This window comes from Vibrio hepatarius (assembly GCF_011806575.1).
GTDB classification, from domain to species: Bacteria; Pseudomonadota; Gammaproteobacteria; order Enterobacterales; family Vibrionaceae; genus Vibrio; species Vibrio hepatarius_A.
Map to the genome: position 1 here is coordinate 57672 of NZ_JAATOO010000006.1, position 115343 is coordinate 173014.

Below are 115343 nucleotides of genomic sequence, written 5' to 3' on the forward strand. Positions count from 1 at the left end.
ACTTGAACAATTTCTGGGGTTTTTGGGGTGAAAATGACCATCAGCTAGATTTGTTTGGTGTCTGCACAAGCCCAACGTTGATGTCCTTAGGAGGCGTCTCGGCTTATGGCTGTAATGGTGATACTGCTGGAGCTAAATCGTTCCATCCCGCGGTGAACAATGGTGAAGGATATGTAGCACAGTGGTGGGCTCAGTAATTAATACCCGCTGTGGTTAATAAACTAAGAGCCCATCATCGATGGGCTCTTTTTGTTTGGGCTTTGTAAGAACAATCCTATTGTATTAATATTAATTGATAGAATTATAATGCAAAGGTATTATGTGAAACTATAATAATAAGTATTAAGTACCAAGGAGTTTAGCCGTGGCTCTAGAATTTAAAGATAGCCTGTCCCTCTGGATTGAAAGCAAAGGAATATCAAGGAAAGAACTAATTGCCCTTCTTCAAAATAAATATTACGAAGAATTCAAGGGATTAGATGCTATTACATTGAGCCGATGGCTAAATGGAAAAAGCACACCTCCGTTATACAAGCAATTTTATATAGCCAAATGCTTAGGTATATGCTTAAAAGAGCATATTAGATCGTTGGATTTGTCCAAAATTAAATATCCAACGAAGTATGACGCTATTCTTTACAACTTGACCAAGGCGCTTGATTTTTCACTTTCAGTTCTTTCTTATCGTTACGTGCCTAAGTACGTCAAGTCAGAAATATCACGCGACAGTTATCAGGAACATGTTGAACGATTTGGCGAGTTTTATGGCAACGTCTCTCCACTAAAGAATTTTAAAAGTGCCTTGTATGAAATGAAAAGCAGCATTGATTACAAGAGTATTGTACTTAAGAATGAAAACGATGAAATTCTCGGCCATTGGTCGGGGATTATCGATATAGAGAAGCTGAACGGTATTCCATCGTTTATTACCATTCCACAAAACGAAGTGGATAGAAGTTGTTTAGTCTCGTTGGGATATTATGTTAACTCAGAACATTATTTTGAGTTGATTGTTCAAGCTATCTGTTTATATTTAATGGCTTATTCTAAAACTAAAGATTTTGTTTATTTTTTCAATGTTGATTGCAGGCCGATTATAGAATTCTGCAAATTTGTCTTTAATGCGGAAGAAATGAAATACTACCCACCTTTGGATGAGAAGGATAAGATGGGTGTCTATCTGCTTAAATTCAATATCATTAAGTCGATTGCCAATCCCACTCTTTTAAAAAAGGTACAGGAGAAATTGAACTGTCTTGAAACGTGTGACCCGAATGAGTGTAAATTATGTAATTTAAAGGAAATCGAGCTTAGGGTGAGCGACACACACAAAATCAAAATTGAGTAATGGAAACAGGTCGAATCCAAGTATCGATATTTTGGCATTTTTCATTTATTGAGTTCATGAGCTGCTTCGCCTCCGAATATCGTTCATAGGCTTCGCTCACTAAATAAAACGTATTGTCTTCAACGTGTTGGTACAAGGGAATCTCCGCGCATCTACCTAGGATTGAAGCCGGCTCTTTATCACCTGAGTAAAACTGGATGACGTAACCCTTTTTCGTTTTAGCATAAGTTGCTGCCAGTTTTGCATGTGCAGTATCAAGTTGCGCGGCCAAGTACTGACACGTCTTCGCGCTGACATCAAAACTCAAGTACGTTTTTTCACTTATCACGTCTAAAATACTTACTCGGTCGATATTAGGGGTGCTGACGCATTCTTTTAATAGTGTATAGGCGGCTAGATCACTGATGACACATGAAGAATCAGCGTAAACAAAGAGTTGTTCTTTTTTTAACTCGTTTTGCATTGAGCATGCTTTTAAGCTGCTGAAGTTCTGCCCATTCAATGTCCATAAGTCGACAGCATTTTGTATTGTGGAGCTTGCATTGGCTGCAAACGGTAAGCCTATACCGACCAACGCAGAGTAGATCACATGTATTACGGTGTTGTTTATCAAGGTGTTATCTTTCACGAGTTTCTGATGGGGTCTGATATTGAGAGTAACTTCTTCTGACGGGAAACGGTGCTGGCGCTAATAATGAAAGAAGAAGTTACTGCGCACATATTTCCTAGCCACCTATCGATATAGGTATCGCCTGTTTTCACTTAAGCGAGCACAACAAAAAGCAAATCTTGATTGCGCCCACTTTGAATTATCACGACTTTTTGCGCATTCCGCCGCTTCTTGCCACATTACCCTAGCTCCGCTGTAGTTTTTTTCTCGTTCCATTCTTGCTGCCGCATCTGCCATCTCACGGTATTCCGTCATCGTTGTCTCCTTAGTAAGCCCTTAATGAACCGGAGAGGAAAAACTATCGCACCTGATCGTCATAAAGTTAGCATCTAACGTTTAATTAAATCTCCAATGTAAATTTCCTGTCAGGATTTTTATGGTTGGGCTATACGATTTGGCTTTTCCCCTTGTGTCGCGTTCGCATTCGCCAAAACGCCGTTTGGAAGCGGTCTAGTTCGTTAGTTTATTTTTCACGCTTTTTTTACGTTCCTCGTGTTCTCATTGCTCAGTCAAAAACCATTTTTAAATCAATCAAAGAGCTAACAGCGATGACTGCAGGTGTAGAAAAGACTCAAGTAAAAGGGATGAAGCGTGTCATTAACGCAACAGGGTATTCATTTAAAGGTTTAAAAGCGGCTTGGAAGTACGAAGCTGCCTTTCGTCAGGAAACCGTGCTCGCCGCGTTCTTAACTTTCGTTGCGCTAATTCTACCGATTACCAGTACAGAAAAAGTCGCCCTGATTGCTTGTGTTGTATTCGTCATAGTTGTCGAGCTTTTGAACTCGGCAATCGAAGCTGTAGTTGATCGCGTCGGAATCGAACATCACGAACTCAGTGGTCGAGCGAAAGACATGGGCTCGGCCGCAGTATTTCTAAGTTTATGCCTCGCCTTTGGTGTGTGGGTAACGATTTTATTTTTGTAAGTGTTGGGTGGAATAGTCATGTTAGATCGAATCAAATTCAGGCTCGGAATTCTCTTTCCGATTGCCGCGAGTGCAGTGTGCTGTGTGGCAATTTTTTTACTGTCTCGCTTGGTGTTAATCGGTTGGCAATGGGAGCGATTCGCTGAGTTCGGTGATATGAGCTCAACGCTGCTTGGTGGATTACGAATCGATTTAGCGACGGTCAGCTACTTGTTGATCTTGCCTTCATTTCTCGCCTGCTTTTTCTTCTCAGAGAACACGTTCGGCCGAGGATTTAAAACGCTATTTAGAGTGTGGATTACGGCTGGGATTTGGCTACTGATCTATATGGAAGTCGCCACGTTTCCATTCATCCAAGAATATGATCTAAGACCAAACCGCTTGTTCATTGAGTACCTTGTGTATCCAAAAGAGGTTTCCAGCATGCTGTGGAATGGATACAAGCTAGAACTTTTCGTCGGATTGGTCGTCAGTGCAATCGCTTTGATCTTGGGCTGGAAGGCGAGTCAGTACATGGTCAGCAATCTACGATACCCAAAATGGTATTGGCGACCAGTGATTGCTGTGCTTGTTCTTGCTGTTGGTGTGATGGGGGCACGTTCTACATTGGGACACCGACCACTTAACCCAGCGATGGTGGCTTATTCGACCGACCCATTAGTGAATGATTTGACGCTGAATTCTGTGTATTCAGTGCTGTTTGCGGCAAAACAGATGGCGTCTGAAAACGATGCATTTGATTATTACCCTAAACTGCCTGCGGACGAGATTGTAAAACGAGTTCAAGCCAGCATTAAAGCGGAGAAGAATGCCAAGTTTGATAGTGCGTTACCAACGTATGCTTACCATGAGTCAAGCTTCAAACAGCAGCCAAAGAACATTGTGATCTTGTTGCTCGAGAGCCACGGTGCGCGCTACGTTAGCGAGTTGGGTGGAAAGAACCTGTCGCCAACCCTAGATAAGCTCTACAAAGAGGGCTGGGGGTTCACCAATCTGTACGCAACGGGCACACGCTCGGTGCGCGGGATTGAAGCGGTAACGACCGGTTTTGTTCCAACACCATCACGCTCAACGGTAAAACTCTCAAAGAGCCAGCAGAACTTTTTCACTATCGCAGATCTACTGCAATCACGTGGATACACTACGCAGTTTGTTTACGGTGGAGAAAGTCACTTCGACAATATGAAGTCGTTCTTTTTAGGGAATGGATTTAACGATATCCAAGATTTGCCAACTTTTGACCAGCCGAAGTTTATCGGTTCTTGGGGTGCTTCAGATCAAGACTTATATGACCATGCGCACAAAGGTTTTACCGAAATGAACAAGCAAGGCAAACCTTTCTTTAGCTTAGTGTTTAGCTCGTCGAACCATACTCCGTTTGAGTATCCTGACAATGTGATTGAGCAATACAACGAGCCTAAACAAACCGTAGAAAACGCGGTGAAATACGCTGATTTTGCGTTGGGTGAGTTTGTCGAAAAGGCAAAGAAATCGGATTACTGGGATAATACGGTCTTCGTTGCGATTGCTGACCACGACGCACGCGTGTATGGAACGCAAGCCGTCCCCGTAGAAAACTTCCACATTCCGGCGGTGATCTTTGGTGGTGGTGTGGAGCAAAAGCAGGACGATCGACTGGTTAGTCAGTTAGATATTCCGCCGACATTGTTGTCGTTAGCGGGCATCAGCGCAGAACACCCGATGGTCGGTTATGACCTGACAAAAGACGTTCCAGCCAGTAAGCAACGCGCATTGATGCAACGCGGAAAAACCTTTGCTTGGATGGATGCAAACCGTGAGGTGATTGTCTTTAAGCCACAAGATGAACCAAAATCTTATCAATATGAAAAAGCGACTCAAGAGTTGACTCCAATTCAAGTAAACTCTGATAAGCTTTCAATGGCAAACGCGTATGCGTTGTGGGGAAGTTTCGCTTATAAAAATGGTTTATACGCGCAGAAAGAGCAATATTAGACAGTAGGGAAGCGAGCACAATGAAGAAGATACTCATCATCGAAGACGATAAAAATGTCGCTAGTGTACTGTGTGACTTTTTTGAATCTTTGCAGGTGGAGTTTGATTACGCATCGAACGGTAAACTTGGCTTTCAACTGGCGACCGAAGGATGCTTTGATGCGATTGTGCTCGATTTAATGCTGCCGAGAATGAACGGTTTAGAGCTGTGTAAGGCGTTAAGAAGTCAGGGAGTAGATACCCCCGTCTTGATGCTAACGGCTATGGATAGCCGTGAAGACTTGCTTAAAGGCTACGAGTTAGGCGCCGATGATTACTTAACTAAGCCGTTTGATCTCGAGGTATTAGAAGCGAGGTTACGTGCACTGATCAGACGCTATAAAGGGCTGGTGGCATCAAGTACACTTTCATTTGGTGAGCTGTGTATTAACCGCAAAGAGAAAGAAGCGTTTCGTGAAGGAGTCCTTCTAAAACTCAACCCAACCAGTTATTCGATTCTGGAGTTATTGTGCCGCAAGGCTCCGCAAGTGGTGTCAAAGCAAGAAATCGCAAGCTTGTTGTGGGAAGAAGAGGAGATCAACACGGAAGCGCTCAGAGTTCATATCTATCATCTGCGCAATCAACTCGATAAGCCTTTTTCTACCCAGATGCTGAAAACGGTGCCAAAACAGGGATTCAAACTAGAGGTATAACGCCATTAACATCATCAGCAATACGACGAAAAGTCTCACGACACGCTTGGCATTGTTTTTTGTCGGCGTGTCTTTATTTATTGGGCTGACGTTTTACTTTATGTTTGTCTTCACCGTAGATTGGGCTGAAGACGAGGTGGGGGCGAAGAGAATCGCGCTAGATTCTAACGTCGCGGTTGAGCGTTATCTAAATGGTGAAGAAGGGAAGTTGACTATCGACTTTTTGACCGATGCCTATAATGATTTTGACCTTGTTCCACCGCAATATTTAAAGTATGCGCAAGGCAAACGTTCATTTCACGGCGAAGTGGGTGAAGAAGGTGACTCGTCGAGAATGCTGTATATCGATGAGTATCAAGACAATGGCGTCACTAAGCCGATTATCTTGATCAGCAAAATAGACGATATTGAATTGAGCGACTCCGAGTTCGACTTTATCCTCAAAATTGTGCTGGGTGTGTTTGCCTGTTTGATGACTGTCTTTACCATTCTACTTATTCTTTTATCAAACAGTCTCATCTCGCCATTCAATAGTTTAACCAAGCAGTTTCGGCAAAAAGACAAGAATCGACACTTCTCGGTCAGCCCACATGCGGCGTTAGAGTTTACTCAATTGACCGAACAGCTCAATCGGCATAATCAAGAGCTAGTCTCGTTGATCAGTCGAGAGCAAGCGTTTTCCCGTTATACCAGTCATGAGCTTAGAACACCGTTAACCGTCATAAAGGGTGCGAGCAGCTTACTGCAGCGCCAAGAGAACAGCCCGTTTCAAGTCAAGCAACTTACCCTGATCAATGAATCTGCAAACCAAATGATGTCGATAGTGGATGCGTTGCTTAGCCTTGTTCGCTATGAACGAGATAAAGAAGCCGCTGAGTTCAGGCTCGTAACAGAGAGAGAGCTAGCAAAGATTATTGAAAGCAATTTCCGCAAGACTCCGTTAGATGAAGTCAGTATAGAGCTTGACGTCAGCGGACAACCGTCGATAAATGCCAGTCATGCCGTGCTCAACATGGTGATTGGCAACTTGATCCGCAATGCGGCATCTGCCTGCGAGAGTGGCAAAATCACGGTCAAAATGAGCCAAGATTCCATCTCAGTCATGGATGAAGGTATTGGCTTTATTGATCAGCCGTTTGAAGATGGTCACGGCTTGGGTCTCATTTTAATCGCGGATTTATGCCAGCGCTTTTGTTGGCAATTTACAATACAAAGCGAAGAAGAAGTGGGTACAGTCGCGACAATCAGCTTCCAATCTAATGATACTCAACCACTAAATTAGGTAGATATGAAACAGAATATTGTCCATATCGCACTAGTCGTTAATGATTATGACGAAGCGATAGACTTTTACGTGAACAAGTTAAAATTCGAGTTAATCGAAGATACGTATCAGCCTGAACAAGACAAGCGCTGGGTTGTGGTCGCGCCGCCTAACTCGCATGGTGTGACCTTGTTGTTGGCAAGAGCCTCTAAAGCAGAACAACTTGATTTTATTGGTAATCAAGCTGGTGGTCGTGTGTTTTTGTTTCTTAGTACCGATGATTTTTGGCGTGACTATGAATATATGAGGTCAATTGGGATTAATTTTATCCGCGAACCTAAAGTTCAAGAATATGGCACTGTCGCGGTATTCGAAGATTTATATGGCAACCTATGGGATCTGATACAATACGCACCAGAACATCCTATGGTGCAAAGATAGCTAAAGATAGTCGTATTACACCCTGAGAAAAAGAGTGGCTTAACCGCTACGTAAAGCCACATCGAAATGGGAGTTAAATGGTTCAATGTGGTTAGGGCGTTACATTGCCCTAACTAAAGCTGCCGCTATTAGACCAGCAGAAATTGCTGGTAGCGGTTTTTTCCATACTAGCATCACAACCGCTGTGGAGAGCAGTGCCATTCTAGCGCCAGCGTCACCTTCAACTGCTAAGGGCGCAAGGAGAGCGACTAACACAGAGCCAGACATCGCGGTGATAAACTGCTGAACGCGGTAGCCAATCGGGATAAATGACATCACAAAGACGCCGCCCCAGCGAGTGACCAAGGTTACTAACGCCATAGCGAAAATGATTAAGATCGTGCCACCGTCTGTGGTTTCAATATTCATTTTTTCTTCTCCGTCCAGAACGCGCCAAGTGTTCCACCTGCTAAAGCGCCGACAACCACGTGAGTGTTTTCAGGCAAGTACCAATAAGCTAAGAGAGAAGAGCCTGCGGCGACTGACCAAATAACGAAAATACGTAAGTTCTTAGGTCCGACTGCAACCATAGAGAGCAGGAAACAACCCATCACCATATCTAATCCAAGGCTAACAGGGTCTTTGATTGCATTACCAAAATAGAAGCCGAGCCAAGTGCCGACTATCCAGAATGACCAAAGCGCGATACCCCCACCAAGCAGTAAACCTAGCCCTGGTTCTTTACGTCCAAACGCATTCATCGACAACGCCCAATTGGCGTCAGATGCAAACAACATCACACCGTATCGTTTGGCTGGTGAGAGGTGACGCAACCAAGGGTAGAGCGTGGCTCCCATTAATAAGTGGCGTGCGTTTATGGCGAATACGGTAATCAAAACGGGGACTAACGGAACCTGTGCGCCCCACATTTCTAGCGTCGCAAACTGAGATGCACCGGCAAACACCAGTGTGCTCATCAGCATGATAGGAAAAGGTTCTAAGCCTGTTTGTACGGCCGCGACACCAAAGGCGATACCAAAAATGACGACGAAAAATGAGAGGGGTACCAGTTGCGTGAAGCCTTGCCAGACGTCTTTTCGAGTAAACAGATGAAGCTGGTCTAATTCAGCTCCTCCATTTGCTGCATTACTTTGCATGTAGTGTCCTAGTTATTTGAAGCGAATTGAATATCAAAGCTCGTTTTATACGAGTCGGTTATATGTATGTTGTATCAGTATCTACGAATCGATAACAATTTCAAAATTATTCGTGCTACAGAGGTGTAATGAGTGAGTTTTGTCTTGCAAGAGGAAAAAGAAGTAGAGGAATAGACTGGGAACTAAGAGGGCTCTCCTGGTGCAAAGTACTCTGCCTTTGCACCTGGAACTCTGAGGGTTAGCGGTTTAGAGCACCACAACGCTCAGGCTGATAAATGACATCGACAATTTCGATCGTTTTAGTTTGTTTGTTCGGCATCGGCCAAGCGAGCTGTTGACCAACAGACAGCCCGATAAGCGCGCTACCAACAGGAGCAAAGATGGACACATCATCGCTGCTTTTTAGCTCAGACGGATAGACCAATGTTTTTGTCATGGTCTTGTCGCTGTCGGTAAACTTAAACACTACCGTTGAATTCATGGTGACCACGTTTGGTGGCATTTCATTTGGCTCAAGCACCGTAGCACGATCCAGTTCTGTATCAAGTTGGACAAGATCGTTCGCGAGGTTGGGCATTTTATCCAGCAACGCGGTAATTCTGTTCATGTCTAGACTTGAAATGTAGATCGAGTTGTTATCAGACATTTTGAAACTCCCAAATAAAAGGCCGCCTCATAAAATGGGACGGCTTCATATCTGTATCAATGTATAAATTGCATGACAAATTTGTGTCATGCAGACCAAAGTTTTGATTCTAGTTCTTATGCAACACGTTTGCCAGCAAAAGATATTTATTGAGTTAGTAGAAACTTTTACTGCTGAGAAGTGTTAACCAGTGCTCAATGACGGCTAAGCGTAAATATTGTATAACGACCTAACTGAGTCACTGAATCGAAACATCGTCATGGAAGACAGCTTAACTATCAGAGCGTACAGCAAACAACGTCGTGGGCATGCGCACACTCATCATCAATTGGTACTGCCAGTCCTCGGTTCGATCAATATCGAGCTTGAAGGTTATCAAGGCAAAGTGTCAGTGGGTGAATGCGTGGTGATTCAGTCTGGTCAGTTTCATCATTTCAGAGCGGATGAAGCGGCGCGATTTATTGTCGCCGACTTGAATAGTTTGCCTGAAAACCTATTGAGTATGGAGTCTCTGGTTTTTTCGATTTCTAGCCCGTTGAGGAGCTACCTTTCTTTTATTGAACAACAATTGGAGCACCAAGTTGATTGCACAATCGAGCATGCGATGGTGGTGATGTTTTCGATGTTGTTGGCTCAGCAACAAGCAGATGAACAACTTGACCCGCGAATTCGAGCCGTCATCCAGCATATTCAAAATGACCTGTCTCTTCATTTTGCGATTGAGGACTTAGCCAAAGTGGCGTGTTTGAGTCCGACCCAGTTTAAAAAGCTATTTCGCCAAGCCTGCAGAACGAGCGTGCTCCAGTTCGTGACCAAACAAAGAATGGAAAAAGCCAAAGCGCTGTTAACGCACACTGATATGCCTGTTCAGTTAGTTGCAGAGCAGGTTGGCTACAATGATGTGTCGGCATTCAGCCGGCGCTTTTCGGCCTTTTTTGGTCGCTCTCCTCGCCAAGTACGCAGTTAATTGAGTCTGCTCAAACAAGCATAGCGTCTTATCTGCAAAGTATCTAAAGTGAGTTTTGATTAACCTTGAAGTTAGAAATGGACGAGCTCAGGGACCAAAATGAAGCATCAAACAACCAATCACAAAGCAGAGGCTTATGGAATCAGTGCGGTCTTGTTTGCGTCTTTGCTGTGGGGAACGACAGGGACGGCTGCTTCGTTTGCACCGTCAATTAGTCCATTGGCTGTCGGCGCATTTTCAATGGGAGTTGGTGGCCTGTTGCTGGCTGTCGTTGCTTTTCGAAACCTCGCAAGAGAGCGCCGGCTTATAGCCGCAAACTTTAAAATTCTACTGTTTGGCGCGCTGGCATTGGCGGTTTATCCAATGGCATTTTATAGCTCGATGCGGCTATCTGGAGTGGCGATCGGAACGGTCGTTTCCATCGCAAGTGCACCATTTTTTGTTGCCGCTCTAGAGCGACTGTTTAGCAAAAATAACCAAATTGACCGACGTTGGATCTATAGCTTGTTGTTAGGTACGGTTGGTATTGCTCTGCTCACGTTTGCTGAGCCAGCGAGCCAAACTGCCGAAGAGACGACTTATCACTATTTAGGTATTCTTCTCGGTCTGGTTGCTGGGTTGTCATACGCTCTTTATGCTTGGGCGGCGAAGGAGTTGATTACTCATGGCGTCAGCTCAACATCTGCGATGGGCAGTATTTTTGGCTGCGGTGCGATGCTATTGCTGCCGACATTGCTATTTACAGGTGGGAACTTATTTGCAACCACCACCAATACCGCAGTGGTAGTTTATATGGCCTTGATCCCGATGTTTATCGGTTACGTGTGTTTTGGCTACGGCCTAAGAGTCGTCGCGGCCAGTAAAGCGAGCCTGCTTACTTTGTTTGAACCAGCGGTAGCTGCGGTGTTTGCGGTGGTTGTGGTCGGTGAGCATATTACGGTTTCTGGCTGGATTGGCGTGCTGTTGATCATGGGGTGTCTGTTCCTTCAATCATACAAGCCAGCGCCAAAACAATCTGATACTAATGAAGTTACTTGTTGAGTGCGCGTAGCGCCAGCGAGACTTTAGACGTTGGTTGGCGCTTGAGCACGTCGCTGATCTGCCAACCGGCGCGCGCTACTTGTTGTAAATTGACACCTGTGGGGATGTTTAGTCCTTCGCATAGGTAGAGCACATCTTCAGTGGCGACATTTCCCGACGAGCCGTGAGCGTAAGGGCAGCCGCCTAAACCCGCGACACTGCTATCCACTACGCTGATTCCCATCTGCAGAGCTTGGTAAATGTTAGCAAGAGCCTGCCCCCAAGTATCATGAAAGTGCACTGCAAGTTGATTTAGCGGTACTTGAGTCATCACGGCTTCTAGCATGCGCGCGACTTTAACTGGTGTACCAGTGCCTATGGTGTCGCCGAGCGAAATTTCATAGCAGCCTAAATCGAGCAATGCTTTTGCTACTTTCGCGACATTGTTAGGATGAATGGGTCCGTCATACGGGCAATCAACCACACAAGAGAGATAGCCACGCACCGGGATATTTTTTGCTTTGGCTTGTGCAATCACAGGTGCAAACCGCTTGATGCTTTCTTCAATCGAGCAGTTAATATTGTGATGGCAAAACCCTTGCGAGGCGGAAGTAAATACGGCGACTTGGTTAGCATTCGCTCTAAGAGCTTTCTCAAACCCGATAAGATTCGGGGTCAGAGCAGAATAGATGACGCTGGGTTCGCGATTGATCGCCGACATTACCTCATACGAATCCGCCATTTGCGGCACCCACTTGGCAGAAACAAACGACCCCGCTTCAATGTGTTTTAAGCCCGAAGCAGACAAGTTGTTTATCAGGTCAACTTTTGCCTGAGTCGAGACAGATTTTTCATTTTGTAGACCATCACGAGCACCGACTTCAACAATGGTGACCGACTTGGGCAGTGCGCGGCTAGTCATTGTCTGGATGTCCTTTACGCCATACAGGTGTGCGTTTTTCCAAGAAAGCGTTGAGGCCTTCTTGCCCTTGTTCCGAGACACGAACTTGGGCGATAAGCTCGCTGGTGTAGTCAATGAGTTTGGCGTTAATTGGTTGCTCGCTACAGTGATGAATCAATTCTTTGGCATAGCTCATCGCAGCAGGACTGTTAGCCAACACCAAACCCACGAATTTAGACAGCGTCGCGTCTGCCGTATTGGTGGTGGCAAGGTGATGAATAACGCCCATTTGCAGAGCTTGTTCGGCATCAAAAGGTTCTGCAGTCAACATATAGCGCCGTGCTGAACGAGCCCCAATCGCTCGGCAAACATAAGGTGCAATAGTTGCTGGGACCAAGCCGAGTTTGACTTCACTCAAACAAAAGCTGGCTTCGATATCAGCAATGGCAATGTCACAACAACAAATTAACCCAAGTGCGCCACCAAAAGCACAGCCGTGGACATAAACGATAGTCGGGTGAGGGAAGCTATCAAGGAGTTTCATTAAATGCGCGAGTTGTGCAGCATCATCAACATTGTGCTGTTGATCTTGTTGTGCCATGGACCGCATCCAGTTGAGATCTGCACCAGCGGAGAAGTGTTTTCCGTTACCACGTAACAATAAACAGCGCACGTTAGCGGCGTTTGATAGTCTTTCCAACTCAGAAATCAATTGCTGAATTAAGTCGGCGTCGAATGCATTATGTTTATCGCTTCGATTGAGTGTCAGTGTTGCCACACCGTTCTTATCGATTGAACTGAGTAACTCTCCGTGGTGAATTTGTCCTTCCATTGCTTTATTCCTCACATTCGGAAGATGCCGAACTCGCTGCTTTGGATTGGTGCATTGAGGGCAGCTTTCAACGCTTGTGAAAGCACCTTTCTTGTGTTTTTCGGGTCGAGAATGCCGTCATCCCATAACCGAGCACTCGCGTAATAAGGGTGGCCTTGTCGGTTATACAGTTCAACGATAGATTGCCTAAACGCCTGCTGTTCTTCATCGCTCCAACTGTTCCCGCTGCGTTGCAACACGTCGCCTTTGACTTGGGTGAGCACACCTGCGGCTTGTTCGCCACCCATGACCGAAATTCGCGCGTTTGGCCACATCCACATCATGGTTGGATCGTAAGCCCGGCCGCACATGCCGTAGTTTCCAGCGCCATACGAGCCGCCTATGATGATGGTGAACTTTGGCACATCCGCACACGCAACGGCCATAACAAGCTTCGCGCCGTGTTTTGCAATCCCGCCTTCTTCGTACTTTTTACCGACCATAAATCCGGTGATGTTTTGTAGAAAGAGTAGTGGGATTTTTCGTTTCGCGCATAACTCAATAAAGTGCGCGCCTTTTTGTGCAGATTCCGAAAACAAGATGCCGTTATTGGCGACAATACCGATCAATTGCCCTTCCAATCGTGCAAAACCGCAGACTAAAGTGGCCCCGTACAAGGCCTTGAATTCATCAAAGTCTGAGTCATCGACCAGTCGTGCGATAACCTCACGCACGTCAAATGAGAGTCGAAGATCAGCGTTAACGATTCCATATAGCTCGTCGGCGTCATATCGAGGTTTGTGAAACTCTGATGGCGTCTCGCCAACATTTGCAGTGTTAGTATTGGCGATGGCTTGTCTTGCCAGTTCCATTGCGTGGTGTTCATCCTGAGCATAATAATCTGCAACGCCTGACTTTCTGCAGTGAACATCTGCGCCGCCTAACTCTTCTTCGGTCACGACTTCACCGGTAGCGGCTTTCACCAGTGGTGGTCCAGCGAGAAAGATAGTGCCTTGCTGTTTAACGATGATTGAAACGTCAGCCATCGCAGGAATATACGCGCCTCCTGCGGTACACAAACCAAGGACCACCGCGATTTGTGGTATGCCTTGGGCTGACATGCGTGCCTGATTAAAGAAGATACGGCCGAAATGATCTCTATCTGGAAAGACTTCTGATTGATGGGGGAGGTTAGCGCCGCCGGAGTCGACCAAATAGATACATGGTAAGTGACAACGTTGGGCAATTTCCTGCGCGCGCAGATGCTTTTTAACGGTAAGCGGGTAATAGGTTCCGCCTTTGACCGAAGGATCGTTGGCGAGCACCATACAGTCGATACCGTTGACTTTACCTATACCCGCGACAACGCCCGCGCAGGGTATGGGTTCTTCATAGACTTGCCACGCTGCAAACTGACCAATTTCAAGGAAATCTGAATCGCTATCCAGCAACGCAGCAATACGCTCCCTGACAGGTAGTTTGCCCTTTGTGCGCTGCCTTTCAATCGCTTTTTCACCGCCGCCTTGCTTGATCGTCGTAATATCGCCGCGTAGGGTTTCGACCAACTTAGACATATGCTGATGGTTCTTGTTGTAGAGCGGGGAGTCGGTGTTAATTTTCGTTTGTATGGTCGCCATAGACACCTCGTTAACGAGACTCATCAAACAGTTCACGGCCGATCAGCATGCGGCGAATTTCAGACGTGCCCGCACCAATTTCGTACAACTTAGCGTCACGCAGCAAACGTCCCGCTGGATACTCGTTGGTATAGCCGTTGCCACCAAGTAGCTGAATTGCCTCCAATGCCAATTGGGTTGCCAACTCAGCCGAATAGAGAATCGCTCCTGCCGCGTCTTTGCGGTTGGCTTCACCGCGATCACATGCAGCAGCAACCGCGTAGACATACGCGCGCGCCGCATTACTTTTGGTGTACATATCGGCGACTTTTGCCTGCACCAATTGGAATTCACCAATCGCTCTGCCAAACTGTTTGCGGTTGTGCACATAAGGCACGACCAAATCTAAGCACGCCTGCATAATGCCAAGCGGTCCGGCTGCTAGTACGACGCGTTCATAATCGAGGCCACTCATTAACACCGCGACGCCTTGGTTTACTTCGCCGAGGACGTTATCTTTTGAGACGGGACAGTCTTTGAATACCAACTCACAGGTATTCGAGCCGCGCATTCCCAACTTATCGAGCTTTTGCGCGCAGGAGAAACCAGATTCAGACTTATCAACGATAAAGGCAGTAATGCCGTGCGCTCCGTCTTCCGGCTCCGTTTTGGCGTAAACAATCACCACATCCGCGTCAGGACCATTAGTAATCCACATTTTTGAACCGTTGAGCAGGTAATGGTCGCCGCTTTGGGTGGCTTTTAATTGCATACTAATCACGTCTGAGCCCGCATTAGCTTCACTCATGGCCAGTGCGCCGACCCAAGAACCATCGACCAATTTCGGCAGGTACTTGGCCTTTTGTTCTTCACTGCCGTTTCTGGAAATTTGGCTTGCGCACAAGTTAGAATGCGCACCGTAACTGAGGCCGACCGAGGCAGAAGCTCGGCTGATTTCTTCCATCGCGATCACGTGGGCAAGATAACCCATACCTGCGCCGCCATATTGCTGGTCAATGGTCACGCCTAACAGTCCCATCTCGCCGAGCGTTGACCACAAATGGTTGGGGAAAAGATTGTCTTGGTCGATTTGCTCGGCAATGGGCGCAATGGTGTCACGAGCAAACGCGTTTACGTGGTCTCGCAGTAAATCAATTGATTCTCCAAGCCCGAAATTGAGTTGAGTATATTGAGCTAGCATAGTGCTTCCCTCATAACCACATCAGTGTCGTTAGATCGTTGCAATCGGTATACGTAACAAATTTCGTGATGCTTAACGTTGGAAAGCGAGGTGTGCGACTTAACTGGCTTTGGCGTGTTTTAGGGCTTCTTCACAGCGCTCTCTGGCCGCTGACAGCTCGTCTAACACAACGCCAATGTCTTCCAGTTGACGCTTTAGTACCGCTTCTTTTTCATCAATGATGTTAAGCATTTTAACTAGCTGAGTTTCACCTTGGTGAGTGTCGTACAGAGCGAACAACTCTTTGATCTCTGCCAGTGAGAACCCCAGTCTTTTACCGCGTAGGATCAGCTTCAAACGCACTTTGTCACGGCGTTGATAAATACGCATGCTGCCTTTGCGCTCGGGTTGAATCAGACCTACGTCCTCATAAAAGCGGATGCTGCGGGTCGTAATGTCAAACTCTTTGGCTAAGTCACTAATCTTGAAGGTTTCCACTCGCTAACACTCTCCAACTTATCGCTAAGGCTTCAATAAAATGGATGTAAACAATGTGTTTCTTTACGTTTACGTAAATGTTAGTGCTATGCTTACGTAAACGTCAAGAAATTAGCCGTGGAGTGAACAGCAGCGTCTAAATCGTAGTGGTCGATGTCATCGCCTGACATCAGTAGGAGAGCAGAACAAAAGAGCTGTTGTCATTCTGTATGAGGTTTATGTCATGCAAGACAAAGATATCTGGATTGTTGCCGCGAAACGTACGCCAATTGGGCGTTTTCAAGGATTGTTGTCCGAGTTTACTGCGCCGCAATTGGGTTCTGCAGCGATTAAAGCGACCATAGAAGCGTCCGGCCTCTCTGCAAAAAGCGTGGATGAAGTTTACATGGGGTGTGTGTTGCCAGCAGGATGTGGGCAGGCGCCTGCACGTCAAGCTGCGTTAGGAGCCGGATTACCGGACTTTGTTGGTTGTACAACGGTAAACAAAGTGTGTGGCTCGGGCATGAAGTCGGTGATGTTGGCGAGTGATTTAATCAAAGCTGGCACCTTTCAGTGTGCCATTGCTGGTGGTATGGAAAGCATGACTAACGCGCCATACCTGCTTAAAGAAGCCCGCAGCGGAATGCGAGTGGGGCATAAAACCACTTACGATCATATGTTTCTTGATGGCTTGCAAGATGCCTATGAAGGTGAACTGATGGGCGTTTACGGTCAACAGATTGCCGATAAACTCGGTTTTACCCGTGAGCAAATGGATGAGTGGGCGAGTATGTCAGTGCAGCGTGCATTAGAAGCGCAAAACCGCAATATCTTCGCTGAAGAATTGACCTCACTTGAGTTATCAAACGGCGAGTCGCTCGATTACGATGAGATCCCTCGCTCAGTTGATATCAACAAAATTCCCCACTTAAGAGCCGCATTTGCCAAAGACGGCTCTGTCACCGCCGCAAACTCCAGTGCCATCGCTGATGGTGCGGCTGCACTGTTACTCATGTCTGCAGAATACGCTCAACATAACGGTTTACAGCCGCTAGCCATCATCAAAGGGCATACCACACACGCTCGAACGCCAGCTGAATTTACGCTCGCTCCGGTTTATGCGGTTGAGCAGTTGCTTTCGGACTTAGATTGGACTCTGGATGAGATTGATCTTTGGGAGATCAACGAAGCCTTCGCTGTCGTCGCGCAAATCGCGGTGAAACATCTAGGGCTGGAGAGCGAAAAGGTCAACATCAAAGGCGGCGCTTGCGCATTAGGTCATCCGATTGGTGCAAGTGGCGCAAGAATACTCGTCACATTGATTCACAATTTAAGGCAACTACAGGCGTTAGGTGTGGATGGCGTGACTGATAACAAACGTAGAATGCGAGGCATCGCTTCACTGTGTATTGGTGGCGGCGAGGCAACCGCGATGGGTATTGAAATTCCGGTATAAAAAAAGATAAGGAAATCACTATGACGCAGTCAGTTCCACTGTATATCGATGGCGAATTTTGTCAGTCAAAGAGCGATCAATGGATTGAAGTAACCAATCCCGCGACCAACCAAGCGATTGCTCGATTGCCGTGTGCGACGGACGAGGAAATGGAGCGAGCGATAAGCAGTGCAATGCAGGCGTTTGCTCGTTGGAAACAGGTCGCGGTTTCTGACCGAGCGCGTGTGATGCTCAAGTATCAACATTTACTCAAAGAGCACCATGATGAACTGGCTGAGTTGCTGTCTCAAGAGACCGGTAAAATCACGCTGGATGCCAAAGGAGACGTTTGGCGTGGGATCGAAGTGGTGGAACAAGCGGCTAATATTGCCTCAAACATGATGGGTGAAACAGTCGAAAACGTTGCGACCGATATTGATACGTACTCACTGGTCCAGCCTTTGGGTGTGTGTTGTGGTATCACACCGTTTAACTTTCCCGCGATGATTCCATTGTGGATGTTCCCGCTCGCGATTGCTGCGGGCAATACTTTTATTCTGAAACCATCGGAGCAAGTGCCACTTACTGCCATGCGTTTAGCCGAGCTATTTGAACAAGCTGGCGCACCTAAAGGGGTGTTGCAGGTGTTGCACGGTGGTAAAGCGCAGGTCGATTTTCTTCTTGAGCATTCTGCAATTCGTGCAGTCTCGTTTGTTGGTTCTGTTCCCGTCGCGCAGTACATCTACCATCGTGGCACCAGCTATAACAAGCGAGTCCAAGCGTTTGCTGGGGCGAAAAACCATATGGTCGTCATGCCAGATGCCAATAAAAACCAAGTCATCAGTAATTTGGTTGGTTCATCGGTTGGTGCGGCTGGTCAACGTTGTATGGCGATTTCTGTTGCGGTGTTTGTCGGCAGCGCGAAAGAGTGGATCAGTGATCTCAAGGTTGAAATGGCCAAAATGAAGCCTGGAGCGTGGAACGACGAAGGCGCAGCGTATGGTCCGCTGATCAGTAAACAAGCCAAAGAGCGAGTGCTTAGCCTGATTGAAAAGGGCAAAGCACAAGGAGCAGTATGTGAGCTTGATGGTAGCCACTGTCAGATCGATGGACTGCCGGATGGTCACTGGGTTGGACCGACACTGTTTAGCGGGGTAACGACGGATATGTCGATTTACCAACAAGAGATCTTTGGACCAGTCTTGGTGTGCTTGGAAGTGGAGACACTTGAGGAAGCGATTGAGCTTATCAATAACAACCCTTATGGCAACGGAACCTCTATCTTTACCGCGAATGGCGCGGCTGCACGTAAATATCAACACGAAATTCAGGTCGGGCAAGTGGGGATTAATGTGCCGATTCCGGTGCCTTTGCCATTCTTCTCGTTTACGGGGTGGCGAGGCAGTTTCTACGGCGATTTACATGCCTACGGTAAGCAGGCTGTGCGCTTTTACACTGAAACCAAAACCGTCACCGCACGTTGGTTTGAAGATGACATTCCAACCGGACCAAACCTGAGTATCCATTTGCGATAGGAGGTTGTATGGACTTTGAATTGACCGAAGACCAACGCGCCTTTTCAGAAGCCGCTAGTCAGTTTGCCAACGAGCAGCTTGCGCCAATGGCAGCAGAATGGGATGAAAAGCAGATCTTTCCGACCCAAGTGCTTCAGCAAGCGGGAGAAATGGGCTTTCTCAGTCTGTATACGCCTCAAGAGCAGGGCGGACTTGGATTAGGACGCTTGGACGCTTCCATCGTATTTGAGCAGTTGGCGATGGGCTGCACTTCTACCACGGCGTTTATGACTATACACAATATGGTCACATGGATGATTGCCAGTTTTGCTACCGAAGACGTCAAACAGCAATACTGCCCTAAGTTGACGTGTGGCGAGTGGTTAGGTTCGTATTGTTTGACCGAGCCAAATGCGGGTTCAGATGCGGCGTCTTTGACGACCACGGCGGTAAAACAAGGTGATAAGTACCTTATAAACGGCTCCAAAACATTCATCTCGGGTGCCGGTGATACGCAAGTTCTAGTGGTGATGGCACGTACCCAAGACTCCGGAGCAAAAGGCATTTCTGCTTTCGTTGTTCCAGCGGATGCTCAAGGCATCAGTTATGGGCGCAAAGAACCCAAGCTGGGATGGAACAGCCAACCAACCCGTTCAATTACCTTTGAAAACGTGGTCATTCCTGCCAATCATTTGCTTGGTGAGGAAGGGCAAGGGTTTACCTTCGCGATGAAAGGACTCGATGGTGGGCGAATCAATATTGCCACGTGCTCAATCGGAACGGCGCAGCAGGCGTTAAATCAAGCTAAGCAGTATGTTCAAGAGCGTAAGCAGTTTGGTCAGCCACTCGCGCAGTTTCAAGCGCTGCAGTTTAAGCTAGCGGATATGACAACTGAACTGGTTGCGGCAAGACAGTTAGTGCGATTAGCCGCCAGTAAACTCGATAAGCGATCACCGGATGCGACCGCGTATTGCGCGATGGCAAAACGATTTGCCACTGACGTGGGCTTTGCCGTTTGTGATCAAGCGCTCCAGCTTTATGGCGGCTATGGTTATATCAAAGAGTATCCGTTGGAGCGGTATTTCCGTGATGTGCGTGTCCACCAAATATTGGAAGGTACTAACGAAATCATGCGTTTAATTATTGCGCGCCGACTCTTGACCGAAGGATCTGAACTACTCTAAAGGAATGCACTATGTCGAGTAATCAAACTGTCAGTTGTGGAATTGACTACGTGATAGAAAACCATGTTGCGACGCTCACCATGAATAATCCGCCAGCCAATACATGGACAGCAGAGAGCTTACAGTATCTCAAGCAGCTTATTGGCGAGTTGAATGCAAATAAAGAAGTTTACGCGCTGGTGATTACAGGCCAAGGCGACAAGTTTTTCTCTGCGGGTGCTGAACTAAAGTTATTTGCTTCAGGCGATAAACACGTTGCTGTCGATATGGCGCGGATTTTCGGCGAAGCCTTTGAAGCCCTGTCCGGTTTTAGAGGGGTATCAATAGCAGCCATCAATGGCTATGCAATGGGCGGCGGGTTGGAAGTCGCTTTAGCGTGTGACATTCGAATCGCAGAGCAGCAAGCGATCATGGCACTGCCGGAAGCGAAAGTGGGCTTACTGCCATGCGCTGGCGGAACGCAAAATCTGACCGCTTTAGTCGGTGAGGGCTGGGCAAAGCGCATCATCCTCTGTGGTGAGCAGATGAGCGCAGAACAAGCGCGGGATATTGGGTTGGTTGAAGAAGTCGTTGAACAAGGTAATGCGCTGCAAAGCGCGGTGACATTGGCGGAATCGGTAGCGAATCAATCGCCAACGTCCGTTACCGCGTGTAAGACGCTGATTCAAAACGGTCGCACCCATCCCATCGCGTTTGGTTTGGTGAAAGAGCGCGAATTGTTCATCCAGCTGTTTGATACCGAAGATCAAAAAGAGGGGGTTAACGCCTTTCTCGAAAAGCGCAAACCGCAATGGAAGAATCAATAGGCATAAGGAGAGATCATCATGGGTACCGTTCATTTTTCAGAGCTGCCCTGTAGCGACAGCGAACACAAAATTGGCGTGGCACGATTAGATAATGCTTCGTCATTGAACGCGTTAACCGCCAACATGCTCCAACTGCTGAAGGACAAACTAGAACAGTGGCAAGACGATGACAATATCGTTTGTGTACTACTTGAAGGAGAAGGGCCAAAGGCTTTTTGTGCGGGTGGCGACGTTCGAACTATGCACGATGTAATGCGAGATAAGTCAGAGCCTGAAATCGTCGAATACTGTAGCCACTTCTTCACCGTCGAGTACGAATGCAATTACCTCATCCATACCTATTACAAACCTATTATTGCCTGGGGCGAAGGGATCGTTATGGGCGGAGGTATGGGCCTTTACATGGGGTCGAGCCATAAAGTTGTAACGCCTTCTTCGCGTTTAGCGATGCCCGAAATCGGCATCGGTTTATATCCTGATGTCGGTGGTACTTGGTTTTTGAACCGCCTTGACCAAGGCATGGGTTTATTCCTTGGCCTTACTGGAGTGATCGTAAACGCGAGTGATGCGATAACGACACACCTCGCTGATCACATGGTTCTGCCGGAACATAAATCCACGTTGTTAGAACAGTTGCAAATAGCCGAGTGGGAAAGCGTTGAAGACGCTTATGAGGTCGTCACCGAGCTTCTGGAAGGCTTTGCCGAAGAAGTCAAAGATGGCGCTAAACCTGAACCTCAATTATTGCCACTGTTTCACCACATCCAGCAAGCATGCGAGGGTGACAGTGCTATCCAAGTCGTAGACAACATCTTAGCCATTGAAGCGCAAAGTCAGTGGTTAGACACGGCTAAACACAACCTTAAAACTGGCAGTCCTATTACTGCCCACATTTGCTATCGCCAGATTAGGGATTATCACGATATTTCGCTGGCGGATTGCTTCAGGCTTGAACTTTCGTTGTCGGTGAAATGTGCTCTTCTTGGCGAGTTTCAAGAAGGTGTACGAGCGAAGTTAGTTGATAAGGACGGCAACGCACAATGGAAATTTGCCACGGTTGCAGACGTAGACGAAACGCTAATCGACGAACTGTTTACCTCATTTTGGAGCGAAGATAGTCATCCGCTATCACAACTAGGGCATTACTAGCACTGATCGATAAGGGAAGCATCACGATGAGTACAATTGCATTTATTGGGTTAGGAAACATGGGCGCGCCAATGGCTGAAAATCTGTTAAAAGCGGGTTTTAGCGTTCGAGTGTTTGATTTAGTCAAAGAAGCCGTCGATCAGTTAGCGGATAAAGGCGCAGTTGCAACAGATTCTATCGAGCAAGCCGCTAAAGGCGCGCAAACCGTAATTACTATGCTACCAGCGGGGGAGCACGTCAGAGCGGTTTATCTGGGTGACCATAGTGGCGGCGTTGGATTACTCAACCTGATAGAAGAAAATACGTTTCTGATCGACTCTTCAACCATTGATCCCGAATCCGCCCGTATTGTTGCAGCTCAAGCCGCGAGCAAAGGATTTGAGTTTGTCGATTCACCCGTGTCCGGCGGCGTAGCAGGTGCGAAAGCTGGGACGTTAACCTTCATCGTGGGTGGGACAGACAGCGCGTTCAGCAAAGCAGAGCAGATCCTCAAACACATGGGCAAAAACATCTTCCACGCGGGAAAAGCCGGCGATGGTCAGATGGGCAAAATCTGTAATAACTTGATGCTGGGTATTTTGATGTCCGGCACGTGCGAGGCGCTCGTTTTGGGCATTGATAATGGTCTAGATCCGAAAGTGCTCTCAAACATCATGCTGCAAAGTTCAGGGCGAAACTGGGCGTTGGAGTTATACAACCCATGCCCGGGCGTGATGGACAATGCGCCTGCCAGCAACCAATTTCAGCCGGGTTTTATGAGTAAACTCATGCTGAAAGATTTAGGTTTAGGGTTGGATGCCGCAGCTAAAAGTCAATCCTCTGTACCGATGGGAGCATTGGCTCGCAATTTATACGCATTGCATAATGCGAACGGCAACGAGGAACTCGACTTTTCTAGTCTGTTTGAATTCTATCAATCCAAAAAATAACCACGTCAGGAGCAAGATGATGGACTTAAAACAAAGCGTGATTGCGATAACCGGAGCGGCTCAAGGTTTAGGTCAAATGATGGCGATCACTTTAGCGCATGAAGGCGCTGAACTCGCGTTACTTGACGTGAATGAGCAAGCGTTGCAAGACACTCAAAAGCAGTGCCATATGATGGGGGTAAAAGCGCTCTGTTATGCCGTTGATGTCACTGACGAACAGCAAGTCGAACAAGTTTTTTCGGATATTGTTGCTGACTTCGGTCAATTGGATGGGTTAATCAATAACGCAGGGATTTTGCGAGATGGGCTGCTGGTCAAAGTTGATGGTGGATTAGTCAGCAAGATGCCGCTCGACCAATTCAACGCTGTGATTAACGTCAACTTAACCGGCACATTCCTCTGCGGTCGAGAAGCGGCTGTCCAGATGATCAACACAAAACGTAAAGGAGTTATCATCAATATTTCCAGTGTCGCTCGCGCTGGCAACATTGGGCAGACCAATTATTCAGCCTCTAAAGCCGCAGTAGCGACATTAGCGGCAACTTGGGGTAAAGAGCTCGCTCGCTATGGCATTCGCGCTGCAGCGATTGCGCCGGGAGTGATCAAAACTGCGATGGCAGAACAAATGAAACCTGAAGCCATTGAGCGCTTACAGAATATGATTCCATTAGGAAGATTAGGCAAAACGTCCGAAATTGCCGACACCGCAAAGTTCATTTTTGAAAACGACTACGTCAACGCGCGAGTTTTCGAAGTCGACGGTGGGATTCATTTTTAGCGTACTTTTCTGCGAGTAGGTCTTTTGATCAGAGAATCAATGTCATAGACTGATTCAACTAATTTGAACAGAGACCACGACAAATGGAATTGAACACCTTTCTTCAACAACTTAAATCCAATCCTCAAGCGATCGAGTTTGCTCAAACTATCGCAACAATCGATGCGAACTACGATTTCACCCCAACGGCTTTTGCCAATGGTGAAACCACTAATGAAGCAAATCAAAATAACGGTTCGTGTAAGATCTTTGCGTTTGCTAAGCTGAACGAGCTAACGCCGCAGGAAACATTGGCATGCTTCGGCGCTTTCTACCGAGATGACGTGTTAGGCAATCCTCAAGGTGACGATCACGCCAACATTCGTAACTTCATCCAGTTTGGCTGGGACGGGGTTAAGTTTGAAGGTCAGGCATTAGCGGCCAAATAAGAGTATGTGATTCGCTGAAAATCTCGATAAGCTGGGAGCTCAAAATGACGAACAAAGAACTGGAAGAATATCTAGCAACATTTTTAAGTGCAGAGTCTGGTTTTCCTTTTGGACCAGAAGCGTTGGTGTTTAAGGTAAAAGGGAAGATGTTCGCCATTTTGGCGCAGAGGGAAGGACGTGAGTACGTTACGTTGAAAGTGAAGCCGGAAGACGGCGAAGTACTGACTTCTCAATTTGCGGATATCACTCCTGGCTATCACACCAACAAGCGTCATTGGATCACGGTTTACTATCCAGGTGATGTTGATGACAGCCTTGTTCGTGACCTTTCAGAACAGTCATACAAGTTGGTGGCGAGTAAGTTACCCAAGTATGAACGCGTTTCGTTGGGGCTTGCATAGCACTTCACGTGTACAAAAAATGGCAATTTAGATCAAACAAACGTCTAATTGGTCTAATTCTCAGCAAACGAATAAATATTTAAGTTTTTTGTTTGACTCTCACCGCTCAATCCGTAAAGTATGCAGCGAACGCAGCGGTGGGTAACCTAAAGCGTTGAAAGGAAAGGCGCGTTGGCAGAGTGGCTATGCAGCGGATTGCAAATCCGTGGACCTCGGTTCGACTCCGGGACGCGCCTCCATTCTTTTCTCAAAATTTTAGATGGTGTTTATCGCATTAAACGGCATCACAAAGAAATTTGTGTGCCCTGGTGGTGGAATTGGTAGACACAAGGGATTTAAAATCCCTCGGCGTTCGCGCTGTGCCGGTTCAAGTCCGGCCCGGGGCACCATCTCAGACAATTTGGTAAGGCGCGTTGGCAGAGTGGCTATGCAGCGGATTGCAAATCCGTGGACCTCGGTTCGACTCCGGGACGCGCCTCCATTCTTTACAAAAAACCAGCCTCTATGGCTGGTTTCTTCGTTTATCTTCCCCCAAAAGCAGTTGTTTTCTCTAGTTAATACTAAAGTGCTAAGTAAAACTTGTAATATGTAACTTTCTTGTTGTATATGTGTAAGTGCAGGAGGTTTATTGTTAAGTTGCGATTTGCAAAATATTAATGCTTTAGCTTTGGAAAAGCGATGCACTAACTAAAAAAATGCCTACATAAGGGATATGTAATGGGAAAGTTGTTGTTATTGATGGTGTGCATAGTTAGCGGCTTTGTGAATGCTGCTTCAGGAGATGGAAAATATGGTTCAGCACAAGTATTCAATGTATCGCGGACACCTGCGTTCCCAGTAAAAGGTGCTGACTTTACAGTGGATCGTATGAGTCTGCCTTACGAATTGATCGATTCCAGTGACCCTTTTTTTGGAATTAACGAAAGATACACAATAGGTACTGGGCAATATGCGACAATTGAGGACATAGATAACACTGATGACTGTGATTACCGTATTGTGCTAAAAGAAGATGATGGAACTTTAATCAGAGTACTTCAGCCTAACGGTAGTGTTTATGGGTTAGGGGATGAGGGCTTTTTACATGTATCTGAACCCGGCGGCATTGGTACGTTTTTTGCCAATGATGTTGGCTATAATCTAGACGATTCACTGACCTATACTCCCGACACCGAGAAAGCAACTTGTATAGAGTTTGAGTCATATGAATTAAACTCAACTCCAATCTACAATCCTTATGCTCCAAATATTTCAGGTACACCACAAACAATTATAACACTATCGACCGAATTCAGTTTCAAGCCAACAGTAACAGATTCAGATACAGCCCTAAGTGCACTCAATTTTTCTATTAAAAATAAACCTGATTGGATGACATTCATTGCTGCAACTGGTGAACTATATGGAATGCCGACGGGGTTAGGGACGTATTCAGACATTGAAATTATAGTTAGTGACGGAACATTTACAGTTTCGTTAAGTCCATTCAGTGTTACCGTAGTTGATGGCAGTATTGAAACCTCTGTCTCCGGGGGATCTATGAGTGTAATTAGCATACTGTTGGGTGTAATGGTTGCTGTTGTTCGACGTAGAAAGCAGTTCGCAATGCCATTGTTGCTTGCCATGCTACCGATGAAAGGTGTGGCAGCAGAAAACCAGAACTGGTACTTAGGCGTTGGGGGTGGCGTCGCCAAAGTCAAACCCGAAGTGAATGTTGTAGACTATGAGCGTGATAAAGACTCGTCTCCTGTCTTAATGCTGAATGCAGGTTATTGTTTTACTGAGAAATATTGCTTAGATGCCAAGTATACCCATGTAAATAACTTTGAAATCGCAAGCTCTAATGATTCCATTTATCTGGATTATCATGTTACGAGTGTTGGTGTTAAGTATACGCCGTTTTTGCAGCTCGATTATTTCACGCCATATGTCATTGCTGGGGCGTCTTATTTTAACGTTAACTCAGCGAGTTCACTGGTTGAAACGGAAGAAGATGTTCGTTTTAGTTATGGTATTGGCGCAAAAGTTTACGAGAAAGACAATGTCGCGCTGTTGATTGACGCGATGAGACATGCAAAAGATCTGAGTTCATTTACGTTAAGTGTGCAATATAACTTTTCGAACGAAAGTGCTGAAAATCGATAAACATTTCCATGAAAATATCAAAGCAGTTGCCAACGTTGTTGGTAGCTGCTTTTAAATCAATGAATTCATTTCTAATCGCCAGCCACAGATAGCTTTATCAACTACACTTATAAGTAGATCCTAAGCTGGAACAAACTATGTATCGTCGGGTGATGGTAGGTCTGATTTTCAGCCTACTGAGCTATCTTGCACTGGCGACGGCTGAGCCGATAGATGATGTAAACAAGGCGTCTTTCCCAACCGTTCCAGTCATCTCCATCAGTGGTGCTATTGGCCCTGCTGTAGGGGATTATGTGATTAAAGAACTGCAACGTGCCAACTCCATCGACCACTCTCCTGTGATCATTATTTCTATTGATACCCCAGGCGGCTTAAGCTCAAGTCTGCGTGACATTAATCAGCATATTCTTGCTTCTAAAATTCCAGTCCTGTGTTTGGTCTACCCACCCGGAGCGCGTGCAGCCAGCGCCGGGACATACATTCTTTATGCTTGTCATGTGGCGGCAATGTCGACGGCGACCACTTTAGGAGCGGCGACGCCTGTTCAGATTGGTGGCGGTGGTGTTGCTCCCGGTGGAGAGCCAAAAGAGCAGCCCAGTGAACCCAGTGCAATGGAAAAGAAAATCCTGAACGACTCCATCGCCTATATTCGTTCACTAGCGCAATTACGTGGACGTAACGTTGAATGGGCAGAAGAAGCGGTTCGTGAAGCCGCTACTTTGTCAGCAAACGAAGCATTGGAGCTTAATGTCATCAACGTGATGGCTGAGTCACCGCAAAATTTACTTCAGCAACTCGATGGCTTTGTCACCAAAGTTGATAACCAAGATGTGGTATTGAATTTAGCCAGTGCTCAATTAGAGCCGCGCGAGCCAGACCTGCGTAATAAGTTCCTCGCCACTATTACGGATCCGAATGTGGCTTACATTCTGATGATGATTGGCGTGTATGGGTTATTGTTAGAGTTCTATAGCCCAAGTTTCGGTGTTGCTGGTGTCACTGGGGCAATTTGTCTGTTGATCGCGTTATACGCATTCCAGTTATTGCCGGTGAATTACGTTGGGCTCGGACTGATGTTACTTGGAATAGCGTTGTTTATTGCTGAATCCTTGATTCCTAGCTTCGGTATTCTTGGCGCGGGCGGCATCGTCGCCTTTGTGCTTGGTTCCGTGTTCTTGATAGATAGTGACCTCCCTGAATTACGAGTCTCGATGTCCCTGATTTACGCCATTGCCTTTGCATCTGCTGCGTTAATTCTGTTTGTACTCAAAACGCTGATGAAGTTGCGTCACAAACAAGTTGTCAGTGGCGAAGAAGCCCTAATTGGCACCGAAGCTGTCGTGTTGAATGATTTCAATCATCGCGGCTTTGTTCACGTCGAGGGAGAGCGCTGGGAAGCTCGTTGCGATGCCCCAGTAAGCAAGGGGGAGAAAGTCAGTATTGAAGAGGTTGATGGGCTAACACTAACGGTAAAAAAAGTACCAAGGAGTGAAGACAATGCCTGAATTACCAGTAAACACAGAACTGCTAACACCGATATTAATCGTAGTGTTAGTGGTCGTCGTCGCTGTTCGTTTGTTCCGCATTTTACGTGAGTATGAACGCGGTGTGATTTTCTTCTTAGGTCGATTTCAGAAGGTAAAAGGCCCGGGTCTGATCATCGTTATCCCGCTGATTCAACAAATGGTGCGTGTCGATTTACGTACTGTAGTGATGGATGTTCCCAGCCAGGATGTGATCAGTCGTGACAATGTCTCTGTCAGAGTCAACGCAGTGATTTACTTTCGTGTTATTGATGCCCAGAAGGCAATCATTAACGTGGAAAACTACTTGCAAGCGACGTCACAGCTTGCCCAGACGACATTGCGTTCGGTACTTGGTCAGCACGAACTTGACGAAATGCTCGCAAACCGAGAAATGCTGAACACCGATATTCAAGAAATTTTGGATTCTCGAACCGACGGCTGGGGAATTAAGGTTTCTAATGTAGAGATTAAGCATGTCGACCTAAACGAATCGATGGTACGAGCGATTGCACGCCAAGCGGAAGCGGAAAGATCACGTCGAGCGAAAGTGATCCACGCCTCGGGTGAGATGGAAGCATCAGAAAAATTGGTTGAGGCAGCGAATCGATTGGCCGAAGAACCAAACGCTATCATGTTGCGCTATCTACAGACGTTAACGGAAATTGCGGCGGAAAAAAGCTCGACGATATTATTTCCAATGCCGACTTCAATGATGGAAGGGTTGTTTAAAACTATAGAGAAGCATGAACAGCATAAAGATAAACACGATCAATAAACAATAACAATTCTTGTTTAACTTTGGTTGTGACTTGAATAATTGTTATGTTATAACATAACCGTTATTCAAGTCAGGACTATTACATTTCATGAAGAAAATCATTTTTGCGGCGATCGCAACGATCGCCGTTTATCTTGTTTGGAGCATTAACTCCGCCACACCAACAAATAATACACTGACCATTTCGGGTCCGTTTGAGTTTCATGGTACGGATATGGCGAAAGACGGTCATATTTACAGCCGGTTAGGGGTCACTCAGTCTCTTACACAGCTTAAAACAACTGGCGAAGTTGTCCCGCTTTTGGCAGAGCGTTGGAGTGTCGATGAAAATGGCACGCATTGGCAGTTCCAGATTCGTCAAAACGTCAAACTCCACAATGGACAATCGTTGAGTGCGAAAGATGTGGCCGCGTCATTGCTCCGTGCTAAGACCATGCCGGGCGTGTTTGCTAAAGTGCCAGTGAAAGCAATCAATGCTCAGGGACAAAATTTGGAAATCGTGCTTGAGACACCTTATTTACCGCTACTCAATACGCTCGCTCACTTTAGCTTAGGTGTACTGTCTGCCGATTCTTTTGATAACGAAGGTAATATTGTCCAATTTAACGCAACCGGTCCTTACCAAGTCGTAGAGCTAGTCGCACCTCATAAAGTCTCTTTGACACGATTCAACGATTACTGGGGCAATAAAGCCAGCGTTGAGAACGTTGAGTACTTAGCAGGACATCGCTCTGAAAGCCGAGCGTTACAAGTGCAAAGTGGCCAAACCGATATCGCCTATACTATCGACGCGATCAGTAAACAAAGCCTTGAGAATACCGACAACGTTGCAGTGCAAAGTGTCAACCTGCCGCGAACGGTGTTGCTAAAAGTCAATAATCACCACCCTTATCTTTCTGACCCTAAAGCGAGGCAAGCGATTAGTTTAGCGATCAACCGCGAAGGGATCGCAAGCAGTGTGCTGTATGCGCCGGGGAGCGAAGCATACCAACTGTTTAGTTCTTCACAGAACGAGTGGCATATCAAGCAGCATAAGCCGAAACGAAATCTTGAGTTGTCTCGTCAGTTGCTTGCCGAACTAGGTTGGGAAAAAGGTGATAATGACTTTCTGCAACGTGAAGGTAAGCCGTTTAAGTTAACTCTAGTGACATATTCAGATAGACCCGAACTGCCAATGATAGCGACGGCACTGCAAAATCAATTGTTGGATGTCGGCATTCAGATTGAGGTCAGTATCGATAATTCGAGTGTGATTCCTGCGGGTCACCACGACAATACGCTTGAGCTCGCTTTAATCGCGCGAAATTTCGGCATGACAGGCAGTCCGCTACCAGTGTTATACAAAGACTTTACTAACAAAAAAGGCAGTGACTGGGGCCACATGAACTGGCACTCAGAGCAACTCCAACAGGACTTAACTAGGTTAGTGTCCGCATCAGACCCCGCGCTGCAGTATCAGCTAACGCAGCGTATTGTCACGGTTCTAGCTCAGGATCTGCCGGTAATTCCGATTGTTTATAGCAGCCAGCATGTCGCCTACAACAAATCACTAACAGGTTTGGTTGTCGACCCGTTTGAAATTGATTACCGATTGTCGGAGCTCTCTTTCAATGATTAACATGCTCCTCAAGCGACTATTGCAAGCAGGTTTTGTGGCATGGGCGGTGGGCAGTCTTACTTATTTGATGATGAGACTGCTTCCCGGTGATATTGCTTATCGTATCGCAGCAGGCCGATATGGTTACGATTTTGTCGATTTAGATGCGGCGCAACTGGTGTCATCAGAGTTAGGGTTTGACCGCTCCCCGTTTGAACAGTATCTCGCATGGATGTGGGACTTACTTCATCTCAATTTGGGAAGCTCATTGGTAAGTGGTGAACCGGTAGTTGAATCGGTGGTACACCACTTGGGTTATTCCGTCGCTTTGGCATTGTGCGCGATTGCGATTTCTCTACTGATTGCGTTTCCGGTTGGGGTTCATTGCGGCAAGTATCCCGGTGGTTGGCTCGAGCGATTTTCTGCCTCTTTATCGGTGTTGCTTCGTTCGGCGCCCGTATTTGTGGTTGGTTTGGTACTGATCATTTTGTTTGCACTTCATTTAGGCTGGTTTCCTGTATCTGGATTTGGTCGACCAGAACATATTGTGTTGCCAAGCGTCGCATTAGCGTTGACCTTGGCCGCGCTTTCCAATCGGATGGTCAAAAACGAAGCTTACGGAGTATTTCGTTCCACATATTATCGTTTCGCCCGGTATAAAGGGTTAAGTGAGCAACGCGCTTATGAAAGGCACGCACGTTTAAATATTGCTTTGCCGATCATCGCCTTTTTAGGCGTACAAACCGTTGGTCTGATTGAAGGCATCGTGATGATCGAGTCACTATTTTCTTGGCCCGGGATAGGTCACGCACTCACTCATGCAATATTTGCCCGCGATATACCTGTGATTCAAGGAGCGGCGCTCATGATGGGATTGATGTTTGTTTTCATCAACACCGCGGTGGATGTGTGTCATTACGCGTTTGACCCGAGAATTAGGCAAGAGAGGGTGGTTTTATGAGTTTTTCCAAACGCTACTTTGTCAGCGCCGCGATTCTCGCATTCTTGCTTTGCTTTTCATTGGTTGTGAAATGGGGATTGAATGCTGATCCAGCAGCGCAGAATTTAGACAATACTTTTTCAGCGCCATCTTTTGTTGAACCACTAGGAACAGATCAATACGGCCGTAGCAATGCCGCTCGTTTGGCCGATGCGATTAGCAACTCGCTACTGATCGCCGTTTCTAGCGTTGTAATAGCAGTGTCGGTCGCATTGGTCAGTGGCGTCTACGCAGGCTGGTTTGGTGGTTGGTTTGACCGTATTTGTTCGGTACTCGTCAATATGGTGATGGCATTACCGGGTTTGGTGTTGGTATTACTGTTTGGCGCGATTATTCCCGGCTCATTTTCTTTCCTGTTACTGGGCATTGCTCTAACCATGTGGGCAGAGCTATTTAGAGTCATTCGCAGCAGAACGCAACAGTTATGCAAATCGCCTGAATTTGAAAACTCGCGTCTACTTGGTTTTGGACGCATGTATCGTTTCCGCACACATTTGTGGCCATACCTAAAGGCTGATGTGTTTACCTTGGCTTGTTTTGGCGCGGGGAATGCCATTTTGGCACTGGCTTCATTGGGTTTTCTTTATGTTGGACTGCGCCCGCCGCAAGCGGAACTCGGAATGATGATGGTGGAGCTGTTCAGGTATTACCAAGTTGCTCCTTGGGTATTAGCCCAGCCCGTGATTACGTTGATGTTGTTGATCTATAGTTTTTACTCATTGGCCAAAGGAAGGGAACTGAAATGACTGTATTAAACCTTGGCGCATTACAGGTAAACAAAGGTACGCAGTGCGTTGTAGAGCCAGTTTCGTTTTCATTGGATAAAGGTGAATCAATTACAATCCTAGGTGAGACTGGTTCGGGTAAAAGTTTGTTTGCCAAAGCGATTTTAGGCGATCTTCCGGCAGGATTTCGTTCGGCAGGTGCGATCATGCTTAACGGACAACGTATCGATAATTTAAGTCGCAATCAAAGACAGAGTTTATGGGGCAAACACATTACTGTCTTGCCGCAAGAGCCAATGTTGGCGTTGAGTCCTTTAATGAAAATAGGTCAACAGGTCAATGAAGTGTTTCGCTGGGTCGTTGGACAAAACAAACAGACGGCGTTAGACAATGCAAACAAAACACTCGCTAACCTTTCACTTGCAAAAGCTACAGCTAAATATCCAGTTGAGATATCTGGCGGCATGGCACAGCGCAGCGCGTTTGCATGCGCACAAGCAGCGGGTGGAGAGTTGTTGATCGCTGATGAGCCAACTAAAGGATTGGACAACAAGAGCAAGCAACAAGTCATTGACGCGCTGCTCGAACATAAACAGCAGCATGCGTTAATTACAATCACTCATGACCTTGATGTCGCCCGTGCATTAGGCGGCAAAGTGTACGTTTTATTGCAAGGTCGTTGGGTGGCATGTAACAAAACGTTCGACGAATGGCAAAATGACCACAGTGATGGCTATTCGCAATCATTAATTCGTTCAACTCGTTACCAAAAACGAGAAGTTGTTAATTGTGATACTGAAGTGTTGTTAGAACTGAACGAGCTTGAAGTTGGTTATGGTGGTAAACCGCTATTCAAACCTGTCTCGTTCTCTATCCGGCAAGGGGAAGTCATCGGTTTTGCAGGTCCGAGTGGCTGCGGGAAGTCTACTCTTGCTGACGTATTGCTCGGTCTTAAACATCCTCAAAGTGGCGAAGTCCGTTCCCTTGTGACATTTGGCTCTGCAGAGCGGCTTAAGCTATATCAAGACCCTCCACAGTCTTTTGCTTCGAATGTATCGTTAAGGCATCAGCTTAATGATGTATGTCAGCTACATGATATAGAATATGGGCAAATTGAGCGTTTGGCTGCTGAGCTTAAAGTCTCCCCTGAGGTGCTAGAAAGAGTGCCCGAGCAAGTGTCCGGAGGCGAGTTGCAACGCGTTGCGATTTTGCGGGTGTTGTTGTTAAAGCCGAAGCTATTAATTGCTGATGAGCCAACTACGCGCTTGGATCCACACATCGCGAGAGAAACTCTGAATCTGATCGTCAATAGCGCGAAATCCATAGGCTGCGCTCTGGTTTTAATTAGTCACAACGAAGACGAACTTCTGGCTCACTGCCATAAAGTATTACGCTTTAACAACCAAGGAGAAGGTGGGCAGAGTGACATGACTTTGCATCAAGCATTTGTTTCTCTTGATTAATCGCAAAGCAAGACTTATGGTTTTTCTCTATTTTTAATCTTTGATTTTAGGGATAGTCTTATCATGTTCGAAAATTTTGAATGTCTATGTCGGGTTTTATCGATTTTTTGTCTCGCTTAAACCACCTAAACTTTATTTCAACGCATGAAAGGTAAATATATTATGCCTTTCATTGCTCGTTTGAAAATTTTGAGGGTAGAGACATGAACGCATTAATCAAGAAATTAGCAGAATCAAAAGCAGGATACGAAACACTCGCACTCCGCTTTCCAATTGGTATCATTTTTATGGCGCACGGTGCACAGAAATTGTTTGGTTGGTTTGGCGGTTACGGCTTGGAAGGTACAGGTCAATGGATGGCGTCAATCGGCTTAGGCCCAGGTGTTGTGATGGCATTCTTAGCGGGTAGTGCTGAGTTCTTTGGTGGCTTGTTTATACTTGTTGGTTTACTGACTCGTCCAGCGGCGGTTGCGTTGTCATTTACTATGCTAGTGGCGATTTTCTCGGTGCATTTCGCTAACGGTTTGTTTATGGCAAACAACGGCTATGAGTTTGGTTTAGCTTTGCTAGCTGCGAGTGTCTCTTTGGCGATCTCTGGTGCGGGTAAGTTCTCTTTAGACAACAAGATTGCGAGCAAATAACACCTGCTGAAAGCTGTTCAAATCAAAACATAATAGCTGCGATTATTCGCGGCTATTATGTTTCTGTATAGAGTAATTTAGGACTTGCCGCGAACGATATGGATTGCGCCATCCAAATGCACATCGCGCTGTGGAAAGGCGATTTCGATACCGTGCTGTTTGAATACTTCATCAATCTCAAATCGAATCTGACTGCTTACTTTACGTATTCCACCATCTGCTCTTGAGTTAATCCAAAAATAGGACTCGAACACCAATGCGCTGTCACCGAAGTCTTGGAAGAACACTTCAGCCGCTGGGCTAGGGAGTACTTGTTCTTGCCTAGCAGTTATCTCTTGGATCAGTTTGGCCACTAGTTTTACGTCACTGCCATAGGCGACACCAACGCTGACCGAGCCTCTGACTAACTTATCTCTTAGTGTCCAGTTGACGACAGTGTTTTCGAGTAGCTTACTGTTCGGTATCAGCATATGAACGCCATCTACGCGACGAATTCGGGTTGAGCGCGTATTAATTTGTTCAACTGTGCCTTTTGCACCATCAATTTCCAAAAAATCGCCCAGACGAATGGGCTTTTCCCCGATAAGAATCCAGCCACTAATAAAATTATTGATGATGTTCTGTGCGCCAAAACCAAAACCAATCGCGATTGCACCAGAGAGAAAAGCAAAGGCGGTAATAGGAATGTTGATCATTGATAATGAGGTAAGAAAAATTACCGCTAGTGATAGCACGAATAAGATTCTTTCTATCAAGTGGATGAGGTTCGGGTCTTTACCTGCTTTCGACAGACGTGAAGAGATAGTTTTGATGATCACTCTAGACAACCAAAGGCTGAGGATTATCCATGTTGGTATCATTAAAACGGCCCACACGGTGATAGGGCGTTCATTAAAGGTAAATAACGTCATTTCAAGAACGGCGATAATTTGCTCAAGCATTGAAGCAACTCCATTTCAATCTATGCATGAAAGTTGTCGTGTCGCGGTATCGAAAGGAAATTTTTCACAGAATCAGTCGATTATGGCGATGTGTAGACTCATGTAAGTATGGAAAATGACGTGAAAAAGGCAAAAACCTTTTGAGATTGTTGCGCAGAGTTTGTGAGCCACTCAATGGCTTTTTACAAAATCTGCGCGGATTTTAATCTTTCTCAAAACTGAGTAGTTTGTGATTTTTTGGCCTTGTATAAATCCATCACATCAGCTGCAAAGATCATATAAATGCTGAAGACAAGAACCTGCATGATGCGCTGATAGAAGTTGACGGAAAAATCACCTTCTGGAGATTGAGCATAACAAAATGCCTCGACGTATTTGTCGAGGCATTTTGATTTTGCAAGGTTACAATCGAAACTTAAACGAGTGTGGTTAGCATCTCTTCGTTGTACTCAACTAATGGTTGCTGAGTCTTCACTTTCTGGATGTAATCTGGGTTTGCGATGAATGGTCTGCCGATAGCAAGCAAATCAAACTTACCGTCTTTGATCGCTTGTGCGCCAGTTTCTGCACTAAAGCCACCAACGCCCATTAACGTTTTACTGTAGTGTTTACGCATGTATTGTGATGCGGAGCCATCAAGGTGCTCAAACACTTGTGCGTCATCAAAAATGCCCACGTGCAGATAAGCCAGATTACGAGTTTCTAGCTCTGCTAGCAGATAATCGAACACCTGGCGGTCACGAGCATCTGGTTCAATATTAAAATAGCCACCCGGAGATAGACGCAAACCGGTGCGCTCAGCGCCAATTGCTTGTGAAATTTCATCAACCACTTCTAACGCAAAACGAGACATGTTCTCAGGAGTTTGGCCATATTCGTCGTCACGTTGGTTACTACTGTAATGGAGGAACTGGTCAACTAAATAACCATTCGCGCCATGAATCTCAATGCCATCAAATCCTGCTTCAATCGCGTTAATTGCTGCCTGTTGAAAGTCCGCGACCAAGCGTGTGATGTCCGCTTTGGTTGCTGGCGTCGGTGTTAAGTAATTGAGGTGGCGCATACGCGGTACAGAACCTTCAATGCCTAAGGCAGAAGGAGCAAGTACAGAGTCACCACCAAAGAAAGAAGGGTGGGCGACACGGCCTGTGTGCCAGATTTGCGCAAAGATCTTGCCGCCATTTTGGTGAACGCGATCGGTGACTTTACGCCAACCTTGGATTTGTTCTGCGGTATATAACCCAGGCGTGTTTGGATAGCCTTGCGCGTCGGCACTGATTTGTGTCGCTTCAGTAATGATAAGACCTGCGTCAGCGCGACGTCCGTAATATTCGACCATCGCATCTGTCGGTACGAGGTTTTCATCTGCCATGCAGCGCGTTAGTGGTGCCATTACAACGCGGTTATTAAGCGTAATGGCATCGTTGAGTTTAAAAGGCTGAAATAGATTTTCCATAGCTTTGTCTCAGTGAGTTATTCTTGAATTCTTATTCAAGTTAGACTTTTTTGAACGTTCATTCAAGTTGTTTTTTGAACAACCATTCAAAATTGTGTAAAATCCTGCTGTTGTTAGTTATGTGAGTGAAACTATGCGAAGTGCGGAATTTGATCGCCAGTATGTACTGAGGTCAGCGATGACAATGTTTGTTGATAAAGGTTATGGCAAAACCAGTATGCAAGACCTTAAACGCGCTACAGGTCTGCATCCGGGTTCCATTTACTGTGCATTCGAGAATAAACGCGGTCTTTTGATTGCGGCACTTGAGCAATATCAACTTGACCAAACCGACTGGTTTCACCAAATATTTGATAAGCATGAGACAGTGTTTGAAGGCTTTAAAGACTATATGGAACATGTGTTGGAAGAGTGTGAGCGCGAAGAAATCCAAGACTGCTTGTTACAAAAAGCGATGAATGAGCTGTCGCGACAAGATGATGAAGTCGAGAGCTTGATCAGTGATATGCTGAACAACTGGCACCAGATGCTGACCGATAAGATCCAACTGATGTTAAACAGCGAAGAAATTGCCCCAAACAGGGACGCACGCCAGCTTGCAGAGTTCTTGGTTATGGGCATCTATGGCATGAGAACGATGTCTCACACTAATCCTGAGCCAGGTGTGTTGCGTAATCTAAGTAACCAACTCGTCGCTTATGTAGCCGGCTAAAACTCTGCTACTCACTCATCTAATCCAAACCAGTATGAATATTGGCGTATAGCTTTTAATCTTTGTGTTTGTCTTTTCAGCAACATGGTATGTTTATTATCCAGTTGATTGATAAATATGGATTTTTTATTGATCTATCATGTTAATTCGATAAAGTAGGCATCGCTTTTACGGCGCAAGTCGTGAGAGTTCGATACTTCCCCCTATAGGTATCGGGATGGTGTTGCCATCGCAGTATTGCGTTGCCCTGGTGGTGGAATTGGTAGACACAAGGGATTTAAAATCCCTCGACGTTCGCGTTGTGCCGGTTCAAGTCCGGCCCGGGGCACCATCAAAATCTGTTTATGAGGCGCGTTGGCAGAGTGGCTATGCAGCGGATTGCAAATCCGTGGACCTCGGTTCGACTCCGGGACGCGCCTCCATTTTTCAAATTACGCCGAACATGGGCTAATTCTTTTTTCCATTTCCCTTTGTCTCATTGGCATCAGATCAACGGTTTTCATTACACTTTCCCAGTTAGTTTCTTTTCCCCAGCGAAGTTTCTCAGCCCCATCTTTGCCAATTAAAATTGCAGTGTGCTTTCCTGGTGTAACGCCATAGATCAGAAACATTTGCCGGAGGTCAAATATCTCTTTTATCCAGCTTGGTGCGGTGTAACCGTCTTCAGTAATAACCAGAGTGACAATGTCACGTTCTTCAAGGTTGCAATCGTTGATAATGGATTCCAATAAGAACTGTTTAACGTGCTCGTCATTGCTCGGCGCGAAATAGATCACGCTACGATGTGTCCACTGTCCCGAATGAACAGGGTAAGCTAGTGAATACTGTGTGCTGATGACTAGAAGCATCATGCCAAGAAAGTAACGCATTGTTTGCCTCCAAATCCTTAGCGAGTTCGTTTCGTTTTTAACCTTTATAGTTAAGTGTAGGTGTTTCGATCATTATTGATAAGATTGTGCGACTAGGTTTCCTAATCGCAACAGACTTTACTTATGTCAAAATTGTCACTCGGAAAGTTGTTACACTCGGAGCTCTATTGCAGAGTTATCGATTACCTTGAAGATATGAAACATATCCATACCGAAATTTTAGAAGGCAAGTTACTGACAGAGCACAAAACTGTGTGTGCAATGATGTATATCTATTGCCGTAGTCACCATGATACTAACGGGAAGTTGTGCAACGAGTGCCAAGAGCTGTTGGCTTATGCGGAGACTCGCCTTGACCGCTGCCCATATGGACAAGAGAAGCCCACATGCAATAAATGTCCGATTCACTGCTACAAACCTGAGCCTAAGAAAGCCATGAAAACGGTGATGCGATTTTCTGGACCAAGAATGCTGTTGCCGCACCCGATACTTTCGATAAGACACTTGTTATTGGAACGTAAACCCGCACCCGAGAAGCCACCAAAGAACGCAGCTAATCGCGCCAAGAGAATGAAGAAAGCGAGCAATAGATAACAAAAAGGAGAGCTTTCGCTCTCCTTTCTTAAATTGAGTGTTTAGGTGCTACTCTACTCGCCAGCCACTGCCTGACGTTTCGTCTTTACACTTGCAAGTAACATGTAAATGCATGTTGCAAGTAAGGTTGCAAATAGGTAACCCATCAAGCCTTGTGAACCCAGCATAAACCAGTCAGCTAAGACAGGGCCTGCAACTGAACCAACACTGTAACTAAATAGCATCACCTGTGTAGCAGAGACAATGTAGCTTGCGTCTAGCTTATCGCAACCGAGATTAATCGCGACAGGGTACAATGCAAAAACCGTCATACCCAAAACAAATAAGCCAGCGCCAAGTACATTAATGTCATTGCTGGTGGTTGTAATTGCAATCGCTGCAACACCAAGCAAACAGTATATTGCCATTAAGAAAATGCGGCCAAAGTACTTTGACATGATAGGTACTAAAGGCTGCACTGCCATACCCCCTAAAATGATCAAAGCCATTAAGCTCCCTAGGTTGTCGTGTGAGATACCTCGCTCAGATAGCTCTAATGGCATCAGGCCATAAATCGCACCTAGAGTCAGGCCAGATACAACGCAACCAATGATCGCTGCATGGTTAAGCTTAGTGATCTGTTTTAAAGATAGCGGTGTACTTTGCTCGCTTTCAGGTTGGTCAGATTCGCCAAATAGCAACACTGCAATCGCAATCAACAATACGGTTGAAATTGCGATGAATGGCACACCGCCAGAAACGCCCAAAATGCCGATACCTAGTTGACCGATTGAGGTGCCGCCATAAAGCGCACCCATGTACAAACCTAAGCGTTTAGCACGAGCGGATTCATCACCGTGTAACAACCATGACTCGACAATTACAAACACACCTGCAACAGCTATACCAGCCACAAAGCGGGCAGTTAGCCAAACGCTAGATACACTAAACGCTGGCAATACCATGATGGTTGCGATGAAGCCCGCTAGGCACAGTGCGAACGCATTCTTATGACCGACTCTAGTCACTAGCGGTTCAATGCCGATGGCACCAACCAATAAACCAGCATAAAAAGCACTTGCTAGCCAACTCGCAAGAGAGTTGTCCAAACCGTAGTGCGGTAGCATCAATGGGATTAAGCTCATTAAGTAGCCTGAAGCCACAGCATATAAAGCCAGCGCAATAACAGGCACAGAAATACGTGCTTTAGGTGCAGGAGCTAGTGTGTTGTCCAACGTCTTCGCCTCGATAGGTTGAAATACACTAAACTCAGTTGGACGGGGTTGTTTCATGGTGAATCGCAAACAGCAACAAGCGTAACAATATAAATTGCTACGTGTTGTTGCGAGATATCTTGGCGTTTATTCCGTGCCTGTTAAGCGATTTCCTGCTTACCTTAAAACAACTGTGTACTGGATTTAGTGCTAAATATGTTTAAGTTATCGCGGCGAATATGGGGTGAAAAATAGGTGAGGTAAAACGAAAAGTTTTGTTCTTGACGATTAAAATCGTTTATCGTTGTTTATGTGCTAAAAGAGCATAAAAAAGCCGAAGAATTATGCGACTTCGGCTCATTAAATTGCAACCTGAAAATGGTGTGTTACTTGGCCAAAGCCTGATTTAACCATTGATCAAACTGACCTTTTGGTAATGCACCATTAATAACATCCACTCTTTTTCCCTGCTTGAATACCATAATGGTTGGAATGCTTCTAATTTGATACTTGGCCGCTATGTTTTGTTGGGCTTCGGTATCAACTTTTACAAATCGAACGTTTCCTGCACGCTCATTGGCAACATCAGAAAATACTGGAGCAAAACCGACACATGGGTTGCACCAAGGTGCCCAAAAATCAATTACGACTGGTTGTTCGCTTTGCAAGATAGTGTCGAGGTTTAACTCGGTTCCTTCGACTGGCGCTCCATCTAGTAGTGGAGATTGGCATTTGCCGCATTTTGGACTTTCTGAGACGCGTTCAGCAGGGACGCGATTGACACCTGAGCAAGATGGACAGCGAGTGTTGAATGTAGACATGACTTTTCTCTGCTTTTTGTATTTAAGTGTGATGTCGATATTTTCATTTAGATGACACCACGGATAAAGGGTAGTTATACTCTGTTAGGTCGAGTGACTCAAATAACAAAATATAAGTAAAAGGTTTAGAATGACCACTTTTTATGCAGAAATTACTGGTTGGGGGAAATGCCTACCACCAGCCACGCTCTCCAATGATGATTTAAGTACTTTTCTCGATACTTCAGATGAATGGATTCAATCGCGTACAGGGATCCAAAACCGTCGTATCAGCCATGTTGATACTTCCGATATGGCAACAGTCGCAGCCAAACATGCAATGGCGTGTGCTGGTATTACTGCAGACGATGTTGATCTGTTAATCGTTGCAACGTGTTCGCCAGACTCTTTGATTCCCAACGCGGCGTCAAAAGTGTCGCAAAACCTCGGTATTAAAGCCGCTGCAGCATTTGATTTAAATGCAGCCTGCACAGGTTTTGTTTACGGTTTAGAAACAGCGACTCGTTTGATTCAATCAGGTAACTACCGCAACGCGATTGTGATCGGTGCGGAACGTCTGTCTTTCTTCATCGACTGGACAAAACGTGACACCGCTGTGCTGTTTGGTGATGGCGCAGGTGCAGTTGTTCTGAGCCGCACTGAGCAACCTGTTGGCCTGCAAAACGCACAACTCGGGTGTGATTCTGCGGGGCGTGATATTCTGGCAGTGCCAAAGTTCGGTACGTCAATGGACCGTTTTGCGGCGGATAATGGCTACTGGGATTTTAATTTTGTCGGTAAAGAAATCTTCAAGCGCGCGGTGAAAGGTATGGGCGCTGCGGCTCAAAACGTATTAGCACGCAGTGAGCTAACGACTGATAAAGTAGATGTGGTTATCCCACACCAAGCGAATATCCGTATTATCCAAACTCTATGTGACTTGTCTGGCATCGAGCAAGAGAAAGCGTTCGTCAATATCCAGAACTACGGCAATACCTCTGCCGCGACAGTGCCAATTGCATTGTGTGAGTCATTGGAGCAAGGTTTTGTGAAACCAGGTGACAACTTATTGCTCGCCGCATTCGGTGCAGGTTTAACGTGGGGCGCAGCTCACATCAAATGGGGTGAGCGTGTCACACCTATAGCAAAAAGTGACGCTGAACTTCCTGAGTGTGAACAAACCGCACTAGAGCTGCTGAATTCAGCAATTGAGTTCTGTAAGAGTAAAGCGTAGTAACTGTTGATTGATTACATATACTAAATAAAGCCCCAGCACCTAGTGTTGGGGCTTATTGGTTTAATGGTTGTTTAAGTAAAGTGGGGAGTTTGACGTTATTAGGCTAATCTCAATAACGAGTCTTTATATGTGTATTGGTGCATGTTACTACTTACATGACTAAGTAAAGTAGGAATAACTTTTACACTGTATGGACGATTTTATGAAAGAACAAATTACCAAATTTATACTTATATTTGCAACAGTAGTCCCATTTAAATCTTTTTCGGCTCCCGTTCCTGATGATGGACTAAATGATGCGCCAGATATTAAACAATTAATTGTTGATAAATCTAATTTAGGGGGAGGTGAAGTTTTATTAGGTGAAGGGGTATATGATATATGTTCATCTATTTATGTTAGAGAAATTAATAACGTTACTTTAAAGGGTAATGGAAAGGTTGTTTTTAGAAAGTGCCCATCCTATTCAGATGAATATTTAATGTATATATACAACTCTGATAATTTTGTGATTGATAGTATTGAGTTCTATGGATTGACAACCCAACAATATGAACCAGGCAACCATCATTATGCGTGGGGCGAACAAGGTGTATTGTTTGCTGGTACTTCAGACTCTTCGGTATTAAATAGTAAGTTTTTTAATTTTGGTGATGCAGCTCTTCGTGTGACGTCTTCTCGTTCACATCCATCTCAACTGCCAATTAACTCAAAGAATTTTATCGCGGATAGTAATGTCTTCTACAACGTGACCCAAGTTACAACAACACATGTTTGGAGCTCTGATTTTGGTGGTACTGAAAACGTCACATTTACAAGGAACTTGTTCAAAAATATAAAAGGTTCTTTAAAGCTGTCTTCTAGAAAACCAGTGTCACACGCATTAATACAGAATAATATATTTTCTGATATGCATGGTAACGCTGCTATAGAGTTAAATTATTATTCAAAAGTTTATATTAAAGGGAACAGCTTTTCAAATTTAAATGGATACATATTGAATGCGTATCCGAATAGTCTTACTAGTGTAAATGAACCTATAGATTGGGATGATATCCATTTTATAAAAAATAATGTATCAAATGCAAAGGGTGGATTAAGGTTCCTTTCAGATATAGAAGGCGAATTAATAGGAAGTGATACGAATATTTCAGGAGTAATCGTGAGTTCAAATCATTTTTTCAATATGAATTTTTCTGATAAAGACCTAGCTCATGCAAACATAATTAATATGTTGAGCAAAGGTGGGCAGAAAGAGTTTATGTACGTTGATATAAAGCAAAATGTATACGAGCTTCAGGAAGGTCAACGCTTTTTTAAATCTTATACAGGTCAAAGTGTTAAGCAAACGGATAATGTTGAGTTAAGTGCAAACTAAGTAACAATACATCATTTTCTAGGTAGAAATCCGCCCTAGATAGGCGGATTTCATCTAAAATACGTTTGCTAGGATCTTATGCTTACAAACTCATGATCTTTTTAAACTCTTCTTCAGAATACTTCTTCTCAGTGCTCTTAGTTAAGTCTGTCATCATTTTGTAGCGAATGTCAGTTGCCATGTTTAACGTGCGCTTAAGCTGTCCATAAGAGTAATCAGCAGCCATATCCAGTGCGGCTTGTTTATCCTCTTTGTACATCGTCGCTAGGGTCATATCTAAACTCGCGACTTGCTTATACAAGCGCGTTTCTTCTTTATCCCAAGTTTCCTTAAGTAAAGGTAGATACTTGTCTGGATTCGCTGCTGCGAGTGCGGTTAAGCTTCGGAACTGCCAGTACGCGGAGTCATCGCTGTAGGTGTCATCACCAATTTGGTACGCTTTTGGATAGTCGGTCAATGATGAGTAAAGTGGCACTAATACCGATTCAGGAAGTACACCAAAGCTTTGCCAGATAACGCCTTGAAGCTCTTTTGGCATCTGCTCTCTTAGCTGGATAATATGCGACTCTAACTGACGTTCTACACGTATAGGGCGCTTGCTCTTTCCTTCCAACGTGGTGCCTTTGTAGGTTGCGCTTAATAACTCTGCCACGTCTTCAACCGAGATTTTTTCATCAGGCTTCATAAATAGTGGGTATTGGGCCATACGGCTCTGCTGATGTTTTGAAGGCGTTAGCATCTTTTGTCCTAACCATTCTCGGTCGATATTGTACTCATCGCCAACGACACCAAACGCTTTCGCGAAGTTAAAGGACTCCTTGTCAGCTTTGTCGAGTAACTTGTTATCAGAAACAAATTCAAACATGCCTTTCGAGTGTAAGACGTCTTTACTTGATAAATCCACACCATGAACACGTAAGCCGTTGGCAATCATTGCGTAGCTATCATCAGGCACTTTTACGGCAATCCAATGGTGGCCTGAACCAACCTCAAACAGCCAAGCTTCATTGATATCGGCAATGTAGAGACTGTTTCCTTCACCCGCGCCATAGGTTTCAATGTAGTTGCCAAGCAGTTCAACCGCTTGCTTAGCACTGGTGGCTTGAGGGAGAAGTAGAGTAGGAATGATTGCTTCGATCACACCGTTTTCGACCAAAGGATCGACCTTTGCGACTTTCTCGTTGATCTCTGCGCTGGTGGTGGCCGAAATAGCGACATTGTGTTCATTGATGCCGCGTTCTTCGTAAAACTTACCGTCACTATCGACAGTTTTGGCATCCCAATCTGGTATGGCTGAGTAAGCGAAGAAGTGTTTAGGCATAGGGACAACAAGTCCGTTACCTAGCTTCCACTCCCCTTCATCGTTATCCTGCGCGGGACGATACTCTAGATACTTGTTCCAGTTATTGATACCAAAGTCTTCGTTGCGGGCAATCATAATACTGCCGTCGGTTGACGCGCCTTTACCGACGATGATTCCGGTACAAGCGAGAGCGTTTCCGCTTAGCGCAACAGCCACTGCGCTGGCTAAAAAAGTTACAGACCACGTTTTCATCTTTATTCTCCGCATATCAAATGTGAAAGAACCGAAGTTCATGTCCGTTGTATTTGCAGCATTTATTGTTGTTATCTCTACCGAGTTGACAGGTTCTCAGGGGTAAGATAAGGAAGATTGAGAGCCAAACTCGAGTAGTGGTATTCATCAGAATGTTGTATCTGGAGTGTAACTGCCAAAAAGAACAAATATTCATCAATTGATCACATAAATAGTATTTGTTTATATGAATAATTATTTGAAAAATATGCGGTTTTTGCATATTTAATGAGCTGGATTTAGATTTTTAAATTGAAGAGGGATCGTCTGTTTTCAGCAAAATTTAATCGCCGATGACAGTAACAATTTCACAGCATGAATTCCGCTTGATTGACTCATCTAATTTATCAGTGCGATCGCAGGTAATGAGGTTTATCATAGTCAATCTAAAGATAATAAAAACATAGGGCTTACATGAAGTTTCTCCACACCTCTGATTGGCATTTAGGGCGCCAGTTTCACAATGTTTCTCTCCTCGACGATCAAAAAGCAGTACTTGAACAAATCATTGGTTACTTAGAAACCAACCCAGTCGATGCTTTGGTTATCGCTGGTGATGTCTACGATCGTTCGGTGCCGCCGACTGCGGCTATAGAGGTGATGAACCAGTTTGTGAACCGTGTCTGCGGTGAGTTGAAACTTCCTATCATCTTGATTCCTGGTAACCACGATGGCGCTCAACGTTTGGGTTTTGGTTCTGGACGAATGCGCGATTCGGGTTTGCATATTCTTTCGAGTTTTGAAGATATGTTGAACCCGGTGGTGATTGATTCACAGACCGGCCCAGTGGCGTTTTATGGCATGCCTTATAACGATCCAGAAGTTGTTCGCCATCACTTTAAACAGTCGGTAACTAGCCATGATGAAGCACACCAGTTTTTGTCTCATCAGATTCGTGAATGCTTCACCCCTGAGCACAGAAACGTATTGGTTAGCCATTGTTTTGTAGATGGGGCAATGGCGTCAGACTCCGAACGTCCGCTTTCTATCGGCGGATCTGACCGAGTGAGCCACGAACACTTTGTCGACTTCGATTATGTGGCATTGGGGCACTTGCACCAACCACAGAAAAAAGGTGAAGACTATATTCGTTACTCGGGTTCGCTGATGAAGTATAGCTTCTCGGAGCAACATCAAAAGAAAGGCATGACACTGGTTGAGTTAGACGAAAATGGATTCAAGTCTGCTACGCACATTGATTTAACTGCCCCTCATGAAATGCGAATCATTGAAGGTGAAATGCAGGCAATTATTGAAGCCGCTAAGACCGACCCAAAGCCGGATGACTATTTGTTGGTTCGCTTACTCGACAATCACGCGATCTTAAATCCTATGGAGAAGCTCCGTGCTGTATATCCGAATGTGCTGCATCTTGAAAAGCCAGGCATGCTGGTGGGCGTGGAGCAACAAATGTCTCAGGCCAAGCTGGCGCGTAGCGAAATGGATATGTTTAAGGATTTCTTCTTTGAAGCGCAAAACGGCGAGTTGAGTGATGAACAAGAAACCGCGTTAAAACAAATCATCTCTCAGTTGAACCAGCAATAAGGACCCGTGATGAAACCTTTGAAACTGACCATGCAAGCGTTCGGCCCTTTTGCTACGCGAGAAGTGATCGACTTTACCAAGTTGGGTAGTAATCCACTGTTCTTAATTAACGGACCAACAGGTTCGGGTAAAACCTCGATTTTAGATGCGATTTGTTTTGCTCTGTATGGTGAAACGACCAGCAACGAGCGTTTGGGGATGCAAATGCGCTGTGATTTGGCGGCGTTAGACCTAGCGACAGAAGTCGAATTTGAGTTCTCGCTACATGAGAAAGTTTATCGAGTGGTTCGCTCTCCCGAGCAACAAGCGCCAAAAGCCCGGGGCGAGGGCACGACAACACGTAAACACACTGCAGTTTTATACCTGCTAGGTGAAGAAGACACTCTTATCACCAACAAAACAGCTCAGGTCAAAACAGAAGTGGCCAATATCATCGGCCTAAACGAAACTCAATTTCGTCAGGTGATGGTACTGCCACAAGGTAAGTTTCGCGAGCTATTGCTGGCGAGTTCGAAAGACCGTGAAGAGATCTTTGGTCAACTATTTCAAACTGATATCTACAAAAAAATCGAATATGCTCTAAAAGATAAGGCAAGTGCGATTAGCAAAGCCAAGGATGAGTTCGACAATCAGATTCGCGGCGCGTTGCAAGTCGCTGAAGTGAGTAGCGAGGATGAGCTCAAGCAACAGCAAGAAATCCAAGCCGATGCTCTCAAGCAAGTCACTGAGCTTGAGCAAAAGGCGTTGAACGAACTCAACCAGAAAAAAGAACAGTTACAAAAGGCACAATCGATCGTCGCTCAATTTGATAAGCTGGCAAGCGCCGACAAAGCGCTTGCTGCGCATTTAGAGTTGGCAGAGCAGGTTAAATCGACTGAGCACCAACTTAACGTCGCACACAGTGCCTATAAGTTGAATCTTCCCTATTCGAATTGGCAAAACGCGCGTAAGCAATCATTGCAGCTAGAAAGCCAAATAAACCAGCTAAGCGAAGACGTAGTGAAGTCTGCAGAAGAGCTAAAGCAGCAATCACTGCTGGTTGTTCAAGCGGAAGAGCAGGCGAAGACAATACCATTGTTAACTGAGCAGCAGTTCCAGTTAGAAACGATTAAAGCCAAACTGTTGGATAAAGCTGAGCTAGAAGGGCAGTTGACTCAGACGACACAACTTAAGGCTCAGCAAGATGATACCTTAGCAAAGTACATCACGCATAAAGAAAAGCTGCTTGCTGAAGCGCAACATGGGTTACAAGAACTAGAAAAGCTCAAGCTACAAGTCAACGAAAAGCCAGCCCTAGAGGCCGAACTATCGCATCTTCAGCGCTTAAGTGCCGACTTGAGCAAACTGGCACGACTGCGTAGCGAACATCAGAGCCAGTTAAATCAGGTAATGCCAATTCAGCAGCAACTTGAGGCGGCCAAGGCTGACTTTGATGATAAACAGAAACAAGCGGACCAGTTAGAAATGAACTGGCACAGTGCGCAAGCAGCCGTGTTAGCGAAGAAGCTCAGTCAAGGGGAACCATGTCCGGTCTGTGGTAGCGTTGAACATCCGAATCCTGCCGCGTTCACAACGCAAGAAGTTACCAAAGCAGACGTGGACCAAGCTCGTTCACTTGAGAGAAATGCACTAAACCAGTTTAACCAACTGAACTCAACACTAGACCAGCAGCAGGCTCAAGTTAGACATACTCACAGCCAAATAGACGAGCTAGTTGCAGATCTTGGTATAAACGCGTCGCAAGATGTGTCTGAACTGCAACAACGCCTGATGACAGTCACTCATCAACTTGAGCAGATTGCGAAGATTGATGTAGCTAAGTCAGAACAAGCCGTACAAGAGCTGAATCAACGCAGTGAAAATGGTGAGGCGAAAATTGTCGAGTTGCGTCAGCACATCGCGGCGACAGAATCACAGCTTAAGGACATCAGTGCTCGGTTGGATAAATTGTCTGCGGGCATTGATGCAAAATACCCAAATGTCGAATCGGTTAATCTGGCCTTGCTGGATACTAGACAACAAATTGAAACGCATAGTAAGCAGTTTGAAAATGCCAAGCAACAACATCAGACACTAAGCATCCACTATTCGGCTCTGGAAAGTAAGCTCAAGACACTCCAAGAATCAATGCAAGCTGCACAAGCTGATTTAGAACGTGCAGAACAAGCTTGGACTGACGCACTTGCAGCAACCTCTTTTAACGATGAACAGCAGTATTTATCGAGTTGTGCGAGCGAAGAGCAAGTGGAGCAATGGCAGTGCGAGGTCAATGATTACCAGCAAACACGCATCAAACTCGAGCAGACTTTAGTCGACCTGAAACAAACGTTGGTAGAGCAAACATGTCCTGAGTTGTCTGTGTTTGAACAAGCGGTTCAAGATGCACAACAAGCCTATCTTGTGGCGAGAAATTCGCTAGATACCACCCGTTCGTCGTATGAACGGTTGAATAAAGTGGCACAAGATATCGCCAAACTTCATCAACAAAACACCAAGCTAGAGCAAGAATATAAAGTCTTCGGCACTTTGTATGACGTCGCAAGCGGTAAGACGGGTAGCCGCGTGAGTCTACACCGATTTGTGCTTGGTGTGTTGCTTGATGATGTCTTGATCCAGGCGTCTCAGCGTCTGAACATCATGAGTAAAGGGCGCTACATTTTGATGCGCAAGACAGATGGTTTCAAAGGCGCGGCAGGCCGTGGCTTAGATCTTATTGTTGAAGACAGTTACACAGGCAAAACACGTGACGTAGCGACGCTATCCGGTGGGGAGTCTTTCATGGCGGCGCTGTCACTCGCATTGGGGCTGTCTGACGTTGTTCAATCTTACAGCGGTGGTGTGCGTTTAGAGACGTTATTTATCGATGAAGGTTTTGGCAGCCTAGACCCTGAATCTTTAGATCTGGCGATCCAGACGCTTATCGATTTGCAACAAATGGGGCGTACCATTGGTTTGATTTCGCACGTATCTGAACTTAAAGAACAGATGTCGCTGCGTATTGACGTAGAGTCAACCAAACTAGGCAGTTCAGTAAATGTGATCGCGGCTTAGTGTTAAGTTAGACAGTGGCCAGATTGTCACCTATATGTTAGGGACAATTTGGCTAAAACAAACTCATTAGAAAGAAGATAATAACAATTGAGTAAGTTGGTATCTGGAATCGGAATCGAAGCGGTGAGTGGCGCAACTACAGGCGCTATTCGTAAGGTGTATCAATATGCGGAACCCAATCTCACCATTGTGGGATGGTTTGGTGCGATTGGATATCCTGCCTATTACTATATTTGGAGCTATTTGTACCCTCAACCTTACGAGAGTGCATTGTTACGTACGTTTTGCACTTTACTATTTACGGTTATTCTGGTCAGAAACTACTTGCCTGCCTTTTTGCGCCGACTAATGCCGCAATTTTATCTGGTAATTTTGAGTATATGTTTACCATTTTTCTTTAGCTTTATGATGTTCAAAAATGGCTGGAATACCGTGTGGGTGATGTCATTTCTAGGCTCTATTTTCTTGCATATCCTTTTGGTGCACCAAACTCGGATCGTATTGTTGCAAGCGACTGGGGCTATCTTGGTCGCAGGAATCGCTGTGTATGGTTTCAACTTACAACAATTAGCCAATGAGATTGTTTGGCCTTATGTGCCAATCTTTTTGTTTACCTATGTGTTTGGCAATATGTTCTACTTTAGAAACCAAACCGAGCACGAGAGCAAAGTGTCCTTTGCGAAGTCATTTGGTGCAGGTATTGCCCATGAAATGCGGAATCCACTCAGTGCGCTGAAGTCTTCGGTTGAAGTTATCAACTCTATATTGATGAGAAAGCCGGAAGGAGCCCAACTGACTGCTGATGAGTTGAAGACGATTCATGAAGTCCTGAGTGATGCGAATAGTGTGATTGACAATGGTAATGAAGCAATAGACTTGCTGCTTACTTCAATTGACGAAAACCGCGTCTCGCCAACTTCATTTAAAAAGCAGTCAATAAAATCGGTTATAGAAAGTGCACTGTCAAGTTTTGCATTTAAGAGTAAAGAAGATAAACAAGCGATAGTTGTTAACGGCGCTGAAGATTTCGCGTTCTTTGGTAGTGATACTTTGGCGAAATATGTGCTGTTTAACCTGCTTAAAAACTCGTTTTACTACCAAGAAGGTAACGATTTTAAGATCGAAATACGCTTGAAAAAAGACGTTCGTTGCAACCACCTCATTTTTACTGACAACGGTGCGGGTATCCCACCTGATGTCATTAAACACGTTTTTCAAGACTTCTACACCTATGGTAAAAGTCGCAGCTATGGACTTGGCTTGCCATTTTGCAGAAAGGTGATGAAATCGTTGGGGGGACGAATTATTTGCCGTTCTGAGTTGGGGTGTTGGACCGAGTTTACTCTCAGTTTCCCATTATACGAATCTGATGCAGTTGACCGTATCAAGATGGATCTAATGAAGTCAAAATCAGTACTTTATGTCGGTAACACTGGCCGAGTATCGCGTATGTTCAATGAACACGCTTTTTACAAAGGCTTCCGACTAGTAAACGTCGATATTGCTACCGCGTTGGCGTGTGAAGAGTATGAATTTGAATATGACCTTATTTTGGTCGATCTAGAGCCATCTCAAATAAGTGAGTGTGAGTTCAAAGCGCTAGAGAGTAAGTTGCACTTTACTGAGGGACGATTAATTTTCCTTGGTGAGTCGGGTAAAGCATCTTATTTTGTTGAACAAACGTCGTTAGCGGCGTACCCACTTGATAAGAACACATTACTGCGAGACTTTGGCATTGTATTGGACCAACTCTTTTTTGAATCTCCCCAAACTAAGGAAGAGTCGATAATCAAACCGCTTGAATGTAAAAAGACAATCGTGATTGCGGACGATAACCACTCAGTAAGAAGCTACACTTCGTTGATACTAGAGCAGCAGGGCTTTGACGTGATACAAGCACAAGATGGACGACAAGTGCTGGAAACATTAGAACAACAGCCCGTCGATCTGATCCTTATGGATATTGAAATGCCGGGTTTGAATGGCTTTGAAGCTGCCAATGCGATTCGCAACTCGACGGGCAATTATTCACGTGTGCCGATTTTGGCGCATACAGGGAATTCTTCAGACGTGGCAGTTAGCCAGATTTACCAAGCAGGGATGGATGGGTACGTTATCAAACCCGCAGGGAAAGATGTCTTGCTGGGCAAAATAGCCGATTGGCTATAAAGCGTTCTCCGCTTAGCTTTGATTGGTTTGTTCTGAGGTGAAAAACTCAGGCCAATACATTTTTACGTAACCAACCGATACCCAAATGACCAAGGCTGTTGCCACCGTCAGCTCAAACAAACCGAACTTATGTAACCAACTCCAACGCGGATAGTTTTCTGCAAAGAAGCTAGTGAGTCGGAACATGGCGATCGCGCTTATCACGGAAGGAAAGGTAACGGCAGCAATCGATGGTTGGAACTTCAATCGCAATAAACGGAAGTAACACAAATAGATTAGCAATGTCATTGTGATAGCGATTCCCGCCAATGCGCCAGTTAGTATCGGATCAGGCTCAGCAAAGTTAACCAAGTAAGTGGCTAGTGTCAGGTTGATTGGCGCAGCCATAATCGCCAGTGTCGGGCGTGCTCTGCGAGGCAAGGTTCCTTCAAATACAAGGCGGTACAAAACCAGCGGTAGCATGAAGAAATAGATGGTAATACAGGTATTGACTAAGGTTTCTGATAGAACAGTATGGCCAAATTGACTCCCCGCTAATGAGCTACTGATCACCCCAACGGGATAAAGAAACCAGCTAGGCACTATATTGGAAATTTTGAAGTTGGTTAGTTGGAAACCGAAAAACAACACCATCATGGTTAGATGGAGCAGCAACGACGCAAACCAAAGCGGATAAGCGATGATCGGTGATATTACCGCTAGGTAGTCACACAAAATCAACAGCGCCATGCTCATCGGCGCCATTAGACTACCACTTAGCGGATGGCGAATGTCGTTGATAAAGGTCTTGAAGTTAGACAAGTACTTAACCAAAACTGGGAACAGCAATATCGCGCCAAAACCAGCAAGAAAGGGCCTGATATGTACGCCAATCTCAGGTACATAAAGAGCCCATGCCTGGCTCAAACCGATTACGCCAAGTGCCAACGCTGCCTGTGACGGTGGTACACTTTGAAACTGCGTGAAACGTTTCCAGTTCACAAATCTATCCCTAGAGTGCTATGAGTAAATGCTCTAAAAATAGAGAGTGCAGAGCATTAAACCGATAAAAATCTGGCGGTGATGATATCAAGCCAAACGGTTGCTACGCAATTGTCATTTCGTCTCGTTGGGGAGGTCAATCTGTCTTAACTTCTCATTTTTCAAAGTTCTATGTAATAGTTGGCTGTAGATAGGTTGGCCGCCGAGCATTTGCGCGAACACAACCGCGCCGAGGCTGGTGATGATTAATGGTAGGATTAAGTAGTAGTTATTGGTCATCTCAATGACAAGTAATATCCCCGTGATCGGTGCGCGAACTGTGGCGGCGAAAAGCGCACCCATACCAGCGATGGCAAACATGCCCGGATCGATATCCAGTTCAGGTAGTAAGCCTTTGGCGATTAATCCAAACGCGTAACCAAATAGCGTCCCTAGTGCGAGCATCGGAGCAAAAATGCCGCCCGGCGCGCCAGAACCGAAACAGATCAATGTCGTAGCGATGCGTGCAACGAAGAGCAACAACAGGAACGTAGCGGAATAACCACCATTCGTAATGTTTGGGATTAACCCGATACCACCACCGGTAACTTCCGGTAAATACAGCAACGTAATACCAAAACAACCACCAATTAAACTACCAGTAATAAGGTAGCGTTTTCTATCATGTCGGTGGATACGGACAAACCAATCTTGCGATAGAGTGACGAGGCGATTAAAAACCACGCCAAATATGCCAAACATGATGCCTAGTAATAGGAATAACCATAACGCTGGTAATTCTGGTGGCTGGTATTGAGGCATGGTAATGATGGCACTCTGTCCGTTGATGTAACGGAAAACGATATTGGCCGATACTGCCGAAATGACCACAGCTTTAATAGAGATAAGCGAATAGCGAAACTGTGGGCGCATTTCTTCGACGACAAACATAATACCGGCGAGTGGTGCATTGAACGCTGCGGCTAATCCACCTGCAGCACCGGAAGCAAGTAACGAGTGTTTGGTGTCGTCATTTTTAACCCGAAATATGTCGGTGACCATCCGACCAATCGCGCCACCCATTTGCACGGTTGGGCCTTCTCGACCAAGTACCATACCGGAGCCCAGTGCACCCATCCCGCCAAAAAACTTAACTGGCAAGACACGCCACCACCGAACGGGACGAATGCCGTCCATGGCGCCTTCAATTTCTGGAATACCAGAACCGGCAGCTTCTGGAGCGAATCGATGAACGAGATAATAGCCAATGAATGCGAGCGCGGCACTAATCAAAAATGCCGCCAGCCAGAGCGGTAAAACCCTTGATATGGCTTCTTTGAGCCAGTCAGTGCGCTGCTCAGAAACAAAGTGAACTGCGAGCTCAAACATTGTACCGACAAAACCAGCAAGAATCCCCACAACAAGGGAGAGAACAAGAACCGAAAGTGGGGTTTTATCTTTAGAGAGAAATTGATTAATGACATCCTTAGGCATAGTAGCGATAAGGGACTGCTTAATTCTCTCTCTCTTGGTCATAGAAAAAAATGCCTCGTTTGTTGAGCTAGTGGGATGAGATGCCCCACGAATTATACGCTCGTGCTTGATTAACCATAGCGACAAGAATGCAATATTGAATTTCAGAATTGATGGAATGAATTGTTATAGCGAAGAAGTGGTAAAAAATCGAGATGAACATCACAATATCGCTTACTTTAGCCACATGCTCTCCTTGCATAATTCGCGATTTGGGCCATAGTTAAGGTGTAAGGCGTTCTGAACCAACCCGCATGGAGGAATTGCTGCCTTACCTACAATTTGGATGGATTCAAACAAGCTATTTCAAGTCCTCGTTTATAGTCAGGCGACGATATAGATGACCTGATTCGCAGACTCACGATTGAGTAACGAGGGATAGGGCGCACTTCTAAGGTGCGCCTTTTGTCATTTTGGCAAATCTATTTTAGGTTCGAGATCTTCTTCAGTACGTTTTCTAACTCGTCCCAAGGGAGTAACTGACTGTCTATCACTTCTAAACGGCTTTCAAATCCATCCAAACTCATCTCATTGACTGATACAACACCATTACTCACGTTGAATGCGTAGCAGCCATTAGTCGTATTCATCACGCCTTTTACTCGCTCCGCGGTAATATCGGATAACACTGAAAATAGATCATCAAAATTGAATACGACTTCAGCACCAAAAATCCAACCGCAACTAAAGTAGCCTTGTCCTTTATTCTCTTTGCGCACGAGTTGTTGGTTAGGTGGTAATTGGAATTGCGGTTCCTGCTCTGCATGTTCATGGTGGTGTTCTTCAATATGCCCGGACGGTGACTCATCTCGACGGTGGCTATCAAGCAACTCAATCGGAAAACGGCCTTGTTTAACCAGCTGAGAGAATATTTTTGGAGGGTTTTGATCGGTTACCCAGTCACTGAACACATCAATATCGCTCACATGACACTGGTCGACTTTGTTACCAATGATGATGTCGGAAATAGCCAGTTGGTCGTTAAAGTTCTGGTTCTCAAGATACTTTGGGTTAGAGAGGTTGCGCGGGTCAACCAAACCAATGGTCGCTCTTAGATCGATGTAGTCAGCAAATTGAGCAGAGGTTAATGTCGCCAACACTTTATGAGCGTGGCCAAGCCCAGTGGGCTCAACGATAAGTCTGTCAGGGTTAGTTCGCAGTAGGGCAGTGATCGCAACAGACATCGGTACGCCAGCGGCACAACACATACAGCCCCCCGGTACTTCCTTAATCAGTGCACCTTGGTCTGTCATCATCGCGCCATCGATACCTATTTCACCGAACTCGTTAACTAAAACAGCCCAGTTTTCATTTTCAGGCTTTTCTTTTAGTAGGTTTAAGATAGCGGTGGTTTTCCCTGTTCCTAAAAAACCCGTGATGATGTTGGTAGGCACTCTCATAGATAAAGGTCTCGTTGTGATTTTCCTAGCGTTACTATAGCAAAAGTCATTGATATACGGCAGATAAAGAAAAGGGCAACATTACGTTGCCCTTGTCATTTTTTGTTTGAGAATTAACGCTTGTTTTTGAGGTAACGCTTTCGACGCTCTTCTTTCTTCTTAGCTTTCTCTTCAGCCTTGCGAGCTGACTCTATTTCGACTTCGATCAACTCTTGAGTGATCATTTCTGGTCGTTCTAGAGTAAGTTGTCCCAAGGTGCCATTGCGTAGCTCGTGCAACAAGATTTCAGAACACTTATGCAGATCGACTCGACCGCCTGAGCGCAAAGCACCGCGACGTCGGCCGATTTCTTCCATTAGCTCAATGTCAGTCTCTGGAAGTTCTTCAATCTGGTAGCGTTCCTTTAAGCGCTCAGGATAGGCTTTGGCAAGGTACTCAACGGTATAGAAGGCAACCTCATCATATTCCATTGCGGTGTCCTTAACAGCACCTGTCGCAGCTAAGCGGAAACCACTATGAGGGTTTTCAACCTTTGGCCACAAAATCCCCGGTGTATCTGAAAGAACAATACCATTTTGCAGGTTGATCCGTTGCTGACGGCGTGTGACGGCAGGTTGGTTACCTGTTTGCGCAATAGTTCGACCGGCTAAGGTATTGATAATGGTTGATTTACCCACGTTTGGAATCCCCATGATCATGGTACGAATGTTCTTACCAATCTCTTCACGATGCGGGGCTAGTTTACGGCACAGTTCGAGGATTTTGTTCACTTCTTGAGGGATGGTGGTGGTAATCGCCATCGCTTTTACATTTTTCTCTTTCTCGAAGTGGTCAATCCAAAGCTGAGTCATCTCAGGGTCGGCTAAATCTCGTTTGTTTAGCACTTTGACGACTGGCTTTTCGCCGCGTAGCTGAGAAATCATCGGATTTTCGCTACTGAAAGGGATACGTGCATCCAGCACTTCAATAATGACATCTACCTGAGGGATGGCTTCTTCGATCTCTTTACGGGCTTTGTGCATATGCCCCGGAAACCATTGAATAGTATTGTTAACCATTTGAAATTTATACCTTAGTCGTAATCTAAGCCTACTTCGCAGTGCTCTATTCTCACATGCAGAGCTTAGATTCTCTTTGGTCAATTAGAATAACGGGTATTGTACTTGAGATTTGAGATGGTATCCATCATCGCCCTTTCGGCCTGTTTAGCAAGCAACAAAGCGCGTTGTGACTACGTATGGTATGAGTCAAATATACCAATAGAAGAAGCGTTGTATGCTTATGTATTGTAAGTAAAAGTATCTTAAATTATCCGTATTTTTCTATATCTATTTTAATTGAAAATACTAGATGGAGGTTTGATTAGTATTTAATGATTAATTTAATTCTAAATATGAATGAAATATATATTTCATTCATAAGAAAGTGGGATTCATAAACGATTGTAATGAGAGGTTCTTATATTTTTAACTAGTCCTTTAGTTTTATAAATCATTATTTACTAATTTGTAAATAATATCTGTTTATCAATTTGTCATTTATTTCTTTCATTTCTGGGCAGAGTGTCCGATCGGGTCTTATTTATAAGACTTGTTGTTAATTTAATAAGTAATAAGTAATCCATTTCATTATTTTTTTGGAATAAAGCTCTAATTAATAACCCTCATTTTTACTTAAAAAATAAGTGTGTTGTGGAATAATCGCCGGGTGTTTTTTTGTTTAACGTTGGAAGGCTCAGAACTCAGAGTTTTCACATAGGTTTAGTGAAATATATGGCTTTAACAATTTTAGCTCGGTTTCTGAGCAATATTGTGTCGCCAAAAGAGAGTATTGTATGACTAAGAATGGAAGTGTAGCTCCAAAAGAAAGAATCAATATTAAGTATATTCCTGCTACAGGGGATGCTCAGGCTGAAGTTGAATTACCACTGAAAACATTGGTAGTTGGTGACTTTAAAGGCCATCCAGAAGAGGCACCTTTGGAAGAGCGCAAGCCAGTTAGTATTGATAAAAACAACTTTGAATCGGTTATGAAAGAGAGCAAGTTAACTCTTTCTACTTCCGTATCAAATAAACTTGTTGATGAAGAAGATGCGGATTTGCCAGTTGAGCTTTCGTTTGAATCGCTTGCCGATTTCTCACCGGATTCGATCGTCAAACAAATTCCAGAACTAAACAAATTAATTGAGTTGCGTGAAGCACTATTAGCATTAAAAGGTCCTTTAGGTAACGTTCCTGCATTTCGTTCTCGACTACAAGAATTACTTGCTTCAGATGAATCGAGAGAAAAGCTTTTGTCAGAGTTAAATCTTGTCGCTCCTGAAAAAGAATGATGAGAACAACGCAAGGCATTATTAAATCAAGTGATAAATAGGAACGAAAGGATTACTCCAATGGCAACGAATGAAGCGATTGCAGACAAACCGCAGGAACAACAAACTGGTAACCTGCTTGATGAAATTATGGCTCAAACGCGCCTAACACCGAATGAAGAAGCATACGATATTGCGAAAAAAGGTGTTGCAGCGTTTATTGAAAACCTCGTGGGTTCAGACCGTACAGAACAGCCTGTAAACAAGGCACTTGTTGATCAAATGCTCGTTGAGCTAGATCGAAAAATTGGTGCTCAGGTGGATGAAGTTCTTCACAATGAATCATTCCAAAACCTCGAGTCTTCATGGAGAGGCTTAAAGCTTCTTGTTGACCGCACCGATTTTGGTGAGAACAACAAAATTGATGTGTTGCACGTAACGAAAGAAGAACTTCTGGATGATTTCGAGTTCGCTCCAGAAACTACTCAATCTGGTCTATACAAACACGTTTACTCTTCTGGCTACGGTCAATTTGGTGGTGAACCAACTGGTGTAATCATCGGTAACTATAGCTTCACTCCTTCTACACCAGATATGAAGTTACTCCAGTACATGGGGGCACTAGGTGCGATGGCACATGCGCCATTCATCTCAAGTGTTGGACCTCAATTCTTTGGTATTGATTCTTTTGAAGAGCTACCAAATCAAAAAGACCTTAAGTCAACGTTTGAAGGCCCTAAATACACCAAGTGGCGTTCACTACGTGAGTCAGAAGATGCACGTTACATCGGTTTGACCGCTCCACGTTTCTTACTTCGTACACCATATGACCCAACCGAGAACCCGGTTAAATCGTTCTCTTACAGCGAAAACGTTAGTGGTTCACATGAAAGTTACCTTTGGGGTAACACTGCGTTTGCATTTGCTACGCGTTTGACCGACAGCTTTGCTAAATACCGCTGGTGTCCAAACATCATTGGTCCACAAAGCGGTGGTGCAGTTGAAGATCTTCCGGTTCATGTTTATGAATCGATGGGCGCTCTACAGTCTAAGATTCCAACTGAAGTACTGGTAACAGACCGTAAAGAATTCGAACTAGCAGAAGAAGGCTTCATTGCGCTGACAATGCGTAAAGGCAGTGACAATGCATCGTTCTTCTCTGCGAACTCAATTCAAAAGCCGAAGATTTTCCCGAATACCAAGGAAGGCAAAGAAGCCGAAACCAACTACAAGTTGGGTACACAGCTGCCTTACATGATGATCATCAACCGCTTGGCGCACTACATCAAAGTGCTGCAACGTGAGCAAATTGGTGCTTGGAAAGAGCGCCAAGACCTTGAACGTGAACTGAATGGTTGGATTCGTCAGTATGTTGCTGACCAAGAGAACCCGCCAGCGGACGTACGTAGCCGCCGTCCATTACGCGCTGCAAGCATTGAAGTTCATGATGTACAGGGTGAGCCAGGTTGGTATCAAGTATCTCTGTCGGTCCGCCCACACTTTAAGTACATGGGTGCGAACTTCGAACTGTCTCTTGTAGGCCGATTGGATCAGGCTTAATGAGCTACATAGAACCAGAAGAAAGCGTTTTTGGCGTTAGTCTCTTCGAACGTTTAGAGGCTGACTCCAAACCCATTTCTTTATCTCAAGGCCCAGAAAGCTCTGAGGTGCTGCGTTCTATTAAGAGAAATGTGTCAAACATTCTCAATACCCGAGTAGGAGAGTCTTTGAGCTCTCCTACACTTGGGCTGGTCGATTTTAATGACGCGACGGCAGCAACTCTGGATCTCTCTATTCGCATAAAGCTCTCAATCAAACGTTGTTTGGAGGAATTTGAACCACGGTTAACCAATGTCAATGTCCTAGTGATTAAGGACGAAGCTGAACCATTGAATCTGCGTTTTAGTGTAGCCGCGATCGTGAATACATCAGCAATCCATGAAAAAGTAAAAATCGATTTACTTCTTGATAATAATAGAAAATACCGAGTAATAACTTAGTGGCACAAGACAAATATTTTCGAGACGAACTGGCTTTTCTCAAAGAACAAGGAAAGCAGTTTTCCGAAGTTTATCCTCAACTTTCCCGTTTTCTTAACGGTAGAAATACCGATCCTGACGTTGAACGCTTGCTTGAAGGGTTTGCGTTTCTAACTGGCAAGCTGCGCGAGAAAGTTGAAGATGAATTTCCTGAGCTAACACACTCGATTATTAACATGCTTTGGCCGAACTATCTTCGCCCAATCCCGAGTTTGAGCATCTTACGGTTTCATCCAAAAAACAACTTTCACACTCGTCAGGTTATTCCGCAGTCGACTCAAGTAGACTCGAAACCTGTATTTGGAACCGCCTGTCATTTTAATACTTGCCGTGAGGTAGAAATCTACCCAATTGAATGCGAAAGAGTTCAAGCCATTCACTCGAAAGACACCAGTAAGGTGATCCTCGAGCTCTCAATGCTTAATCCAGATGAGTTAGTTAAATCGATCGGTTTAGAATCGCTGCGTTTCTATTTAGGTGGTGATACTTACAGTGCGCAGAGTTTATATCTTTGGTTGGGGCATTACCTTGAATCTATCGACGTTGAGTTCGAAGGTGGCAAAGTTACTGTACCTAAAGATGTTTTTGACGTAGTGGGCTTCGATAATGATGGGCTCTTACCGTATCCAAAAAACGTTTATCAAGGCTATCGTATTTTCCAAGAGTACCTCGCGTTTCCAGAGGCATTTCACTTTTTCGACTTAAAGAAAATTGGCCAATATATCCCTGGGCATGTGAAAGGAAGCTTTAAAATATGCTTCAACTTTTCTCAGACGTTACCGACCAGCGCGCAGATAACCAATGACAGTTTCATTCTCTATGCGACACCGATTGTTAATTTGTTCCAGCACGATGCAGATCCGATTGATTTAACCGGCAGACAAACAGAGTACCGTGTTAAGCCATCAAGTCGCTATCCAAGTCATTATGAGATCTTTAGCGTTAATCATGTCGAGGGTTGGCAGGATACATCGGATGGTCGAGTTCGCGGGCAACGACGTGTATATACCCCGTTTGAGAGTTTCAAGCATGAAATAGAACTATCTCGCAATCGCCTCGCGTTGTATTACCGAGTTCGCGTGAAAGACAGTATCCGCAAAGATGGTTTTGACCACTACATTTCGTTCGTGCGCGGCGATGAAACAAGCAGTTATGCGAAAGACGAAGCGGTAACACTTGAGCTGACATGTACCAACAGACAACTTCCAGCGGAGCTAGGCGTAGGTGATGTGTGTATTAGCACAGATACCTCTCCGCCGTTTGCTGATTTCGGCAATATTACCATCCCAACTCAAACATTGAGACCAGTATTAGATGGCAGCCTGCTATGGACATTAATCTCCAATCTATCACTCAATTATTTGTCGCTTTTGGATAAGCAGGCGCTTAGCTCGGTGTTAAGGGCTTACGACTTCCGAGCACTGGTGGATCAGCGTGCTGCACGTATTTCACGTCAGAGAATGGAAGGTATCGTCGATATTCAAACTCAGCCATTAGACAAGCTGATAAGAGGCATGCCTGTCCGTGGACTGATTTCGAAAATTACCATGGACCCGAATGCATTCGGTTCAGAAGGCGATCTTTACTTGTTTGGCACCGTACTCAGCCAGTTTTTTGCCTTATACGCCAGCATAAACTCGTTCCATGAATTAGTGGTAGTAAACGCGGAAAGTCGAGAGGAATACCGCTGGGGTACGCAACACGGAATGCAGCCACTGATATGAGATCAACTGCCTTAGAACCGTTACCAAACAACGTTGCGGACCTCGATGTAAAGAGTTTTAACTTCTACCAGTTGGTTGAGTTGCTTTTGACGTTAAATGAACTCGACCCTGAAGATGATGATTGGGAACGCCAATGTGAGCTGATGTTCAAGTCCAATCCTAGCTTGGGGTTTTCTACGTCTGATATCTCTGGATTAACGCAGCACTCTGCGGGGCGGATGGAACTAGAGACGACGTTTTTTGGTTTAACCGGAGCACAATCGCCGCTACCTGGGTATCTACTTGAACACATTACAACGGAAGGTGAACTCGGACTGCGTGGGTTGTTTCTCGATTTTTTCAACAACCATCTAATCACGCTCGTTTATCGAGTGTGGCGTAAGTACAGGTATTACATTCGTTTCCAAGAGGGCGCGAGCGACAAGTTTTCTGCGCAGTTGTTTGCTTTGGTGGGGCTTGCTGACCCGGACATGCGCGGTGAGACCCCAATTAACTGGTGCAAGATGTTGTCTTACGCCGGAATGTTGGCTGGTCGAAGTCGTTCTCCCCAAGTGGTGTCAGGCATTATCGCGCACTGCTTTGACATCGAAGACGTTGAAATTCGTCAGTGGGTGACAAGACGTGTCGATATTAGCCGCGATCAGCAAATGAAGCTAGGCGCTGCAAATATGTGCTTGGGTGAAAACACCGTGATTGGTGAAAAAGTTACAGAGTGTAATGGCAAATTCACCTTGGTGTTAAGAGGACTAAGTCAGCAGCGATACCGAGACTTTTTACCCACGGGAAAAGAGTACTTACCGCTGTGCAAACTTGTTGAGTTTGTGCTTCGCGAACAAATGGCTTACGACCTAGAGCTGCACTTAAAAGAAGGGGAAACCTCTTCATTAATGCTAGACAGAAATAAAGCCACACCACTGGGTTGGTCAACCTTTCTTGGCGAAGGTGATGGCCAACAAAGTGTCACGATTCAAGTGCGCCAATAGAGGGAAATGGAGTGGAACAGCACAATAAAATTTTGAATGTCATTGTGACGAATACCAAAGACCTCGAACCTGGGGTCAGTGCCTCTTATGAATTCAATCAAGAGGGCGGAGTTATTGGTTCAAGTGGCACGACAAGTTGGCCATTAAAAGGGCAGAACACAAATGTTTATGCTCAGCACTGCGAAATCCTTGTTAGAGACAATCATTTCTGTATTAAGGACTTATGCGGTGAAACCTATGTAAACGGAGCAACGATGCCTTTGGGCATTGGAAAGATGGCGCAAATTCATCACAAAGACACGTTTAAAGTCGGTTTATACCAGTTGATGGTCACCAGCGAGTCGACTGATAGTTACTTGCATTCGAGTAATCAAACCCTTGAACAGTTGTTCGGCCAAGAAAACGAACTCTTTGATGAAGACGAAGAACTTGTCTTAGCGCCAAAAAAGAAAACGGAACATATCGATCCTTTGGACCTTCTTGAAGTTGATGTGAAAGACAAGGAAGCGCAAAGCTTGCTCGGTGATCATGAAGACATTGCAACCGATACGGATGACTCAGAATGGTTGCTGGCTAACCAAAAGAAGAATAAGACACAAGATGTGACGCCACAAGCTGATAGCGAGTTCGAAATGTCATCAGCAATCAAATTGAAGAAAAAAAGCCGTTTTAACCCGTTTTCTTTCTTTGCCAAACCTGACACCGATGCTGTTACTGAAAGTACAGCTAGCAGCAATCGCATCGAAGAACATAACAAACTTATAAATACGACCCATTCAGAACAAAAGCAGCCAATGTACGTGAACGATGGGCTAGGTGACATACAAAAAGAGGAATTGATGATGGACGACAAAACGTTGGACCTGCTCGAAGAAGAATTTTCCAAACAGGAAAGGTTAGATAATGACTTGTTGGTAACGGGTGAGCAAAACCATATGCTTTCTGGTCCACTATTTCGTGGATTGGGTGTATCCGTGGTAGACAGCCGTCAAGCACAAGAAGTGCAGATGACTTCGGAAGAGATTGGCGCAGCGCTGCAGGCCGCAGTAAAGGGCCTTCTGGATCTTCATCAACATGTTGATAGTGGCCGCTATGGTGTTATCAATAAGAACTTACAACCAATCGAAGACAACCCTCTACGTCTTGGTCTGCCTTATGAAGAGACTGTTAAGACGATGTTCAGTAACGATTCTGGCTCTGTTCATTTATCTGCGCCGTCGGCAATTTCAGAGAGCTTAAAGAACCTCAAAGATCACAACGATGTCGTACAAGTAGCGACAACTTTGGCGTTAGGCCAAATCGTACAGGCATTTTCTCCAGAAACATTGATGAAACGTTTTGAGCGCTACCGTCGTTCATATGAAATCCCTGAACAAAACCAAAATGCTTGGGCGTGGGAAATGTACCAAAGCTACTACCGAGAGCTGACGTCTGATCGCCAGCAAGGGTTCGAAAAGCTTTTCTGGGAAGTGTTTGATCAAGCATATGACCGTCTACTACGTGAGAAACAAATGGAGTCATGATGCTAAAGCACATCTTGGTTTTTCTTTTAGGGATATTAGCGCTAACCGGTTGTAGCTCAAGTGACAAAGTCTCTGAGCAACCGACAGTCGTCACTTTCAGTTTGGTTGCAGACAAAGGTGTCAATCCAAATGTTTATGGTGAGCCGTCGCCAATCGAACTGCAAGTATTTGAACTGGAAGATGATTCGATGTTTCTTTCAGCAGATTTTGACCAAATCAACGAAGACTACAAAAAAGTGCTCAAGAGCAACTATGTCGATGTTTATGACTACGTGTTAACGCCCGGACAGTTCAAGTTTGTTGAAGATATAGAAGTCGACGAAGACACTCGCTATATCGCGGTGTTAGCTAAGTTTGCTGAGCCTGAACTCAGTGATTGGAAAAAAGCAGTGAAGATTATCAATCTAGGTCATAGATACCATCTGTTGATGCTGTTTAAAGACTATGATGTTGAATTACAGAAGGTAGAGTAAGTATGGTTTCGCGCAATAGAGTGGTTTGGAGCGAGGGCTTATTTATCAAACCACAACATTTCCAACAGCAACAGAGATACAACGAGTACATTGTTGACGAAAGAGTGTCGTCAGTTAGCCAGTACTTGTTTGGCGTATCAGAGCTGTCGTTAAACCCTGAATACTTGAGTTTTGGACGTATTGCTATTGAACGTGCCGTTGGTGTGATGCCGGATGGCACTGTATTCCGTATTCCCCAAGAAGACCAAATGCCGGATCCACTTGAAGTTGTGGACGACTCTTTGGCAAACCAGATTGTGTACTTGGCATTGCCACTACGCAGTGATTCTTTAATGGAAATTTCGCATGCGGATGCACAAGGTACTGGCCGTTATATTGCGAGTAAACAGGAAGTTCGAGATGTGCATACCCCTCAAGGTGACACTGCACTGATGGATGTTTCTCCTGTGCAACCTAGGTTAATGCTAGAGAAGCAAGACAGAAGCTCTTTCTCGTCGATAGCGATTGCACGTATTTTAGAAAAGCGTCCAGACGGCAGCGTCATGTTGGATCCAGACTTTATTCCTTGCCATCTGAATGTAGTAGGTGTGCCGACATTACATCGATTCATCAATGAAATGTCTGGGTTAATGCGCGAGCGTGCAAAAAATATTGCAACGCGTATTGGCTCTCCAAGCCAAGGTGGTGTGGCGGATGTGTCAGATTTCATGTTGTTGCAAGCACTAAACCGCTTACAGCCAAATCTTCAGCATCTAGCCTCTCTGCGTAGCCTACATCCAGAACGTTTGTATCAGGCTCTGAGTACTATTTGTGGTGAGCTAGCGACATTTACCGATGAAAGTCGTATGCCGCCACAGTTCACGGTCTACCAACACGAGATGCCGACCGAATCGTTTAGAACTCTGATGATGAAATTGCGTCAGTCACTCAGCATCGTGCTGGAGCCAAGAGCGGTTTCTATTCAGTTGCAAAAGCGCCGTTACGGCTTAATGGTTGCGCCGATTCAAGATCAGTCACTACTGGATTCTGCCGACTTTATCCTAGCTGTTCGCGCTCGTATGCCATTAGAAGACCTGCGCAGATTGTTCGTTCAGCAAACGAAAGCGTCTTCTGTTGAGAAGATCCGCGAACTTATTTCGCTTCAACTTCCAGGCATTCCTGTTAATCCGCTTCCTGTTGCGCCGCGACAACTGCCATACCACGCTGGTTATACCTACTACCAACTGGATAAGACCAGTGATGCGTGGCGTATGTTGCAGAACTCAAGCGGCTTTGCATTCCACGTTGCGGGCGAATTTGAAGAACTTGATCTGCAATTCTGGGCTATTAGGAGTTAATCATGAGTGTTACCCATGAATTTACTAACGACCGCTACGATGAACTGTTATTTGAACAGGTTAAAAACATCGACGCTGATCAGGATTATTGGTTCCAGTTACGCGGTGATAACGAAAACAAAATGATTGATGCGGCGACACCTTTATTGGGTCTGTCGCTACGAATCCGTTCTTTAGCCAAATGCGATAACGTTGAAGCTATCTATAAACAAGTCCAAGAAGAGATCAAAGCCATCGAGATGGAATTGATTCAAGCCGATGTCGAACATGCATCGGTGATGGCCTACCGTTACGTACTTTGTGCAGTGCTCGATGAAGCAGTGATGAGCACAGACTGGGGCGCTGAAAGTAGTTGGGCTGAACACTCTTTGCTGACTCGTTTCCACAACGAAACATGGGGTGGTGAAAAGGTGTTCGTTATTTTGAATCGTCTGTTGGCCGATCCTCCTCGCTATCGAATGCTTCTGGAGTTCATCTACCTATGCTTAATGCTGGGATTTGAAGGTAAATACAAGGTAGTCGAAGGCGGTAAAGAAGAAAGAGAGCGCGTTGCATTAAAGCTCTACGAAACACTGAATAGCTTTGATGATAAAGAGCCTGAGTCATTGACGTGCGCCACAGAGCATGTTGTGGCAACTAAGTACCGTTTGAGTAACCAAATGCCGATTTGGATGATCTTCGCTGGCTTTGCCGGGCTATGGGGTGTGGCTTTCATTGTCTACCGATACTTGCTCAGCGCTAAATCTTTAGATGTGCTCAATCAATTAACTCAGCTCCTATAAGACTGACTTAAACATTCGGAATAAATAATTTCAAAAGGCTTTGATGTGATCAAAATAGAATTGCCAACGCTAATTAGCAAACTGAACGAACAAAGTAAATTAGCCCTAGAGCATGCGGCTTCTCTGTGTTTAGAACAGCAACACTCAGAAGTAACGTTCGAACATTATTTGCATGTATCGTTGAATAATCCCCTTTGTGATATTCGTGAGATTTTACGCAGCAGCGATATTGACCACGTTGAAATTCAAGATTTAGTTTTTGGTGAGTTACCACGTGAATCCGGGCACGAAACTTATCCAGTCTTTTCTCCTTTATTAATTGAACTGCTCCAAGATGCTTGGCTGCTTGCCTCGACGGAAATGAATCTTGACCATCTACGATCAGGCATCATTTTCTTAGCGGCACTGATGCGTCCTGAACGTTATCTTGCGCCGTCGGTTTATAAGAAGTTCGAAACCTTTAACCGAGAGACGTTGCGCAGAGAATTCTTTGCTGTTTTGAAAGACTCGGCTGAGACACCTGTTGAAAATGGTAAGAAGGTGAGCAATTCACTGACTTCAAATAATGGTCAACAAGCTCTCAACAAATACTGTACCAATGTGACCGAACAAGCACGTGCGAATGAGTTAGATCCAGTACTTTGCCGTGATGAAGAAATCAATTTGATGATTGATATCCTCTGTCGTCGCAGAAAAAGCAACCCAATTGTCGTGGGTGACGCGGGTGTAGGTAAGAGCGCTGTTGTCGAAGGACTTGCACTTAGAATCGTTGACGGAAAAGTGCCTGATCGTCTAAAGAATATTGAGTTAATGAGTCTAGATTTAGGCTTGCTTCAAGCTGGTGCAGCCGTAAAAGGGGAGTTTGAGAAAAGACTTAAAGCCATCATTGACGAAATTAAGTCCGCTCCAACGCCAATTATCTTGTTTATCGATGAAGCACATACCTTAATTGGTGCGGGTAACCAAGAAGGTGGCGGTGATGCAGCAAACTTACTTAAGCCAGCACTAGCTCGTGGTGAACTGCGCGCTGTCGCCGCGACAACCTGGAAAGAATACAAAAAGTACTTCGAGAAAGATCCTGCGCTTAGCCGTCGTTTCCAATTAGTGAAGCTAGACGAGCCTTCTGCAGAGCAAACTGTCAATATCCTGCGTGGCTTGTGCAATGTCTACGAAAACAGTCATCAAGTTTTAATCTCAGACAGTGCACTAAAAGCGGCGTCTTTCCTTTCTGCGCGTTATGTTTCAGGGCGTCAACTACCCGACAAGGCGATTGATGTCTTGGATACCGCTTGTGCGCGTATTTCTATCAACCTCAGTACTCCACCGCCACGTATGGCAGAGCTACAGACATTGCAGCATCAGTACCAGCTGGAACTGGAAATGCTAAAAAGGCAGGAACAGTTGGGTTTACCGGTTGATATTGAACGACAAGAATCTCTTAATGAATTGAAACAGGCTTGTGAGAGCGAATATCACGACTTAGACGCTAAATGGTCAAGTCAGCGTGATGATGTAACGAAAATGATTGAACTGCGTCAACAGGTGATGAGCGATGAGCTTGATGAAGGCGCACTGAGTGAAGTGAAGCATCAACTTGCCGAGCTATATGAAGCTCTTGAAGCGCTGCCGTTCAAAGACCGATTGATTCACCCAAGTGTTGATGAGCAGCAAATTGCGGAAGTCATTGCTGACTGGACAGGAGTACCAATCGACCAAATGAACACTGATGAGTTAACCAAGTTAACCCATCTACCTGACATTTTAGGTGAAGCGATTAAGGGACAAGATGGTGCGATTCAACGTGTTCACAAGCATTTGTTAACGGCTCGCGCAGATCTTCGTCGTTCGGGGCGACCAAAAGGTGCATTCCTGCTTGTTGGTCCAAGTGGTGTGGGTAAAACCGAAACCGTGGTTCAATTGGCTGAGCAGCTTTACGGTGGAAAGCGATTCCTTACCACAATTAACATGTCTGAATATCAAGAGAAACACACCGTGTCACGCTTGATTGGTTCTCCTCCAGGTTATGTTGGTTTCGGTGAAGGCGGCGTATTAACCGAAGCGATTCGAAAAATGCCTTATTCCGTTGTGCTGTTGGACGAAGTAGAGAAGGCGCACCCGGAAGTCCTCAATCTGTTTTATCAAGCATTCGATAAAGGTGAGTTGGCTGATGGAGAAGGGCGACTGATCGATTGCCAAAATATCGTCTTTTTCCTTACGTCAAACCTCGGTTACCAAACGATTGTTGATTATGCCGATAACTTAGATGGTATGGATGATGCGCTTTATCCAGAATTGGCGGCGTTCTTTAAACCTGCATTACTGGCGCGTATGGAAACCATTCCATATCTTCCGTTGGGTGAAGAGGTTCTTGGTCAAATCGTTCGCGGTAAGTTGAGCAAACTCGAATCACTGCTTAAAGATCGTTACAAAGCGACAGTAAACATCTCATCACGGGTTATTGATGAGATTCTGTCTCGAACGCATCGCAGTGAAAATGGCGCACGTATGCTGGAAGCGATCATTGAAGGTCAAGTACTTCCACCGATTTCACTGGCGTTACTGAATAAGCTAGCTAACCAAGAAGTGGTTTCTCATATCTCTATCGAAGTCGAGAACAACCAGTTTATTGGTAAGGTTGAGTAACATGACAGATTGGCTAGGTGTTGCAAACCAGTTAGCGGCAGCGAATGACTTATCGACACTGATCAGAGTGTTTTGTCATACGTTGACAAATGACTTTAATGCAAAGCGCTGCGTATTTATTGGCGTTACACCAGATGGTCGCCAATTAGTGACGCTTAATCATGATATTCAACAAAGTTGGAATGTTGGCGACTTTGTATCGCCACTTGCCCACGTCTTGCAAAGCAGCGAGCAGAAAGTGATTAATTCAGAGCACCTTATCTATTGGCAAGAAGATAAGGCGTTTCTGTCATTGCTGGGTAACGTGGATGACGGTGACAAGGTACTGATTACGCCGTTAAGCGATGATGTCAGTGAACATAGCGATCATGTAATGGCGCTAGCCGTCTATGTTGTCGACGCTGAAGATTGGCCTAATGATCAATGGCAAGACAATTGGAACTTGCATTTTCCTCGTTTTATCGAGCTATATACGCATCATTGGCAAAAGTTAAACGAGCTAGAGAAGGCTACAACGCTCAAAGGTAGATTAAGAGAGTCTTTGAGCCTCGTGGAACAAACTCAGGCTATTTCGAACAAGTCAGATCTGATTAAACAGAACTTGGTCGGTGATAGCGCCTGCATGAAGAAGCTACGTGAACAAGTGGCCGTTGCCTCTCAGTCGGACATGACTGTTTTGATAAAAGGCGATACTGGCGTTGGCAAGGAAGTTGTTGCTGCATCTATCCACGAGCAGTCTTCGCGTAGCAACAAGTCACTCGTGGCAATTAACTGTGCGGCAATTCCAGAGAACCTATTGGAAAGTGAATTATTTGGTTACAGCAAAGGGGCATTCTCTGGCGCGACAACAGACAAAATAGGACTAATTGCACTTGCGGATGGCGGTACGCTGTTTCTAGATGAAATTGGTGATATGCCTTTGATGCTCCAAGCGAAGCTTCTACGCGTATTGGAAACTCGAAAGTACAGACCTTTGGGTTCTGATAAGGAGCAAGAGTCTGATTTTAGACTTTTGGCAGCGACACATGTTGCGTTGCAGGAAAAGATAGAGCAGAAGCTGTTTAGACAAGACTTATTTTATCGACTCTATCAGTTCCCAATCCATGTCCCTTGTCTTAAAGACCGAGAAGATGACATCCAAATCTTGGCTAAACACTTTATTGGCAAGTTTAACCAAGACAACAAAACGAATGTGGCTGGCATTCACTTTGAGGTCTTAGACGCATTATCTCAGCATGATTTCCCGGGTAATGTACGTGAGCTACGTAATTTGATTGAGTTTGGTTGCTCGCACGCCATTGATGGTGAACCACTAATGTACAACCACCTATCACACTACCTCAACGCTCAAAATGAGTCGGTTGTAGCAGCAAACAATGAAGAGTTGGGTGTCGAGGAAGAGCAAGAACTGGTTTCCATTTCAGACTTACGTTCTGCCGTCAAAGATTACGAATCAAAGATCATTGCGATGCGCCTCAAGCAGTTTAAAGGGAATCGTTCACTTGCTGCGGAAAGCTTAGGCATCCCTAAGCGAACTCTTGCAGATAAGTGCACCAAGATGGAGATTGTATTGTGATGATTCAGAGAATCCTAGGTGTTGCACTGTGTTCAATCTCTAGCTTAGCTTTTGCAGACACCAGTGCCCCAACGAGTTCTGATGTGCAACTGCTAGAAAAAGCCAAGCAGTGTATGAATGTGGTTTCTCGTATCGAACGCCTTGAGTGTTTTGACTCGGCATTTACGGGGCAGGTTGAAAGACCTTTGGTTGTAAAGGAAATCATTCGCTCAGAAGCGTGGCAACGTGCGATGGATAGCGAAACTAAGCGCCGGGATACCCTTGGTTGGGTTCGCAATGAAACCACAGACTCGCGTGGAACCAAATCGTTGTGGTTTACGGTAGCGGCTTTGCAACCTGAGTCAAACAACGATACGCCAGTTATTCTGATGGCGAGTTGTATCAACCGTATCTCACGTCTCGAGATCGTACTACCACAGGCTGCAGCGGGTGCTCGTGCGGAAATTTCTCTCGATAGAGAGCGCCAGAAGTGGACCTATGATGAGCAAGGTTTCGTACTTCGCTCTGGCAGAGGATTGAGTGCAATCTCGCTTATGCGTCCTATGAAGTTAAAAGATTCTGTGTTGGTAAGATCGAATTCAAAACAACTCGATGGTTTGGTTTTCCAAACGCCAAACGCTAAACAAAGTATTGGTGAGTTGCAGGAGTTATGCGGATGGTAGCGTTAGATAACCAAATGCTTGAACAGTCTGATACAGAGTTAACGGCGCAAAAAATTCGAGCGGCTATTAATGCACCAATCTCTCACGACAACCCTGTCGGCGAGCGTGTTATGGATGATCCACTTTTTGACTTTGTTGAAAGTCAAATGATGAAAGTGGGTTCTCTGTCTCATGGCGAGGTGCGTTGGAATGAAGTAGAAACAGCGATTCTGTCTTTGATGGAAAACAAAACCAAAGACCTAAAACTGTTAGTTCATCTGCTTCAATGTTTCCAAAGCAATGGCTCAGTGAGTCGTTTTGTTCTCAGTCTTCAAGTGCTGTCAGATTTTATGAGCCAATTCTGGGAAACCTGCTTTCCTGCGCCTGGTAGCCGTGGTCAGCTCCCGCGTAAAAAGTACTTCAACCAAATATCACAACGCTTTGATGCCGCGCTCGATAAACTCGTTTCAAAACAAGAATACGTGTCTGAAACCAATCAGCGTGAGTTAAAACAAGCTTTGATTCTTTTCCAACAGGTGACCAACAAAACTGGTGTTGAAGGTGAAGAGTCACAACTATTCATCAAAAAGGCCGAACGTTGGTTAGAGTCATGTGCGCTGGTGGATTCAAGCGCTCAAAGCAACAGTAGTACTCAAAGTTCGGCTCCAGCTAATGATTCTCACGAATTTTCACCCGTAAGTACGGTTGCTGTGGATACCAGTAATGACAAAGCAACAAAAGAGTCATTAAAGAGGGTTGCAGACTATTTAGCCGAGTTTGAACACGGATATGCTCAAAGTATCCGGTTAAGACGGTTTGCGATTTGGATGTCGATTACGACGCCTCCTGATGCAAACGCACAAGGTGAGACGCCGTTACGAGCAATGGCAGCAGACCGAGTCAATGAGTATCTTGAACAGTCTCAGGTAAGGCCGGATCTGGCATTGTGGAGAAAAGTGGAACAGAGCTTAACTAACGCGCCATTTTGGTTTGATGGTCAATACCTTAGTGCGCAAATTGCGACAAAGTTAGGTAAGCCCGAATGGGCCAGTGCCATTCTTGAGGAGACAAAAAACTTCTTATCGCGCGTCCCAGAGCTTGCAGATATGAGCTTCAAAGGTGGCACGCCATTTTTGAGCAAAGACACGCGTGAATGGCTTGCTTCCAACGAGAAAGTCAACGCTATCTCTAGTGTCAGTAGTTGGGATGATAAGCGTCAAGAAGCAATCACATTAGCCAAAGAGGGTGGTCTATCCGTTGCGATGGCGATGTTAAATGACGGGCTTGCAACAGCAAGCGAACCTAGAGATCAGTTTTATTGGCGATTGATCTCTGCAGACTTATTGGCAAATCAAGGACTTGATGCGATTGCAAATCAGCATTATCAGTCACTTTATAAAATGGCGTTGGAATCAAGCGTTCAAGACTGGGAACCAACGCTCATTAATCAATTAGAAAAAATCGTTGTTACGGAATAATACAAGGTCAGAACCATGAGAAAGTTTATCTCCGGCTTACTTAAAAAAATAGCGTCGAGTTTTAAATCCGCTATTCCAATTTTGCTGATCGCACTGTGCGTTTTAACGCTAGTTGCGATTTGGTGGGCAGGACCGATGTTCGAATACGAACAAAGCAAACCACTGGCTTCAATTTTGTCTCGTGCAATTGCGAGCGTTATCTTTGTACTTTTATGTCTCGTGGTTTGGGGGTTCTATCAGTGGAATACGCTTAATAAGTTCAAAGCAACGCAAAAGCGTGAAGACCAAATCAAAGTTGACCCGCTTCTTGTCTATGAAGAAAGGCAAGAGGCTGAGCTTAATCGTGTCATGGTCAACATGAAAGAGAACCTCAACCAACGAAATTACTTATATACATTGCCTTGGTACCTTGTGCTTGGCATGGAAAATATGGGTAAGACCAGCCTTATTAACCGTTCTGGACAAAACTACGTTTTTTCGTCGGTGATGAAAGCGTCTAACGGTAAAACAAGCGAAAACCCTTATAGTTTCGATTGGTGGATCGGTGAGAAAGCGGTGCTAATCGATCCTGATGGTGAACTGCTGACGCAAGGATTTAAAGACGAAAACAACGACGGTCAATTGGAACGCCGCCTATGGCTTCATTTTATCGATTGGTTGGAGCGTACTCGTAGCCGACGCCCTTTAAATGGTGTAGTGATTACGGTTGATGTGGCGAATTTAGCCTCGGGTAACACTTCTGAGCGCAAAGCGTACGCTACCTTGCTGCGTGCGCGTCTACGTGAGTTGATGGAGACGCTTTCTACGCGCATGCCAGTGTATGTTACGCTGACAAAAATGGATCTATTAGATGGTTTTGATGCGTACTTTAGGCATTACCCAAAGAGCAAGCGCGATGAAGTGCTTGGTTTCACCTTCTCGCTTGACTCAGTGGATGATGTGGATAAATGGCTCGAAGAATTTACCCACGATTACAGTCGTTTTGTTGACCGCGTTAATGACTCTCTGACGAAATCTTTACTGGAAACCGCGAGCAATGAAGACCGTAGAAAGATCTACAGCTTTGCTCGTCAATTGTCTGGCTTGAAAGAAGTTCTACATGACTTTCTTACCGACGCATTTGGCAGTGACCAGTTCTCGACCTCAGCATTGGTTCGTGGCGTGTACTTCACCTCTGTTTTCCAACAAGGTGTGCCATCGAATGCGTTTGAAGACGCGGCATCACGTCGTTATGGACTAAATCACGCCATCAACCGAGCGCAAGATGCTGCCAACTCCACGGTATATTTTACCAGCAAACTGTTTAGCCAAATTATTTACCCTGAAGCGGGTTTGGCATCTGACAACTTCCGTGTCGCTAAGCAAAAGCGCAGAATTGTTGCGCTGTCAAATGTTGTTTGTTTAGTTGCAAGTGCGTTGCTCATTGGGGCGTGGCATAACTACTACATCAAAAACGTCAATCAAGCCGACGCTGTGTTGGCCAAAGTGAATGAGTTCCGTGACAGTTACCCTGAAGAACATGCATCTCTAACGCAGAAAGAGATGATGCAGGTGTTGGATACGATCCGAGACGCAACGCTCGAAGTTGGCTTTTTCCGTGATAAACCAAAATACATATCGGATATGGGACTTTACCAAGGTCACGTGATTGGACCTAAAGTCGAAGAAACCTACCTAGCGTTGTTAGAGTCGCGCTTTATACCGTTGTTGATGCGCGAGTTGGCAGTTGATATGTCAAACGCGAAAGACGATGACGAAAAGCTAGAAGTTCTGCGCGTATTCCGCATGATGATCGACAAGGGTGGCCGCTATAAAGATTTCGTCACGGATTACTTTGGCAAAAAATGGCAGTCTCAATATTTAGGTGACCGTGTCACGCAGGAAAGCTTGGTTGGCCACCTAGATTATGCAATGGAGCAAACGGATATCGCTGCGCAAGCGAAGCGCGGCGACGAGGTCGCACGCCAAATTATCAAGCCATACAAAACGCTAATTGCGAAAACGCAGCGAGAGTTGAGTGGTATGCCAATCGAGCAGCGTGTTTATCGCAGCCTGAAGCTGAATTCAGCGACTTATCTAGGTGCCCCGATCAATTTGAAAAACCAAATAGGTCCAGTATTCGAGCTCGTGTTCGAAGAGCGCGAAGTAGATAGCAAGAGCTTAATGATCCCGAAAATGCTGACCAAAGAAGGGTATGAAAGCTACTTCCTTGAGCAAGTGGATTCAATTTCTGAATTGGCGCTAATCGATAGTTGGGTATTAGGGCAGTCTAAAGTCTCAGAATTCAGCGCTGCTGATAAAGTGGCGTTGAAAAACAAGATTTTGGCGCTTTACGTAGTCGACTACACCAGTGCTTGGCGCAATGCGCTAAACGAAGTGGACGTAAAGTACTTTGTTGATATCAATAACGCGATCATGGTGCTGGAAAACTTAACTGGTAATGCGCAGCCGTTTGACCGACTGCTATCAAGTTTAGAAGATAACACTCGCTTGTTTGACGACATTCCTGAAAGTAAGGAAGCGCGAGATGAAGTGTTGAAGTCATCTAAGTATAAAGTTGCTTCGATGATCAACACGCCATTTTCTGAGCTCAATGCCATGTTCGATGCGAAAGGAAAGCAACCTGCTTACTTTGATGAAGTTCAGAACTCGGTGGTTCAATTGCTTTACTATCTAAAAGCTATTCAAGATGCCCCGGATGCTGGCCGCGCGGCGCTGGAAGCGACTCGAGCGAGGTTGAGCTTGAGTAATGCTGACCCTATCTATGCGCTTAAACGTATTGCTTCTGGCTTGCCAAGTCCATTAGACAGCATGATCGACAAGATTGCTGATGAGAGTTGGTATGTCGTCAAACAAGAGGCGGTCAAGCACTTAGAAGCGCGTTGGCAACGTGAAGTCTATGGCGAATTTGAGCAGAAGTTTGCGGACCGTTATCCATTTAATCCATCTTCCAAACAGGACGTGGATCTACGTGATTTTGAAAGCTTCTTCTCTCCAAATGGTACATTGGCAAGCTTCTACAACGATCAATTGAAGATGTTTATCGACGAAAATATTTCGCTAAGCGATTCTTCTTTGGACCAGTCGTTGATTCGTAGCGACGTTATCTCTCAGCTTAGCCAAGCTCAGAAAATTGGTGACGCATTCTTTAACCGTAAAGGCATTTTAGATGTGAACTTCTCACTTGAACCAATACGCCTCAGCTCAAATAAACGCCGTGTTGTGGTGAACGTCGATGGCCAGTTTGTCGAATACAGTCATGGACCAAGGCATTCGGTGGGGCTGATTTGGCCAAATACGTTACGTGATAGTGCACAGTCGAAGATGACACTGGTACCAAATCAGTCTAACTCTTCGCCACGCAGTATTGTGCGTAACGGTCCATGGTCACTGTTCCGCTTGCTGGATAGCAGTGAAGTCGTCGGGGGGACGGAGTCTTCAGTGGATTACAACGTGAAACTGGATAAAGGTGAGTTTGCATTTAGGATCTCTACCGATGCCTCGAGTAACTTGTTCCGTGAAAGAATGCTGCACTCATTCCGTCTATCAGAAACACTTTATCAATAACACTGGGAATGGTTAAAGGTTAGTTAGTGACAACAAATGTCTATATAAACCAAAGTGTGTTTACGGTCGGAAGTAAATCGACATTGTTGAGAGAAAACGACACGTACCACAAAATAAAAGACTCAATAAATAGCCGTACTAGCTTTCTATTTGGAGTAACTCACTGGGAAGAGGTACACGAAATGTGTACCTCGCTCGGCACGACAGATGGCTTGGATTTCTTAACGTCAAGTTATTACTCGGTCGCATCGTTAAAAGTACTTGGACTGAAAGGATTAGCCGATGGTTTAGAGTTAATGCTTGCTTGCTACGCTCAGGATATTGAACACAAAGAACTCACGTCTCATCGCAAAAAAGAGATGATCGAGTGGATGATTAGTAAGGTGCTTAGCGATTTAAAAGTGGCTAACCCTAATAAAGACTCTCTTCGAGATCTGTATCGCTGTGAGCGAGCGTTGCAAGAACTGTATGAACTATGTAAACGCTATCAACCGCAGGAACTGCCCAATATTGAATCTGTGGCGTTTATTATCTTTGAGTACATTGATACGCTGGAAACCGCGGGATCAAAAGTATCCGTTGTCGACAACGCACAAAAGATAACTCGTACTCAGAAGCCTGAACCAAATCGACTAAGGCGTAAGTCGTACCTTAAAAAAACACTAACGTTTGCAACGACGTTTAGTGTGCTTGTTGCTGGATACTGGCTGTACAATCCACATGCATTTGACGAGTTTTTAGGGACTTCAAAAAACACATCTCAAGATTTGATGGTGTTGATGAAGCAACAAATGAATCAGTCGATATTGCAGTCTAATACCGATTGGGTAAAAGCGGTGCCTGAGATTGAAGTGTTTTCATCCAATAACGAGGAAACGCAGAAAAGGTTCGAAACGCAACGAGAGCAACTGAAACAATATAGTGCTGAACAAAGCAAGTTATTAAACGAAGAGCTGGAACGTTTCTATCTTGCGAGAACAAGCGCGGCAAATATTGCCAAACAGATGCTTGCAAGTGACGCAAACTCCGCTTCAGCTAAAACACTGGAGAGCTATGTGTTGAGTTTGTCTCCCATCTATGCACGTTTGGATTATGTTGAAAATCTAATAGAGCAGGGGAGTTACCGTGAAGCAGAAAAAGAGCTGCTAATACTCGACTCGAGGGTAACTCGAATCGTAAAAGATATGTCGGACAAGCAGATTACTTTGCTTAACCATACTCTTACTGATTGATAATAAATCAGCGTTATCTTCGCTAAACCTTATTTACTATCGTATACACCAACCTAATGCATTTTTCTTCAGAAGGTCTGAGTGAGGACCTTCTTACAACCCAAGTACTAGGTGGAATCCTCTTTTTAATTATCGAACTATCACTTTATTGTTCCTACATCGTGTAGTCCTTTGGTGATTGTTACGTAGGAATGTTCGCACGAAAAAAACGAAAACATAATTAAAACAGTTAATTGAAATATGTTCTTGACATGAGACTAAGTTGACATTTTTCTGTTAACAATTAGATTGGGCTTCCAGTATTCGAGGAAGTTCACATGTACTACAAGCTAAGAAAAGTATTACTTATCGCTTTCGCTGTGTTTGGGATTGCACTGAGCTTTATTAGCATTTCAGCCCCAAGCCACAGAGACAAGATTGTGGTTGGTGTGATTACTCAATCACAGTGGCAAGACAAACTTAAAGACAGTATCGGAACCTTCTATGGTATTAACCTCGAATACTTAAAAAACATTGCTGATGTCTTGGACTATGAACTCGAATTAAAGGCATACCCATATATTGAACCACTGCTCGATGATATTGAAAGTGGCAATATTGATGGTGCAGTGGGTTTTAGTAAAACTCCTGAGCGTTTAGAGCGTTTCCTGTTCTCAGAACCCTTCTTTTCAAGCACAATCGCAGTTTGGTATCGCAACAGCAACTACAAAACGGTTTCTCCTTCTAGCCTTAGTTGGGTATGTGTTGAAGGCAGTGTTTATTGCCAGACACTGGTTAAACAAGGCTTAAATAATATCTATTTTGCTAGCACTCAAGCTGAAGCATTCGAAACGGTAGCAAGTGGGCGAGCTAACGCTCTTATTTCTACCTACGTAATGATCAACAAATACCTTGACGACAACGATATTGTTCGTGGTGCGGTTGATGTTCCTGATTGGCTAAAAGAAGAAGATGTCAGTTTTATCACGTCAAAAGATAAGAAGTTTCTGATCGATGACATCAATAAAATTCTAGAGTGGGAAAAGACAGGGCAAAATGTACGCTCAGTAGCGTCAAAGAATCCATATCATATTAACGATAAGTTGCTACTTGATTATCGTCGTAGCGATTTCAGTGATAGTTCGATCACTTACAGTACCAGTGAAGACGCCAACCCATTCCTATTTCGCAATCACAACAGTAATAAACTGGAAGGTTTTCTGCCGGACTTTTTGGATCTTATTCAAGCTAGGACTGGCTTAAAGTTTGAGTACGTCAAACCCAAGAATAGCATCGGCAGTGGGCTAACTGCGTTTCAGGCTGATTTGGTTCCTGTGGCATACCTCAATAAGACATTGTCGTCAGATTGGTTGCTCACGAGACCATTTATGCAGACAAACTATCTTGCGATTAAAGCAAATAGGATTACTAGTGCGCTGGCAAAAAATACTAAGAGCGGCATCCTAGCCAGCTTAAAAAAGCAAGGAATGATCCATCTAGAGTCTTGGCATGAAGATGAGTTTGCTCGTTACGATGACTTGAAAAACCTACTGACAGATCTAAAAGCTGGCGAAATCGACGTTGCTTATTTACCGGATGATATTGTTCATAGTTTGCTTGTCCGCGACAACGCTGAAGGTCTGCACATTAGCGAAAAAGATAACCTGACATTTTCAGTTGCCTTTGCGGTGTCTAAAAACAATACCAAGCTCAAAGATATACTCGATAGCATCATTGTCACGATCGATGCTAAAGAGATCGAAAAGCTTAGCCGCGCGTACCGTAACTTTAACCTGATTTATGGGTATGGCGACCAAGATGTTACTAAGATGATTGGTGTTGTCGCTACTGTTTTCTTGGTGCTTCTCGCTGTCGGTTACTTCGTGTTAGCCCATCTACGGTTAAAAGTGAATTTGGCGCAAGTAACCGCTGATAATGAAGAGAAAGAACGTAAGTGGCTGACAGAAATAATTCAAGAAATCAATAGTTTGGTTTTTATTCATGGTGAAGACAACGAGCTTAAGATGAGCAACTGCGCAATGTTCTTGAGCGGGGATTGCAAAGGTTGCCAGATTAGAGCCTCTGAAAGTGATGTGCTATTGGTGGATAACCCAGATGAACTCAACGCTGTTCTCAAAGGAAATAACATTGCGGAGAGCACGCCATCTCAAGACTGTGGACTAGGAGTCTCCTACGTTTACCGAGAACGTAAAGTTATTTCTGCGCCAAGCAGCAACAAGCGTTTTGTATTAACGATGTTACAAGATATCGAACAGCAAAAAACACGTGAGCAAGAGCTGATCGATGCGCAGCTAGAGGCGCAGAGTGCGGTTCATGCACGCGAAAAGTTCCTTGCGACTATGAGTCACGAGCTAAGAACGCCGCTTTCTGCGGTTCATGGTTTATTGGACCTTCTTGACGGGCAACTTGAAGAAGAATCCAACAAAGGCTTAGTTAGCCAAGCTATTCGTTCGCTAAATCACTTAAACATGCTGGTTGATGAAGTACTGGATTACTCCAAATTGGACGCAGGCATGCTAAAGATCAATCCACAGCGTACCGATTGGTTGCCGTTAGTAAGCGATGTTCTTCGCAGTTTCGAAGCAAAAGCAGAAAGCAAGCATTTAGATTATCGTTTGGTTATTAGACCATTCGCCAAACGTTGGGTGATGGTCGATGCTGTACGCCTGACACAAATTCTCACCAACTTACTCTCCAATGCGGTTAAATTCACCGCTGAAGGTGAAATTGCTGTTCATGTGGCGGTGTCAGAATCGAGTTTGGTCGTCAAAGTTATTGATACTGGTATCGGTATGACAGAAAGCCAGCTCGATAGCATATTTAAGCCTTTTGTTCAGGCAGACGATTCAATTACGCGCAAATATGGTGGTACAGGTCTTGGGCTAAGTATTGTTGACCGCTTGGTTAAATGTATGAGAGGAGAGCTAGTTCTTGATTCGCAGATTGACCTCGGCACAACGATAAAAGTTACACTGCCAATAGAAGTCTGTGAAAAGCAAGAGACGACTCGTTTTACACAAACCTATGCACCGACGCTTCCAGCGTCGATACGTAAATGGTGTGAAACATGGCAAATGCAACTCGACAATCTGCACGCCGATGTGACGCCGTTCAATGACGAGCAAGGCACGTTTGCTGGCTTAGCACTGCACGATGAACCGATGATCACTGCCAAAGATGCTAAGTATCCAGATGCACTGTTTACGCTCTTCGACAAAGAAAAGTGCACGCTCGAAGATTGTGTTGATGAAGAAGAGATTAACTGGAAGCAAGGCACACTGCTCGTCGCAGAAGACAATCCAATTAACCAAAGCGTTATTCGCATGCAGCTGCAGCAATTTGGTATCACGCCTGTGATCGTGAGTACAGGACAAGAGGCTTGGGAATATCTGCAAGCTGACAGCAGCGTATGTTTAGTTCTGACAGACTTTCATATGCCAGAAATGGATGGTTATGATCTAGCAAGTCGTATGCAATTGCATGAATACTTGTGCGACTTGCCGGTCATTGGTGTGACTGCAGAAGACGTTCGTTTGGCGAGTAAGAAAATTGGTGTCAGCGGAATCACGGATGTGCTTTACAAACCTTATGGTTTGACTGAATTAAAAGCCATGCTGTTGAGGTATTACACTGAACAGCCTGCTGAAAAACGTTCGCCGACGTGGCTTGAACGTTTTAGTGGCGCAGAGGCGTTGGAAGTTGCGAGAGTATTTATCGATTCGATGAAAGCGGATCTGGAACAGCTTAAGCAGAGTAATCGCGCTTGCGAGACAAGAAAAATTATTCACGGTATTAAGGGCGCACTGGGTGCGGTGGGCGTATCAGCGATCGCTGCAATGTGCATTAGAGCAGAACAGAGCTCGGATGATGATTTCGAAAGCCACGTAACAGGACTAATAAATAGTATCGAGCAGGAGATCGAACATGTTGAATTTTGGATAGAAGCTTATGAACAGTAAACTCAAGGCAATGGTGGTTGATGACCATCCAATACACCAAACAATTATTAAACAATATCTGGCGAATAAGGGTGTCAACACCGAGACCTTTGGCAACGTTCCCGACGCGTTACGCTCGCTAGAAGGTAACACCTACAACATCATCTTTTGTGACTTACAAATGCCAGGTAAAGACGGTATTGATATGATGTTGCTGCTAAATAAGCACGGCTACTCAGGGTCAGTCGTACTAGTCAGTGCAATGGACGACACCATCATTTCTTCTCTCACTTCTATGTGCCGTTCTTTTACTTTCAACGTCATTGGCAAATTAGCGAAACCATATTTTGAAGAAGACATCGAGAAGTTGATTGCATGCGTGCGCGAGAAGCACCAAGCAAAAACGTTTTTCCATAAACCGGTTGAAGTAGACGAACAGGAGTTTCTGGTCGCTTTGGCTGAAGGCCGAGTGAAAAACTACTATCAACCTATTGTGGATACAAAGAGTGGAGCACTTGTTGGATATGAGGCTTTAGCGCGTTGGATGCATCCAATTTACGGCTTACTGTTGCCGTATGTATTTTTGCCTATTGTTGAGAAATGTGGTTTGGCGCCTGAGTTGTTTGATACTGTATTTGATAATGCTATCCAAGATATTAAGTTGCATGGCGTAAAGCATTCGATTTCGTTGAATGTCGCACAAGACAACCTAGAAGATGCCTTGTTTTCTGAGCGCTTCTTAACGCGCTGTTATGAAAACAGTATCGATCCTAAAACGTTCACGATTGAGATTACAGAACGCGAAAGCTACTCGAGCAACGTGAATCTGTACAAAAACCTCCTCAAGTTGAGATTGAATGGGGTTAGTGTGTCTATCGATGATTTTGGCACCGGATCATCGTCGTTAGAAAAACTGTCTCAGTTGCCGTTTAACGAACTTAAGATTGATCGTTCGTTTATTCAAGGGATCATCACAAAGCAAAAAGAAAAAAATATCGTCCGTTCTATATGCGGGCTCGCGAAGAGTTTAAATATCTCAATAGTTGCAGAAGGAGTTGAAGACGAAGAGACATTTTTATTGTTGGACGAATACGGAATAAACCTAGCTCAAGGTTATTTTATTGACAAGCCAATGCCATTAGAAGCAATCACTGTATTAAATAAAGAGAAAAAATATGTCTAATTTTTCGTGCCTTATATTTGACGATCACCCGCTTGTGTGTGTCGCAATCAAATCATTAGTAGAAAGTTTAGGAGTGGTAAATGGTGTACATACCGCGACCTCCTCGAAGTCAGCATTAGAAATCATTAAATCAGAGAATGTTGGTTTAATTATTTTAGATATCAACTTACAAGACTGCGACGGATACGATTTTTACCGTCGCATTATCTCGCACGGTTATGAAGGGAAAGTTATCTTCTTCTCCGGAGAAAGCAGTCATCTATACAGCCAAATGGCCTTTCGCTTGGGGGCTGATGGCTATGTATGCAAATCTGAAAACTACTCAATATTGAAAGATGCGATAGAAGCGGTTGCGAAAGGCTATTCATTCTTTAAATTCAAACATACAACCACAGACTCTAAACCGCTAGCTGAGCTGTCGAGTCGTGAAAGCGCGGTTATGAAACACTTGCTTCAAGGTAAGACAAACCGAGAAATCGCCAACGTACTTAATATTAGCGACAAAACGGTCAGTACTTATAAGCGCCGTGTATTGGACAAATACAACGTCAATAACATTATGGAGCTCGCACGAGTCACAACTACTTAGAGTTGAAATAATATGAGACTAAAGAGTGTTTATATATCGCTGTTCTTTTCGACACTTTTGTTTTTGATGTTTCTTGTTTCAGCCGGATTTTATGTTATTTCTAATGAGCTGAAGCAATTTCATATTTATAAACATAATATCGATGGAACAAAACAGAAAGTCATTATGCTCAGTTTATTAACTGAGTCGGAAATGGAGAGGTTTAAAGATAATTCTATCGATGAGATTGAAAAAACGATGGAGTTATCTTTCGATGATAGCGTGTACAGTCTGAATGATGACTCGCAAATGGACTATTTCGAAACAGTAGCTAGAAAGGTCATGCATGAGACTTCTATTTACTTATCTACGGTGTTTGCCATCGAAAACGTCGTGTTGTATTACCGCTCATACACAAATAACAAATACATATTTGAACACGGTTTTGAGGCGAATGAGTTTTCAAACAAGCTTTTCAGTGACGAGTGGTGTAAGCAGCATCAAAGCTGTACGGCGCTTGCTTGGCGAGAGCAGCTAAAGGACAAAGTTCTAATCTCTTACCCATTTGAAAATGATACCCATGATAAGAAGTACTATTTGGTACTTAGTCCCGTCTACTACCAAGGCAAATTGGTGGGAGAATTTGGCATTATGCAAACCTTTACTGGTTTGTATGAACAGGGACGAGATGTACGAATCGAGCTAGAAGGTGGCTACAAGAACAGTATTATTTACCATCGCAATTACCTGTTTGATATGTTTTCTTACTCTAAGTCATACGCCGTAGACAACACAAACCTGATCACTTATCAGTATCCGTTTATGAAGCTGGTGGTGGATTACTTCTTTGTTTATATCGTTCTATTTGTCGCGATTTTGGCGTATTACATCAAATCTGAAGAATCGAAGAAAAGTAAAAACCAACTGACGACAGCTCTGTTTAACGCGAAAAAGGACGAGTTGACCAAACTCTATAATCGTAAAGTGTTCAAAGATGAGACGTTTATCCGTGTATTGAAGTCAGCGCCATATACGGTATTGGCGATTGACGGCAACCGGATTAAACGGATTAATGACACTTACGGACATCACGTGGGTGACGAAGTGATCGTTATGATAGCTGAATCTATGCGCAAAGTGTTTAGAAGCTCAGACTATCTAGTCCGTACGGGGGGGGATGAGTTTGTTGCAGTACTTTCAGGTTGCAGCACAAGTAATGCCACTATGCTCGCTGAAAAGCTTAAACGTGCGGTAAGTAAACGACGTTTAGCGAATATCGATACTGAGCTTAGCGTCAGTGTTGGTATCGCAAGCAGCGGAGAGGGCGAATCGCTGAAAGATGTCATTATTCGTGCAGATGAATCACTGTACGAGGCGAAAAAGCAAAGGGACTGACTTGCTGCTTAGGTAGGCGTTAGCGCCGATGTTATTTGCTAAGGTACTGTCGCTGGTTATCGTGATTTCAAGCACTGTACCTTTTTTACCATTCAAACGAATTTATCCACGACAGCCTGCTAAGCGACGACTCGAATATTATCTTTGGCGTGTTTGTATATCTGCAAGTAGTTTAGGTGTCTGAGTTCATCGCTATCACACAGGCTTTTTATCACTCGATCACAAGCATCAATCTTACGATAAACCTCAAACTTACCTTTGTATTCAAAAGGGCTTTGTGATGCTAAGCGAATAATCGCAGGCATATTTTTTTTGAATTTGGTAATAGCTCATGCAACCGAATGTAGCGATCTAAATGGGTACTGATCGCAGATTTAGAAATAGCTTTTAGAGGCAAAATGTCCTTACGGATCTCGGCAACTTGTAGCTGTGGTTGTTGTAAACGCGTCTCAAGACTCTTAAGCATATGGATTTGGCTACGAAAGATACTTGGGTGTTGAGAACTGGCGATAGTTCTACGCATCTTGGGTAGTAAAGAGGTGACTTCGTTTAAGAACGAGCAGTGCTCCAGTAAGATACACAAGTGGTAAAGGTCGTAAAAATGGTCGAGGGAATGTTTCGACAGAACATGTTTGATTTCTCTAACAGTGGTGTTTAGATCGCCTCTGATTGCTGCAATATGCGCGGTAACTAATTTCGATTGTACCTGAAGGTTTCCACTCTTTTGTAGTTCGAGAATCATTGGATTAAGACCAAACAATAAATTTTCGAACGACGCGGCTGTCGCGTTGTTCATTGCACGGTACAAGTAACAGCGTACGTAATTGAGTTTAGTAAAAATTCCGCCACGAAAAGTGTTCTGGTTCTTATCGTAGTAACGCTTAATGTAAGTTACCGCATCGTCGTAAGACGCAGTGGCAAGCGATAGATTCGTTACAACGAGCTCACGCTCTGCACCAGCATCTAAAAGCATCGTCGACAGCTTTAGATGTTCGATGGCTTTCGGTAAGTCTTCGTTGATGGCCGCAATATTTGACATTTCATCGTGATAATAAGGGTTATCTTGTTTGTTGTTAACGCGACTTAAGATTTCATGAGCACGATCGATCTGGCCTGTTTCAATCAATGTGTTTGCTAGTGCTGTTCTACACCAGTCTGCGTTGGTCTCTGCAAGTAGGTATTCGTAATCAGTAGCAGCGAGCGCAAACTGCCTATTTTGCACCAGAGCATACGCTCGGTAGCGACGGATAAGCTTAGAGTACTCTGGATGAAAGGGCAGTAAGTCATCGCATCTCGAAACAACGCCTGTGTAATCAAAATCGTAGAGCTTTTCGTAGATGGGCAACAGAGCAGACTTACGTTTTAGCGTGGATTTAAGGCGACGCATGAAGAACGGTTTTCGAAATGGCTTAAGGAGATAGTCATCGGGGGACGAGTCAACTATCGATCGAACGGTCTTTTGCTCGTTCTCACCAGTTAAAAACATGAATACGGTGTGCGGACTAAGGGTCTTCGAATATTTGAGTTCCTCAAGCAGTTGAAAACCGTTCAATTGCGTTTGGAAGTTGTAGTCACAAATAATTAAGTCGAACTCAATTTGACGGCATTGGTAAATGGCGTCAAACGGCTTATATGCGTAATAGATTTTGTCGAAACCAACCTGGCGTAAAATGGTGGTAACGCTGCTTGTAACCAATCGAGAGTCGTCTGCGACCAGAACTTTGCTCTGTTTAATATCAAATTTCATGACTAAAACCTCCGCGCGGATAGTACCAGAAGTGAAATTAACGGAGACATAACAGTCTGAAAAACAGAAAGTTCTTACATGTTTCGGCAGGTTTTCTTAAGCGACCGAGACGAGTGCCGCTTGTTCGTTGTCGATCCAAGCTTCGACAGTCTCAATACTTTCTTTGATTGATTGGATTAAGTTTACCAAGCTGGATACGTACGCTGATGAGTGTGCTTTACCTAACGTTTCTGTCTCAATCGATAACTGTTCGATATAACGCAAACCAATTTGACCAGCGCCGCCTTTAATACGGTGTATGACGTCTAAAGACTCGTGTAGGTGTGTTGGTAGTTTATCGAGTTTCTGGATATCACCAGACATGGTTTCAACATAAACGATAGCCATCAATAATCGAACGTCACGCGGTGTTTGATATAGCCAGTCGGTGTAGATATTGTTGTTATTTTGCTTGTCAGAATCAAAAGGTGCATTGAACATTTATCTTCTCGTTGGTACTTGGTTTAGTTGCTCCAGAGCTTACGCGGCATAGGCTATCAGTCAAATATCTAAAGAAGCTTGAGATAATGCAAGTGTTTGTTTTTAAACTATAATTGTGATTTTGTAGGCCATGTATTACACGGAGACAGGAAAGTGCGTTCGAGTTGAGTAGGATGTTGTTAAGCAAAGTAGCTCCCTGCGAATGGGTGGACAATATCATGAGCACGTAAACCCTAGTTGACGCATAGCAAATCTATTTGCGCTGCGAGCCTAGACTTCTATGTTACTCGTCGTTTACATTGTTCGAGTATTTACTTAACGAGGAATAGTCAATGTTTAGTCATGTAATGCTGGGTTCTAATGACGTAGAGCTATCAAAAAAGTTTTACGATGCGCTGATGGAAGTGCTGGGTCATAAAGAGGGAATCATCGACGATCATGGGCGTTGCATCTACTTTACTGATACGGGAGTTTTTGCGCTTACTAAGCCGATTAACGGTGAGTCCGCAACCCATGGTAACGGTATGACTATCGGCTTTGCAGCAACAAGTCCAGAAGTGGTGGATGCATGGCATGCTGCGGGCGTAGCAAATGGTGGCACCAGTATTGAGAACCCACCGGGCGTACGTCAATCAGGTGAGCATCGTATGTATTTGGCTTACTTGCGCGATCCTCACGGCAACAAGATTTGTGCGACGCACTTTATGTAATCACGTTTTTGCAACGTAAAGTGTGAAATGATAAAAAGCCAGATCTTAGATCTGGCTTTTTAAATTCTGTTTCCTAGCGGATACGTCAACACTTCATTCACGATGCCTGTCGTGATTAGCGATTAGTCCTCGAAATTCCAGATAAAACCTGCACCAAAGCTTCCATCCGCATCGGATCTTAAGTAAGTCTGCGCATCGGCTTTCGGAATTTTTCTTACGTAACATTTACTGCCATTAGGTGTTACGAAGTCACGGTTTTTATCAGCGCCATAATGTGGCTTGCTCAAACAGTCATCCGGCGCGTACCAATCATTGTTTTGCTCATACTCAAAGCTGTAGGGATTTACCTGCGCAGAATAGATGTCGTCATAGCTGTAGCTATTGGCAAAGCTGGCAGCAGAGAGAACAGAGCAGATAGATAAGACAAACAAACGATTCAACGTCATAACAACCTCAACAGTAGATAGGTAATGGGTCAACGGCGGATAAATTATCCTCTCTCGACTATTAAATCAATAAAAAGTTATCGTAAAACGATAATTTTTTATTGAAAGTTGAGTTTGTCATGGTTAGGATAAGCTCATCAAAAAGCAAAAAGGTTTTAATATGTCTCAAAACTCCATTAGCCAGTTCAGTCGCAAGTTACTTGTCTTGTTTTGGTTCTCGCTTATATTTGTCGCCGTTCTCAATACCGCTTTCTGGTTTGGTGCGACATTGTTCGATGCATCGTGGTTTGAAGCCTCATTCCCTGTAGAGGTAGCATTACCCATGTCAGTTACGCGTTCATTGGTTGGTTTTATCCCAAGTATGTTGAACACATTTTTGACGATGGCGCTATTGTGGCAATTGATTATTCTGTTCCGTCTCTACGAAAAAGGGTTGATCTTCGACCATCAGAATACTCAGTGTTACAAGAAACTCAGTTACTTACTGATCGCAACACCGTTTGTCGGTGCTATTGCAGATATACTGCTGACATTGGTGCTGTCATACAGTGACGGGTACTGGGAGTTCTTTTTCAATGTCGATGATGTAGATATTACGATGATGATCATTGGCTTCATCGTTAGGTTCATTGCCGTCGTGATGGATAGAGCAAATCAACTTAACGAAGAAAACGAATTGACCATTTAAGTGGGGCGAGCATGGCAATTATAGTTAATCTCGATGTGATGCTAGCTAAGAGAAAAATGCGTTCTAATGAACTGGCAAAACTCATCGGGATCACCGAACAAAACCTGTCGATATTAAAGAATGGTCGAGCTAAGGCAGTCAAACTCGCAACGCTAGAAGCGATTTGTAAACATCTTGATTGCCAACCGGGGGATATATTGGAATATACGCCGGACGTAGATGAATAATTTAAACTAATTATTTACAAGCCAGAGTATTCATACTCTGGCTTTTTAGTTTGGTTTCTCTATTTTAGTTGCTATTAACTTCTTATGTTTCATGTAATTGGTATCAAAGTAACGTGTCCCCGATCACCGTTTGGTTATAACCCTTTAGGCTTAGTTAGCGTTTGAATAAGCCAGTGCTAATATTAATTTAATCTTAGCTTTTACGGTGATAAGCAATCAATGTCATATCTAAATAAGGGATATCGTTGGGGCTCATACATATCGAACTTAATACTAGAGGGCAGCAGTATTGGCACTTGGGTATGGAATGTTCAAACGGGTGAGACGATATTCAATGAGGCTTGGGCCGATATTATTGGTTATTCTCTTGATGAATTAACGCCTATTTCAATAGATACTTGGTTGAAATATGTACACCCAGATGATTTAAAAAACTCAGAATTCAAACTTAATCAACACTTTTCAGGCGAGACTGAGCAATATGTTTGTGAAGCACGAATGCGACACAAACAAGGTCATTGGGTGAAAGTGCTTGATAAAGGTAAAGTGCTCATTCGGGACGACAACAACAAACCTTTATGGATGTTTGGCGTGCATGTTGATGTGACAGACCTGTGGAACAAAGAAAAACAAATAACAGAACTTAAAACCCAACTCGAGTTACTGACTGATAATTTACCAGGCTTTGTATACCAATACGTTTTACGTGAAGACGGGACCTTCTATTTTCCTTTTGCGACCAAGAAAGTAGCGGAAATCTATGGATGTTCAGCTGAACAAGTATTACAAGATGCTAACTTTGCAATGGAAGCGGTGCACCCTGACGATCTGGAAAGAATACAAACTAGCATTGAAGAGTCAAAAGAGCAGATGTCTGAATGGCATCAAACATTTCGGGTTATTCACCCGTTAAAAGGTGAAATTTGGCTAGAAGGAAAGTCAACTCCCCAGAGACTAGTTAACGGCGACACCATTTGGCATGGATATTTGCATGACGTTACCGAAGAGCGAAACCAAAACGAGCAGATTCGGCTGCTTTCTGCGGCGGTATCGGCCACTACTCAAGGCATACTCATCACCGATGCACAAATACGTATTATCGATGTGAATCCAGCGTTTGAAGTCTTAACGGGCTATTCTAAGCAGGAAATCATCGGTGAAATGCCGTCAAAACTCTCTTCTGGTAAACACTCCAAAGACTTTTATCTAGAGCTGTGGAAAACCCTTTCAGAACAAGAACACTGGCGTGGTCGAATCTGGAATCGCAAGAAAACTGGTGAAGCATTTCCTGTGCTAGTCACTATCGATGTGCTTAAAAATCAATGTGGAGAAGTGACCAACTATATTTGTGTTTTTAGCGATATTTCCGAGATGATTGCCGAGCAAGAGCTGCTGGCGGATCTCGTTAACAAAGATCCGTTAACGGGGCTATATAACCGACGTGCACTCGATACTTTGTTAGAAAGAAAGTCGCGTAAAGGGCGGGATGGTGACGACTTTTTTACTATCATCTATTTCGACCTCGATAACTTCAAAGTATTGAATGACTCTTTAGGTCACGCATCTGGTGACAAAATGTTGACCGATATTGCAGATAAGTTAAGCAAAGAGATGCGAGAAAAGGACATGCTGGCGAGAGTAGGCGGCGATGAATTTGTTGCTGTGATTGAATCAGTAAACAGTGAGGGGCTTGCTGACCGAATTGTGCAGCGTTTTGAAGACAACATAAATGAAATTGCCAAAAGCTTTGATACATTAGAGCCTGTGAGTGTCAGCATTGGCGCTGCTTTCTTTCCACTAGATGGTACGGATCCAGAGGAGCTATTGTTGCTGGCAGATGCACGAATGTATGAATCTAAGAATGCAAAAAAGCTCACCAGTAATATTCGTTTAAGTGGTACTTAGTCAGATGGCATTGCAGAATTTTTTACAAATTAGGCGAGCAGTAAGCTCGCCTTTTGACTTCTGCGGATAGATCATAGCTATGAGTTAGCCGCACATCCACTGGTAATATCTAACGCTGCATCTTGTAGCGAGGTGTTAATGCCATACAGTCCAAGTAAGCTATCAAAGACATTATCATGGGAGATAGAGGCGTTTGCCGCCTTATCCTTGATGCATTGTAGATTAAGTTGCTTTTGTTGGGCGTACTGCTCTGGCATCCAAAGCAACCAAGGAACCTGAGTTTGCTCTTTAGGCGCAAAGGCGTAAGGTGTGCCGTGCAGATAAAGTCCGCTTTCGCCCAAAGATTCGCCGTGATCAGAAATATAAGTGAGCATCACGTTGTAATCGTCTGATACCGCTTTTAACTGAACAATGGTTTGTGCCAGTACATAGTCGGTGTAAACCAACGTATTGTCATAGACATTGACGATTTCTGAATCGCTGCAGTTTTCGATGTCACTGCGATTACATGCAGGCTGAAAAGGCGCCATCTCATTTGGGTAACGTTGCCAATACGTCGGTCCGTGGCTGCCAATCGTATGTAAGATAAGCAACTTATCGCTTGTATTATCTGAAATGAACTGTTGAGCCTGCTGTAGCATCGCAATATCAAAACAGGTGTTCCCATCGCAGTTTTCGTTTTTTAGTGAAGCATCGAGAGATTTCTGTGCCAAGCGTCTCGCGACACCTTTATCGCCGCCGTCGTTATCAATCCAAAGCACATCGACGCCAGCGTGTTTCATTACGTCGAACACATTATCTTGTGCATTTGCTCGTTTCTTGTCGTAGTCACGACGTGTCAGGTTTGAAAACATGCAAGGGACGGAAAGTGCTGTATATGTGCCACATGACGAGACATCTTGGAACGAGATTAATCCCATATCTTGCGTGTAAGGGTTGGTATTACGCTGGTATCCGTTGTAAGCAAAGTTCATCGCACGTGCGGTTTCGCCTAATACCACCACCATCAAGGTCGGTTTGCCGTTTGGATTCGGTTTGATCTCTGCGTCGGTTCCTTGGTTCTTATAGGCAATTTGCTGCGTGAAATACGTTTGCTTAAGGTACTTTACGCCATTAAATACGTGAGCAGGGATGATCATTTTGTTGAGGTAGTGGTTGTTTCGACCGACAGACGCGTAGTCTTTGTAGCTGGTTAGTCCAATTAAACCGATGCCTGCGCACGCGAGGATGACAATGGCAAAGCGTGATGCGATAGCTCTTAATAAAGTGCGATGAGGTTTCACTCGAACCATGTAAACAAATGTGGATGGCAGAACACCAAAGCAAAATAGATAGAGCAGGGTGGAGCTATTTAAGTAGAACAGTACTTCTGAAGAATTGGTTTCGAAGATGCTTTCCATCATCGACATATCAAATACAGTTTGAAAGTTGATCTGTGCATATAGCGCAGCGGCTGAAGTCACGAACAAAAAGGCCATAAATGGTTTGAAGAAATAGGGCCAAGCAAACACTGAAAAGATAATAATGAATGCACAAGTCAATAGAACAGGGGAAGTGTAGGCAAATAACGGGTTTGGAACACCAACACTGAGCTGAAACATTTTATAAAGGACAGGGTAGTTTAGGACAGTACCGAAATACACGGAGCAAATCACAACAAGTATCGGCATGCTCATTTCGATTCGAGGCAGAGACATCGTTTTTACAATAGACATCAAGGTAACTCCATTTCATACAATAGAGTTAGAATAGCAACTAATACTTAAGGTTTACTTAAGAAATCAATAAAACTTATGTTTGGCATGAAAGATATTGATAGGGTTAATGTAGGCGCTTGTGACTACACAAGCGCCTTATTGCCTAGTGTTTAAAACGTATGCGGAAGGTATTAGTGTGATTCTCTCTCGGTAAGAGTTCAACAGTAGCATTGTGTAATACAGCAATATCTCGGGCGATAGACATACCGAGTCCAGCGCCGTCTCCTTTTTCGGTATTGGCACGATAGAAGCTATCAAACAGCTTTTCTCTCGCTTCGTCACTGACATTTGGCCCTGAGTCTGAGATAAACACTTCATACCAGTAATCGGATGCCACAACGCGAACATCAATGTTACTCCCGTTGCCTGAATAGCGAATGGCGTTATCAATCAGATTACGAAACAATAATCCGAGCAAAAACTCATCACCTTGAATTGAACAGGTATCACCTTCTAAACTTAAATGTTGTTCATTACGAAGTGCCAACTGTGCCAAGTCAGACAGGGTCGATTGTAAAACGTTGTTGAGTACGACATCTTGCTTTTCGAGATTGGTAATACTGTCTACTTTTGCTAGCGTTAATAGCTGGTGAAGAACTCGGTCAGTACGATCAATTCCTTTGAGCAAATTCCCCAAATCTTGTTCTAACTGCTCTCTGTCTTGGCTGTGTAGTGCGTTCTCTGCGTTAAGTCTAAGTATGGTTAACGGTGTTTTAATCTCATGCGCAGCCATGCGGGTGAACTGTCTTTCACGTTGCCACGCCAATTCTAGTTGCTCCAACAATTGGTTTAGCGTATCGACTAGCGGTGATAACTCAAGGGTTTGGTTAGATACGTAAATCCGGTCAAGTTTCTCGATACTACGTTGAGAAATCGCCAATCTAAGCTCCGAAATAGGGCGAAAACTCTTGTCGATAAAGTAGATCAAAATAACGATAAACAGCGGGAAAAGAATCATCTGCGGCAAAATTGCGGATAACACCACTTCATTGATGATTTCTTGTCTGATGGCGTGTTTTTCAGCGACTAGTACAAACTCAGAATCCGTTGAGTGCAACTGGAAGATTCGCCATTCTCTGCCGTCCACTTCGCGGTCACCAAAGCCGGAAAACTCGGGTGATGGAGAAAGCACTCCAGCATCTTTGCGTGAGCTCCAAACCAAAGCGTTGTTCTTATAAAGCTGAAAAACAATATTGTTCTCGTACGGATGGCCGTACACAGTAGGATCATCATCGGAATCAGATAGTTGACGAATCTTCTCCATCCACGCCTCAAACTGACTTTGGATCGAGGCTTGTGATAGTTGTGATTCGAATGACGATATTGTGAGTAGCAATAGCTTGGCCGTTTGACCAAGCCTTGCGTCATAGACTTCTTGAGTTTCGTGTTTTGTCGACATTGCGCTAAATAGCAATGTCAGCGATACCATGGTGATGGTAAGTATTATAACGACGCCAGTTACACGGCGTTTGATGGAAAAAGGGACGTTATTTTTCAATGATATACCCCACACCACGAATGTTTTTTATCAGCAGGTTAGGCACTTTTTTACGCAAGTTATGGATGTGGACTTCAATAGTATTGTCGTTGCTATTGTCTTCCCAGCCATGCAGTGATTGAAGCAATTGCTCTTTACTCATCACGCGACCAGCGTTTGTCATCAAACTCGCGAGCAACTTAAACTCTTTACGAGTTAACTTGAGAGGCTCATGTTGGAAGGTGATGATCTGTTCTGACAAAGACAAAGACAAATCACCAATTTGAATCTTCTCACTTGCGCTGCCAGTTTGACGCCTGATCAACACACGCAAACGAGCGAGTAACTCTTCTAATGCGAATGGTTTACCTATGTACTCATCTGCGCCACCATCAAGCCCTTTGACTCGGTCTTGAATGTCGTCACGCGCGGTCAAAATCATTACTGGTAGATCGTATCCAGCGTCTCGAAGACGCTTAAGTACGGTTAATCCATCGATATCAGGTAGGGTGAGATCGAGGATAACGGCAGTGAACTGTTCGGTTTTCAGGGCGGCATTTACGCCGCCGCCGAGGGTGAGCCAATCAACTGTGTAACCGTGACGACTCAGAGACGTCACCATTGATTGGCCTAGTAAGTTATCATCTTCAACCAGAAGTATTCGCATTATTTCGTAAGACTCTCAAGTCGTTGGGCGATCTCTTGTTGTCGGCCTTGGTCTGCAATTGGGCGATCAGGACGTGGCGCCGCTTGCTGCGCTTTGGTCAAGTACTTAATTGCTTCGCTACGGCGTCCATCTTCTGCAAGGAAATCACCATAAAAGTAGTTAGGATCGATGCCATCAGGATTGATTTCAAGTGCTTTCTTCAGCATTTTTTCTGCGACTTCATCGTCACCGAAACCAATCGGCCATCCCGGTACTTTATAGTATAACGAACCCAAACTAGTATAAGCGGAACCATCTAACGTTTTGGGCGCTGAATCAATCACTTTTTCCAGTAGCGCTTTCGATTCTTTAACCAATGATAACGCGCCTAAACCACCTTTTGCACCCGCAAGTGAGGCTTTGTTTATTGCCAGCCAAACAGTGAGCTCTGGGTTGTCTGGATTAGCATATAGAGCTTGTGAGTTATGTAAGATCGTAACTTGAAAGCACTTCTCTTGCTCGTCGCTGTCGGTTACTTGATATTGACACTGAGCCCATTCTTTTTGAATGCTGTTTAGCGTTGGAACCGCAGCAAAAGCACTGCTGCTCGCAAGGATCGTTGCGGTAGCGATGGTTGTCATAGAAAGAAGTTTCATCTTAGTTACCTCTACTTTTCTGCTTGTCTAATAAAGTCATGGATAGTTTGTTGCTGCTTGCGGATCGAGTTGGTTACCAAGCTTGGTAAGATTTGGTTGATGCGGGCGAACAACTTTTCAGGCCAACCGATCCATTTCGCTGAAGTTTCTTTTTGCAGCATGGTGACGACGTGGTTAGCAACGATTTTTGGAGAGTCACAATGATTCCCCAGGGTTTTGTTTAACTGATTAACACGATCGCTGTTTAGTTCGGTGTCCGTCGCTCTTGGTGCAAGGTACAAAACTCTTACACCTGCGCCGTCTAACTCACGATCCATAGCTTCGCTGAATCTCTGTAAGCCAGATTTAGCAGCGCAGTAAGTGGAGTACCCCGGATAACCAATAGAACCGAAGGTTGAACCAATATTCAAAATGATTCCCGGGCGTTGTAACCAAGTTAGGGCACTTTGCGTTAACAAGATTGGTGTGGTTAAGTTCAGCTCAATTTCTTGTTGGATTGAACTTGCCTCGCGCTGAGCAAGAAAACGGAACTGGTTAGTTCCAGCGTTGTTAATTACGACACTAATTTTCTTGTTTTGCTGTAAGTATTCGCGCGCTTTGTTGCGAAGCAACATTAAACCGTCTTGAGTTGCTAAGTCAGCGCTCAGGCACTGATGTTCTTCTGCGTTAGGTAACGACTGAATCAACTCGGATAATTTGTTGCCGTTGCGCGCAACCAACAACAGCTTGGCTCCTTGTGCAGCCAAGCTATGTGCAATGGCTTTCCCTATGCCGCCAGAGGCACCAGTAAGCAAAATGTATTTACCGTTTAAGTCCATCATCGCCTCCTACGCTGCTTGAGTTGCGGCAGTTAGGGGTAAGCTTTCTAACATTTGGCCATATAGCTTAAATACCATGTTCGCCGAGTCGATGATCGCTTGCTGATCTTGCTCGTCAGTGACGTGCTCCATTAGCGACTCAAAAAATTGAATATGGTCTTGGTCAAGCACGCTATGGGACGTCAGATAAGTCATTGCTTCTTCAGGTAGGCCCAAGGTCTCTTTTACCAGTTTGGCAATCTGACCTCCTACGCCTACACTTGTGCCTTCAAGCACCCACACCATACCGAATAGCGCCATCGGATTGTGACGGTCGATTTGGTGATATAGGTAAGATGTCATGAGCTCAATCGCGTCACCGACGCGGCCAATGCCTTGATTGTGTCGTACGAGCTCTGCATCAGCACCACATGCACGGATGTCGTTCAGAATCCATTCGTGGTGACCTTTTTCTTCGTCAATGTATTCTGCTAGTCCTTCACGAACCCATTCGTGCTCGGCATCTAGTCGCCCACCACATGCCATTAGCAGAGGCACGGTGTGTTTTACATGGTGAAACGCCTGAGTTAGGAATGCGACGTACATTTCGCGGTTAATTTCGCCATTCTGGCAAGCTTGGAAAATCGGCGCGTTAAGCATGTTTAGCTGTGCTTCACGTGTCTGCTCTTTAAGAGTGTTGAAAAAGCTCATGGCTTGCTCCTTAAAATTTATTTGTTTACAACTAGTACAATTCAATAATTTGATGGTCGGTATTGGTATAGCGACCAGAAATCAGTTCGCTCGCCCATGTTTCAATTACGTCTCTTTTCGGACGGCCGTTTTCGGTAAACCAATGGGCATGAGTGGCTAAATTCGAGGTAAGGATCAGACGCTGAATGCGAGCGTAATCAGGCAAACTTTCGTTGAGTAGGCTAATACGCTCAACGATATAATCCGTCGGTTCAACAATGGCTGACAGCGAGTGCTGTGCTTCGCCTACCACTAGCAGTTTTACGCCGGGCATGAACACTTGTGCTTGAGATTCAATCCACTCAGGCGAAACATTACGCCCGTAGCTGGTAATGATTTGATTCTTTTTACGTCCATGAATGTGAATGAAACCGTCTTGATCTATGTTGACCAAATCGCCAGTCGCTAACCATTCATCAGTAAAAGGTTCGTTTAAGTAACCGAGTGCGATATTGCCTTTGATTAACAGTTCATTGTCTTTGGCGACTTGCACTTCAATATGCTCTAACGCCGCGCCGCAACTGCCATGCTTTACATGGTTTGGTGCATTCAATGACACGACAGAGGCGCTTTCGGAAAGCCCATAACCTTCGTAAGCAGGGATGCCAAGCTGATGCGCCATCTCCATGATTTCTGGTGCGACTCGTGCGCCACCAACCGCGACAAAGCGTAGTGGTTCACCCAATTGCGTATTGTGTTTTACGACTTGAATCAGTGCCATCAACAGGGCAGGTGTTAGCACCAAGCTGTTTGGCTGATATTGCGCCAACGCTTGAGAAAAATCCTGTGCGTTGAACTTGCTAGAACCAGTTAAACCAACGTGCTCACCAGGGAATATCATGCTGGTGACACCGAGAATCAACGGAACATAAACGCCGGTGACGTTTTCAAGTAGCGTTGATAGCGGCAGCAATACAAGATGGCGAGCAACGTCAACATCCAGTGCGGCAACCAGAGAGCTTGAAACGCGAAATAGATTATCTTCGCTCAGACAAACGCCTTTTGGTGTCCCTGTTGAGCCTGACGTAAAGGTGACCTTGACGGTTCCTTCAAGCAATGCACCACATGGCTCTGTGTATATGCGATAAGCGGGTAATCCCTCTAAGTGGCAAACGCTGTCTTGGCGGTCGAATTGATCGTTCCAATCACCAACTAGAATATCAGCGCCAGTGCTAGTCAGTACGTGCTCGATCTGTTGATTAGAGAAGAACGTTGGAATAGGCACAAGTGGCGTTTCTACCATCATCGCGGCTAAGTCAACGATGGCCCAATCAATTGAGTTTTCTGCTCGAAGTGCAATACATTGACCACCCAAGTGTTTAATACTGTTCGCGGTGTTCTCGAGCTTATCGACTAACTGACGATAAGTGACAGAGGTAGCGTTGTTCGCTGCGTCAAACCCGCTCAGTGCAACCTGGTTCGGATTGAGTTGCGCGTTGCGATAAATCGCTTGAATAATCTGGCTCATCTTAGCCTCTCTGTGTTTCATCGGCTTGTTGGAACAAAGCTAACAAGTGCTGGTAGCCTTCAACTAAGTTACCGGCTAGAACACGCGGTTTATGTTGGTAATAGGTGCCCCAGATTTTCTCGGCTTCTGGTACTCGCTCAGCGCTCGCTTCTGCGATGATGGTTGGCGTCAGACCAAGGCGTTTCATTAGGGCATGTAAAGGGTCGGTGGCGGTGAAAATGCACCATTCGTACCCTTGCTCGACCAGCTTTTCCGCCATTAGGAAGAAGTGGATTGGTGAGTTTCCATGAGCGAAGGATGCAAGCTGACCAAACTCAATCACGCTATCGCGGGTAATGTTTGCGTCAAAATGTTGGTTGAGGATAACTTCAGCGTGATCATCTAAATACTGCTCAAGAAAGAGAGCTTCGTTACCTGCGTTGCGAAAACCGCATAAAGATTTAATTTCGTCGCCAATCATTAGCGTCATAAATTCAGGCATAAACGTGGCCAATTTCGCGTCAAACGCTTGCTCGTATCGGGTAGAGAGCTGTTGAGTCACTTGTGGCCACAAAGGGTGATTTGGTGCAACGATTTCCAGTTTAAATTCGGGTGTTGTTATTGGATGTCTCATCGGATGCCCCTTTACTGAGTTAGTAATGACAAATTAAGGGACGAAACTTAAGAAACACTTAAGGAAAGAAAAATAATTGAAATTTCTTTGCTCACACGGGCTTGAAGCCCTTATTCGAGCAGGACAGTCATAAGAAAAGGCGAACCAGAGCGGCTCGCCTTAAGTTTTATAAAGTGGCTAAAGTAAAATCGCAGCAGGTAGTCTATCCATAAGCGACACTTGGGAACCAGAGGACTAACTGAGGCCAAGCTACCAAGCAAACCAAAGCAATCAACTGAATCAAAATAAACGGGATAACACCGCGGTAGATATCTTTCAGTGCAACGCCTTCTGGGCAAACCCCTTTAAGGTAGAACAGCGCAAACCCAACAGGCGGCGTTAAGAAGCTGGTTTGCAGCGCCATTGCCACAAGCATCACAAACCACACCAAACTAGGATTATCAACCACACCATGTCCGTCTAATTCAATCCCCAAGCTTGCAATAACAGGGGCAAGCAGTGGTAGTGCGATCAGAGTAATTTCAATCCAGTCTAAGAAGAACCCTAGGAAGAACACAATCATTAGAATGAACGCGATGATGCCGTAAGGTCCAAACGGTAAGCCACTTAAGAAAGATTCAATCAGTTCATCACCACCAAGCTCACGCAACACCAACGCAAAGCACGACGCGCCGAGGAAAATCATAAAGATGTAAGCGGTAGTCCCATACGAAGCGAGCATTACCTCTTTGAGCACTTTTAAGTTAAGTTTCTTGTTGTATGCGGCAAGCAAAGTTGCGCCCATTGCACCAATGCCCGATGCTTCTGTTGGCGTTGCGACACCGGCAAAGATGGAGCCGAGTACCACGAAGATCAACATCACTGTCGGCGTAATGTCTTTAAACACCTGCAAGATGAGTCGCCATTCAACGGGTTGGACGTCTTCTGGAATAGGGGCTTTGCTTGGTGACATTTTACCGACCACGAGGATGTAAACGATATAAAGCGCACCGAGTAATAAACCAGGAATGATCGCGCCCATAAACAGGTCACCGACTGAGAGTCCAAGCTGGTCAGCCATGATCACTAACATGATCGATGGCGGCAGCAGAATACCCAAAGTACCAGCAGAGGCGACCGTACCGAGTGCAAGCGGTAAGTGGTATCCCTGACGCATCATACTTGGCAGTGACATCACGGTCAGTAACACAACGGACGCGCCGATAATACCCGTCGATGCGGCAAGAATAATACCTATCGCCATAACAGTAATCGCCAAGCCGCCGTGCACTTTACCGAACAGGGCTTGCATGGAAGACATGAGTTTTTCCGCAATGCCTGATTTATCGAGCATGTTACCCATAAAGATAAACATCGGCAGCGCAACCAAAATCCAGTTATCCATGATCTTATAGATACGGTTTACTACCAGCCCCATGCTGGTGTAATCAAGCCCGGTAAAAGTATCCAAATACAAATCGGCAAAGTAACCGACTGCGCCAAATACAACGCCAATCCCGCCAAGTACGTAGGCCACAGGAATACCGGTAAACAGCAGTAGGATAAACGAGCCAAACATGGCGATGACAATCCACTCATTCGGTTCCATGATTCGCTCCTTTGAAAATGGTTTCTAACGATCGCAGCACTTTGGCAAACATAGAAAGCAGCAGCAGTGCAAAACTCAGTGGGATAACGCTTTTAATCAGCCAACGGAAAGGTAAACCTGAAGGCGAAGCAGAACTTTCGTTGACGCGCCACGACTCATAAGCAAAGTCGTAAGAATGCAGAATGACAACGATGACAAATGGCATCGCAAGCAGCAGCAATCCAAGTAGGTCGACAACAGCTTTGGTGCGCTCTGAGAACTTGTGGTAAAACAAATCAACACGCACGTGCAAGTTGGTCACTTGCGCGTAAGCGGTACCGAACATCACGGCAGTCGCGTATAAATGCCATTGCAACTCTTCCAGCGCGATTTGCCCGTTGGAAAAAACTTTACGCAAGACAACTTGCAAAATGATCACGCCAATCAGAGCCACATTGGTCCAAGCAAAAAACTTACTGATTGTGGTGATGAACTTCTCTACCTGACAGTAGAGTGGGACGGTGGGGGTAGAAATTAGAACCTTGCTCATTGGTCACTCCTTACAACCTATGACCAGCTTTTAGGCTGGCCACAGGTCCAATTCACAGGGGTTATTGAGTTTGTGTTGCGCGAGGTAAGAAACCGTTCGCTTGCCACAATGCGTAACCTTTACGGAACTTAGATAGGTCTTGCCATACTTTGTCGAAGAATGGGTCTGCGGCTTTTTTCTCGTCCACCACTTCTAACCAAGTTGTTTCGAATAAGGTGAGCATCTCCTTGTTCCAGTAACGAATTTCGACGCCGTTCTCTTTGGCTTTTTCCATAGCGGAATACTGCATCGCTTCACCTTCGGCGATTGAGTAGGTCATGGTTGCCATACAGGTTGTTTCAACCGCAGACTGTTGAGTCTCACTCATCCCATTCCAAGTATCTTTGTTGATCAGCAACTCAAATACCGTCGATTGTTGGTGCCAACCCGGGAAGTAGTTGTACTTAGCCACTTTGTGGAAACCTAAACGTTGGTCAATGGCAGGTTGAGAGAATTCAGATGCGTCGATTGCACCTTTCTCAAGTGCGCCAAAGATCTCGCCACCCGGTAGCTGGACAGTACCTACACCAAGTTTTTCCATCACAGAAGCGCCAAGACCGAAGAAACGCATGTTGAGTCCCTTAAGATCTTCTGGCTTTTCAATTGGCTTTTTAAACCAGCCTGATGTCTCTGGTGAAATGATTGCACACGGCAATACTTTTACGTTGTAACCGCCTTGGTCGTACATTTCTTGATAAAGTTTTAAACCGTTACCGAAGTAAAGCCATGCCATGTATTCGCCAGCTTCTGGTCCAAAAGGAACTGCAGAAAAGAGTGCTGATGCTGGCAGCTTGCCTTGCCAGTAACCCGCAGTAGCGTAACCAGAGTTGACCTTACCCGTAGAAACCGCATCGAGGATTTCCGCAGGGTTAACCAGCTTACCCGGTTCATAGATCTTCATTTTGATCGTTCCGCCAGATGTCGTGGTGATGTGGTCTGCATACCATTGGATTGGTGTACCCAGTGCAGGTAGGTGGCTACCAAACGCGATCGGTGTTTTCAGTAGAATCTTTTTATCCGCCGCTTGCGCGCTGACTGACATCCCAGTCGCTGCGAGCGCGAGTGCCGATGCGATAGCAACTTTCTTGAAGTTCATAACTTTCTCCTTGTTAGGCTTTATTCCCGTCGATATCAAGAAATGTGAACATTGGGTAGATATTTGTGTTAACGCAATGTTACATTTGAGCCCAAGTGTAGTGAGGGGATTAATGACTCTCTATTGTTGAAATTGCGCAAATTTTGTCGGTATTTCATGCAGTTTTCCAAATAAAATGTCAGTAAAACTACGTACTGGCTCAGGAAGGAACAATGGGCTTTGTTAGTAACAGGCGATTAACAATCAACATTATTTTGCTCTCGATCGTACCTTTGATTGTGGTGGTGGTTATTGTGGCGGGAATCCTATTTAGCCAAGCAAAACAATTAGTTGAAGATCAAGTTCAATTGACCCGCAACAATATACTCGCGGCAAAAAAACAAGAATTGAAACAGTACGTAGAAATGGCAGTGAAAAGCATCGAGCCTTACTACCTAGATGAGTCACTTTCTACCCAAGAAGCGCAGAAAATAGTTGCGAAAAAGTTGAGTCAGCTCACGTATGGAAGCGACGGATACTTTTTCGTTTATACCTGGGATGGCGATGCATTGGTCTTACCATATCAACCTGAGCGCATAGGTATGAATTGGTGGGAGGTCGAAGATGTGCGAGGCAAAAAGCTGTTGCAAGAACTGATTCGAGTAGGCCGAGAGGGCGGTGGGTTTGTTGACTACTTATGGCATAAGCCGTCAATGAAAGAGCCGTTGCCCAAATTGAGCTACGCGATCTCTTTGGACAAATGGCAATGGATGGTCGGAACCGGTGTTTACTTAGACGACATCGAGCGTCAGGTTTCCCATATGGAGAACGGCTACGACCAAAACGTTGGCAAAACCAGCAGCGCATTGTTTGTGGTGATGTTCCTATCGGTTTCAGTCATCGCAGCACTTGGCGCGTCACTAAACCTCAATGTTCGCAGATTGGCGAATGAACAACTCAGTGTGCTCAATCAGCAAATCATCGACTCCCAAGAGAATGAGAGACAGCGCGTATCACGAGAATTGCATGACGGCGTGAATCAGCTGTTAGTGGCGGCTAAGTATCGTCTCGACAATGTCGATAAAGAACAAAACCAAGACGAGAAAAGCAAAGAACTCAGCGCAAGTAAGAACGCAATGGAGCAGGCAATTGTTGAGTTGCGCCGGATCTCGCGTGATTTACGCCCACCGCAACTGGATGACTTGGGGCTGGTGGCCGGAATTGAAGCCTACATCAACGAACTGCGCCAACGTACGCAGTTAGAGTTGGTGTTTGAGCACGACATTGATGGTGTGGAGATGCTGCCTGAGGTGGAAACGACCTTATACCGAGTGGTTCAAGAATCACTCCATAACGTTGAAAAGCATGCGGATGCCCAAGGCGTGGACGTGATCATGCAGCGAGAAGGGCGATTGTTGATCCTGACAATTAGTGATGACGGCGTAGGCATTCCTGCCAAACAACTAAAGTCTGGTAAACATAATCCAGCTACACTGGAACATATGGGATTACAGAATATGAAAGAGCGCATTCAAGCTATCGGCGGTTCCTTCATTGTATCCAGCACGCAAGGAGAAGGTACGGAAGTACGCGTGAGTTTAAACATGGAGTTTATATGATCAAATTGGTACTGGCGGATGACCACCGTCTGATGCAAGACGGACTGAAATCTAGGCTAGAGCGTGAGGAGAATCTTGATATTTTGTCTTGTGTCGGCACAGGAACCGAGGCACTGCAAGCTACGTTAACCCTTAAGCCGGACGTCCTGCTTCTCGATATTAATATGCCTAACTTGAATGGTATTGAGGTGCTCGAGAAACTTGCAACGTCTAAATCAGATACTGCGGTGATTATGCTGTCGATGCACGACAGCCGAGATTACGTTGTCCGCTCTGTTAAAGCAGGCGCAAAAGGGTACGTTTTAAAAGACGTTGGGTCAGAAGAACTGGTGATGGCGATTAACCAAGTCGCACAAGGGCGCTCTTACTTATGCCCACAGGCCTCTGATCGCTTATTGGAACAAATCAATGAAAAGCCTGAAACCAAAGACGACACCCTCTCAAAGCGAGAATCGGATGTGTTGAAAGAGATCGTCAATGGTTCTTGCAACAAAGACATCGCGGATGCGCTGCATATTAGTGTGCGCACTGTAGAAACGCACCGATTACGAATTAAAAAGAAGCTTGGTGCCAACTCAACAGCTGCACTGGTTAAGCTGGCGTTAGAAAAGGGTTTGGTGAGCTAATGTCGCAAAACCTGCTCTCTAGTCGGCAACCGATACTCGACAAGATCGTCTTCTTCTGTGCAGTGCTTAGAACGGGATCGTTCCGTGAAGCCGCTGAGACTCAAGGCATTTCAGCCGCAGCAGGGAGTCGCTGGGTAAAAGAGTTAGAAGAAACCCTATCGGTGGAGTTAATTAAGCGAAGTACTAGACAACTTGTGGCGACTCAGGCTGGACAGTTGCTATACGAGCGTTTTTCTCCGCTACTACCGGATATCAACAACCTTGTTGAGCAAGTGCAGAACTTAGCGGAAGAGCAACAAGGAGAGATTCGCCTATCGTCGACTCCGCTGTTCGCCCGTCAGTACCTGACTAAGATTGTCGCTGAGTATATGGACCTGCACCCACAGGTGAATTTTCGCATCTTCATTGAGGCGGGTGAATTTGACCCATTGACGATTGATTTCGCTTTTCGAGCCAGCGCTAGCTACGAAGGCGAACATTCTCCAGACTCACTTCTGGTGCGTAAACGCTTGTTAAGAGAACCACTCTATCTATGTGCTGCGCCAAAGTATCTTGCTGAATACGGCATGCCAGACACCCCTAAGGCACTTAGTGTACACCGTTGTTTGTATGCACGAACTTTATTAGGCGGTAACCGTTGGTGCTTTGAGCAGAGTGGTGAGCAAGAGATTGTCACCATTCGCGATACGCTTGAATGTGACAATAGCGAAATGTTGCTCGATCTAGCGATGGAAAGCGCAGGCGTCGCTTACCTTCCTCACTCACTGGTTTACCAACACATTAAACACGGTGATTTGGTTCAGATCATGGATAGTTATCAATGTGCTAGTTTCGATATTGATATGTTCTATCGACCTCGAACCCCAATGCCAGAGCGCTGCAACGGTTTTAAGCGCTATCTGATTCAGAGAGTTGACGAACTCAATATCAACAAAGCCACTCGCAATTGGATGTGACGAACGACAAATAAGCGACCGGATAATTGCAGATATGAAATTCACAATCTCTATTTGTGCAATTAACAAATCAGAAAGCAACGTCTAATCTGAGATTCATTACTAAGGAAGGTGAATCGTGGTGACAAAATTGACCCCAGAGCAGGCCGCGCAGTGGATTGAAGACGGCCAGTCGGTATTACTCGGTGGCTTTATCGGCAGTGTCGTACCAGAAGCAATTGAACGTGCAATTGGTGATCGCTTTGTTAACTCTGGCTCGCCCAAAGACTTAACTTTGCTCTTCGCAGCAGGGCAAGGCGACGGAAAAAGTCGAGCGATAAACCATCTTGCACAACAAGGCTTGGTTAAGCGCGCGATTGGCGGTCACTGGGGGTTAGTGCCGAAGTTACAGCAACTGGCTGTCGATAACTTGATTGAAGCCTACAACTTGCCGCAAGGCATCATCTCTCACTTATTGCGCGATACCGCCGCTGGCAAACCGGGAACAGTCAGTAAAGTCGGACTTGGGACATTTGTCGACCCGCGCATTGAAGGTGGCAAGATTAATAGCGTTCCGCGGGGAGACGGGGTGGAGGGGATCATTTTGGCGGGCGAAGATTTTTTTTTCTCCCACAACCTCCCCTTGGAGGGGGCGTTTATGCGGGCCAAAACCGCCGATGAAAGCGGCAATATCACTATGGAAGATGAATGCTTGATTGTCGAGAGCCTCGCAGCAGCACAAGCGGCAAGGAACAACAACGGTAAAGTCATCGTACAGGTTAAACGCGTGGTGGAAGCGGGAATGCTTGATCCGCACGCAGTGAAAATACCGGGCATATTTGTTGACGCAGTTGTCGTGTGTGAAGACCCGAACGAGCACATGCAAACTTTTGCGAGCATGATGAATCCAGAGTTTGTTGGTAAAGGGCAAAGAAAGCCCCAACACGTTGCCGAAGAGAAAACCGTTCTGGATGCAAAAACTATTATTGCTCGACGCGCTGCAATGGAACTCAAAGCAAATTCCATTCTTAATCTCGGCATCGGCGCACCAGAATACATTGCAAAAGTCGCGCAGCAAGCTGGCATTCTCGAGCACTTTACGCTGACGGTCGAACCCGGAGCGGTAGGCGGAACCCCGGCAAGTGGTTTGGATTTCGGTGCATCTCGTTTCCCTGACGCGATAATTAGCCAAGATCAGATGTTCGATTTCTATGATGGTGGTGGCATCGATCAGGCGTTTTTGGGCTTAGCGCAATGCGATACGAAAGGAGACATCAATGTCTCGCGTTTCGGTAGCAAAATTGCCGGTTGTGGCGGGTTTATTAATATTACCCAGAACGCCAAAGAGGTGTACTTCTGCGGAACATTTACCGCTAAGGGGCTTGCGGTGACGGCAGCATCCGGAGAGTTAGTCATCGAAAATGAAGGCGCACAGCATAAGTTCATCCAACAAGTCGAGCAAATCACCTTCAGTGCATCTCAAGCACTCCAGAATAACAAGCCAGTCCTTTATATCACTGAACGTGCTGTTTTCCGTCTGACAGAGCAAGGACTGGAATTGATCGAAATCGCGCCGGGTATCGACTTAACCGAAGACGTATTGAATCAAATGTCATTTCAACCGAACGTCAGCGTGAATCTCTCCTTGATGGATCGCGCGATTTTTGAAGCCGAATTTAAGCTGGCGTTGTAGCCCAGCCCTAGCAACAACAAAACAAATAACAAAACGAATAGTCACAGGGAAAATCACTATGTTTGAGAACAAAGTTTGTATCGTTACTGGAGCCGCGCAAGGAATTGGTAAAGCTGTCGTTGAGCGATTCACTAATCAAGGCGCAAAAGCCGTTTATGCCCTCGATATCAATCAACGTGCCTTAGCGATTGCTTACCCGCCGTCGGAAACAATTAAGCCCGTAACGATTGATATATGTGACCGTGTCACAATTCAGGCGCTAGTGGAAGACATTAAAGCAGTACACGGCCGAGTCGATGTGCTGGTCAACAATGCTGGGATTACTAGAGACGCTCTTATCGACAAGATGACAGAGCAAGACTGGGATTTGGTCATCGATGTAAACCTTAAAGGGGTGTTTAATCTCACTCAAGCGGTTGCTCCATTGATGATGGAAAACAACTGCGGCTCGATCGTCACCATGTCTTCCGTTGTCGGTACAGACGGCAATATCGGCCAGACCAACTACGCGGCAACAAAAGGGGGCGTGATTGCCATGACCAAGAGTTGGGCGAAAGAATTTGCGCGCAAAGGCGCTCAGGTGAGAGCAAACTGTGTCGCCCCTGGTTTTATCGAAACGCCAATGACGACGGATTTGCCAGAAAAAGTACTGGCGATGATGAAAGACAAAACGCCGTTAGGACGAATGGGAACCACTGATGATATTGCGAATGGGGTGGAGTTTCTTGCTAGTGACAAGTCGAGTTTTATCACCGGACAAGTGTTGAAAATTGACGGTGGGTTGGTGTTGTAAGATGAGCGAAAAAATCTATGTAGTGGCAGCGAAGCGCACCGCGATTGGCACGTTTATGGGCAGTTTATCGACAATGTCGGCTGTGGAACTTGGCAGTATTGCTATCAAGGCCGCGTTGGAGCAAGCGCGGGTAAACCCTAAACTGGTTGATGAAGTCATCGCAGGCAATGTATTAAGCGCTGGTCAAGGACAAGGTGTCGGTAGGCAAGCTGCGATTCACGCGGGCATTCCAGTGGAGACACCCGCTTACACGTTGAATATGATCTGTGGCAGTGGGATGAAAGCGATATTAAATAGCGTGAATTCCATCAAAGCGGGAGAAGCCGATATCGTTGTCGCTGCTGGAATGGAAAGCATGAGCAATGCGCCATTTGTGGTGGATGGAAGTGTACGTTCTGGGAATAGAATGGGCGATATGTCGATGATTGATACCATGTTGAAAGATGGCCTGACCGACGCGTTTGAAGACTATCATATGGGGATTACGGCGGAGAATATCGCTAAGCAGTTCGAAATCAGTCGTGAAGAACAAGACGCGTTTGCCGCAACTAGCCAGCAACGGGCAGAGCACGCCATCCAGTCTGGTCACTTCAAGCAAGAGGTTGTGCCAGTTGAAGTCGCGATGCGTAAAGGTCCTTACATTGTAGATACCGATGAGCATCCTCGCTTTGGCACCACGAAAGAAAGTTTGTCTGCGCTACGCCCAGCATTTGATAAGCAAGGCACCGTCACTGCTGGAAATTCGTCAGGTATTAACGATGGCGCATTCGCGTTGGTTTTAGTTAGTCAAGCAGCGCTTAGAGCTCATGCGTTAACACCACTCGCTGAAGTTGTATCTGTTGCACAAGCGGGCGTAGATCCGAGTGTGATGGGATTAGGACCAGTCCCAGCGGTCACTCAGGCGTTGAGTAAAGCACAGTTGCGCTTATCTGACATTGAACGCCTTGAGCTCAACGAAGCATTTGCCTCTCAGGCAATTGGTGTGATGAAAGGGCTGTCGAGCCTGCACAATGTCGACTATTCATGGTTTGCCGATAAGACCAACGTCAATGGTGGCGCGATTGCACTTGGCCACCCGATAGGGGCATCTGGGGGAAGAATCGTCACGTCATTGATTTATGAGATGGTTCGCTCTAAGTCACACCTAGGATTAGCGTCGCTCTGCATTGGCGGTGGAATGGGTACCGCCATTATCCTCTCCACCGTTAACGATTAATCATTGAAGCTTCGCGCTTTGTTCGGCTAGGTTAGGCTGGCAAGGCGCGCGGCAAATCCCATAAAGAGCAACCCTAGCAGTCCGTTGCCTAACTTCGACAACATTTGATTGTTTTTGAACAGTTGGGTAAGCGATGTGCCAACGAATATCAATACACTTAGATAGACAGTGCTAAAGATCTCTAAGATGGTTGCGAGGATCAAATAAGAAATCCATGTGTGTTCATAGGTGTAGTCGATAAACTGAATAAAGAACGACACGTAAAATAGAATCGCTTTTGGATTGGTTAAGCTTAGCGTGAGCGCTTTAGCGAAGACGTTTTCAACTTTTTGTGGGCGCTCAACACCAGATTCATCCATTGCTCGTCTACACCAGTATTGATGAATGATTTTAAGTCCAAGATACAGCAAATAAGCCGCACCCAAATAACGGATAATAGTAAACAAAACCGGAGAAGTTTGGATAAGTGAAGCGACGCCAAGGTAAGAGAGCAGAATTAAGATCGCATCACCGACTAGCACGCCCATAGCGGCTTTGTATCCGGTCTTTACACCAAGTGAAGAGCCTGACTTAAGCACATAGATAGAGTTTGGTCCTGGAGCGATGATAATCATCAAAAGCCCAACCAAATACGTCCAAATATTGATAACGCCAAACGCTTCTAACATGCGGTCCCTCGCAAAAACTCAATCGCCAATGAAAGAGATATAACGCAAAGCGTGATTAAAGTCTATCGAAGAATTGGTGATTATTTAGTCAGTAAATAAATCGAGAAACAAAAGCCGGACACTGCCGGCTTTTCTTCATAAAATCTACTGAATCGGGAAAGCGGGAGTGTCGTCATTTTCCGTGCGCCAGTTGACCCAGAGTTTGCCATCCGTGCCCTCAAGTAGCGTCGCAAAATTGCGCGCGCGGATGTATTTGTCTGAGCCATACGGGCGCAACATATCCGCAGCCACTTGATTGTTCTCATCCAGATATTCGGTGCGGTCATTGGTGATAGCGCAAACGCCTAGCCACTGCATATAGCTTGGTGCAGGGTGGACAATGGCGGAAGAAATGACCTGATGGACCGAACGTTGCTGCTTATCTCTAGAGTCGCGAATCACACCAAGTGCGCCAACGTGTACGTCACCAGATAGAATAACGGTGCGGCGTTTGCTTGATTGGGAGTAATCGAGCAAGCGCATGATGAGTCGCGATCGTTCGCCTTCGTGCTCTTTCGCGCGCCAATGATCTTTTAAATCGTCAGTCAGTTCTTCTTCCCATGGCGTGGTGTCTAACGTGTTTTCTGCAAATGAGAAATCACGGTAAACCACAGGAACCGCACTCAATACTAGTAGGTTATCGCTTTCGAGGTTTTTGAGATACTCGATAACCAAGTCCCACTGATTTTTGCTCATGACTTGTTTAAGCGTACGTTGCGCACGATTGTCCAAGACGAGGATATCGTAACCGTGGAATTTCAATGCGCTGGCAAAGTGGTCACGGACAGAGTGACTGGTTTGCAATAGTGAACGGTTTTGTGGACCGCGAATCTGCAACAGCTCAAAGTGTTTACGCGCTGCGCTGAAAATCGCTTGGTAAACGTCACAGCTTTGGATGTCGTCAGGATAGCTGCCCCAGCCGTCAATAATATCGTGGTCGTCCCACATCATTACCGATGGAATTGATGCAAGCATTGATGCCATTGGTTCTTTGTTCCAACGGTCGACATACAGTTTGCTGTAAAAGCGGTCGAGTTGGGCGACCATTTTTCTGCTCGCTGGACGTTTTACTTTGACCTCGCGATCTCTCTCATTCCATGCTTTTAGTGTGTCGACTTCGGTCCAAATCGCATCGGCGTAAACTTGGTCTCCGCCCATTAATAGCAAAGAGAACGGTTCTTGTTGGTGCTCTTTCGCCATCTCAGACCATAAGCGGTATGGCTTTTCAGTGGTGTTCATTATTTTTAGGTCTGAAAAACCGTTACACGAGGCATAGGCAAACTTTGGTTTCTCTTGTGGACCAGGAACGTAGAAAGACCATTCGCGATTGCCGCGTTTATCCAACAACTCTTCGCCATCTTGCTGTAGAGCATAAGTGATGGTTTCTGCGCCATGGCCTTCGATATTGAGTTCCATACGCCACACTTTACCATCATTGATTTCGCCGATAAGGGTCGCAGGCACAGGAGAATGTTGAGGGTAACTGACGCTGACAGAATTTGCGGTTTTAGACGTCACGACCACAACGGTGTAGTGGTGGTCGGATTCGAGCCCAAGTATTGGACCAAGTACCATTTTCGTTTGCATGCTCACTTCCTTGTCATTATTGGTTTTGATTGAACAGGTGAGAGCACTAGAATTGTTAGATCGCCAACTTTTTGCTCATCACGTTGTATATCATCTCAGGGTTAGTGGTTCAGTTCTGCGTCAATATGCATTTTTGTGAACATGCGTAGATAACGGATTGATGCGATATAGTTAAGTCTTTGATAGGCAGTAAAAAGGGCACCGATGTGCCCTTAAAGTTATATGAGTATTTAGATTAACCTAAGAATCCGTTAGTTTGATGTTTCTACAGCTGAGCATAAACGGTGTTTAGTGAAAGCAGTTCTTGGAGTGAAGTTCGGTGATTTGTCCCTGTTCGATAACAATCATGCGCTTATTTATCCAAATTAAATTGCTTTAGGGACGCTAGTGGCAACCTCGGGCAGTAGTTATTTTTTATTGTTGATGTTGAAAGGCAAGTTTCGTCAGAGTTCGATACAAGCACCTATTAAATAAAAGCCCCGCGGTAAACGCGGGGCTTTGTTGATCAACTTGACAGAATGAGTTTAATAAAGCGCTTCAAACTCTGGGATGCGAGCTTTGCCGCGCAGCAAGAGAAAATTCAAAAACCGAGATGCTGAACTTGTGATTACTCTTTCTTCAGGCACGTTGTGTTGTTCTAGCAGTGAAATTACTAGGTCTAAGCGAGCGATCTCTTCACAAAAATGCGCGTCAGAACCGGTAGTAAAGTAAACGCCAATTTCATTGCCGAGTCCGACAATGTTTGAGCAATGGACATCACTGCCTTTGCGGCTTTTACCAGTGAGAGAAGTGTTGTTTACTTCGATCGCGACATTATTCTCTTTTGCACATTGCAACACGGGTTTCAGGTCAAACGGGTAATTCGGATTACCTAAGTGCCCTAAGGCATCGACTTTGCCGCTTTCAATCACATTGATCAGTGCTTGGGTATGTTCTTTGACTGACGCCGGCGCGAATACAGGTTCGTGAAAGCTGGCAATGACCCAATCTAAATGTGGATAAGACGATGGCGGCAGATCAAGCTCTCCTGTCTGGTTAAGTGTATTGGCTTCTACACCTCGCAAGATACCGACATCGTGTAAAAAGCGGGGCAAAATTCTTTGGTTGTTGAAATACCAGTAGTGGGGGGCACCGGGCATTTCAGGAGCATGATCCGTAGTACAAAGAAGTTTTAACCCCTTGTTCTTAGACGCGAGAGCGTTTTCAATAATAGTGCTGTAAGCATGACCACTGGCGATAGTATGTGTATGACTATCCACGACTATGTTCATACTGTCTCCTTGTGTGGTTATCTGATTTCGAAAGAACCATCTTGGTTCATAAACAAAGTAAGGTCCGCAGAAACTGAGTGATTAAGTACTTTATCCACATTGAGTGAATCTGAACTATGGTAAAACGCCTGCGCTTCTTCGGCTGAGCTACCACCACGTATTTTGCGGTTTACCAGCCTTTCTTCAAGAAACTTAGGGTCGGTATCGACAAAAATGGTAAAGTCAGCCAGCTCGTGTAATCCGTTCCAAACAGGCTCATTGAGTAGCAACCAGTTACCTTCAACGACAACAATATTGTCTTTAACTCGGATCGCATCTTCGACAGGGTCATGCAAATTTCGGTCGTAGTATGGCCAAAGTGGGTCGCTGGTTTTGAGTAGCTTTAGTTTACGGATAAGCTCACTCAAGTTAAAGGTTTCAAATGAGCCTTTTATTTCTCTTAAACAAACCTTCTCGCCGTTTCGTTCGATAAAGTTATTGTTGAGGATTTCGTTCGGGTAATGGAACCCGTCAAACGGCAATACTTGCAGTGGTTCAAGATTTTCGTTTTGGTAAGATAAATATTCCCAGAACGCCGCAAGGGTGGATTTTCCGCTACCGGGTGGGGCGCATAGAAACACAACAACTCGTTCTTGTTTTTGCTCAAATAAGCGTGAGAATTTCTCGACCAAGGGTTTGTGTATCAGTGAGACGTCGCTGTCAGGAAACTTTGCTTGAGTTTCGAAGCCACTGACATCTAATGTGACTTTCATAGTGTAAGCCTTATTCTAAAATCTCTTTGGTGACCCGTTCGATAAGCATTTCACAAGAGAGCTTCAATACCGTTTTGATCAGCGATTCGTAGCGCATTTGTGAGAACGACTCGAACGAAGAAAACTTAAGCTGGTTAATCGAATCGAGATAAAAACTGTCTTCGCCTTTGGTTAACGTCGCTTGGTTGGTAATAAACTCGTACACCATGTCGTCGTCATAACTCAGCTTAGCTGGCTGATTGAGCGCATAGTCGAGCATCTGGTCGTAAAGGCCAATATCTGCGTATGTTTCGAGCGAAATTTTCCCCATTGCGAAGATAAGCTTTGAGACGACATCGGTAGTCACCAATGGACCGTCTTCTCTGATTAATGGTGCAACGGCGTATTGCATAACGAATTCGTCTTGAACGAAGACTTGTGGCAATAGTTCTTTCAGCTTTAAGTTGATAATCTTGTTCGATACTTGGAGAAAGCAGGTTGCAGTCTCACAATGGTCTATCGCATCAAACAGCTCTTCTTCTCGGGACAAATGTTGATTAACCTTTTTAGAATGTGGCAGCTCTAGGCTACCACACAGTAAGCCAGCGCTAAACAGAGAGGCTGACATCGTAAAACTCAAGTAGCGCTTTTTCTGCGTGAGCGTTCCAAACGTAGTTATTCGCCTTCAATATCGCGTCGAGATCTTCAAAAAACGGGTCAACATCCGCAAGTGATAAGAAGTTGTCAATCGCTGTTAGTGGCAAATCGATATGTGGGTAAATCAGCTTTTTGCCGCCAGGAATCTCAAGCTGGTTGAGAATCGTGTGAGGTGCTGACTCAAGCCCACCAACGTGCGTGATCATAAATGAAGGGTTAATCTTGTTTTGCTCAGAAAGCTCGATTGACTCGACCATATCACCTGTTGAACCACCTGAAGTGCCAACAATATGCGTTGATTCGTAATGGACGTTATAGAAGTTAAACGGCACTTTGAATTGCTTGTCAGTCGGCCCGGCGAAGAAGTTGAGACAGCCATCGTTGCCGAGTAGGTCGTCCGCTTGTTCAAGCACTTGATGCACCGCCGCGTAGACCATGACGTCATCATAACCTTTACCGTCATTAAGTCCTTTTAAGTACTCAACTGGGTTGTCGACGTTAGCGGTGTTGACATAGTGAA

General features: G+C 45.0%; 102 protein-coding genes, 5 tRNA genes and 1 pseudogene (2 of these 108 cut by a window edge). 68 read left to right on the plus strand and 40 right to left on the minus strand.

Annotation, left to right across the window (positions count from 1 at the left end; genetic code table 11):
- Positions 1–197, plus strand: the end of a protein-coding gene (locus HCZ42_RS06120) for a hypothetical protein (RefSeq protein WP_167419860.1). 2692 nt of this gene lie to the left of the window's left edge; the window shows 197 of its 2889 coding nt (coding positions 2693–2889); the start codon falls outside the window, past its left edge; its stop codon occupies positions 195–197.
- 167 nt (positions 198–364) lie between these two features.
- Complete coding sequence (locus HCZ42_RS06125) at positions 365–1348, plus strand: XRE family transcriptional regulator (RefSeq protein WP_167419861.1); 984 nt, start codon at positions 365–367, stop codon at positions 1346–1348.
- On the opposite strand, the gene HCZ42_RS06130 is transcribed toward HCZ42_RS06125, so the two are convergent.
- A complete protein-coding gene (locus tag HCZ42_RS06130; protein ID WP_167419862.1) occupies positions 1335–1976 on the minus strand; it encodes a hypothetical protein in 642 nt (213 codons plus the stop codon). The genes HCZ42_RS06125 and HCZ42_RS06130 overlap by 14 nt on opposite strands.
- A 105-nt stretch (positions 1977–2081) precedes the next feature.
- Positions 2082–2273 carry an ANR family transcriptional regulator gene (locus HCZ42_RS06135; protein ID WP_167419863.1) on the minus strand — a complete coding sequence of 64 codons (192 nt, stop codon included), beginning with the start codon at positions 2271–2273 and terminating at the stop codon, positions 2082–2084.
- A gap of 293 nt (positions 2274–2566) precedes the next feature.
- On the opposite strand from HCZ42_RS06135, the gene HCZ42_RS06140 reads away from it, so the two are divergent.
- The 5 genes from HCZ42_RS06140 to HCZ42_RS06160 are packed head-to-tail and all read left to right on the plus strand — an operon-like array spanning position 2567 to position 7312.
- Positions 2567–2941 carry a diacylglycerol kinase gene (locus HCZ42_RS06140; protein ID WP_167419864.1) on the plus strand — a complete coding sequence of 125 codons (375 nt, stop codon included), beginning with the start codon at positions 2567–2569 and terminating at the stop codon, positions 2939–2941.
- An 18-nt stretch (positions 2942–2959) separates the two neighbouring features.
- Positions 2960–4915 (plus strand): LTA synthase family protein, encoded by a 1956-nt coding sequence (locus tag HCZ42_RS06145; protein ID WP_167419865.1) that lies wholly within the window; start codon positions 2960–2962, stop codon positions 4913–4915.
- A 20-nt stretch (positions 4916–4935) separates the two neighbouring features.
- Positions 4936–5607, plus strand: coding sequence for a response regulator transcription factor (locus HCZ42_RS06150; RefSeq protein ID WP_167419866.1), 672 nt, complete (start codon positions 4936–4938; stop codon positions 5605–5607).
- 46 nt (positions 5608–5653) lie between these two features.
- Positions 5654–6889: a sensor histidine kinase gene (locus HCZ42_RS06155; RefSeq protein ID WP_167419867.1), complete on the plus strand. Its 1236-nt coding sequence runs from the start codon at positions 5654–5656 to the stop codon at positions 6887–6889.
- A gap of 6 nt (positions 6890–6895) precedes the next feature.
- Complete coding sequence (locus tag HCZ42_RS06160; protein ID WP_167419868.1) at positions 6896–7312, plus strand: VOC family protein; 417 nt, start codon at positions 6896–6898, stop codon at positions 7310–7312.
- Between the two features lie 99 nt (positions 7313–7411).
- Here the strand turns inward: HCZ42_RS06160 and HCZ42_RS06165 are convergent, their stop codons facing one another.
- The 3 genes from HCZ42_RS06165 to rnk form a co-directional block, all read right to left on the minus strand.
- Complete coding sequence (locus tag HCZ42_RS06165) at positions 7412–7720, minus strand: AzlD family protein (RefSeq protein ID WP_167419869.1); 309 nt, start codon at positions 7718–7720, stop codon at positions 7412–7414.
- Positions 7717–8448: an AzlC family ABC transporter permease gene (locus tag HCZ42_RS06170; RefSeq protein ID WP_167419870.1), complete on the minus strand. Its 732-nt coding sequence runs from the start codon at positions 8446–8448 to the stop codon at positions 7717–7719. The genes HCZ42_RS06165 and HCZ42_RS06170 overlap by 4 nt, the downstream gene beginning before the upstream one ends.
- 238 nt (positions 8449–8686) lie before the next feature.
- Positions 8687–9094, minus strand: coding sequence for a nucleoside diphosphate kinase regulator (gene rnk / locus HCZ42_RS06175; protein WP_167419871.1), 408 nt, complete (start codon positions 9092–9094; stop codon positions 8687–8689).
- A gap of 259 nt (positions 9095–9353) precedes the next feature.
- On the opposite strand from rnk, the gene HCZ42_RS06180 reads away from it, so the two are divergent.
- Entirely contained in the window at positions 9354–10061 is a 708-nt protein-coding gene (locus tag HCZ42_RS06180; RefSeq protein ID WP_167419986.1) for a helix-turn-helix domain-containing protein, read from the plus strand.
- A 99-nt stretch (positions 10062–10160) separates the two neighbouring features.
- Positions 10161–11102, plus strand: coding sequence for a DMT family transporter (locus HCZ42_RS06185; RefSeq protein WP_167419872.1), 942 nt, complete (start codon positions 10161–10163; stop codon positions 11100–11102).
- Here the strand turns inward: HCZ42_RS06185 and HCZ42_RS06190 are convergent.
- From HCZ42_RS06190 to HCZ42_RS06210, 5 genes are all read right to left on the minus strand, one after another.
- Positions 11092–12003 carry a hydroxymethylglutaryl-CoA lyase gene (locus HCZ42_RS06190; protein ID WP_167419873.1) on the minus strand — a complete coding sequence of 304 codons (912 nt, stop codon included), beginning with the start codon at positions 12001–12003 and terminating at the stop codon, positions 11092–11094. The two genes, HCZ42_RS06185 and HCZ42_RS06190, sit on opposite strands and share 11 nt — an antisense overlap.
- On the minus strand, positions 11996–12814 hold the full coding sequence (locus HCZ42_RS06195) for an enoyl-CoA hydratase-related protein (RefSeq protein ID WP_167419874.1): 819 nt from the start codon (positions 12812–12814) through the stop codon (positions 11996–11998). Before HCZ42_RS06195 ends, HCZ42_RS06190 begins: the two co-directional genes overlap by 8 nt.
- An 11-nt stretch (positions 12815–12825) precedes the next feature.
- A complete protein-coding gene (locus tag HCZ42_RS06200) occupies positions 12826–14430 on the minus strand; it encodes a carboxyl transferase domain-containing protein (protein ID WP_167419875.1) in 1605 nt (534 codons plus the stop codon).
- Positions 14431–14440: 10 nt separating this feature from the next.
- A complete protein-coding gene (locus tag HCZ42_RS06205; protein WP_167419876.1) occupies positions 14441–15610 on the minus strand; it encodes an isovaleryl-CoA dehydrogenase in 1170 nt (389 codons plus the stop codon).
- A gap of 99 nt (positions 15611–15709) precedes the next feature.
- Positions 15710–16087: a MerR family transcriptional regulator gene (locus HCZ42_RS06210; protein ID WP_167419877.1), complete on the minus strand. Its 378-nt coding sequence runs from the start codon at positions 16085–16087 to the stop codon at positions 15710–15712.
- Positions 16088–16310: 223 nt separating this feature from the next.
- Here HCZ42_RS06210 and HCZ42_RS06215 point away from each other — a divergent pair, with 223 nt between their 5' ends.
- The 20 genes from HCZ42_RS06215 to HCZ42_RS06310 all read left to right on the plus strand — a co-directional run bounded on the left by HCZ42_RS06215 (position 16311) and on the right by HCZ42_RS06310 (position 34565).
- Positions 16311–17522: a thiolase family protein gene (locus HCZ42_RS06215; protein ID WP_167419878.1), complete on the plus strand. Its 1212-nt coding sequence runs from the start codon at positions 16311–16313 to the stop codon at positions 17520–17522.
- 20 nt (positions 17523–17542) lie between these two features.
- The gene (locus HCZ42_RS06220) at positions 17543–19036 is read left to right on the plus strand and encodes a CoA-acylating methylmalonate-semialdehyde dehydrogenase (RefSeq protein ID WP_167419879.1); all 1494 of its coding nucleotides are present in this window, start codon (positions 17543–17545) and stop codon (positions 19034–19036) included.
- Positions 19037–19044: 8 nt separating this feature from the next.
- A complete protein-coding gene (locus HCZ42_RS06225) occupies positions 19045–20199 on the plus strand; it encodes an acyl-CoA dehydrogenase family protein (RefSeq protein WP_167419880.1) in 1155 nt (384 codons plus the stop codon).
- 11 nt (positions 20200–20210) lie between these two features.
- On the plus strand, positions 20211–21005 hold the full coding sequence (locus HCZ42_RS06230; RefSeq protein WP_167419881.1) for an enoyl-CoA hydratase: 795 nt from the start codon (positions 20211–20213) through the stop codon (positions 21003–21005).
- Between the two features lie 15 nt (positions 21006–21020).
- Positions 21021–22154: an enoyl-CoA hydratase/isomerase family protein gene (locus HCZ42_RS06235; protein WP_167419987.1), complete on the plus strand. Its 1134-nt coding sequence runs from the start codon at positions 21021–21023 to the stop codon at positions 22152–22154.
- 26 nt (positions 22155–22180) lie between these two features.
- The gene (mmsB, locus tag HCZ42_RS06240; RefSeq protein ID WP_167419882.1) at positions 22181–23083 is read left to right on the plus strand and encodes a 3-hydroxyisobutyrate dehydrogenase; all 903 of its coding nucleotides are present in this window, start codon (positions 22181–22183) and stop codon (positions 23081–23083) included.
- A 19-nt stretch (positions 23084–23102) separates the two neighbouring features.
- Positions 23103–23861 carry an SDR family oxidoreductase gene (locus HCZ42_RS06245; protein ID WP_167419988.1) on the plus strand — a complete coding sequence of 253 codons (759 nt, stop codon included), beginning with the start codon at positions 23103–23105 and terminating at the stop codon, positions 23859–23861.
- An 83-nt stretch (positions 23862–23944) separates the two neighbouring features.
- Positions 23945–24289, plus strand: a complete 345-nt coding sequence (locus tag HCZ42_RS06250) for a HopJ type III effector protein (protein WP_167419883.1) — start codon at positions 23945–23947, stop codon at positions 24287–24289.
- A gap of 44 nt (positions 24290–24333) precedes the next feature.
- Positions 24334–24690, plus strand: a complete 357-nt coding sequence (locus tag HCZ42_RS06255) for an MmcQ/YjbR family DNA-binding protein (RefSeq protein ID WP_167419884.1) — start codon at positions 24334–24336, stop codon at positions 24688–24690.
- Between the two features lie 165 nt (positions 24691–24855).
- Positions 24856–24929: transfer RNA gene (locus HCZ42_RS06260), tRNA-Cys, on the plus strand.
- 63 nt (positions 24930–24992) lie between these two features.
- Positions 24993–25079 (plus strand) — tRNA-Leu (locus tag HCZ42_RS06265).
- Between the two features lie 18 nt (positions 25080–25097).
- Positions 25098–25171: transfer RNA gene (locus tag HCZ42_RS06270), tRNA-Cys, on the plus strand.
- Positions 25172–25407: 236 nt separating this feature from the next.
- On the plus strand, positions 25408–26835 hold the full coding sequence (locus tag HCZ42_RS06275; protein WP_167419885.1) for an outer membrane beta-barrel protein: 1428 nt from the start codon (positions 25408–25410) through the stop codon (positions 26833–26835).
- A gap of 137 nt (positions 26836–26972) precedes the next feature.
- A complete protein-coding gene (locus HCZ42_RS06280) occupies positions 26973–28340 on the plus strand; it encodes an NfeD family protein (protein ID WP_167419886.1) in 1368 nt (455 codons plus the stop codon).
- Positions 28333–29136 (plus strand): slipin family protein, encoded by an 804-nt coding sequence (locus HCZ42_RS06285; RefSeq protein ID WP_167419887.1) that lies wholly within the window; start codon positions 28333–28335, stop codon positions 29134–29136. Before HCZ42_RS06280 ends, HCZ42_RS06285 begins: the two co-directional genes overlap by 8 nt.
- A 91-nt stretch (positions 29137–29227) precedes the next feature.
- Entirely contained in the window at positions 29228–30757 is a 1530-nt protein-coding gene (locus HCZ42_RS06290; RefSeq protein WP_254868899.1) for an ABC transporter substrate-binding protein, read from the plus strand.
- Positions 30750–31697, plus strand: coding sequence for an ABC transporter permease (locus HCZ42_RS06295; RefSeq protein ID WP_167419888.1), 948 nt, complete (start codon positions 30750–30752; stop codon positions 31695–31697). Before HCZ42_RS06290 ends, HCZ42_RS06295 begins: the two co-directional genes overlap by 8 nt.
- Positions 31694–32482, plus strand: a complete 789-nt coding sequence (locus HCZ42_RS06300) for an ABC transporter permease (RefSeq protein ID WP_167419889.1) — start codon at positions 31694–31696, stop codon at positions 32480–32482. The genes HCZ42_RS06295 and HCZ42_RS06300 overlap by 4 nt, the downstream gene beginning before the upstream one ends.
- Positions 32479–33924, plus strand: a complete 1446-nt coding sequence (locus HCZ42_RS06305; RefSeq protein WP_167419890.1) for an ABC transporter ATP-binding protein — start codon at positions 32479–32481, stop codon at positions 33922–33924. Before HCZ42_RS06300 ends, HCZ42_RS06305 begins: the two co-directional genes overlap by 4 nt.
- Before the next feature lie 203 nt (positions 33925–34127).
- The gene (locus HCZ42_RS06310) at positions 34128–34565 is read left to right on the plus strand and encodes a DoxX family protein (protein WP_167419891.1); all 438 of its coding nucleotides are present in this window, start codon (positions 34128–34130) and stop codon (positions 34563–34565) included.
- Between the two features lie 77 nt (positions 34566–34642).
- On the opposite strand, the gene HCZ42_RS06315 is transcribed toward HCZ42_RS06310, so the two are convergent.
- Positions 34643–35506 carry a mechanosensitive ion channel family protein gene (locus tag HCZ42_RS06315; RefSeq protein ID WP_167419892.1) on the minus strand — a complete coding sequence of 288 codons (864 nt, stop codon included), beginning with the start codon at positions 35504–35506 and terminating at the stop codon, positions 34643–34645.
- A 415-nt stretch (positions 35507–35921) separates the two neighbouring features.
- A complete protein-coding gene (locus HCZ42_RS06320) occupies positions 35922–36962 on the minus strand; it encodes an alkene reductase (protein WP_167419893.1) in 1041 nt (346 codons plus the stop codon).
- A 133-nt stretch (positions 36963–37095) separates the two neighbouring features.
- Here HCZ42_RS06320 and HCZ42_RS06325 point away from each other — a divergent pair, with 133 nt between their 5' ends.
- The 3 genes from HCZ42_RS06325 (at position 37096) to HCZ42_RS06335 (ending at position 38096) form a co-directional block, all read left to right on the plus strand.
- Positions 37096–37674 (plus strand): TetR/AcrR family transcriptional regulator, encoded by a 579-nt coding sequence (locus HCZ42_RS06325; RefSeq protein WP_167419894.1) that lies wholly within the window; start codon positions 37096–37098, stop codon positions 37672–37674.
- A 244-nt stretch (positions 37675–37918) separates the two neighbouring features.
- Positions 37919–38005 (plus strand) — tRNA-Leu (locus tag HCZ42_RS06330).
- 17 nt (positions 38006–38022) lie between these two features.
- Positions 38023–38096 (plus strand) — tRNA-Cys (locus HCZ42_RS06335).
- 9 nt (positions 38097–38105) lie between these two features.
- On the opposite strand, the gene HCZ42_RS06340 is transcribed toward HCZ42_RS06335, so the two are convergent.
- Complete coding sequence (locus tag HCZ42_RS06340) at positions 38106–38543, minus strand: DUF4174 domain-containing protein (protein ID WP_167419895.1); 438 nt, start codon at positions 38541–38543, stop codon at positions 38106–38108.
- Between the two features lie 195 nt (positions 38544–38738).
- Between HCZ42_RS06340 and HCZ42_RS06345 the strand changes: the two genes are divergently transcribed.
- Positions 38739–39137 carry a nitrous oxide-stimulated promoter family protein gene (locus HCZ42_RS06345; RefSeq protein ID WP_167419989.1) on the plus strand — a complete coding sequence of 133 codons (399 nt, stop codon included), beginning with the start codon at positions 38739–38741 and terminating at the stop codon, positions 39135–39137.
- A gap of 53 nt (positions 39138–39190) precedes the next feature.
- On the opposite strand, the gene HCZ42_RS06350 is transcribed toward HCZ42_RS06345, so the two are convergent.
- Both HCZ42_RS06350 and trxC read right to left on the minus strand, forming a co-directional pair.
- A complete protein-coding gene (locus HCZ42_RS06350) occupies positions 39191–40351 on the minus strand; it encodes an MFS transporter (RefSeq protein ID WP_167419990.1) in 1161 nt (386 codons plus the stop codon).
- A 365-nt stretch (positions 40352–40716) separates the two neighbouring features.
- On the minus strand, positions 40717–41151 hold the full coding sequence (gene trxC, locus HCZ42_RS06355; RefSeq protein WP_167419896.1) for a thioredoxin TrxC: 435 nt from the start codon (positions 41149–41151) through the stop codon (positions 40717–40719).
- A 130-nt stretch (positions 41152–41281) separates the two neighbouring features.
- Between trxC and HCZ42_RS06360 the strand changes: the two genes are divergently transcribed.
- Together HCZ42_RS06360 and HCZ42_RS06365 are read left to right on the plus strand one after the other, a co-directional pair.
- Positions 41282–42364, plus strand: coding sequence for a ketoacyl-ACP synthase III (locus HCZ42_RS06360; protein ID WP_167419897.1), 1083 nt, complete (start codon positions 41282–41284; stop codon positions 42362–42364).
- Positions 42365–42569: 205 nt separating this feature from the next.
- Positions 42570–43745, plus strand: coding sequence for a right-handed parallel beta-helix repeat-containing protein (locus tag HCZ42_RS06365; protein ID WP_175579409.1), 1176 nt, complete (start codon positions 42570–42572; stop codon positions 43743–43745).
- Between the two features lie 82 nt (positions 43746–43827).
- Here HCZ42_RS06365 and HCZ42_RS06370 read toward each other — a convergent pair whose 3' ends face one another.
- Entirely contained in the window at positions 43828–45300 is a 1473-nt protein-coding gene (locus tag HCZ42_RS06370; RefSeq protein WP_167419898.1) for a C69 family dipeptidase, read from the minus strand.
- A 453-nt stretch (positions 45301–45753) separates the two neighbouring features.
- Here HCZ42_RS06370 and HCZ42_RS06375 point away from each other — a divergent pair, with 453 nt between their 5' ends.
- The 3 genes from HCZ42_RS06375 (at position 45754) to HCZ42_RS06385 (ending at position 52104) form a co-directional block, all read left to right on the plus strand.
- The gene (locus HCZ42_RS06375; protein WP_167419899.1) at positions 45754–46884 is read left to right on the plus strand and encodes an exonuclease SbcCD subunit D; all 1131 of its coding nucleotides are present in this window, start codon (positions 45754–45756) and stop codon (positions 46882–46884) included.
- A gap of 9 nt (positions 46885–46893) precedes the next feature.
- A complete protein-coding gene (locus HCZ42_RS06380) occupies positions 46894–49935 on the plus strand; it encodes an AAA family ATPase (protein WP_167419900.1) in 3042 nt (1013 codons plus the stop codon).
- An 87-nt stretch (positions 49936–50022) separates the two neighbouring features.
- Positions 50023–52104 carry an ATP-binding response regulator gene (locus HCZ42_RS06385; protein ID WP_254868900.1) on the plus strand — a complete coding sequence of 694 codons (2082 nt, stop codon included), beginning with the start codon at positions 50023–50025 and terminating at the stop codon, positions 52102–52104.
- Between the two features lie 12 nt (positions 52105–52116).
- Here the strand turns inward: HCZ42_RS06385 and HCZ42_RS06390 are convergent, their stop codons facing one another.
- From HCZ42_RS06390 to ylqF, 4 genes are all read right to left on the minus strand, one after another.
- Positions 52117–53085, minus strand: coding sequence for a TDT family transporter (locus tag HCZ42_RS06390; protein ID WP_167419901.1), 969 nt, complete (start codon positions 53083–53085; stop codon positions 52117–52119).
- A gap of 114 nt (positions 53086–53199) precedes the next feature.
- On the minus strand, positions 53200–54600 hold the full coding sequence (gene clcA, locus HCZ42_RS06395) for a H(+)/Cl(-) exchange transporter ClcA (protein WP_167419902.1): 1401 nt from the start codon (positions 54598–54600) through the stop codon (positions 53200–53202).
- Positions 54601–55019: 419 nt separating this feature from the next.
- Entirely contained in the window at positions 55020–55997 is a 978-nt protein-coding gene (locus HCZ42_RS06400; protein WP_167419903.1) for a CobW family GTP-binding protein, read from the minus strand.
- A gap of 113 nt (positions 55998–56110) precedes the next feature.
- Complete coding sequence (gene ylqF / locus HCZ42_RS06405) at positions 56111–57055, minus strand: ribosome biogenesis GTPase YlqF (protein WP_167419904.1); 945 nt, start codon at positions 57053–57055, stop codon at positions 56111–56113.
- A gap of 776 nt (positions 57056–57831) precedes the next feature.
- On the opposite strand from ylqF, the gene tssB reads away from it, so the two are divergent.
- The 20 genes and pseudogenes from tssB (at position 57832) to HCZ42_RS06500 (ending at position 85390) form a co-directional block, all read left to right on the plus strand.
- Positions 57832–58329 carry a type VI secretion system contractile sheath small subunit gene (gene tssB / locus HCZ42_RS06410; protein ID WP_167419905.1) on the plus strand — a complete coding sequence of 166 codons (498 nt, stop codon included), beginning with the start codon at positions 57832–57834 and terminating at the stop codon, positions 58327–58329.
- Positions 58330–58389: 60 nt separating this feature from the next.
- Positions 58390–59868 carry a type VI secretion system contractile sheath large subunit gene (gene tssC, locus HCZ42_RS06415; protein WP_167419906.1) on the plus strand — a complete coding sequence of 493 codons (1479 nt, stop codon included), beginning with the start codon at positions 58390–58392 and terminating at the stop codon, positions 59866–59868.
- Positions 59868–60308, plus strand: a complete 441-nt coding sequence (gene tssE / locus HCZ42_RS06420) for a type VI secretion system baseplate subunit TssE (RefSeq protein ID WP_167419907.1) — start codon at positions 59868–59870, stop codon at positions 60306–60308. The genes tssC and tssE overlap by 1 nt, the downstream gene beginning before the upstream one ends.
- The gene (gene tssF, locus HCZ42_RS06425) at positions 60308–62071 is read left to right on the plus strand and encodes a type VI secretion system baseplate subunit TssF (protein ID WP_167419908.1); all 1764 of its coding nucleotides are present in this window, start codon (positions 60308–60310) and stop codon (positions 62069–62071) included. The genes tssE and tssF overlap by 1 nt, the downstream gene beginning before the upstream one ends.
- Positions 62035–63054 (plus strand): type VI secretion system baseplate subunit TssG, encoded by a 1020-nt coding sequence (gene tssG, locus HCZ42_RS06430; RefSeq protein ID WP_175579415.1) that lies wholly within the window; start codon positions 62035–62037, stop codon positions 63052–63054. Before tssF ends, tssG begins: the two co-directional genes overlap by 37 nt.
- An 11-nt stretch (positions 63055–63065) precedes the next feature.
- A complete protein-coding gene (gene tagH, locus HCZ42_RS06435) occupies positions 63066–64577 on the plus strand; it encodes a type VI secretion system-associated FHA domain protein TagH (protein WP_167419910.1) in 1512 nt (503 codons plus the stop codon).
- Positions 64577–65050 carry a type VI secretion system lipoprotein TssJ gene (gene tssJ / locus HCZ42_RS06440; protein WP_053407540.1) on the plus strand — a complete coding sequence of 158 codons (474 nt, stop codon included), beginning with the start codon at positions 64577–64579 and terminating at the stop codon, positions 65048–65050. The genes tagH and tssJ overlap by 1 nt, the downstream gene beginning before the upstream one ends.
- 2 nt (positions 65051–65052) lie before the next feature.
- Positions 65053–66387: a type VI secretion system baseplate subunit TssK gene (tssK, locus tag HCZ42_RS06445; RefSeq protein WP_053407541.1), complete on the plus strand. Its 1335-nt coding sequence runs from the start codon at positions 65053–65055 to the stop codon at positions 66385–66387.
- A gap of 2 nt (positions 66388–66389) precedes the next feature.
- Entirely contained in the window at positions 66390–67169 is a 780-nt protein-coding gene (gene icmH / locus HCZ42_RS06450) for a type IVB secretion system protein IcmH/DotU (RefSeq protein WP_167419911.1), read from the plus strand.
- A 45-nt stretch (positions 67170–67214) separates the two neighbouring features.
- Entirely contained in the window at positions 67215–69812 is a 2598-nt protein-coding gene (tssH, locus tag HCZ42_RS06455) for a type VI secretion system ATPase TssH (RefSeq protein WP_167419912.1), read from the plus strand.
- A gap of 1 nt (position 69813) precedes the next feature.
- Positions 69814–71388 carry a sigma-54 interaction domain-containing protein gene (locus HCZ42_RS06460; protein ID WP_167419913.1) on the plus strand — a complete coding sequence of 525 codons (1575 nt, stop codon included), beginning with the start codon at positions 69814–69816 and terminating at the stop codon, positions 71386–71388.
- Positions 71388–72050, plus strand: a complete 663-nt coding sequence (vasI, locus tag HCZ42_RS06465; RefSeq protein WP_254868903.1) for a type VI secretion system-associated protein VasI — start codon at positions 71388–71390, stop codon at positions 72048–72050. Before HCZ42_RS06460 ends, vasI begins: the two co-directional genes overlap by 1 nt.
- A gap of 14 nt (positions 72051–72064) precedes the next feature.
- Positions 72065–73507: a type VI secretion system protein TssA gene (gene tssA / locus HCZ42_RS06470; protein WP_167419993.1), complete on the plus strand. Its 1443-nt coding sequence runs from the start codon at positions 72065–72067 to the stop codon at positions 73505–73507.
- 15 nt (positions 73508–73522) lie between these two features.
- Positions 73523–77074: a type VI secretion system membrane subunit TssM gene (gene tssM / locus HCZ42_RS06475; RefSeq protein WP_167419915.1), complete on the plus strand. Its 3552-nt coding sequence runs from the start codon at positions 73523–73525 to the stop codon at positions 77072–77074.
- Between the two features lie 56 nt (positions 77075–77130).
- On the plus strand, positions 77131–78306 hold the full coding sequence (locus HCZ42_RS06480) for a type VI secretion system ImpA family N-terminal domain-containing protein (RefSeq protein ID WP_368484170.1): 1176 nt from the start codon (positions 77131–77133) through the stop codon (positions 78304–78306).
- Between the two features lie 317 nt (positions 78307–78623).
- Positions 78624–78908, plus strand: a pseudogene (locus HCZ42_RS22180) (hypothetical protein); the annotation flags it as partial.
- Between the two features lie 273 nt (positions 78909–79181).
- Entirely contained in the window at positions 79182–82265 is a 3084-nt protein-coding gene (locus HCZ42_RS06485; protein WP_439848987.1) for an ATP-binding protein, read from the plus strand.
- Positions 82255–83427: an EAL domain-containing response regulator gene (locus HCZ42_RS06490; protein ID WP_167419918.1), complete on the plus strand. Its 1173-nt coding sequence runs from the start codon at positions 82255–82257 to the stop codon at positions 83425–83427. The genes HCZ42_RS06485 and HCZ42_RS06490 overlap by 11 nt, the downstream gene beginning before the upstream one ends.
- The gene (locus HCZ42_RS06495) at positions 83420–84016 is read left to right on the plus strand and encodes a response regulator transcription factor (RefSeq protein ID WP_167419919.1); all 597 of its coding nucleotides are present in this window, start codon (positions 83420–83422) and stop codon (positions 84014–84016) included. The genes HCZ42_RS06490 and HCZ42_RS06495 overlap by 8 nt, the downstream gene beginning before the upstream one ends.
- Positions 84017–84181: 165 nt before the next feature.
- On the plus strand, positions 84182–85390 hold the full coding sequence (locus HCZ42_RS06500) for a GGDEF domain-containing protein (RefSeq protein WP_368484168.1): 1209 nt from the start codon (positions 84182–84184) through the stop codon (positions 85388–85390).
- A gap of 283 nt (positions 85391–85673) precedes the next feature.
- Here HCZ42_RS06500 and HCZ42_RS06505 read toward each other — a convergent pair whose 3' ends face one another.
- Positions 85674–87137 carry a response regulator gene (locus HCZ42_RS06505; RefSeq protein WP_254868901.1) on the minus strand — a complete coding sequence of 488 codons (1464 nt, stop codon included), beginning with the start codon at positions 87135–87137 and terminating at the stop codon, positions 85674–85676.
- 96 nt (positions 87138–87233) lie between these two features.
- Complete coding sequence (locus tag HCZ42_RS06510) at positions 87234–87617, minus strand: Hpt domain-containing protein (protein WP_167419921.1); 384 nt, start codon at positions 87615–87617, stop codon at positions 87234–87236.
- 332 nt (positions 87618–87949) lie between these two features.
- Here HCZ42_RS06510 and HCZ42_RS06515 point away from each other — a divergent pair, with 332 nt between their 5' ends.
- Complete coding sequence (locus tag HCZ42_RS06515) at positions 87950–88327, plus strand: VOC family protein (protein WP_167419922.1); 378 nt, start codon at positions 87950–87952, stop codon at positions 88325–88327.
- A gap of 122 nt (positions 88328–88449) precedes the next feature.
- On the opposite strand, the gene HCZ42_RS06520 is transcribed toward HCZ42_RS06515, so the two are convergent.
- Positions 88450–88773, minus strand: coding sequence for a hypothetical protein (locus tag HCZ42_RS06520; RefSeq protein ID WP_167419923.1), 324 nt, complete (start codon positions 88771–88773; stop codon positions 88450–88452).
- Positions 88774–88933: 160 nt separating this feature from the next.
- Here HCZ42_RS06520 and HCZ42_RS06525 point away from each other — a divergent pair, with 160 nt between their 5' ends.
- From HCZ42_RS06525 to HCZ42_RS06535, 3 genes are all read left to right on the plus strand, one after another.
- Complete coding sequence (locus HCZ42_RS06525; RefSeq protein WP_167419924.1) at positions 88934–89461, plus strand: DUF2975 domain-containing protein; 528 nt, start codon at positions 88934–88936, stop codon at positions 89459–89461.
- 11 nt (positions 89462–89472) lie between these two features.
- Complete coding sequence (locus HCZ42_RS06530; RefSeq protein WP_053407556.1) at positions 89473–89688, plus strand: helix-turn-helix domain-containing protein; 216 nt, start codon at positions 89473–89475, stop codon at positions 89686–89688.
- Between the two features lie 219 nt (positions 89689–89907).
- Complete coding sequence (locus tag HCZ42_RS06535; RefSeq protein WP_167419925.1) at positions 89908–91593, plus strand: sensor domain-containing diguanylate cyclase; 1686 nt, start codon at positions 89908–89910, stop codon at positions 91591–91593.
- Positions 91594–91670: 77 nt separating this feature from the next.
- Here the strand turns inward: HCZ42_RS06535 and HCZ42_RS06540 are convergent, their stop codons facing one another.
- From HCZ42_RS06540 to HCZ42_RS06590, 11 genes are all read right to left on the minus strand, one after another.
- Entirely contained in the window at positions 91671–93308 is a 1638-nt protein-coding gene (locus HCZ42_RS06540) for a phosphoethanolamine transferase (protein ID WP_439848985.1), read from the minus strand.
- A 145-nt stretch (positions 93309–93453) separates the two neighbouring features.
- The gene (locus HCZ42_RS06545) at positions 93454–94848 is read right to left on the minus strand and encodes an ATP-binding protein (protein ID WP_167419926.1); all 1395 of its coding nucleotides are present in this window, start codon (positions 94846–94848) and stop codon (positions 93454–93456) included.
- A complete protein-coding gene (locus tag HCZ42_RS06550; protein WP_167419927.1) occupies positions 94838–95494 on the minus strand; it encodes a response regulator in 657 nt (218 codons plus the stop codon). Before HCZ42_RS06550 ends, HCZ42_RS06545 begins: the two co-directional genes overlap by 11 nt.
- A complete protein-coding gene (locus HCZ42_RS06555) occupies positions 95494–96129 on the minus strand; it encodes a tetratricopeptide repeat protein (protein WP_167419928.1) in 636 nt (211 codons plus the stop codon). The genes HCZ42_RS06550 and HCZ42_RS06555 overlap by 1 nt, the downstream gene beginning before the upstream one ends.
- Before the next feature lie 11 nt (positions 96130–96140).
- Positions 96141–96947 carry an SDR family oxidoreductase gene (locus tag HCZ42_RS06560; protein ID WP_167419995.1) on the minus strand — a complete coding sequence of 269 codons (807 nt, stop codon included), beginning with the start codon at positions 96945–96947 and terminating at the stop codon, positions 96141–96143.
- 9 nt (positions 96948–96956) lie between these two features.
- Positions 96957–97637 carry a TenA family transcriptional regulator gene (locus tag HCZ42_RS06565; RefSeq protein WP_167419929.1) on the minus strand — a complete coding sequence of 227 codons (681 nt, stop codon included), beginning with the start codon at positions 97635–97637 and terminating at the stop codon, positions 96957–96959.
- A gap of 31 nt (positions 97638–97668) precedes the next feature.
- Complete coding sequence (locus tag HCZ42_RS06570; RefSeq protein ID WP_167419930.1) at positions 97669–99144, minus strand: AMP-binding protein; 1476 nt, start codon at positions 99142–99144, stop codon at positions 97669–97671.
- Between the two features lies 1 nt (position 99145).
- The gene (locus HCZ42_RS06575) at positions 99146–99757 is read right to left on the minus strand and encodes a thermostable hemolysin (protein ID WP_167419931.1); all 612 of its coding nucleotides are present in this window, start codon (positions 99755–99757) and stop codon (positions 99146–99148) included.
- 202 nt (positions 99758–99959) lie between these two features.
- Positions 99960–101345 carry a TRAP transporter large permease gene (locus HCZ42_RS06580; RefSeq protein ID WP_167419932.1) on the minus strand — a complete coding sequence of 462 codons (1386 nt, stop codon included), beginning with the start codon at positions 101343–101345 and terminating at the stop codon, positions 99960–99962.
- The gene (locus HCZ42_RS06585) at positions 101332–101874 is read right to left on the minus strand and encodes a TRAP transporter small permease subunit (protein WP_167419933.1); all 543 of its coding nucleotides are present in this window, start codon (positions 101872–101874) and stop codon (positions 101332–101334) included. Before HCZ42_RS06585 ends, HCZ42_RS06580 begins: the two co-directional genes overlap by 14 nt.
- Before the next feature lie 61 nt (positions 101875–101935).
- Positions 101936–103009, minus strand: a complete 1074-nt coding sequence (locus HCZ42_RS06590) for a TRAP transporter substrate-binding protein (protein ID WP_167419934.1) — start codon at positions 103007–103009, stop codon at positions 101936–101938.
- 212 nt (positions 103010–103221) lie between these two features.
- On the opposite strand from HCZ42_RS06590, the gene HCZ42_RS06595 reads away from it, so the two are divergent.
- The 6 genes from HCZ42_RS06595 (at position 103222) to HCZ42_RS06620 (ending at position 109870) form a co-directional block, all read left to right on the plus strand.
- Positions 103222–104607 carry a cache domain-containing protein gene (locus tag HCZ42_RS06595; RefSeq protein WP_167419935.1) on the plus strand — a complete coding sequence of 462 codons (1386 nt, stop codon included), beginning with the start codon at positions 103222–103224 and terminating at the stop codon, positions 104605–104607.
- The gene (locus tag HCZ42_RS06600; RefSeq protein ID WP_167419936.1) at positions 104604–105233 is read left to right on the plus strand and encodes a response regulator; all 630 of its coding nucleotides are present in this window, start codon (positions 104604–104606) and stop codon (positions 105231–105233) included. The genes HCZ42_RS06595 and HCZ42_RS06600 overlap by 4 nt, the downstream gene beginning before the upstream one ends.
- Positions 105233–106189 carry a LysR family transcriptional regulator gene (locus HCZ42_RS06605; RefSeq protein ID WP_167419937.1) on the plus strand — a complete coding sequence of 319 codons (957 nt, stop codon included), beginning with the start codon at positions 105233–105235 and terminating at the stop codon, positions 106187–106189. Before HCZ42_RS06600 ends, HCZ42_RS06605 begins: the two co-directional genes overlap by 1 nt.
- Positions 106190–106307: 118 nt before the next feature.
- Positions 106308–107861: an acyl CoA:acetate/3-ketoacid CoA transferase gene (locus HCZ42_RS06610; RefSeq protein WP_167419938.1), complete on the plus strand. Its 1554-nt coding sequence runs from the start codon at positions 106308–106310 to the stop codon at positions 107859–107861.
- A gap of 58 nt (positions 107862–107919) precedes the next feature.
- Positions 107920–108654 carry a beta-ketoacyl-ACP reductase gene (locus HCZ42_RS06615; protein ID WP_167419939.1) on the plus strand — a complete coding sequence of 245 codons (735 nt, stop codon included), beginning with the start codon at positions 107920–107922 and terminating at the stop codon, positions 108652–108654.
- Between the two features lies 1 nt (position 108655).
- On the plus strand, positions 108656–109870 hold the full coding sequence (locus HCZ42_RS06620; protein WP_167419940.1) for an acetyl-CoA C-acetyltransferase: 1215 nt from the start codon (positions 108656–108658) through the stop codon (positions 109868–109870).
- Between the two features lie 26 nt (positions 109871–109896).
- On the opposite strand, the gene leuE is transcribed toward HCZ42_RS06620, so the two are convergent.
- The 6 genes from leuE to HCZ42_RS06650 all read right to left on the minus strand — a co-directional run.
- On the minus strand, positions 109897–110538 hold the full coding sequence (gene leuE, locus HCZ42_RS06625; RefSeq protein ID WP_167419941.1) for a leucine efflux protein LeuE: 642 nt from the start codon (positions 110536–110538) through the stop codon (positions 109897–109899).
- 144 nt (positions 110539–110682) lie between these two features.
- On the minus strand, positions 110683–112164 hold the full coding sequence (locus tag HCZ42_RS06630) for an alkaline phosphatase D family protein (protein ID WP_167419942.1): 1482 nt from the start codon (positions 112162–112164) through the stop codon (positions 110683–110685).
- 524 nt (positions 112165–112688) lie between these two features.
- The gene (locus HCZ42_RS06635) at positions 112689–113435 is read right to left on the minus strand and encodes a phosphatase (protein WP_167419943.1); all 747 of its coding nucleotides are present in this window, start codon (positions 113433–113435) and stop codon (positions 112689–112691) included.
- A gap of 17 nt (positions 113436–113452) precedes the next feature.
- Entirely contained in the window at positions 113453–114187 is a 735-nt protein-coding gene (locus HCZ42_RS06640) for a nucleoside/nucleotide kinase family protein (protein WP_167419944.1), read from the minus strand.
- 10 nt (positions 114188–114197) lie between these two features.
- Complete coding sequence (locus tag HCZ42_RS06645) at positions 114198–114716, minus strand: MltR family transcriptional regulator (RefSeq protein ID WP_167419996.1); 519 nt, start codon at positions 114714–114716, stop codon at positions 114198–114200.
- A 58-nt stretch (positions 114717–114774) separates the two neighbouring features.
- Positions 114775–115343: the 3' portion of a zinc-binding dehydrogenase gene (locus HCZ42_RS06650; protein ID WP_167419945.1), read on the minus strand. It continues 703 nt past the right edge of the window; only the last 569 of its 1272 coding nucleotides appear in the window; the start codon falls outside the window, past its right edge; the stop codon is at positions 114775–114777.

Bases quoted from the DNA above. Each gene is read 5' to 3' on its own strand.
- ylqF (WP_167419904.1), bottom strand. From the start codon at position 57,055: ATGGTTAACAATACTATTCAATGGTTTCCGGGGCATATGCACAAAGCC.
- HCZ42_RS06290 (WP_254868899.1), top strand. From the start codon at position 29,228: ATGAAGAAAATCATTTTTGCGGCGATCGCAACGATCGCCGTTTATCTT.
- HCZ42_RS06170 (WP_167419870.1), bottom strand. From the start codon at position 8,448: ATGCAAAGTAATGCAGCAAATGGAGGAGCTGAATTAGACCAGCTTCAT.
- HCZ42_RS06280 (WP_167419886.1), top strand. From the start codon at position 26,973: ATGTATCGTCGGGTGATGGTAGGTCTGATTTTCAGCCTACTGAGCTAT.
- tssK (WP_053407541.1), top strand. From the start codon at position 65,053: ATGGTTTCGCGCAATAGAGTGGTTTGGAGCGAGGGCTTATTTATCAAA.
- icmH (WP_167419911.1), top strand. From the start codon at position 66,390: ATGAGTGTTACCCATGAATTTACTAACGACCGCTACGATGAACTGTTA.
- HCZ42_RS06630 (WP_167419942.1), bottom strand. From the start codon at position 112,164: ATGCAAACGAAAATGGTACTTGGTCCAATACTTGGGCTCGAATCCGAC.
- HCZ42_RS06485 (WP_439848987.1), top strand. From the start codon at position 79,182: ATGATCAACAAATACCTTGACGACAACGATATTGTTCGTGGTGCGGTT.
- HCZ42_RS06585 (WP_167419933.1), bottom strand. From the start codon at position 101,874: ATGAGCAAGGTTCTAATTTCTACCCCCACCGTCCCACTCTACTGTCAG.
- HCZ42_RS06140 (WP_167419864.1), top strand. From the start codon at position 2,567: ATGACTGCAGGTGTAGAAAAGACTCAAGTAAAAGGGATGAAGCGTGTC.
- rnk (WP_167419871.1), bottom strand. From the start codon at position 9,094: ATGTCTGATAACAACTCGATCTACATTTCAAGTCTAGACATGAACAGA.
- HCZ42_RS06340 (WP_167419895.1), bottom strand. From the start codon at position 38,543: ATGCGTTACTTTCTTGGCATGATGCTTCTAGTCATCAGCACACAGTAT.
- trxC (WP_167419896.1), bottom strand. From the start codon at position 41,151: ATGTCTACATTCAACACTCGCTGTCCATCTTGCTCAGGTGTCAATCGC.
- HCZ42_RS06375 (WP_167419899.1), top strand. From the start codon at position 45,754: ATGAAGTTTCTCCACACCTCTGATTGGCATTTAGGGCGCCAGTTTCAC.
- HCZ42_RS06565 (WP_167419929.1), bottom strand. From the start codon at position 97,637: ATGAGCTTTTTCAACACTCTTAAAGAGCAGACACGTGAAGCACAGCTA.
- HCZ42_RS06570 (WP_167419930.1), bottom strand. From the start codon at position 99,144: ATGAGCCAGATTATTCAAGCGATTTATCGCAACGCGCAACTCAATCCG.
- HCZ42_RS06600 (WP_167419936.1), top strand. From the start codon at position 104,604: ATGATCAAATTGGTACTGGCGGATGACCACCGTCTGATGCAAGACGGA.
- HCZ42_RS06360 (WP_167419897.1), top strand. From the start codon at position 41,282: ATGACCACTTTTTATGCAGAAATTACTGGTTGGGGGAAATGCCTACCA.
- tssM (WP_167419915.1), top strand. From the start codon at position 73,523: ATGAGAAAGTTTATCTCCGGCTTACTTAAAAAAATAGCGTCGAGTTTT.
- HCZ42_RS06530 (WP_053407556.1), top strand. From the start codon at position 89,473: ATGGCAATTATAGTTAATCTCGATGTGATGCTAGCTAAGAGAAAAATG.
- HCZ42_RS06150 (WP_167419866.1), top strand. From the start codon at position 4,936: ATGAAGAAGATACTCATCATCGAAGACGATAAAAATGTCGCTAGTGTA.
- HCZ42_RS06185 (WP_167419872.1), top strand. From the start codon at position 10,161: ATGAAGCATCAAACAACCAATCACAAAGCAGAGGCTTATGGAATCAGT.
- HCZ42_RS06205 (WP_167419876.1), bottom strand. From the start codon at position 15,610: ATGCTAGCTCAATATACTCAACTCAATTTCGGGCTTGGAGAATCAATT.
- HCZ42_RS06580 (WP_167419932.1), bottom strand. From the start codon at position 101,345: ATGGAACCGAATGAGTGGATTGTCATCGCCATGTTTGGCTCGTTTATC.
- HCZ42_RS06640 (WP_167419944.1), bottom strand. From the start codon at position 114,187: ATGAAAGTCACATTAGATGTCAGTGGCTTCGAAACTCAAGCAAAGTTT.
- HCZ42_RS06345 (WP_167419989.1), top strand. From the start codon at position 38,739: ATGAAACATATCCATACCGAAATTTTAGAAGGCAAGTTACTGACAGAG.
- HCZ42_RS06515 (WP_167419922.1), top strand. From the start codon at position 87,950: ATGTTTAGTCATGTAATGCTGGGTTCTAATGACGTAGAGCTATCAAAA.
- HCZ42_RS06165 (WP_167419869.1), bottom strand. From the start codon at position 7,720: ATGAATATTGAAACCACAGACGGTGGCACGATCTTAATCATTTTCGCT.
- HCZ42_RS06220 (WP_167419879.1), top strand. From the start codon at position 17,543: ATGACGCAGTCAGTTCCACTGTATATCGATGGCGAATTTTGTCAGTCA.
- HCZ42_RS06380 (WP_167419900.1), top strand. From the start codon at position 46,894: ATGAAACCTTTGAAACTGACCATGCAAGCGTTCGGCCCTTTTGCTACG.
- vasI (WP_254868903.1), top strand. From the start codon at position 71,388: ATGATTCAGAGAATCCTAGGTGTTGCACTGTGTTCAATCTCTAGCTTA.
- HCZ42_RS06275 (WP_167419885.1), top strand. From the start codon at position 25,408: ATGGGAAAGTTGTTGTTATTGATGGTGTGCATAGTTAGCGGCTTTGTG.
- HCZ42_RS06200 (WP_167419875.1), bottom strand. From the start codon at position 14,430: ATGGCGACCATACAAACGAAAATTAACACCGACTCCCCGCTCTACAAC.
- HCZ42_RS06325 (WP_167419894.1), top strand. From the start codon at position 37,096: ATGCGAAGTGCGGAATTTGATCGCCAGTATGTACTGAGGTCAGCGATG.
- HCZ42_RS06520 (WP_167419923.1), bottom strand. From the start codon at position 88,773: ATGACGTTGAATCGTTTGTTTGTCTTATCTATCTGCTCTGTTCTCTCT.
- HCZ42_RS06575 (WP_167419931.1), bottom strand. From the start codon at position 99,757: ATGAGACATCCAATAACAACACCCGAATTTAAACTGGAAATCGTTGCA.
- HCZ42_RS06525 (WP_167419924.1), top strand. From the start codon at position 88,934: ATGTCTCAAAACTCCATTAGCCAGTTCAGTCGCAAGTTACTTGTCTTG.
- HCZ42_RS06595 (WP_167419935.1), top strand. From the start codon at position 103,222: ATGGGCTTTGTTAGTAACAGGCGATTAACAATCAACATTATTTTGCTC.
- HCZ42_RS06255 (WP_167419884.1), top strand. From the start codon at position 24,334: ATGACGAACAAAGAACTGGAAGAATATCTAGCAACATTTTTAAGTGCA.
- HCZ42_RS06230 (WP_167419881.1), top strand. From the start codon at position 20,211: ATGTCGAGTAATCAAACTGTCAGTTGTGGAATTGACTACGTGATAGAA.
- HCZ42_RS06145 (WP_167419865.1), top strand. From the start codon at position 2,960: ATGTTAGATCGAATCAAATTCAGGCTCGGAATTCTCTTTCCGATTGCC.
- HCZ42_RS06460 (WP_167419913.1), top strand. From the start codon at position 69,814: ATGACAGATTGGCTAGGTGTTGCAAACCAGTTAGCGGCAGCGAATGAC.
- HCZ42_RS06195 (WP_167419874.1), bottom strand. From the start codon at position 12,814: ATGGAAGGACAAATTCACCACGGAGAGTTACTCAGTTCAATCGATAAG.
- HCZ42_RS06215 (WP_167419878.1), top strand. From the start codon at position 16,311: ATGCAAGACAAAGATATCTGGATTGTTGCCGCGAAACGTACGCCAATT.
- HCZ42_RS06620 (WP_167419940.1), top strand. From the start codon at position 108,656: ATGAGCGAAAAAATCTATGTAGTGGCAGCGAAGCGCACCGCGATTGGC.
- HCZ42_RS06285 (WP_167419887.1), top strand. From the start codon at position 28,333: ATGCCTGAATTACCAGTAAACACAGAACTGCTAACACCGATATTAATC.
- HCZ42_RS06635 (WP_167419943.1), bottom strand. From the start codon at position 113,435: ATGAACATAGTCGTGGATAGTCATACACATACTATCGCCAGTGGTCAT.
- HCZ42_RS06510 (WP_167419921.1), bottom strand. From the start codon at position 87,617: ATGTTCAATGCACCTTTTGATTCTGACAAGCAAAATAACAACAATATC.
- leuE (WP_167419941.1), bottom strand. From the start codon at position 110,538: ATGTTAGAAGCGTTTGGCGTTATCAATATTTGGACGTATTTGGTTGGG.
- tssJ (WP_053407540.1), top strand. From the start codon at position 64,577: ATGCTAAAGCACATCTTGGTTTTTCTTTTAGGGATATTAGCGCTAACC.
- clcA (WP_167419902.1), bottom strand. From the start codon at position 54,600: ATGACCAAGAGAGAGAGAATTAAGCAGTCCCTTATCGCTACTATGCCT.
- tssB (WP_167419905.1), top strand. From the start codon at position 57,832: ATGACTAAGAATGGAAGTGTAGCTCCAAAAGAAAGAATCAATATTAAG.
- HCZ42_RS06550 (WP_167419927.1), bottom strand. From the start codon at position 95,494: ATGCGAATACTTCTGGTTGAAGATGATAACTTACTAGGCCAATCAATG.
- HCZ42_RS06245 (WP_167419988.1), top strand. From the start codon at position 23,103: ATGGACTTAAAACAAAGCGTGATTGCGATAACCGGAGCGGCTCAAGGT.
- HCZ42_RS06560 (WP_167419995.1), bottom strand. From the start codon at position 96,947: ATGGACTTAAACGGTAAATACATTTTGCTTACTGGTGCCTCTGGCGGC.
- HCZ42_RS06540 (WP_439848985.1), bottom strand. From the start codon at position 93,308: ATGTCTATTGTAAAAACGATGTCTCTGCCTCGAATCGAAATGAGCATG.
- HCZ42_RS06500 (WP_368484168.1), top strand. From the start codon at position 84,182: ATGCTCAGTTTATTAACTGAGTCGGAAATGGAGAGGTTTAAAGATAAT.
- HCZ42_RS06180 (WP_167419986.1), top strand. From the start codon at position 9,354: ATGGAAGACAGCTTAACTATCAGAGCGTACAGCAAACAACGTCGTGGG.
- HCZ42_RS06365 (WP_175579409.1), top strand. From the start codon at position 42,570: ATGAAAGAACAAATTACCAAATTTATACTTATATTTGCAACAGTAGTC.
- HCZ42_RS06250 (WP_167419883.1), top strand. From the start codon at position 23,945: ATGGAATTGAACACCTTTCTTCAACAACTTAAATCCAATCCTCAAGCG.
- HCZ42_RS06315 (WP_167419892.1), bottom strand. From the start codon at position 35,506: ATGCTTGAGCAAATTATCGCCGTTCTTGAAATGACGTTATTTACCTTT.
- tssE (WP_167419907.1), top strand. From the start codon at position 59,868: ATGAGCTACATAGAACCAGAAGAAAGCGTTTTTGGCGTTAGTCTCTTC.
- HCZ42_RS06370 (WP_167419898.1), bottom strand. From the start codon at position 45,300: ATGAAAACGTGGTCTGTAACTTTTTTAGCCAGCGCAGTGGCTGTTGCG.
- HCZ42_RS06495 (WP_167419919.1), top strand. From the start codon at position 83,420: ATGTCTAATTTTTCGTGCCTTATATTTGACGATCACCCGCTTGTGTGT.
- HCZ42_RS06295 (WP_167419888.1), top strand. From the start codon at position 30,750: ATGATTAACATGCTCCTCAAGCGACTATTGCAAGCAGGTTTTGTGGCA.
- HCZ42_RS06300 (WP_167419889.1), top strand. From the start codon at position 31,694: ATGAGTTTTTCCAAACGCTACTTTGTCAGCGCCGCGATTCTCGCATTC.
- HCZ42_RS06305 (WP_167419890.1), top strand. From the start codon at position 32,479: ATGACTGTATTAAACCTTGGCGCATTACAGGTAAACAAAGGTACGCAG.
- HCZ42_RS06160 (WP_167419868.1), top strand. From the start codon at position 6,896: ATGAAACAGAATATTGTCCATATCGCACTAGTCGTTAATGATTATGAC.
- HCZ42_RS06490 (WP_167419918.1), top strand. From the start codon at position 82,255: ATGAACAGTAAACTCAAGGCAATGGTGGTTGATGACCATCCAATACAC.
- HCZ42_RS06310 (WP_167419891.1), top strand. From the start codon at position 34,128: ATGAACGCATTAATCAAGAAATTAGCAGAATCAAAAGCAGGATACGAA.
- HCZ42_RS06605 (WP_167419937.1), top strand. From the start codon at position 105,233: ATGTCGCAAAACCTGCTCTCTAGTCGGCAACCGATACTCGACAAGATC.
- HCZ42_RS06400 (WP_167419903.1), bottom strand. From the start codon at position 55,997: ATGAGAGTGCCTACCAACATCATCACGGGTTTTTTAGGAACAGGGAAA.
- HCZ42_RS06225 (WP_167419880.1), top strand. From the start codon at position 19,045: ATGGACTTTGAATTGACCGAAGACCAACGCGCCTTTTCAGAAGCCGCT.
- HCZ42_RS06555 (WP_167419928.1), bottom strand. From the start codon at position 96,129: ATGAAACTTCTTTCTATGACAACCATCGCTACCGCAACGATCCTTGCG.
- HCZ42_RS06190 (WP_167419873.1), bottom strand. From the start codon at position 12,003: ATGACTAGCCGCGCACTGCCCAAGTCGGTCACCATTGTTGAAGTCGGT.
- HCZ42_RS06135 (WP_167419863.1), bottom strand. From the start codon at position 2,273: ATGACGGAATACCGTGAGATGGCAGATGCGGCAGCAAGAATGGAACGA.
- HCZ42_RS06320 (WP_167419893.1), bottom strand. From the start codon at position 36,962: ATGGAAAATCTATTTCAGCCTTTTAAACTCAACGATGCCATTACGCTT.
- mmsB (WP_167419882.1), top strand. From the start codon at position 22,181: ATGAGTACAATTGCATTTATTGGGTTAGGAAACATGGGCGCGCCAATG.
- HCZ42_RS06615 (WP_167419939.1), top strand. From the start codon at position 107,920: ATGTTTGAGAACAAAGTTTGTATCGTTACTGGAGCCGCGCAAGGAATT.
- HCZ42_RS06590 (WP_167419934.1), bottom strand. From the start codon at position 103,009: ATGAACTTCAAGAAAGTTGCTATCGCATCGGCACTCGCGCTCGCAGCG.
- tssA (WP_167419993.1), top strand. From the start codon at position 72,065: ATGCTTGAACAGTCTGATACAGAGTTAACGGCGCAAAAAATTCGAGCG.
- HCZ42_RS06505 (WP_254868901.1), bottom strand. From the start codon at position 87,137: ATGAAATTTGATATTAAACAGAGCAAAGTTCTGGTCGCAGACGACTCT.
- HCZ42_RS06535 (WP_167419925.1), top strand. From the start codon at position 89,908: ATGTCATATCTAAATAAGGGATATCGTTGGGGCTCATACATATCGAAC.
- tssC (WP_167419906.1), top strand. From the start codon at position 58,390: ATGGCAACGAATGAAGCGATTGCAGACAAACCGCAGGAACAACAAACT.